Source organism: Litchfieldia stipae, assembly GCF_014837155.1.
Classification (GTDB): domain Bacteria; phylum Bacillota; class Bacilli; order Bacillales; family Bacillaceae_L; genus Litchfieldia.
Genome location: NZ_JACYHA010000003.1, coordinates 230,686 through 346,028, shown reverse-complemented (window position 1 = coordinate 346,028; position 115,343 = coordinate 230,686). Strand labels below are relative to the sequence as shown.

General features: G+C 35.5%; 120 protein-coding genes (2 of these 120 only partly in view). 87 read left to right on the top strand and 33 right to left on the bottom strand.

Going from position 1 to position 115,343, the window contains the following annotated elements; translation table 11 throughout:
* Positions 1–251, top strand: partial view of a VWA-like domain-containing protein gene (locus F7888_RS05875; protein WP_191778148.1) — the 3' portion only. It extends 160 nt beyond the left edge of the window; only the last 251 of its 411 coding nucleotides appear in the window; the start codon falls outside the window, past its left edge; the stop codon is at positions 249–251.
* A gap of 675 nt (positions 252–926) precedes the next feature.
* On the opposite strand, the gene F7888_RS05870 is transcribed toward F7888_RS05875, so the two are convergent.
* Together F7888_RS05870 and F7888_RS05865 are read right to left on the bottom strand one after the other, a co-directional pair.
* Positions 927–1,991: an FUSC family protein gene (locus F7888_RS05870; protein ID WP_191778146.1), complete on the bottom strand. Its 1,065-nt coding sequence runs from the start codon at positions 1,989–1,991 to the stop codon at positions 927–929.
* A gap of 80 nt (positions 1,992–2,071) precedes the next feature.
* Positions 2,072–3,151: an AbrB family transcriptional regulator gene (locus F7888_RS05865; RefSeq protein ID WP_191778144.1), complete on the bottom strand. Its 1,080-nt coding sequence runs from the start codon at positions 3,149–3,151 to the stop codon at positions 2,072–2,074.
* Positions 3,152–3,957: 806 nt separating this feature from the next.
* Between F7888_RS05865 and F7888_RS05860 the strand changes: the two genes are divergently transcribed.
* From F7888_RS05860 to F7888_RS05845, 4 genes are all read left to right on the top strand, one after another.
* Complete coding sequence (locus F7888_RS05860) at positions 3,958–5,220, top strand: ATP-binding protein (RefSeq protein WP_191778142.1); 1,263 nt, start codon at positions 3,958–3,960, stop codon at positions 5,218–5,220.
* A 149-nt stretch (positions 5,221–5,369) separates the two neighbouring features.
* Positions 5,370–6,320 (top strand): AAA family ATPase, encoded by a 951-nt coding sequence (locus F7888_RS05855; RefSeq protein WP_191778140.1) that lies wholly within the window; start codon positions 5,370–5,372, stop codon positions 6,318–6,320.
* Complete coding sequence (locus F7888_RS05850) at positions 6,320–7,510, top strand: DUF58 domain-containing protein (RefSeq protein WP_191778138.1); 1,191 nt, start codon at positions 6,320–6,322, stop codon at positions 7,508–7,510. The genes F7888_RS05855 and F7888_RS05850 overlap by 1 nt, the downstream gene beginning before the upstream one ends.
* Positions 7,500–8,720, top strand: a complete 1,221-nt coding sequence (locus F7888_RS05845; RefSeq protein WP_191778136.1) for a hypothetical protein — start codon at positions 7,500–7,502, stop codon at positions 8,718–8,720. Before F7888_RS05850 ends, F7888_RS05845 begins: the two co-directional genes overlap by 11 nt.
* Positions 8,721–8,753: 33 nt before the next feature.
* Here the strand turns inward: F7888_RS05845 and F7888_RS05840 are convergent, their stop codons facing one another.
* Positions 8,754–9,551 (bottom strand): alpha/beta fold hydrolase, encoded by a 798-nt coding sequence (locus F7888_RS05840; protein WP_191778134.1) that lies wholly within the window; start codon positions 9,549–9,551, stop codon positions 8,754–8,756.
* 219 nt (positions 9,552–9,770) lie between these two features.
* Between F7888_RS05840 and F7888_RS05835 the strand changes: the two genes are divergently transcribed.
* The 5 genes from F7888_RS05835 (at position 9,771) to ptsP (ending at position 17,381) form a co-directional block, all read left to right on the top strand.
* A complete protein-coding gene (locus F7888_RS05835; protein WP_191778132.1) occupies positions 9,771–12,158 on the top strand; it encodes a putative bifunctional diguanylate cyclase/phosphodiesterase in 2,388 nt (795 codons plus the stop codon).
* A gap of 113 nt (positions 12,159–12,271) precedes the next feature.
* The gene (gene glcT / locus F7888_RS05830) at positions 12,272–13,117 is read left to right on the top strand and encodes a glucose PTS transporter transcription antiterminator GlcT (protein WP_191778129.1); all 846 of its coding nucleotides are present in this window, start codon (positions 12,272–12,274) and stop codon (positions 13,115–13,117) included.
* A gap of 190 nt (positions 13,118–13,307) precedes the next feature.
* A complete protein-coding gene (gene ptsG / locus F7888_RS05825) occupies positions 13,308–15,371 on the top strand; it encodes a glucose-specific PTS transporter subunit IIBC (protein ID WP_191778127.1) in 2,064 nt (687 codons plus the stop codon).
* A 33-nt stretch (positions 15,372–15,404) separates the two neighbouring features.
* On the top strand, positions 15,405–15,665 hold the full coding sequence (locus F7888_RS05820; protein WP_191778125.1) for a phosphocarrier protein HPr: 261 nt from the start codon (positions 15,405–15,407) through the stop codon (positions 15,663–15,665).
* 3 nt (positions 15,666–15,668) lie between these two features.
* A complete protein-coding gene (ptsP, locus tag F7888_RS05815) occupies positions 15,669–17,381 on the top strand; it encodes a phosphoenolpyruvate--protein phosphotransferase (protein WP_191778124.1) in 1,713 nt (570 codons plus the stop codon).
* A 47-nt stretch (positions 17,382–17,428) separates the two neighbouring features.
* On the opposite strand, the gene F7888_RS05810 is transcribed toward ptsP, so the two are convergent.
* Positions 17,429–18,097, bottom strand: coding sequence for a GNAT family N-acetyltransferase (locus F7888_RS05810; RefSeq protein WP_191778122.1), 669 nt, complete (start codon positions 18,095–18,097; stop codon positions 17,429–17,431).
* A gap of 111 nt (positions 18,098–18,208) precedes the next feature.
* Between F7888_RS05810 and F7888_RS05805 the strand changes: the two genes are divergently transcribed.
* Positions 18,209–18,412, top strand: a complete 204-nt coding sequence (locus tag F7888_RS05805; protein WP_191778120.1) for a hypothetical protein — start codon at positions 18,209–18,211, stop codon at positions 18,410–18,412.
* An 84-nt stretch (positions 18,413–18,496) separates the two neighbouring features.
* On the opposite strand, the gene F7888_RS05800 is transcribed toward F7888_RS05805, so the two are convergent.
* Positions 18,497–18,604, bottom strand: coding sequence for a YjcZ family sporulation protein (locus F7888_RS05800; RefSeq protein WP_191778118.1), 108 nt, complete (start codon positions 18,602–18,604; stop codon positions 18,497–18,499).
* A gap of 159 nt (positions 18,605–18,763) precedes the next feature.
* Between F7888_RS05800 and F7888_RS05795 the strand changes: the two genes are divergently transcribed.
* Together F7888_RS05795 and F7888_RS05790 are read left to right on the top strand one after the other, a co-directional pair.
* Positions 18,764–19,639 carry an NAD(P)-dependent oxidoreductase gene (locus F7888_RS05795; RefSeq protein ID WP_191778116.1) on the top strand — a complete coding sequence of 292 codons (876 nt, stop codon included), beginning with the start codon at positions 18,764–18,766 and terminating at the stop codon, positions 19,637–19,639.
* Between the two features lie 243 nt (positions 19,640–19,882).
* On the top strand, positions 19,883–21,697 hold the full coding sequence (locus F7888_RS05790; RefSeq protein WP_191778114.1) for a PAS domain S-box protein: 1,815 nt from the start codon (positions 19,883–19,885) through the stop codon (positions 21,695–21,697).
* A 69-nt stretch (positions 21,698–21,766) separates the two neighbouring features.
* On the opposite strand, the gene F7888_RS05785 is transcribed toward F7888_RS05790, so the two are convergent.
* The 4 genes from F7888_RS05785 to F7888_RS05770 form a co-directional block, all read right to left on the bottom strand.
* Complete coding sequence (locus F7888_RS05785; RefSeq protein ID WP_191778112.1) at positions 21,767–22,918, bottom strand: aminotransferase A; 1,152 nt, start codon at positions 22,916–22,918, stop codon at positions 21,767–21,769.
* 116 nt (positions 22,919–23,034) lie between these two features.
* Entirely contained in the window at positions 23,035–23,283 is a 249-nt protein-coding gene (locus F7888_RS05780) for an IDEAL domain-containing protein (RefSeq protein ID WP_191778110.1), read from the bottom strand.
* A gap of 16 nt (positions 23,284–23,299) precedes the next feature.
* The gene (locus F7888_RS05775; RefSeq protein ID WP_225228612.1) at positions 23,300–23,536 is read right to left on the bottom strand and encodes an IDEAL domain-containing protein; all 237 of its coding nucleotides are present in this window, start codon (positions 23,534–23,536) and stop codon (positions 23,300–23,302) included.
* Positions 23,537–23,684: 148 nt separating this feature from the next.
* Positions 23,685–23,888, bottom strand: a complete 204-nt coding sequence (locus F7888_RS05770) for a hypothetical protein (RefSeq protein ID WP_191778108.1) — start codon at positions 23,886–23,888, stop codon at positions 23,685–23,687.
* A gap of 209 nt (positions 23,889–24,097) precedes the next feature.
* On the opposite strand from F7888_RS05770, the gene F7888_RS05765 reads away from it, so the two are divergent.
* Positions 24,098–25,345, top strand: a complete 1,248-nt coding sequence (locus tag F7888_RS05765) for a PLL family lectin (protein ID WP_191778105.1) — start codon at positions 24,098–24,100, stop codon at positions 25,343–25,345.
* Between the two features lie 97 nt (positions 25,346–25,442).
* Here the strand turns inward: F7888_RS05765 and F7888_RS05760 are convergent, their stop codons facing one another.
* Positions 25,443–25,847 carry a hypothetical protein gene (locus tag F7888_RS05760; protein WP_191778103.1) on the bottom strand — a complete coding sequence of 135 codons (405 nt, stop codon included), beginning with the start codon at positions 25,845–25,847 and terminating at the stop codon, positions 25,443–25,445.
* 152 nt (positions 25,848–25,999) lie between these two features.
* Between F7888_RS05760 and F7888_RS05755 the strand changes: the two genes are divergently transcribed.
* Positions 26,000–26,650: a glycoside hydrolase domain-containing protein gene (locus F7888_RS05755; RefSeq protein ID WP_191778101.1), complete on the top strand. Its 651-nt coding sequence runs from the start codon at positions 26,000–26,002 to the stop codon at positions 26,648–26,650.
* Positions 26,651–26,910: 260 nt separating this feature from the next.
* Here the strand turns inward: F7888_RS05755 and F7888_RS05750 are convergent, their stop codons facing one another.
* Complete coding sequence (locus F7888_RS05750; protein WP_191778099.1) at positions 26,911–27,378, bottom strand: YkyB family protein; 468 nt, start codon at positions 27,376–27,378, stop codon at positions 26,911–26,913.
* Between the two features lie 236 nt (positions 27,379–27,614).
* Between F7888_RS05750 and F7888_RS05745 the strand changes: the two genes are divergently transcribed.
* Positions 27,615–29,699, top strand: a complete 2,085-nt coding sequence (locus tag F7888_RS05745; RefSeq protein ID WP_191778097.1) for a putative bifunctional diguanylate cyclase/phosphodiesterase — start codon at positions 27,615–27,617, stop codon at positions 29,697–29,699.
* 29 nt (positions 29,700–29,728) lie between these two features.
* On the opposite strand, the gene F7888_RS05740 is transcribed toward F7888_RS05745, so the two are convergent.
* Entirely contained in the window at positions 29,729–30,595 is an 867-nt protein-coding gene (locus F7888_RS05740; RefSeq protein ID WP_191778095.1) for a metallophosphoesterase, read from the bottom strand.
* A 177-nt stretch (positions 30,596–30,772) separates the two neighbouring features.
* Here F7888_RS05740 and F7888_RS05735 point away from each other — a divergent pair, with 177 nt between their 5' ends.
* From F7888_RS05735 to F7888_RS05700, 8 genes are all read left to right on the top strand, one after another.
* Positions 30,773–31,987 carry an EAL domain-containing protein gene (locus F7888_RS05735; protein WP_191778093.1) on the top strand — a complete coding sequence of 405 codons (1,215 nt, stop codon included), beginning with the start codon at positions 30,773–30,775 and terminating at the stop codon, positions 31,985–31,987.
* Positions 31,988–32,411: 424 nt separating this feature from the next.
* Entirely contained in the window at positions 32,412–33,092 is a 681-nt protein-coding gene (locus tag F7888_RS05730; protein ID WP_191778091.1) for a DUF3993 domain-containing protein, read from the top strand.
* Positions 33,093–33,379: 287 nt separating this feature from the next.
* Positions 33,380–33,616, top strand: coding sequence for a YkuJ family protein (locus F7888_RS05725; RefSeq protein WP_191778089.1), 237 nt, complete (start codon positions 33,380–33,382; stop codon positions 33,614–33,616).
* 44 nt (positions 33,617–33,660) lie between these two features.
* Positions 33,661–34,035: a YueI family protein gene (locus F7888_RS05720; protein WP_191778231.1), complete on the top strand. Its 375-nt coding sequence runs from the start codon at positions 33,661–33,663 to the stop codon at positions 34,033–34,035.
* Positions 34,036–34,319: 284 nt separating this feature from the next.
* Positions 34,320–34,838: a ribonuclease H-like YkuK family protein gene (locus tag F7888_RS05715; protein ID WP_191778087.1), complete on the top strand. Its 519-nt coding sequence runs from the start codon at positions 34,320–34,322 to the stop codon at positions 34,836–34,838.
* A gap of 75 nt (positions 34,839–34,913) precedes the next feature.
* Complete coding sequence (gene abbA, locus F7888_RS05710) at positions 34,914–35,108, top strand: antirepressor AbbA (protein ID WP_191778085.1); 195 nt, start codon at positions 34,914–34,916, stop codon at positions 35,106–35,108.
* Between the two features lie 197 nt (positions 35,109–35,305).
* On the top strand, positions 35,306–35,725 hold the full coding sequence (gene cbpB / locus F7888_RS05705) for a cyclic-di-AMP-binding protein CbpB (RefSeq protein WP_191778083.1): 420 nt from the start codon (positions 35,306–35,308) through the stop codon (positions 35,723–35,725).
* A gap of 44 nt (positions 35,726–35,769) precedes the next feature.
* Positions 35,770–37,293 (top strand): MDR family MFS transporter, encoded by a 1,524-nt coding sequence (locus tag F7888_RS05700; protein ID WP_191778080.1) that lies wholly within the window; start codon positions 35,770–35,772, stop codon positions 37,291–37,293.
* Positions 37,294–37,354: 61 nt separating this feature from the next.
* Here the strand turns inward: F7888_RS05700 and F7888_RS05695 are convergent, their stop codons facing one another.
* Entirely contained in the window at positions 37,355–38,083 is a 729-nt protein-coding gene (locus tag F7888_RS05695) for a sulfite exporter TauE/SafE family protein (RefSeq protein ID WP_191778078.1), read from the bottom strand.
* A 134-nt stretch (positions 38,084–38,217) separates the two neighbouring features.
* Here F7888_RS05695 and F7888_RS05690 point away from each other — a divergent pair, with 134 nt between their 5' ends.
* From F7888_RS05690 to F7888_RS05675, 4 genes are all read left to right on the top strand, one after another.
* Positions 38,218–39,093 carry a LysR family transcriptional regulator gene (locus F7888_RS05690; protein ID WP_191778076.1) on the top strand — a complete coding sequence of 292 codons (876 nt, stop codon included), beginning with the start codon at positions 38,218–38,220 and terminating at the stop codon, positions 39,091–39,093.
* A 106-nt stretch (positions 39,094–39,199) separates the two neighbouring features.
* A complete protein-coding gene (gene dapD, locus F7888_RS05685) occupies positions 39,200–39,919 on the top strand; it encodes a 2,3,4,5-tetrahydropyridine-2,6-dicarboxylate N-acetyltransferase (RefSeq protein ID WP_191778074.1) in 720 nt (239 codons plus the stop codon).
* 63 nt (positions 39,920–39,982) lie between these two features.
* Positions 39,983–41,110 (top strand): N-acetyldiaminopimelate deacetylase, encoded by a 1,128-nt coding sequence (locus F7888_RS05680; RefSeq protein ID WP_191778072.1) that lies wholly within the window; start codon positions 39,983–39,985, stop codon positions 41,108–41,110.
* Between the two features lie 83 nt (positions 41,111–41,193).
* A complete protein-coding gene (locus F7888_RS05675; protein ID WP_191778071.1) occupies positions 41,194–41,439 on the top strand; it encodes a YkuS family protein in 246 nt (81 codons plus the stop codon).
* 104 nt (positions 41,440–41,543) lie between these two features.
* Here F7888_RS05675 and F7888_RS05670 read toward each other — a convergent pair whose 3' ends face one another.
* Positions 41,544–42,389 carry a mechanosensitive ion channel family protein gene (locus tag F7888_RS05670; RefSeq protein WP_191778069.1) on the bottom strand — a complete coding sequence of 282 codons (846 nt, stop codon included), beginning with the start codon at positions 42,387–42,389 and terminating at the stop codon, positions 41,544–41,546.
* A 272-nt stretch (positions 42,390–42,661) separates the two neighbouring features.
* Here F7888_RS05670 and F7888_RS05665 point away from each other — a divergent pair, with 272 nt between their 5' ends.
* The 3 genes from F7888_RS05665 to F7888_RS05655 all read left to right on the top strand — a co-directional run bounded on the left by F7888_RS05665 (position 42,662) and on the right by F7888_RS05655 (position 47,060).
* Positions 42,662–44,416: an ABC transporter ATP-binding protein gene (locus tag F7888_RS05665; protein WP_191778067.1), complete on the top strand. Its 1,755-nt coding sequence runs from the start codon at positions 42,662–42,664 to the stop codon at positions 44,414–44,416.
* Positions 44,417–44,431: 15 nt separating this feature from the next.
* Positions 44,432–46,258 carry an ABC transporter ATP-binding protein gene (locus tag F7888_RS05660; protein WP_191778064.1) on the top strand — a complete coding sequence of 609 codons (1,827 nt, stop codon included), beginning with the start codon at positions 44,432–44,434 and terminating at the stop codon, positions 46,256–46,258.
* 139 nt (positions 46,259–46,397) lie between these two features.
* Positions 46,398–47,060 (top strand): potassium channel family protein, encoded by a 663-nt coding sequence (locus tag F7888_RS05655; protein WP_191778062.1) that lies wholly within the window; start codon positions 46,398–46,400, stop codon positions 47,058–47,060.
* Positions 47,061–47,106: 46 nt separating this feature from the next.
* Here F7888_RS05655 and rnjA read toward each other — a convergent pair whose 3' ends face one another.
* From rnjA to def, 3 genes are all read right to left on the bottom strand, one after another.
* The gene (gene rnjA / locus F7888_RS05650) at positions 47,107–48,774 is read right to left on the bottom strand and encodes a ribonuclease J1 (protein ID WP_191778060.1); all 1,668 of its coding nucleotides are present in this window, start codon (positions 48,772–48,774) and stop codon (positions 47,107–47,109) included.
* Positions 48,775–48,780: 6 nt separating this feature from the next.
* Positions 48,781–48,990, bottom strand: coding sequence for a DNA-dependent RNA polymerase subunit epsilon (locus F7888_RS05645; RefSeq protein WP_191778058.1), 210 nt, complete (start codon positions 48,988–48,990; stop codon positions 48,781–48,783).
* A 789-nt stretch (positions 48,991–49,779) separates the two neighbouring features.
* Complete coding sequence (def, locus tag F7888_RS05640; RefSeq protein ID WP_191778056.1) at positions 49,780–50,331, bottom strand: peptide deformylase; 552 nt, start codon at positions 50,329–50,331, stop codon at positions 49,780–49,782.
* Between the two features lie 247 nt (positions 50,332–50,578).
* Here def and F7888_RS05635 point away from each other — a divergent pair, with 247 nt between their 5' ends.
* The 5 genes from F7888_RS05635 (at position 50,579) to lpdA (ending at position 56,603) form a co-directional block, all read left to right on the top strand.
* Positions 50,579–51,253, top strand: coding sequence for a YkyA family protein (locus tag F7888_RS05635; protein WP_318246229.1), 675 nt, complete (start codon positions 50,579–50,581; stop codon positions 51,251–51,253).
* 445 nt (positions 51,254–51,698) lie between these two features.
* Positions 51,699–52,811 carry a pyruvate dehydrogenase (acetyl-transferring) E1 component subunit alpha gene (gene pdhA / locus F7888_RS05630; protein ID WP_191778054.1) on the top strand — a complete coding sequence of 371 codons (1,113 nt, stop codon included), beginning with the start codon at positions 51,699–51,701 and terminating at the stop codon, positions 52,809–52,811.
* A gap of 3 nt (positions 52,812–52,814) precedes the next feature.
* Positions 52,815–53,792, top strand: coding sequence for an alpha-ketoacid dehydrogenase subunit beta (locus F7888_RS05625; RefSeq protein ID WP_191778052.1), 978 nt, complete (start codon positions 52,815–52,817; stop codon positions 53,790–53,792).
* A 108-nt stretch (positions 53,793–53,900) separates the two neighbouring features.
* Positions 53,901–55,190, top strand: coding sequence for a dihydrolipoamide acetyltransferase family protein (locus tag F7888_RS05620; RefSeq protein ID WP_191778050.1), 1,290 nt, complete (start codon positions 53,901–53,903; stop codon positions 55,188–55,190).
* Between the two features lie 3 nt (positions 55,191–55,193).
* Positions 55,194–56,603, top strand: a complete 1,410-nt coding sequence (gene lpdA, locus F7888_RS05615; RefSeq protein ID WP_191778049.1) for a dihydrolipoyl dehydrogenase — start codon at positions 55,194–55,196, stop codon at positions 56,601–56,603.
* A 54-nt stretch (positions 56,604–56,657) separates the two neighbouring features.
* Here the strand turns inward: lpdA and F7888_RS05610 are convergent, their stop codons facing one another.
* The gene (locus F7888_RS05610) at positions 56,658–57,023 is read right to left on the bottom strand and encodes a hypothetical protein (protein WP_191778047.1); all 366 of its coding nucleotides are present in this window, start codon (positions 57,021–57,023) and stop codon (positions 56,658–56,660) included.
* Between the two features lie 177 nt (positions 57,024–57,200).
* On the opposite strand from F7888_RS05610, the gene F7888_RS05605 reads away from it, so the two are divergent.
* Positions 57,201–57,443 carry a hypothetical protein gene (locus F7888_RS05605; protein ID WP_191778045.1) on the top strand — a complete coding sequence of 81 codons (243 nt, stop codon included), beginning with the start codon at positions 57,201–57,203 and terminating at the stop codon, positions 57,441–57,443.
* Positions 57,444–57,549: 106 nt separating this feature from the next.
* On the opposite strand, the gene F7888_RS05600 is transcribed toward F7888_RS05605, so the two are convergent.
* Positions 57,550–57,963 carry a DUF1885 family protein gene (locus F7888_RS05600; protein WP_191778043.1) on the bottom strand — a complete coding sequence of 138 codons (414 nt, stop codon included), beginning with the start codon at positions 57,961–57,963 and terminating at the stop codon, positions 57,550–57,552.
* A 161-nt stretch (positions 57,964–58,124) separates the two neighbouring features.
* Here F7888_RS05600 and F7888_RS05595 point away from each other — a divergent pair, with 161 nt between their 5' ends.
* Both F7888_RS05595 and F7888_RS05590 read left to right on the top strand, forming a co-directional pair.
* Complete coding sequence (locus F7888_RS05595) at positions 58,125–58,424, top strand: DUF3055 domain-containing protein (protein ID WP_191778041.1); 300 nt, start codon at positions 58,125–58,127, stop codon at positions 58,422–58,424.
* Positions 58,425–58,698: 274 nt separating this feature from the next.
* Complete coding sequence (locus F7888_RS05590; RefSeq protein WP_191778039.1) at positions 58,699–58,818, top strand: GapA-binding peptide SR1P; 120 nt, start codon at positions 58,699–58,701, stop codon at positions 58,816–58,818.
* Positions 58,819–58,870: 52 nt separating this feature from the next.
* On the opposite strand, the gene F7888_RS05585 is transcribed toward F7888_RS05590, so the two are convergent.
* Entirely contained in the window at positions 58,871–60,343 is a 1,473-nt protein-coding gene (locus F7888_RS05585; RefSeq protein ID WP_191778037.1) for an aminotransferase class I/II-fold pyridoxal phosphate-dependent enzyme, read from the bottom strand.
* 214 nt (positions 60,344–60,557) lie between these two features.
* On the opposite strand from F7888_RS05585, the gene F7888_RS05580 reads away from it, so the two are divergent.
* A complete protein-coding gene (locus tag F7888_RS05580) occupies positions 60,558–60,824 on the top strand; it encodes a UPF0223 family protein (RefSeq protein ID WP_191778035.1) in 267 nt (88 codons plus the stop codon).
* 38 nt (positions 60,825–60,862) lie between these two features.
* Here the strand turns inward: F7888_RS05580 and F7888_RS05575 are convergent, their stop codons facing one another.
* Positions 60,863–61,483 carry a YktB family protein gene (locus tag F7888_RS05575; protein WP_191778033.1) on the bottom strand — a complete coding sequence of 207 codons (621 nt, stop codon included), beginning with the start codon at positions 61,481–61,483 and terminating at the stop codon, positions 60,863–60,865.
* A 254-nt stretch (positions 61,484–61,737) separates the two neighbouring features.
* Here F7888_RS05575 and F7888_RS05570 point away from each other — a divergent pair, with 254 nt between their 5' ends.
* From F7888_RS05570 to F7888_RS05535, 8 genes are all read left to right on the top strand, one after another.
* Positions 61,738–61,926, top strand: coding sequence for a hypothetical protein (locus F7888_RS05570; RefSeq protein WP_191778031.1), 189 nt, complete (start codon positions 61,738–61,740; stop codon positions 61,924–61,926).
* Positions 61,927–62,203: 277 nt separating this feature from the next.
* A complete protein-coding gene (locus F7888_RS05565; RefSeq protein WP_191778029.1) occupies positions 62,204–63,409 on the top strand; it encodes a M20 family metallopeptidase in 1,206 nt (401 codons plus the stop codon).
* 18 nt (positions 63,410–63,427) lie between these two features.
* Positions 63,428–64,450, top strand: a complete 1,023-nt coding sequence (locus F7888_RS05560) for an ABC transporter ATP-binding protein (protein WP_191778027.1) — start codon at positions 63,428–63,430, stop codon at positions 64,448–64,450.
* Positions 64,447–65,463, top strand: coding sequence for an ABC transporter ATP-binding protein (locus tag F7888_RS05555; protein ID WP_191778025.1), 1,017 nt, complete (start codon positions 64,447–64,449; stop codon positions 65,461–65,463). Before F7888_RS05560 ends, F7888_RS05555 begins: the two co-directional genes overlap by 4 nt.
* 20 nt (positions 65,464–65,483) lie before the next feature.
* The gene (locus F7888_RS05550) at positions 65,484–66,434 is read left to right on the top strand and encodes an ABC transporter permease (RefSeq protein ID WP_191778023.1); all 951 of its coding nucleotides are present in this window, start codon (positions 65,484–65,486) and stop codon (positions 66,432–66,434) included.
* Positions 66,435–66,457: 23 nt separating this feature from the next.
* Entirely contained in the window at positions 66,458–67,387 is a 930-nt protein-coding gene (gene opp4C / locus F7888_RS05545; RefSeq protein ID WP_191778021.1) for an oligopeptide ABC transporter permease, read from the top strand.
* Between the two features lie 55 nt (positions 67,388–67,442).
* Positions 67,443–69,074: an ABC transporter substrate-binding protein gene (locus F7888_RS05540; RefSeq protein ID WP_191778019.1), complete on the top strand. Its 1,632-nt coding sequence runs from the start codon at positions 67,443–67,445 to the stop codon at positions 69,072–69,074.
* A gap of 293 nt (positions 69,075–69,367) precedes the next feature.
* Positions 69,368–70,159 (top strand): inositol monophosphatase family protein, encoded by a 792-nt coding sequence (locus F7888_RS05535; protein ID WP_191778017.1) that lies wholly within the window; start codon positions 69,368–69,370, stop codon positions 70,157–70,159.
* 37 nt (positions 70,160–70,196) lie between these two features.
* On the opposite strand, the gene F7888_RS05530 is transcribed toward F7888_RS05535, so the two are convergent.
* Positions 70,197–70,382: a DUF5325 family protein gene (locus tag F7888_RS05530; RefSeq protein ID WP_191778015.1), complete on the bottom strand. Its 186-nt coding sequence runs from the start codon at positions 70,380–70,382 to the stop codon at positions 70,197–70,199.
* A 265-nt stretch (positions 70,383–70,647) separates the two neighbouring features.
* Between F7888_RS05530 and typA the strand changes: the two genes are divergently transcribed.
* From typA to F7888_RS05515, 3 genes are all read left to right on the top strand, one after another.
* Positions 70,648–72,489, top strand: coding sequence for a translational GTPase TypA (gene typA / locus F7888_RS05525; RefSeq protein ID WP_191778013.1), 1,842 nt, complete (start codon positions 70,648–70,650; stop codon positions 72,487–72,489).
* Positions 72,490–72,596: 107 nt separating this feature from the next.
* Positions 72,597–72,914: a YlaH-like family protein gene (locus F7888_RS05520; protein WP_191778011.1), complete on the top strand. Its 318-nt coding sequence runs from the start codon at positions 72,597–72,599 to the stop codon at positions 72,912–72,914.
* 14 nt (positions 72,915–72,928) lie between these two features.
* Positions 72,929–73,216, top strand: a complete 288-nt coding sequence (locus F7888_RS05515; protein WP_191778009.1) for a hypothetical protein — start codon at positions 72,929–72,931, stop codon at positions 73,214–73,216.
* Between the two features lie 53 nt (positions 73,217–73,269).
* On the opposite strand, the gene F7888_RS05510 is transcribed toward F7888_RS05515, so the two are convergent.
* The gene (locus tag F7888_RS05510) at positions 73,270–73,470 is read right to left on the bottom strand and encodes a YlaI family protein (protein WP_191778007.1); all 201 of its coding nucleotides are present in this window, start codon (positions 73,468–73,470) and stop codon (positions 73,270–73,272) included.
* Between the two features lie 143 nt (positions 73,471–73,613).
* Here F7888_RS05510 and F7888_RS05505 point away from each other — a divergent pair, with 143 nt between their 5' ends.
* A complete protein-coding gene (locus tag F7888_RS05505; protein ID WP_191778005.1) occupies positions 73,614–74,069 on the top strand; it encodes a pyridoxamine 5'-phosphate oxidase family protein in 456 nt (151 codons plus the stop codon).
* 74 nt (positions 74,070–74,143) lie between these two features.
* Here F7888_RS05505 and F7888_RS05500 read toward each other — a convergent pair whose 3' ends face one another.
* Positions 74,144–74,713 carry a YhcN/YlaJ family sporulation lipoprotein gene (locus F7888_RS05500; RefSeq protein ID WP_412095981.1) on the bottom strand — a complete coding sequence of 190 codons (570 nt, stop codon included), beginning with the start codon at positions 74,711–74,713 and terminating at the stop codon, positions 74,144–74,146.
* A gap of 269 nt (positions 74,714–74,982) precedes the next feature.
* On the opposite strand from F7888_RS05500, the gene F7888_RS05495 reads away from it, so the two are divergent.
* Entirely contained in the window at positions 74,983–76,311 is a 1,329-nt protein-coding gene (locus F7888_RS05495; RefSeq protein ID WP_191778001.1) for a PhoH family protein, read from the top strand.
* A 62-nt stretch (positions 76,312–76,373) separates the two neighbouring features.
* Here the strand turns inward: F7888_RS05495 and F7888_RS05490 are convergent, their stop codons facing one another.
* Entirely contained in the window at positions 76,374–76,871 is a 498-nt protein-coding gene (locus F7888_RS05490) for a peptidyl-prolyl cis-trans isomerase (RefSeq protein ID WP_191777999.1), read from the bottom strand.
* Between the two features lie 208 nt (positions 76,872–77,079).
* Here F7888_RS05490 and F7888_RS05485 point away from each other — a divergent pair, with 208 nt between their 5' ends.
* Both F7888_RS05485 and F7888_RS05480 read left to right on the top strand, forming a co-directional pair.
* The gene (locus F7888_RS05485; RefSeq protein WP_191777997.1) at positions 77,080–77,361 is read left to right on the top strand and encodes an Fpa/YlaN family protein; all 282 of its coding nucleotides are present in this window, start codon (positions 77,080–77,082) and stop codon (positions 77,359–77,361) included.
* Between the two features lie 130 nt (positions 77,362–77,491).
* Complete coding sequence (locus F7888_RS05480) at positions 77,492–78,700, top strand: FtsW/RodA/SpoVE family cell cycle protein (RefSeq protein WP_191777995.1); 1,209 nt, start codon at positions 77,492–77,494, stop codon at positions 78,698–78,700.
* A gap of 85 nt (positions 78,701–78,785) precedes the next feature.
* Here F7888_RS05480 and F7888_RS05475 read toward each other — a convergent pair whose 3' ends face one another.
* On the bottom strand, positions 78,786–79,751 hold the full coding sequence (locus F7888_RS05475; protein ID WP_191777993.1) for a COX15/CtaA family protein: 966 nt from the start codon (positions 79,749–79,751) through the stop codon (positions 78,786–78,788).
* Positions 79,752–80,463: 712 nt separating this feature from the next.
* Here F7888_RS05475 and cyoE point away from each other — a divergent pair.
* From cyoE to F7888_RS05435, 8 genes are all read left to right on the top strand, one after another.
* On the top strand, positions 80,464–81,399 hold the full coding sequence (cyoE, locus tag F7888_RS05470; RefSeq protein ID WP_191777990.1) for a heme o synthase: 936 nt from the start codon (positions 80,464–80,466) through the stop codon (positions 81,397–81,399).
* 276 nt (positions 81,400–81,675) lie between these two features.
* Entirely contained in the window at positions 81,676–82,746 is a 1,071-nt protein-coding gene (coxB, locus tag F7888_RS05465; protein ID WP_191778227.1) for a cytochrome c oxidase subunit II, read from the top strand.
* A 29-nt stretch (positions 82,747–82,775) separates the two neighbouring features.
* Positions 82,776–84,659, top strand: a complete 1,884-nt coding sequence (gene ctaD, locus F7888_RS05460; protein ID WP_191778225.1) for a cytochrome c oxidase subunit I — start codon at positions 82,776–82,778, stop codon at positions 84,657–84,659.
* A complete protein-coding gene (gene ctaE, locus F7888_RS05455) occupies positions 84,659–85,279 on the top strand; it encodes a cytochrome c oxidase subunit III (protein ID WP_191777989.1) in 621 nt (206 codons plus the stop codon). Before ctaD ends, ctaE begins: the two co-directional genes overlap by 1 nt.
* A 3-nt stretch (positions 85,280–85,282) precedes the next feature.
* Positions 85,283–85,615, top strand: coding sequence for a cytochrome c oxidase subunit IVB (gene ctaF, locus F7888_RS05450; protein WP_191777987.1), 333 nt, complete (start codon positions 85,283–85,285; stop codon positions 85,613–85,615).
* Positions 85,616–85,770: 155 nt separating this feature from the next.
* Positions 85,771–86,670 (top strand): cytochrome c oxidase assembly factor CtaG, encoded by a 900-nt coding sequence (gene ctaG / locus F7888_RS05445; RefSeq protein WP_191777985.1) that lies wholly within the window; start codon positions 85,771–85,773, stop codon positions 86,668–86,670.
* Positions 86,671–86,811: 141 nt separating this feature from the next.
* Entirely contained in the window at positions 86,812–87,279 is a 468-nt protein-coding gene (locus tag F7888_RS05440; RefSeq protein WP_191777983.1) for a DUF420 domain-containing protein, read from the top strand.
* Between the two features lie 231 nt (positions 87,280–87,510).
* Complete coding sequence (locus F7888_RS05435; protein WP_191777981.1) at positions 87,511–88,020, top strand: GNAT family N-acetyltransferase; 510 nt, start codon at positions 87,511–87,513, stop codon at positions 88,018–88,020.
* 207 nt (positions 88,021–88,227) lie between these two features.
* Here the strand turns inward: F7888_RS05435 and ytvI are convergent, their stop codons facing one another.
* Positions 88,228–89,286 (bottom strand): sporulation integral membrane protein YtvI, encoded by a 1,059-nt coding sequence (gene ytvI, locus F7888_RS05430; RefSeq protein WP_191777979.1) that lies wholly within the window; start codon positions 89,284–89,286, stop codon positions 88,228–88,230.
* Positions 89,287–89,523: 237 nt separating this feature from the next.
* Between ytvI and F7888_RS05425 the strand changes: the two genes are divergently transcribed.
* Positions 89,524–89,865 carry an Asp23/Gls24 family envelope stress response protein gene (locus F7888_RS05425; protein ID WP_191778222.1) on the top strand — a complete coding sequence of 114 codons (342 nt, stop codon included), beginning with the start codon at positions 89,524–89,526 and terminating at the stop codon, positions 89,863–89,865.
* A 55-nt stretch (positions 89,866–89,920) separates the two neighbouring features.
* Here F7888_RS05425 and F7888_RS05420 read toward each other — a convergent pair whose 3' ends face one another.
* A complete protein-coding gene (locus F7888_RS05420; protein WP_191777977.1) occupies positions 89,921–90,277 on the bottom strand; it encodes a YugN family protein in 357 nt (118 codons plus the stop codon).
* Between the two features lie 219 nt (positions 90,278–90,496).
* Here F7888_RS05420 and F7888_RS05415 point away from each other — a divergent pair, with 219 nt between their 5' ends.
* Together F7888_RS05415 and F7888_RS05410 are read left to right on the top strand one after the other, a co-directional pair.
* Positions 90,497–90,931: a CBS domain-containing protein gene (locus F7888_RS05415; protein WP_191777975.1), complete on the top strand. Its 435-nt coding sequence runs from the start codon at positions 90,497–90,499 to the stop codon at positions 90,929–90,931.
* A gap of 303 nt (positions 90,932–91,234) precedes the next feature.
* Positions 91,235–92,308, top strand: a complete 1,074-nt coding sequence (locus F7888_RS05410; RefSeq protein WP_225228610.1) for a CAP domain-containing protein — start codon at positions 91,235–91,237, stop codon at positions 92,306–92,308.
* A 55-nt stretch (positions 92,309–92,363) separates the two neighbouring features.
* On the opposite strand, the gene F7888_RS05405 is transcribed toward F7888_RS05410, so the two are convergent.
* Positions 92,364–92,852, bottom strand: a complete 489-nt coding sequence (locus F7888_RS05405) for a PaaI family thioesterase (protein WP_191777971.1) — start codon at positions 92,850–92,852, stop codon at positions 92,364–92,366.
* Between the two features lie 171 nt (positions 92,853–93,023).
* Between F7888_RS05405 and ylbD the strand changes: the two genes are divergently transcribed.
* From ylbD to F7888_RS05390, 3 genes are all read left to right on the top strand, one after another.
* Positions 93,024–93,437, top strand: coding sequence for a YlbD family protein (gene ylbD, locus F7888_RS05400; RefSeq protein ID WP_191777969.1), 414 nt, complete (start codon positions 93,024–93,026; stop codon positions 93,435–93,437).
* A gap of 26 nt (positions 93,438–93,463) precedes the next feature.
* The gene (locus F7888_RS05395; RefSeq protein ID WP_191777967.1) at positions 93,464–93,703 is read left to right on the top strand and encodes a YlbE-like family protein; all 240 of its coding nucleotides are present in this window, start codon (positions 93,464–93,466) and stop codon (positions 93,701–93,703) included.
* Positions 93,704–93,771: 68 nt separating this feature from the next.
* On the top strand, positions 93,772–94,200 hold the full coding sequence (locus F7888_RS05390; RefSeq protein ID WP_191777965.1) for a hypothetical protein: 429 nt from the start codon (positions 93,772–93,774) through the stop codon (positions 94,198–94,200).
* Between the two features lie 46 nt (positions 94,201–94,246).
* Here the strand turns inward: F7888_RS05390 and F7888_RS05385 are convergent, their stop codons facing one another.
* Complete coding sequence (locus F7888_RS05385) at positions 94,247–95,065, bottom strand: ATP-grasp domain-containing protein (protein ID WP_191777964.1); 819 nt, start codon at positions 95,063–95,065, stop codon at positions 94,247–94,249.
* Positions 95,066–95,228: 163 nt separating this feature from the next.
* On the opposite strand from F7888_RS05385, the gene F7888_RS05380 reads away from it, so the two are divergent.
* The 4 genes from F7888_RS05380 to coaD all read left to right on the top strand — a co-directional run bounded on the left by F7888_RS05380 (position 95,229) and on the right by coaD (position 97,610).
* Positions 95,229–95,672 carry a YlbF/YmcA family competence regulator gene (locus tag F7888_RS05380; RefSeq protein WP_191777962.1) on the top strand — a complete coding sequence of 148 codons (444 nt, stop codon included), beginning with the start codon at positions 95,229–95,231 and terminating at the stop codon, positions 95,670–95,672.
* A 123-nt stretch (positions 95,673–95,795) separates the two neighbouring features.
* Entirely contained in the window at positions 95,796–96,071 is a 276-nt protein-coding gene (locus tag F7888_RS05375; RefSeq protein WP_191777961.1) for a YlbG family protein, read from the top strand.
* Between the two features lie 485 nt (positions 96,072–96,556).
* Positions 96,557–97,138, top strand: a complete 582-nt coding sequence (rsmD, locus tag F7888_RS05370) for a 16S rRNA (guanine(966)-N(2))-methyltransferase RsmD (RefSeq protein ID WP_191777959.1) — start codon at positions 96,557–96,559, stop codon at positions 97,136–97,138.
* Positions 97,131–97,610 (top strand): pantetheine-phosphate adenylyltransferase, encoded by a 480-nt coding sequence (coaD, locus tag F7888_RS05365; RefSeq protein WP_191777957.1) that lies wholly within the window; start codon positions 97,131–97,133, stop codon positions 97,608–97,610. Before rsmD ends, coaD begins: the two co-directional genes overlap by 8 nt.
* Positions 97,611–97,639: 29 nt before the next feature.
* Here the strand turns inward: coaD and ylbJ are convergent, their stop codons facing one another.
* Positions 97,640–98,863: a sporulation integral membrane protein YlbJ gene (ylbJ, locus tag F7888_RS05360; protein WP_191777955.1), complete on the bottom strand. Its 1,224-nt coding sequence runs from the start codon at positions 98,861–98,863 to the stop codon at positions 97,640–97,642.
* A gap of 194 nt (positions 98,864–99,057) precedes the next feature.
* Between ylbJ and F7888_RS05355 the strand changes: the two genes are divergently transcribed.
* Complete coding sequence (locus F7888_RS05355) at positions 99,058–99,864, top strand: patatin-like phospholipase family protein (RefSeq protein WP_191777953.1); 807 nt, start codon at positions 99,058–99,060, stop codon at positions 99,862–99,864.
* Entirely contained in the window at positions 99,857–100,870 is a 1,014-nt protein-coding gene (locus F7888_RS05350; protein WP_191777951.1) for a SepM family pheromone-processing serine protease, read from the top strand. Before F7888_RS05355 ends, F7888_RS05350 begins: the two co-directional genes overlap by 8 nt.
* 92 nt (positions 100,871–100,962) lie before the next feature.
* Here the strand turns inward: F7888_RS05350 and F7888_RS05345 are convergent, their stop codons facing one another.
* Positions 100,963–102,207, bottom strand: a complete 1,245-nt coding sequence (locus tag F7888_RS05345; RefSeq protein WP_191777949.1) for a nucleotidyltransferase — start codon at positions 102,205–102,207, stop codon at positions 100,963–100,965.
* Between the two features lie 227 nt (positions 102,208–102,434).
* On the opposite strand from F7888_RS05345, the gene F7888_RS05340 reads away from it, so the two are divergent.
* The 3 genes from F7888_RS05340 to gerR all read left to right on the top strand — a co-directional run bounded on the left by F7888_RS05340 (position 102,435) and on the right by gerR (position 104,005).
* Positions 102,435–102,959, top strand: coding sequence for a YceD family protein (locus F7888_RS05340; protein WP_191777947.1), 525 nt, complete (start codon positions 102,435–102,437; stop codon positions 102,957–102,959).
* Between the two features lie 106 nt (positions 102,960–103,065).
* Complete coding sequence (rpmF, locus tag F7888_RS05335; protein WP_191777945.1) at positions 103,066–103,239, top strand: 50S ribosomal protein L32; 174 nt, start codon at positions 103,066–103,068, stop codon at positions 103,237–103,239.
* Between the two features lie 139 nt (positions 103,240–103,378).
* The gene (gene gerR, locus F7888_RS05330; protein ID WP_191777943.1) at positions 103,379–104,005 is read left to right on the top strand and encodes a sporulation-specific transcriptional regulator GerR; all 627 of its coding nucleotides are present in this window, start codon (positions 103,379–103,381) and stop codon (positions 104,003–104,005) included.
* 242 nt (positions 104,006–104,247) lie between these two features.
* On the opposite strand, the gene F7888_RS05325 is transcribed toward gerR, so the two are convergent.
* Positions 104,248–104,730, bottom strand: a complete 483-nt coding sequence (locus F7888_RS05325; protein ID WP_191777941.1) for an N-acetyltransferase — start codon at positions 104,728–104,730, stop codon at positions 104,248–104,250.
* 172 nt (positions 104,731–104,902) lie between these two features.
* Here F7888_RS05325 and F7888_RS05320 point away from each other — a divergent pair, with 172 nt between their 5' ends.
* From F7888_RS05320 to F7888_RS05280, 9 genes are all read left to right on the top strand, one after another.
* Positions 104,903–105,793, top strand: coding sequence for a 2-dehydropantoate 2-reductase (locus tag F7888_RS05320; protein ID WP_191777939.1), 891 nt, complete (start codon positions 104,903–104,905; stop codon positions 105,791–105,793).
* 1 nt (position 105,794) lies between these two features.
* The gene (locus tag F7888_RS05315) at positions 105,795–106,181 is read left to right on the top strand and encodes a DUF3397 domain-containing protein (RefSeq protein WP_191777937.1); all 387 of its coding nucleotides are present in this window, start codon (positions 105,795–105,797) and stop codon (positions 106,179–106,181) included.
* Between the two features lie 82 nt (positions 106,182–106,263).
* Positions 106,264–107,892, top strand: coding sequence for a bacillithiol biosynthesis cysteine-adding enzyme BshC (gene bshC / locus F7888_RS05310; protein ID WP_191777936.1), 1,629 nt, complete (start codon positions 106,264–106,266; stop codon positions 107,890–107,892).
* Positions 107,893–108,020: 128 nt separating this feature from the next.
* Complete coding sequence (gene mraZ, locus F7888_RS05305) at positions 108,021–108,449, top strand: division/cell wall cluster transcriptional repressor MraZ (protein ID WP_191777934.1); 429 nt, start codon at positions 108,021–108,023, stop codon at positions 108,447–108,449.
* A gap of 79 nt (positions 108,450–108,528) precedes the next feature.
* Entirely contained in the window at positions 108,529–109,461 is a 933-nt protein-coding gene (gene rsmH / locus F7888_RS05300) for a 16S rRNA (cytosine(1402)-N(4))-methyltransferase RsmH (RefSeq protein WP_191777932.1), read from the top strand.
* A 22-nt stretch (positions 109,462–109,483) separates the two neighbouring features.
* Entirely contained in the window at positions 109,484–109,840 is a 357-nt protein-coding gene (ftsL, locus tag F7888_RS05295) for a cell division protein FtsL (protein WP_191777930.1), read from the top strand.
* A gap of 5 nt (positions 109,841–109,845) precedes the next feature.
* The gene (locus tag F7888_RS05290) at positions 109,846–112,080 is read left to right on the top strand and encodes a penicillin-binding protein (RefSeq protein ID WP_191777928.1); all 2,235 of its coding nucleotides are present in this window, start codon (positions 109,846–109,848) and stop codon (positions 112,078–112,080) included.
* Positions 112,081–112,203: 123 nt separating this feature from the next.
* The gene (locus tag F7888_RS05285; RefSeq protein WP_191777925.1) at positions 112,204–114,144 is read left to right on the top strand and encodes a stage V sporulation protein D; all 1,941 of its coding nucleotides are present in this window, start codon (positions 112,204–112,206) and stop codon (positions 114,142–114,144) included.
* A 274-nt stretch (positions 114,145–114,418) separates the two neighbouring features.
* A protein-coding gene (locus tag F7888_RS05280) for a UDP-N-acetylmuramoyl-L-alanyl-D-glutamate--2,6-diaminopimelate ligase (protein WP_191778218.1) crosses the window boundary here: on the top strand, positions 114,419–115,343 show its 5' portion. 539 nt of this gene lie beyond the right edge of the window; only the first 925 of its 1,464 coding nucleotides appear in the window; its start codon is at positions 114,419–114,421; its stop codon lies off the right edge, out of view.

Genomic DNA, 115,343 nt, shown 5'->3' with positions numbered 1-115,343 from the left:
CTGACTTTAAAATAAGAACGATTTCTCCTATAAAGGAAGCACCTGAAATCAAGTATTATAAGCATGGAAAATCCTCATATACCGAAGTGTTGGAATGGGCAGAACAAGAAAAAATAGATAGTTTATTTTATATTACAGATGTAACAGGCTATTTCTATGATGATATTAAAGTAAATACAGAAGTATTCTGGCTAGTTCCGGAGGATTATCTACCAAAAGTACCTTTTGGGAAGGCAATTAAGGTAGCGTAAAAGCGGTGGGAAATCACCGCTTTTCTCAAAAAGTTCACGTAATAGACAAAATGTAAGCGTTTCATATATAGGTAAGCATGATATACTAACAGTGTAAGAAGGATAGAAAGAATTGACATCTTAAGTGGCTCAACCATACTAGTGTTCGTTCCGTATAATGTGAACGATACAATTAAATAGTAATTCTTATACAGATAAGTAAGCGTTTTCTTTTGTGGTATATTATATCAAGCTATCTCACTCGGCTTGGATAAATTCTTTGAAAATGAACTCCGCTCGCTCAGCAAGGATTCGTATTTTCAAAGTAAGTGATTCAATCCCAAAGGTCATAGGTTAAAAGGTTCTTGTGACGGAGATAAGGTTTAAATTAATATACTCGGTAAAAAGAAGCACTTATCGAAAGTGTAAGAAGGTAGAGTAAAGTATGAATTAGGTGAATGAGTTCCAATTTAACATACAATTATGGGTCACCATAATAATTTGTAAACGGAACTAACACTCTTCTTCTTAGTAATAGTCGTTTTAGCTAGCATTAAATTGATTTGGTTAATCTAACTAAAGGATTATTAGGAGATAAAGAAGATGAAATAATGGTTGGGTCACCTAAGATGTTAATTTTTTAATTAACTCTCCTATTTCAGAGACTTCCAAGCTACAGATGGAAGTCTCTTTTTTTTACATTGATTGTAACTTTCGTTCGTGCTCGATTGAATTTGTGTGTATAGTAACCTTGTTTAATTCTGTTACTATTTCGTTGATAGCCAGTACTTCGTATAATATGATTGTTTCTGGCGTCAATCTACTACTAGGAAAGTCGGACTGATGCTGGGGTGAATGTGATTTTTCTTCAAAGAAAAGCTTTTCTATTTCCTGGACTAACATTGGATGACTTTTAGCTTCATTGTTATATGGAGTTCTGATAATGCTAGAAAGTACTTTGATGGCTGTGATGATTTTTACCTCGTCTTTTTCGTTCCAATACCCACGATCATTTGCGACTGAAAATAGATTTTGAAGATGATTGTGAATTTTTTTTAATGCTTTTAAATGGGTGAACTCATATAGATAAAGTCTTTCTTCTTTCTTTGTACAACGGTGATATTTCCATTCTTCTCTTTTATAGTTGCAAAGTTGTAATGTGTCTTTAATCTGTTGCTCTATTATATCAAGTTGATGATTAAGTTCCTCAAAGCTAACCATACCTTTTACAAGGGCAGATGAATGGGTGGAAAGTAGTGAGGCACACTCTTGAAATCCATTTTTTATATTATCAGTGATTTTTTTCGAATAATCAGGTGGTAGGATAAGGAGATTGACCATAGTTGAAACGAATAGACCGATGGTTGTAGTACCTAATCTTGCGAAAAAAGCATATAAAAAATGGTCTGGAGTAAAGGGGATCATGGTCACAGCTGTTAAAGTAGCAACTAAAATCCCAGCATCAAGCTTGAGTTTGTGACATAAAAAGATCGTACATATTGTTGATATCGTATAAGTAAGTGGTACATCACCAAGGATAGCTGCACATGTCATTGAAATCCCTGCCCCAATTGCTGAGGCTGGTAGCCTTACGATTCCTTTTCTGATTGAATCAGATACAGTGGGTTCTATTGTCACGATTGCTGTAACGACAGCAAATATGGAAGGAAGATTTAGGACATTGCATATTAATGCGGTAATAAATACTGCAAGTCCAGTTTTTAATATTCTACTGCCAAATACTTTTGTTACATGTTTCACTTCGATCACTCAATTCCAAATGAATAGGATATATATTATTTAGTATTACCCAAGAAGCTGAAAATATTGGGAGTTATATCTTATACTCCGGCACTATTGTTAACAATCGTGCCTTTGCTTTTTGATTTACTAAAAATAAATTTAAGAAAGCTAGGTACAACCAAGATAATAAATAATAGTCGAATTAACTGTAGAGCACTTACGACGGCTGAATCAGCACCAATACTTTTAGCGGTTAATACCATTTCAACCATACCACCAGGTGCTAAGCTTAAGATTGCTGTCGACAAAGAAAGACTGGACAGGGAAGAAAATAAGTATCCAATCCCAAATGATGTAAGGATTAACACCAATGATAGTACAAAGTAATAGCCTCCATATTTGCCCGCAAGCTTCAAATCTCTAATTAAAATCTTGTTCCCCATACTTATTCCGACCGTTATTTGAGCTGCTATTAGTACATTTGGCGAAAGTGGTGGCAATGATACACCAAAGACACTTAAGCTTGCAATCACAATAAGTGGACCGAGTACATGTGCAGCAGGAAAATGATTTCTAATTAACCACCCAACAAACATGGCAAGTAAAAACCATAGATAGTGAATACCCCCAACTATATGAAGGCTGGAAACAGCAGCTTCAGAAGATGCTGGAGTATTAGAGAACATATGAAGGACCAAAAAGGGTATTGTAAATACAACTGTTAACAGTCTAATCGTTTGGAGAATCGTTACCATAGCAGAATTTGCTGAAAGAGATTCACTTGCTGCAACCATCTCTGACAACCCGCCTGGGATTGACCCGAATACACTTGTGATTGGATCTAATTCAATAAATTTAGTAATAAAAATACTTAAAAGGATGCTAACTGTCAGTAATAATATTGTAGAAAGTAAGAAAGGGATCATGTAGGGAATGATGGTTTCTAAAGTTGTTGTCGTAAATGATAATCCAAAATAGATTCCAATAATCATTAACCCGACATCTCTGAAGGCTGGGGGGAGTTGAGTGTTTTTCTTTGATATGAGCTTTGTAATTAGAATAAATGAAAGAGGTCCAAGAATCCAAGGGATTGGAAGGGAGAAATAATTAAAACTGAAAGCACCTAGGGCTGCGATGAAAAATGTAAATATTATTTGTCTTATTTTTTTGAAAATCATAATATGACTGCCTTTCTTATTGGAATAATAAAATTTTATCACGTTAAATGTATTATTTCCATACTCGAAATAAAAAGCTGTTCTCTTTTTTGTTCCGACATACAAAAAAGAAGTCCTAAAAGTGTGAGAACTAATAGGACTTCTTTTTGTTTTAGGCTGTTTTCGTATAAATTGTTGCTTTTAAAAGTCGCAGCCTGAATACACTCCGCGTCCTGTGGGGTGAGCGGTGAGCCTCCTCGTCGCTGGCTCCTGCGGGGTCTCACTTTGGCTCACGCATCCCACGGGAGTCTCCGTGCATTCAGTCTGCTAGAATTATATCTTTTAAATAATGTACAGCTAAAAACAACAAACTTTTGGAAAACAACCTTGTTTTATGAGACACGAATTAAATCCGTAAATGTAATACATTATCATTACCAAATGGCCGCGGTAATGTTCCTTGGTAGCTACTTGAAATCCTTAAACAACGAAAGCCCTACCTCTCTTTCGTCCTCACGGCTCCGAAGCCGATCCAGTGTGAATAAGCTCATCTCAATACTTTGAGTGGAATGCCAAATTCTAATTTGAAATAATTATATATGAAATGTTACATTACGTTTTTGTTTTAGGGACAACGATTAGTAATTGTACTATTTCTTTTTCCTTTTGTCAACTTTGTGTTATAACAGATGATGATTAGCTTTTTGATCTTTGATTTGTGTAATAGAGTTTAGAGTAAAAGGGGATTATAAACGTAATGTAAATAATTGGTTTGTACAAGGGAAAGATTCTTTCTTATCGTCATAAGAAAATTAGTAGGTGAAATAATGGATTTTCTGACAAAATATACAGCTCTCATTTATTTGTTTATTAGCTTATTGTGGATTTTTTCAACAGATTTACTTATAAATAAAATTGGACATTCTACTTTATTGTTTGAATATTTACAGTATGCAAAAGGATTAATATTTGCGGTAGTCACAACAATTTTGATTCATTTTATTATAAAAAAACATAAAGCACATAAGGAAGCTGAGGAAAAAGAAAATGAATTGTCAATTTTAATCAATTCTATGCCTGATTTTGTAAGCTTCAAAGATGGGAAGGGTAGATGGTTAAAGGTTAACGATTTTGGAAAAGCGCTATATTCACTTGAGAACGTGGATTACGTGGGAAAAACAGATGAAGAATTAGCAGAAATGGTTCCGTTCTTTAAAGAGGTGTTCCTATACAGTATAGAATCAGATAATAACGCATGGAATGCTGGTATTCTAACGCGATGTGAGGAATCTTTTGATGTAATGAGCGGAGAGATAATGACATTTGATGTCATTAAGGTTCCATTATATGATGAATCGCATAATCGAAAAGGATTACTTACAATTGGTAGAGATATTACACAGCAAAAGGCTGCTGAAACAATGCTGCTTCGAAAAGAGAAGTTATCAGTTGTTGGTGAATTAGCAGCCGGTATAGCTCATGAGATTCGCAATCCATTAACATCAATCAAAGGCTTTGTACAGTTAATGAAGGAAACTAAATCAATACCACAAGAGCATTTTGATATTGTCCTAACTGAGCTTGAAAGGATAAATCAAATTGTAAGTGAAATGCTTGTCCTATCTAAGCCACAGATGAAGATTTTTAATCCATTCAAATTGAAAAGCTTGATTGATCATGTATTGAAACTAACATCACATGAAGCTTTATTATATGGTATTGATATAGAAGTGATAAATAAAATCGACAATCCGACCTTATATGGTGATAGTAATCAGTTAATACAGGTCTTTATTAATATTATAAAAAATTCAATTGATGCAATGCCTAAGGGTGGAAAAATTATTATAATTATTGAGAAAAACAATGACGAAATAGAGATCTTTATTAAGGATACAGGAGCTGGAATACCACAAGAAAGACTAGATCGAATAGGAGAACCATTCTTTACGTTAAAAGAAAAAGGAATGGGACTAGGATTAACAATTAGTAACAAAATCATTCATGAGCACAAGGGAAGAATGGATATTTCAAGTGAAATAGGTCAAGGAACAGTGGTGAAAATCTCTTTACCTATATACGATAACTAAATATTGAATCGAGGGATGAGTATAAAAGGTGACGTTTGTCATCTTTTTTTGATTTTTGCAGGAAATACGTATGAACTAGATTGACTAATGTAAATTATTGTAGGAAAATTGTTATAATTAAAAATTAACAGATTAAAGGGGAGAGTATGATGAGTATACATTCAGAAGTAGAAGCAATTAAGCAAAATATAGGACAAGTTCTCATTGGAAAAGAGAGTGTCATAGAATTAGTTCTAAATGCCTTGATTAACAAGGGGCATATTTTACTAGAAAGTGTACCTGGAACTGGTAAAACCATGCTGGCAAAAAGCTTTGCTGCTTCCATCAGTGCGACTTTTAAAAGAATCCAGTTCACCCCTGATGTCCTACCAAGTGATGTAACTGGTATTCAATTCTTTAATCCAAAGGAGCAGGATTTTCAACTTCGTCCAGGACCGGTCATGACGAATATTCTATTAGCTGATGAAATTAATCGTGCAACGCCAAGAACTCAATCAAGCCTTCTAGAAGTGATGGAGGAACGTCAAGTGACCATTGATGGAGAAACATTAAAGCTCCCAAGTCCATTTATTGTCATAGCAACTCAAAATCCAATTGAATCTCAGCAAGGAACATTCCCACTACCTGAAGCTCAAATGGATCGTTTCTTTGTTCAACTTGACCTAGGTTATCCTTCCTTTGAGGAAGAAAAAGAAATGATGAAAACTCATCGAACAGGTAATCCTATTGAGAACATTTCGGCTGTCTTTACAAAGGAACAAATTGAACAAATGCAAAAGGATGTTCAGGATGTGAAAATCAGTGTTGATGTAGAGGATTATTTAGTCCGTTTAGTACAGGCAACTAGAAAGAGTCAGGATGTAGAGGTAGGAGTCAGTCCTCGTGGTACACTTGCTCTGATGAAGGCTGTTCAAGGAAGAGCTTACATCCTTGGCCGTGATTATGTCACACCAGAGGATATTAAATATATGGCTCCGTTCGTTCTACCACATCGATTGGTATTAACAATGGAAGGGTCATTAAAGAAGACAAATAAACAGGTGATAAAAGAAATTCTATCCACTGTATCTGTACCAGTTGAGGCAGGAGCTGTAAAGTAATGAACTGGAAAAGACAAATTTCTCTAGGAAATGAAATTTCGTTTACGATTGGATTGTCTATCATTATTCTTATTTCCGGTATCATAGGGTCTAATGTGTTTCTTGTCATGATTGGTTTATTATTCTTGTTATTTACCTATATGAATCAATTATATTTAAGACGAGTAGCCAATCGTTTAACTGTAAATGTTGATAAAGATTTAATTAAACTTTTTAAAGGTGAAAAGGATGAATTTTCAATTACCTTTATTCAACATGGTTTTTATCCAATTCTTGGTGCAAGAGTAAGGATGACAATTGATAGTGTTCTGCAGTTTGAGCATGAACGAAAGATGATTAATCATGAACAAACTGAAATTGAACTTCCTCTATCTTTACTCAAAAAGCAATCAGTAAGTGTTCGTTTTCCTTTTCAAGCGATTGAAAGAGGCGTAGCTAAAATAAGAACTTTGGAAATTCGTATTCCTCATTTGTTTGGATTTGGAGATGTGTATTTAAAATATGATCAACCCTTTAATCTTGAAACGGTAGTCTATTCTTCTCCACAAACCATTGGAGGAATAAATCGAATTGTCCCTAAAAACATTGGTGAGTATCCAATGAAACAGTCCTATTTCGAGGATATGTCAGCTTTGGTTGGAGCAAGAGGGTATGTACCTACAGACCCATTTAATCGTGTTCATTGGAAAGCATCAGCTAAAACCAACTCATTACAAACAAAAATATATGAACGGACCTCACAGTTTTCATGGACCATTTTTATTAATGTCAGAGAAGCTAAGTTTGAAGAATTATTAAGTGGGCTCACCTATTTGTTAGAATATGCGACGATTCGAAGCATCCCTTTTGAATTATTTATCAATGTGAGGAAGGCTGGGAAGATTCCTTTTATTCATCATCCAATTGGCACAGGGCGAGACCATTTGCAAAGAGCGTTAGAGATCATCGCTAGACTAAGTAAGCATAGTGTGACGATTCCATTTTCACAAATGCTATATAGTACTGGGAGACAATTTCAATTATCACCATATGTTGTTATTTGCGGTAATGTAGAACAGAATTATGAGCGGATTGCAGCGAACTTTAGGAAAAATGGTGTGGATTGCTATCAAATGATTGAACATGATGATGCAGTCGTGCTTACTAGCTTTAGTCTTTCTAAAGGGGCGGTGGACTCTCATGCGATATAATCAGTTTTTTTCTCGATTCTATTTGTATGTGATGGAAATTATTTTCCTATATGTCTTTCTTGTTCTGTTTTATTTTCATACAGAGGTAATTCCACCATTGCTGCCATTTCTAGTGATCACAGTAGGAGGTGGTTTGGTTTTCTCCTTCATATTGTCTCTAATGAAATCAAATACGCCGTATGTCGTCTTGATGTTGTTTGTCCCAGTTCTATCGTTCCTAGGGAGTAAACTTGGCTTAAGCTTTGGAATATGCTTGTTTTTATCAGCCTTCATATGCTGGAGAATTGTGGGTCACTTTAGGAAGGATACGAAGCTTTCTGATTTTTGGCTGTTATTCCTCAGCTTAGGGATAGGCTTTCTCATCTACCTTGGGGCTGTCGTTCAAGGGTATATTTATAGTGATCTCATCCTTTATTTATTGATTACACAGTTATTATGGATGATGATAAGTAAGATGTTAGTTGGATTTATCAATAATACGTTTTCGGAGGAACATGGCGCAATTGCCAAACATTCTGGCTCGCTCTTCGGAATGTTTGCGGGATTAGTCGTTTCTGCACTTCTCCTAGCAGTGGGCTTACCATTTCTAGTGAAAAATCTCTTGTCACTCTTTTTTTCACTTACTGGAAAAGCACTATATGCTGCATCAGTCCCATTATTTAATGCAGTGGAAAATGCCGATTTTAAGCGTAATCAACAAGGTGAACAGGAGGATGGTGTGGGTTTTGCTGGAGCATTAGAAGACCTTACTCCCATACAAGATTACTTTAAGTTTCTTTCTAATATAAATATCTGGACTGTCTTATCAATAATTGGACTTATTATTTTAGCTGTTATCATCTTCTTCCTGGCTAAGAGAAAATATATAGCAGAACCAGCTGTTGACCAAGAGGGAATGTATGAAATGACAGTAGGAAATGCTAAACAAACAACTTCTAAGAATGCACAAAGGAAAAGAACGTACCCAATTGAAAAAGTAAGAAAGTTAATATTAGATTTAGAATTATTGTCTGCAAAAAAAGGAAAAGGCAGACTTCACTCTGAAACAGTAGAAGAATGGTTAGCAAGAAATCAGTTTTTAAATAACCAACTAGTTGAGGCGTATGAAAAAGTCCGTTATGGTGAATCAATCTTGTCAGAATCTGAAAGTCAGTTGTGTGAAGAAATAGTGAAGCAGCTTAAAGCAGAACTTCGACGTTTAAAAAAATAGAATGACTATAAAAAGTCTATTCATACTCCTTAGTTACTCGGAGTATGGAATAGGCTTTTTTGTAAGTAAAGATTTCATAAACCCCTCAATTATTTGGTTCAATTCATCGGCATGTTGTGTAGGTAATTGATGCCTTGCTTTGGAAATATAAACTTTAGAAGAGTTTTTAATATGGTTTTTAAGCTGTTTTTGATATTTATGTAAATAAAAATCACGAGATCCATCTACAAGTAAAACTGGAGAGGAAATGGAAGATAGTCTCTTAGTACAGTTATAATTTAATCCTTCGATGTACATTTTATAGAGAATTTTTGGGTTTGATTGTAAGACATAATTCTCAATTTCCTTCTTATATTCCTTGCTTTTTCCATGTGATTTAGCCAGAACTTTTGCTAATAAAGGCAATCCACCCATCTTTACAGTGTAAATGCCTAATAGAAATTCAGAATGTAACAGGAACGTATTTACCTCTGGGAATCCACCCAATAAGATAATAGCTGAAACTCTATCTGGATTGGAAAGAGCGAATTCTAATGCGATTGAACCCCCATTGGAGTAACCACAAATGACGATTTCATTCAAATGTAGATGATTTAATAACTCAGTAATGTCCTGTGCAAGTAACTTAATCGATATATCTTCGTTTATCGTCTTACTCTTTCCATTTCCTCTCATATCAAAGGTAATTACCTGATAGTTTTTGGCAAGAGGGAGCTGCTGTTTAAAAGTGACTAATCCCATACCGGGGGGATGAACAAACAAGATGGGCTGACCCTTACCGTGTACTTCATAATAGAGCTTTGTTTGGTCAGAAAGATGTACTAATGGCATGAATAAGACCTCCAATTAACTCTTGTTATTTATAGTATTAGAATTGTAGGGATTTGTATGTATGCCAATTATTTATACGACTTGTTTAAGGTCAAAGGTTGTAAATATCTGTTGAATAATGTAGTAGCTATAGTTATATTTATCTATTATAATTTTATTATGTTACAAGAGAAGTAGAGAATTTGAACTGTAGTGGTGTCCTGCCAAGGAGGTTTTCTGTTGTTCGATCGATTTGACTTAATGAATCTTCATTATATTTTCGTTTTAAACTCAATGTTATTTACTAGCATTGGTTTATATTTTGCAGTAGGAAGCAATTTTTACCGGAATCGTAGATTAATCCCACTTCCTCTTTCCAATCGAATGATTTTTTTATTAGTATCGATCATTTTTACAATTTCCAACTTATCAATGCTTCTTGTTGTAAATGTAAATCTACAAATGGAAGATTTATTTATTTCAATTGGATGGTTTATTATTTTGAATATGATAACGTTCTTTGGATTTCTGAAATTGACCAAAATTAATTTCATCATCCCATTTAAAAATATCATAACAAGTTTATTTATCACATTAACCACAGTCATAAAGTTTTCTGGTGTGTTATACCTTTTAGTGGAAAGTCATGTTCAGATACAGTTATTGAACCTCAGTATTGCATCACTTTTGACGATCGCGTTGGCATTCTCTATTCTCCGATTTAAAACACAGCTGGAGGAAAGTGGAAAAGATACGATTGCTCAAGGCTGGGGAATTGTCGGGATTGTGCTTTCAGGAATATCAATAGTGGGAATCTATTATTTATATTTAAGTTCAATGGTAGGAATCCATTTGATCTCAGATGTTCAATTGGATGAATTTCGACTTATCATCATTATTACGACACTTTTTATTAATCTAATCCTTATCTCACTTCCGGATTTTCTAGGTCATAACCGATTAATTGAAAGTGAAAAGAAGCTACAGGTTAACCGAGAGCATTTTAAATCCTTATTTAATCATAATCCAGATGCTGTCTTCGCAATTGATTTAAATGGCAGAATTATAAGTGTTAATAAAGTAGCAATACAAATGACGTTTTATAAACGAAAAGAGCTACTTGGTATGTTTTTTTCAAGATTAATTAAAAGAGATGATGTAAAGGAATATATAAGGTTCTTTCAAAACAAGGTAGAAGGTAAAGAAAATACACTTGAGATTCGTTTGATAACCAAAAATAGTCATTTGGCATTTGTAAAAATCACTTCAATCCCTATCTACTTAAAAAAAGAAATTATTGGATTTTATCATATTGTAAAAGATGTAACAGATAGTGAAGAAGCGCAAAGAACCATACATTTTTTAGCATATCATGATGAATTAACAACGCTTCCTAATCGAAGGTTATATACGAAAAAATTGTATCAATTGAAAAATCAGGGTAGGACATTTGCCATAATGAATATTGATTTTGATCGATTTAAAAGAATTAACGATTTATTTGGTCATGCTTTTGGTGACCAAGTGCTAGTAGAAATTAAAAAGCGCCTGAAGAAAATTATGCCAGAGCATGGCTTTATTGCTAGGATGGGTGGAGATGAATTTTCTCTAATCGTACCCTACGAACAAGGAAATGAAGATTTCATATTATTAGCTAAACGCATTGTAAAGGAGTTCCAAAAACCACTCAAGGTTAAAACACACGACTGCCTTGTGACTGCGAGTATTGGAATAGCCATTTATCCGAAACATACAAATAGCCTCGAGTCACTTGTTAAGTTTGCTGATATAGCGATGTATGAAGCGAAAGAAAACGGAGCAAATGATTTCAGGTTCTATAATAAAGATATGAATGACAAAACGATTGAAAAAATACAGCTCGAGAATGATTTGAGAAGGGCAATTGTTAATAACGAACTTACTATCTATTATCAACCAAAGTATCATGCGGAAACGAAAAAGGTGCTTGGGGCAGAAGCTTTAGTACGGTGGAATCATCCTAAGTTAGGGTTGGTTTCTCCCGGTGAATTTATTAAATTAGCGGAAGAAACAGGGTTAATTATCCAACTTGAGGAATGGGTATTAGATTCGGTGTGTGAACAATTAAGGAATTGGAAACGATCAATGGAAGACTTTGGTCGTGTTTCTATTAATATATCACATATGCATTTTTATCAAGGTGATCTTTTTGAGCGAATCTCACATATGACTTCCAAAAAAGGGATAGAGGCGAATTGGTTAGAAATTGAAATTACAGAATCTACCATGATGCACAATGAAGCAGGAACACAAAATACACTTAACAAATTACGAGAATTAGGTATAGAAGTAAGTATGGATGATTTTGGTACAGGTTATAGCTCCTTAGGATATCTACACAGATTACCAATTGACCGTTTGAAGATTGATAAATCTTTTATTCAAGAAATGTATAAAAATGAGGCTATTGTCTCGACGATCATCTCAATGGCGAAGCATTTGAAACTCAAAGTAATTGCAGAAGGTGTAGAGACAAATGAGCAATTAAACTTGATAACAAAGCTTGGTTGTGTTGAAATACAAGGTTTTTACTTTTCAAAACCATTATCTAGTCAAGATTTTGAGAATCAGATTCTAAAAAAATTGTAGTTGTAGGAAGCTGATTCCAGTTAAATCATTTATATTGACTGTAAGACACACTACTTGTAATATTTATTAGGTTCAACTATTCGTAACGCTTACCTAAAAGGAGTGAGGATTCGTTGGAAGAGTCCTTTTTAATAAAAAAAATATTAAATAATAATGTGCTTATTGCTACTCATACATCATATAAGGAAGTCGTTCTAATCGGAAAAGGAATCGGCTTCAATAAAAAGAGTGGGGATCAAATTACTCCTACATCGGCTGAAAAAGTGTTTATTTTGGAAGATGAGAAAGAGCAGGAGCAGTACAAGAAGCTAGTGACTCATCTTGATGAAAAAACAATTGAAGTGATGAATGAAGTGATCCATCATATTAATGAATCAGTAGATGTGACTTTAAATGAACATATACATGTTGCGTTAACTGATCATATTTCATTTGCTCTAAAACGTATTCAACAAGGATTAAAAGTGACGAATCCATTTTTGATTGAGACAAAATCATTGTATCCCCATGAATATAAAATAGCTGGGGAAGTTGTTAAGATCATTTCTGAAAAGACTGGGATTATGATGCCTGAAGGTGAAGTGGGTTTTATCGCTTTACATATTCATAGTGCAATTGTTAATAAAGAACTATCAGAAATTAATAAACACTCACAGCTTATAAATACATTGATTATTCTTATCGAAACAGGATTAAAAGTCAAAATTGACAAAGAAGGTCTTCATTATTTACGTTTAATTCGACATTTACGCTATACAATTGAACGAGTAAAAAATGGCGAAAATGTGAAAGAACCAGAAAAATTAGCTTTAGTGTTGAAGGAAGAATATCCTATATGTTATAATCTGTCGTGGAAAGTCATTAAAGTGATGCAACAAACATTAAAGTTACCTGTTTATGATGCAGAGGCAGTTTACTTAACGATGCATTTACAACGGTTGGTTAATAAATCTGAATAAGCGTATTAAATTTACGTGTTACTGATTCGATCAGGCATGAGTGAATTTGATGATTTAATTTTAGTATTAAGGGTACTCTATCCTTATACGATTTGATCATCACTTCCTCATGCCTTTTTTGATTTCCAAAATGTGTAAACGGTTAACAAGGTTTGTTGAAATCACAAATTTATTAGGAGGATTACTTGTTATGTTTAAGAATTTATTCGGTACATTACAAAAGGTTGGTAAAGCCTTAATGTTACCTGTTGCTCTTTTACCAGCAGCCGGACTTCTTCTGGCATTTGGTAATGCAATGAAAAACCCTGATTCTGTCGCACGTCTACCATTCTTAGCTAATGATTGGATCGTGTTAATTGCTACAGTAATGGAGCAAGCTGGAGATATTGTCTTTGCAAATCTTCCTGTTCTATTTGCAGTAGGGGTTGCTGTTGGTTTAGCTGGAGGAGAAGGGGTAGCAGCATTAGCTGCAATCATTGGATACCTGATTATGAATGTTACAATGGGTGCTATTATCGGCGTAACACCAGAAATGGTAGCTGAGAATTCAGCAGCATATGCTACAGTTCTAGGTATTCCAACTATTCAAACTGGCGTATTTGGTGGTATCATCATAGGTATTTTAGCAGCCACCATGTACAATAAATATTTCAAGATGGAACTACCTGCATATTTAGGGTTCTTTGCAGGAAAGCGCTTTGTACCAATTATCACGGCTGTTTCAGCTGTACTTGTTGGAATTGCACTTGTTTTCATTTGGCCACCAATTCAAACAGGCCTAAATCATTTCTCATACTATATTATTGATGCAAATCGAACAGTTTCAGCATTTGTCTTTGGACTAATTGAACGTTCATTAATTCCATTTGGTTTACATCACATTTTCTATTCTCCAATTTGGTATGAGTTTGGACAATGGACAAACGCAGCTGGAGAAACATTCCGTGGAGATCAACGTATTTTTATGGCACAGTTAAGAGACGGTGCTGAATTTACTGCTGGAACCTTTATGACTGGTAAATTCCCATTCATGATGTTCGGTCTTCCTGCAGCAGCATTAGCGATTTATCATGAAGCTCGTCCAGAACAAAAGAAGCTTGTTGCAGGAATCATGGGTTCAGCGGCATTAACTTCATTCTTAACAGGTATTACTGAGCCATTAGAATTCTCATTCTTATTCGTAGCTCCGATTCTATTTGCTATCCATGCGGTATTCGCTGGATTATCATTTATGGTTATGGATATTCTAAATGTTAAAATTGGTATGACATTCTCTGGTGGGGTAATCGATTATATTCTATTCGGAGTTCTACCAAATAGAACTGCTTGGTGGTTAGTCATTCCAGTAGGTCTTGTCTTCTCACTTATTTACTATTTTGGTTTCCGATTTGCAATCAGAAAGTTTAACTTAAAAACTCCTGGTCGTGAAGATGTACAAGAAGGAGCGGAAACAGTTAGCACTGGACAAGTTAGTGAGCTTCCGTTCAACGTACTACAAGCAATGGGTGGAAAAGAAAATATTGCACACCTTGATGCATGTATCACAAGACTTAGAGTATCAGTAAATGATAGTAAAAATGTTGACAAGAATCGCCTGAAGCAACTGGGTGCATCTGGAGTGTTGGAAGTAGGAAACAATATTCAAGCGATATTTGGACCTAAATCTGATACATTAAAATCACAAATCAAGGACATTATGGATGGTAAGACGCCTGTTCCTACAGTGGTTTCTCCAAATACAGAAGTGAAAGAACAAATTGAAGATGTTGTTCCAGAAGAAATGCAGAATAACGTTGATGAAAATGATGAATTAGTAGCACCAATTAAAGGGAAAATCTTACCTATCACAGAAGTACCAGACCAAGTATTTGCTGGGAAAATGATGGGAGATGGTTTTGCAATTTTACCAGAAGAAGGAACTGTTGTTTCACCAGCAGATGGAACAATTGTTAACCTATTCCCAACTAAACACGCAATTGGGATTGAAACACCAACAGGTCGCGAAATTCTTATCCATTTTGGTATTGATACAGTTAACTTAAAGGGTGAAGGATTTGAGACACTTGTATCTCAAGGCGATAAAGTAACAAAGGGACAACCATTACTTAAGGTAGATCTTGATTTCGTTGAGAAAAATGCGACATCAATTATCACACCAATCGTATTTACAAATCTTAAGAGTGGTCAAGAAGTCATTATTAATAAAGAAGGTAATGTAAATCTAAGTGAAGAAAATATCATTACCATCAAATAAATAAGTTTCTAAAACAAAAGGAGAGAATGAAAAATGGCAGAAAAAACATTTAAAGTAACTAGTGAATCAGGGATCCATGCTCGTCCAGCTACGGCTTTAGTTCAAGCAGCAGGGAAATTCAATTCAGATATTAATTTAGAATTCAATGGTCGTTCAGTAAACTTAAAATCAATTATGGGTGTAATGTCACTTGGAATTGGTCATGGAGCAGAAATTAAAGTAGTAGCTGAAGGTGCTGATGCAGAGGAAGCATTAGCAGCAATTGAAGAAACTTTCAAAAGCGAAGGATTGTAAGTTATGTCAACAATTATTAAAGGTATTGCCGCATCAGCAGGAATTGCATTTGCAAAAGCTTATCGGTTAGAGAATCCTGATTTAACAGTTGTTAAACAGTCAATTACTAACCCGGAAGAAGAAATCCAGCGCTTTGTCGATGCACTGGAAACAGCCAAGCAAGAACTTGAAGTAATTAAAGAAAAAGCTAATCAAGATTTAGGAGAAGATAAAGCAGCAATCTTTGCTGCTCATCTTCTTGTGTTAAGTGATCCAGAATTAATTAATCCGATTAAGGATCGCATTAAGAATGAGAATGTGAATGCTGAATTCTCATTAAATGAAACGGCAACAATGTTTATTCAAATGTTCGAATCAATGGATAACGAATATATGAAAGAACGTGCAGCAGATATTAAAGATGTTACAAAACGTGTGTTAGCACATCTATTAGGTGTGAAGATTTCAAATCCTAGCATGATTTCAGAAGAAGTAATTATTATTGCTGAAGATTTAACTCCATCTGATACAGCGCAACTAAATCGTGACTTTGTTCGTGGATTTACTACTGATATTGGTGGTCGTACGTCACATTCAGCGATTATGGCGCGTTCAATGGAAATACCTGCTGTAGTAGGTACAAAATCTGTTACTTCTGATATTCAAAATGGAGTATTTGTGATTGTTGATGGACTTGATGGTGAAGTGATTGTAGACCCAAGTGAAGAAACAATTGCAGAGTACAAAGCAAAAAAAGAACAATATGATGCTCAAAAAGCTGAGTGGGCTAAGCTTGTTAATGAACCAACTGTAACAAGTGATGATCATCATGTAGAATTAGCTGCTAATATTGGTACACCAGATGATGTAAAAGGTGTATTAGCTAACGGTGGTGAAGGAGTAGGTCTTTACCGTACAGAATTCCTGTATATGGGAAGAGATCAACTTCCTACTGAAGAAGAACAATTCGAAGCTTACAAAGCTGTACTTGAACGTATGGAAGGTAAGCCAGTAGTTGTAAGAACATTAGATATCGGTGGAGATAAAGAGCTTCCTTACCTTCATCTTCCTAAGGAATTAAACCCATTCCTAGGATTTAGAGCAATACGTCTTTGCTTAGAAGAGCAAGACATTTTCCGTACACAATTACGTGCTTTATTACGAGCAAGTACTTATGGGAATTTGAAAATTATGTTCCCGATGATTGCGACTTTAGGAGAATTCCGCCAAGCTAAAGAGATTCTTTTAGATGAGAAAGAGAAGCTTAAGGCAAGTGGAGTTGAAGTATCTGAGGAGATAGAAATTGGAATCATGGTTGAAATTCCATCAACTGCTGTAATTGCTGACCAATTTGCGAAAGAAGTTGATTTCTTCAGTATTGGTACAAATGATTTAATTCAATACACAATGGCAGCAGATCGTATGAATGAACGAGTTTCTTATCTTTACCAACCATACAATCCATCAATCTTACGTTTAATTAGTACAGTCATTGATGCAGCTCACAAAGAAGGCAAATGGGCTGGTATGTGTGGAGAAATGGCCGGAGATCCAATTGCGATTCCAATTCTTTTAAGCCTTGGTTTAGATGAGTTCAGCATGAGTGCAACTTCTATCCTACCTGCTCGTTCTCAGCTTAAGAAGCTTTCAAAAGAAAAAGCTTCAAGCTTGAAAGAACAAATTCTATCATTTGGTACAACTGAAGAAGTAGTTGAATTTGTTCAAAAAAATCTTTAATTCTATAGAAAAAATCAGATCCAAATTGGGTCTGATTTTTTTTGTAATTATTTTTGTTCAAGGAAGGGATTCTTCCATTCCATTAATAACCCATAGTTATGTGACTCATCATCTTCTAAATAATTGTCAATTAAATGAACAGGGCTTCTGCCACAACGAAGTAAAAACGTAATAACAGGATCCTTAAGCTCACCTGAGAGCACCTTCTCTATGTAGTGGTCGGCTGATAATGAATCTGCATATCTATGATAGCCTGAGATACGACCACCACCGAGCAAACGATCAATTCCTAAATGAACAACTACCTCGTACATGGATTGCATCAACCATTTACCAAGACCATAGGTTCGATATTTAGGGCTCACACATATATCGACGATATATAATGTATTACCAGTATCTACATGATTACTGATATATCCATTGTCCGTTATTTGCTCCCATGTATGGTTAGGATGTTCTGGATCAAAATCAACTCTTAAGCCTGTCATCGATCCACAAATAACTCCTTCTATCTCAACACATAGTGCTCCTTCTGGAAATAATGTAACGTGATTCTGTAATTGTTGTTTGTTCCACCAGAGTTCAGAAGGGAATGGGGGAGGAAAACTCTCCTGTTGGACACGTATTAATTCATCAAAGTCATCAACGGTATAGTTTCGAATAATCGCTTTTTTAGGAATTGCACCATCAAAAACATAAAATTCCTTAAACAAATGAGACACCACCTTTTTACATGTTTTTTAACAATCAAGTGTTTCTTATAGTAATAACTATACATAAATTTTGTTAATACACAAACGTTAAGATTAGGAGGTGTATGATAAATGAGAAGAGAAGGTCTACATGAGCATAATCCTAATAATGATGGCAAATATGAGGGAGTTATTAATGATTCCATGGCAACTGAAAGTAATCAGATGGGAGTTCGAAGTGATGTGAATCCAGAGAACAATCCATTACATCTACAGCCTAGCGAAGATGAAGAAATGAAGAAATTCAGTAAGTTTTTTGATGGGAAGAAAAAATAAAGTGAGAGATAGTACTTCTAACATTGAAAACCACTTGATGAAATTTGCCTTCATCAAGTGGTTTTTCTTGAGAATTTATCTATATTAGTATCCGTAACCTACGTAAGCAGAACCTACAATGATTAAAAGAATAAATAAAACAACAATCAAAGCAAAACCTGCTCCATATCCAGCGCCTGTACCTGCACTCATTATGAAACACCTCCTCAAACGATTTGTTATAGATTATGTAATCATGGAGACATCCGTCAGGTACAAATCCCCAATTTCCCATAAATTATGTAAGTTAGAATCATAAATATGATATTATTTAGTAAAACGAATGGATTTGTTAGAGAGGGTGGAGGGTATATGTTAACAATTGAAAATACTGTGATTGGATTTATAGGTACTGGTGTAATGGGAAAAAGCATGGCTAGTCATTTACTAAAAGCGGGATATAAGGTTTTAGTATACACACGTACAAAACATAAAGCGAATGATCTACTAGAAAATGGAGCAACTTGGAAGGATTCAGTCGCCGAACTTTCAAAAGAGGCAAATGTGGTGATTACCATTGTCGGTTATCCTAAGGATGTTGAAGAGGTATATTTAGGCGAGGATGGAGTACTCAATCATTGCAAAAAAGGAACATTTGTTATTGATATGACTACATCTACTCCTACTTTGGCTAAGAAGATCTATGAGGAAGCGAAAAAAAGAGAGATGTATGCTCTTGATGCACCAGTTTCTGGTGGGGATATCGGTGCAAGAGATGCCAAGCTGACAATAATGGTTGGAGGGGACGAAATTGCCTATACAGTATGCTTACCAATATTTGAATGCATGGGGCAAAATATTGTCCATCAAGGTGAGGCAGGGGCAGGTCAACACACTAAGCTATGTAATCAAATTGCGATCGCATCAAATATGATTGGTGTATCAGAGGCCATGGCCTATGCTACTAATGCTGGACTTAATCCAGAGAAGGTATTAATGAGTATATCTGCTGGTGCTGCAGGGAGCTGGTCTTTAAGCAATTTGGCACCAAAGATGATTAATGGTGATTATGATCCAGGCTTCTACATAAAACACTTTATTAAGGACATGTCAATTGCCCTGAATGAAGCAGAAACAATGGGAATGAAAACACCTGGTTTAGACCTTGCTAAATCTCTATATGATGAACTAGCACAAATGGGTGAAGAAAATAATGGAACACAAGCATTATATAAGCTATTAAAATAATTACGAACTGGCCATAGTTTTTAAAACTGTGGTCTTTTTTTGAGCAAAAACAGCGATTGGTTCTTTAGTAGGAGCTTAAATGAATCTTTATGCCTATAGATATCATATTTAATGTAAATTAATGTATAAATATATATATTCAATTACTAGACTCTAGTTGTTGTTTATTTCATGTTATCCATCTATGTGGTGTTTGGATCTGGATGATTAATTATAATTATATGAAAAAGGGGGTTCAACTTAATGAGCTCTATAGATCCTAGTGTTTTAATTGACCCAAATATACAAGAAATAAACATCGTTGCTTCTTTCACATTAAGTGGAAAAATACTATATATTTCTTCAAGCTGTGAACATCTGTTAGGCTTCTCTCAAGAAGAATTAATAGGTTCTAGTTTGAAAGACTATACTCATCCTGATGATGTATTTTTAGTTGAGAGTAACTTTTTTTATCAAAAGCTTGCTCATTCTTTTACATTTCGACTTCGCACAAAGAACCAACAGTATATTTGGCTTAGAGCAGATATAGATGTTATTAGTGACCAGCATAAACATGACGAAGTATTTGCGAAAATGCAGCGAATAGTTGACCCGAACTCAAATGTACATAAACAAGCAATAAATCTACGTGAAGAAACGCGTATTAATGAATTATTTGAAGAAAATACAAAGTTAATCGATTTAACTCCGATTGCAATTATAGTCACCAAAAATGGTTATATTCAATACATGAATCAGCAATCGAAGAATCTATTAGGATGCTCTAATGGGACGAGCTTAATGGGGATCCATTTACTAGAGTTTGTAGATCAAGAATATCATATGGTCATTACAAAGGGCATTAAAATGATTGCCAATGGCCTAAATCTGGGTCTTAGTGAGCAGAGGTGGATTAGTAAGAATGGAGAACATATCGAGGTAGAACTAAAAGCAGCTCCAGTATCTTTTATGGAGCAGAATATGGAGTGCTTTGTTGTTCACAATATCAGTTCGAAGAAGAGGTTTCAAAGAGTTCTCCAAAATAGCCGGGAGCGTTATGAGAAAATCATTCATAATTCAATCGATGCCATTGCTGTGATTTATGATGATACGTGGGTATTTATTAATGATTCAGGTGTGAAGATGTTTGGTGCAAAAGATTATACTGAGCTGTTAGGACAGAATATATATTCCTTATTAAATCCTAAATATCATAATCAGACGAAAGATATGATTAGGAATGTGATGGAGGAAAATAAAGAACATACCATTACAAAGCAATCGTGGTCAACGTTAAATGGAAAACAAATCTATACAGAATTTGTCTGTATTCCTACAACTTTTGTAGAAAAGCCTGCAGTCCAAGTTATCATTCGGGACATTACGGATCGAAAAAATGTTGAAGATTTAATGCTTAAATCAGAGAAACTATCGATTGCTGGGCAACTAGCAGCTGGTATAGCTCATGAGATTAGAAATCCATTAACTTCAATTAAAGGCTTCCTGCAGCTCATTCAAACTCATACAAAAGAAAATGAAAATTATTTTCATATCATTTTTTCTGAACTTAATCGTGTAGAGTTGATTTTAAGTGAATTATTAGTATTGGCAAAGCCTACAGAAGATGCCTTTCATCAGGTGGATGTTAGAGAGGTTTTACAGGATGTTGTCACTTTACTAGATACTCAAGCAATCTTACAAAATATTCAAATCCATCTCGATTTACCTAATGTAGAGACATATATCTATTGTGACCAAAATCAAATTAAGCAGGTCTTTGTTAATCTGATCAAAAATTCGATTGAATCTATGCAAAATGGTGGAAATCTATTTGTAACAATCTCCTTTTGTCATGAGCATGTCATCATCGAGTTTAGAGATGAGGGCTGTGGGATTCCTGAGATGATTTTAGATCGAATAGGGGAGCCCTTCTATACGACAAAGGAAAAAGGAACCGGACTGGGGTTAATGGTTAGTTATAAGATCATTGAGAACCATAATGGACTGATTTCTGTTAAAAGTAAAATAAATGAAGGAACCACATTTAAAATTACGCTCCCTAAATTTGTAAGTCAATAAATAAAAAAAAGAAGAGTTGGATAAGTAGATAGAAGTACCTCTCTACTTGTGCAACTCTTTTTTTACAGCTTAACAGATCTTATTTATAAATGCTTCAAGGCGGTCCATTGCTTTGATCAAGGTTGGCATTGAGTAAGCATACGAAATTCGAATATAGCCTTCTCCGTGTGAACCAAAAGCGTCACCTGGGACAACTGCAAGTCCTTCTTCCTCTAATAATTTATGTGCAAACTCGAAAGAAGACATTCCGAACTTCTCAACTGATGGAAATAAATAAAATGCACCATTTGGTTTGACAACCGAAATCCCCATATCGATCAATCTTTGATAGACATAATTTAAGCGATCGATGTACTGACTTCTCATTTCATTTGCATCATCGATCCCAGCAGTTAATGCTTCAAGTGCTGCCTTCTGAGAAATAGAGGAAGCGCAAGATACATTATATTGATGTACCTTTATCATATGCTTTGTTATCTCTCTAGGGGCGAAGGTGAAACCGATTCTCCAGCCTGTCATTGAATGAGACTTAGAAAGGCCATTTATGACAATGGTCTGTTTAGGGAGTAGATGAGCAATTGAATGATGTTGATCATTAAATACGAGTTCACTATAGATTTCATCAGAAACGATAAATATATCTTTCCCTTCAAGTAATGCTGCAATCTCGTCTATTTCTTCCTTCGTTAGAGTCACTCCAGTTGGATTCGATGGGTATGGCAAAACAACACAGCGCGTTTTTTCAGTTAAATGCTCTTCTATAACTTTTGCAGTTAATTTAAATTGAGTATCTCTGGTATCTGCAATAATCGCAGTAGCGCCGCAGAGCTTAATTAAGGGCTCATAGCCAGGGTAGACTGGGCCAGGAAGAATGACCTCCGAGCCTTCTTCAAGGATCGTTCGAAAGGTAATATCAATGGCTTGGCTTGCTCCAATTGTCGTAATAACTTCATCCTCATAATCATATTTAAGATTATATTTTGTCTTGAGATAGGTCGTAGCTGCTTTTCTTAATTCAATCATCCCTGCATTTGGTGTGTATGTCGTGTAATTTTCGTCAATGGCTTTTTTAGCTTTGTCCTTAATATGATCAGGTGTATCAAAATCTGGTTGTCCAATTGTAAGAGAGATGACATTTTCATATTGAGACACTAGATTGAAAAATTTCCTGATTCCAGATATTTCGATTTCTTTTATACGTGAGTTAATTAAATGTTCCAAGAATGTCTTCCTTTCTACATGTCGTTTCAATCATTTTACCATTGTCGTTTGAAAAATCACTAGTAAAATGAAAAAGAATCAGGCATTTGACCTGATTCTTCTCATACAAGTATTTATCAAGTATTTGTTTCAATTAGTTTTTTGTAATCGGCAGTTAATTCCTTGAATTGTGTTACATCGTTATTGTCAAGTGCAGTGTTGATCGATTCTTGTAATCTTTGTTTATTAAAAGTATAACAGCATTCATCTAAAAATAATTGAGCATATAAGCTAAAAACATATGATTGTTCCTTCGTTAAGGTATAACAGACCGATGTTGTTTTTTTGTTTTTCATTAATTTTAGTTTCTTCTTGTAAGTGTACATAACGGTCCCTCCAACCTTAAATAAGATGACTATATTTATCTAGTAATTGGTTATATTGTGAAGATAGGTCTAAGAAAAGCTGTTTGTCATGATTCAGTAAGCTGTTGTCGATTTTCTCCAAAAGCTGCTGCTTTTGGAAGGATATTTGTGATTTCAAGAGAACCATTTCAACTTCTTTTTGATACATCGCTGTTTCATTTGATATAGCAGCTAAAGGGATCAATTCATTCTTCTGATTATTTAAATGGCTCATTACATTCACTCCTTCAATCCTTTTTTATATTATCCTAGAAAAGTAAGTGAAAGTAAAGAGTTTTTTTAGAAAATTTAGATATATCAGAACAATTATAAAAAAACACAGCCAAATAAAGGCTGTGTCCAATTTATATTAACACGCTATCTTAATATCCATAATCCCAATCTACATCATCTTCATGCCATAATACTGGTGTAATCTTTTCTGCAACGATTTTATTTCCATTTGATTTACTAGAACGAACTGTACAACTGCATTGTTTTCGTAATTCCTCATATTTCTCTTTCTCGATGTCCTCGATAATCACAATTTTCTTATCTGGCTTATACAAAATAGCTGTTCCAATCACAGCAATTCACCTTCTCAAAATTTAATTTATAAAAGCACATCTATATTTTAATGCGAATTAGAAAAAACATCTATACATGAGTGGAAGGGTTCACAAAAATTCCATAATGCGTCCAAATGTTCTTTTTTGGATTAACTTTGTATAAAGCAACATACAAATGAGTAATAGAGTGAAAGAAATAACTATGAACTTCTTGAGGAGGCGATATCATGAACAATCCTGGGAATATATTTCAACATGCTCACTATTACTCACCACCACAACAAAGAGCTGAGATGCTTCACAATTATATAACATATCCCCAAGTGAATAGAGCCATAGATGAAGAATTCTTAACTATTTGGAATAAAAATAAGAAAATACTTCGAAATTATCGAGATCAGTTGCTTGAGTATAATGTTAATCCAACTATTTCAAGACATTTATTTATCCAAATGATTCAATACTCACTGGACGTCAACCAATCTCAAACAGGGGCGTTAGAAGAAAGAGTTACAGCATTATATTCGAAAGTAAGGCAGGACTTAGGTCCATCATTATCGATCTTAAATCCTTATCGTATTCCCCGAAAAAAACTAGACGTTATTTTGAAAGGGGTGTTAGAGCTTTCCATTCAAGATGAGGAGGATCCTGTAGGAAATAGATCATGGAGTGATTGGGAAGAAGTAAATGGTGCTTTATCATCGGGACCGTCCGTTGTTTCGCTAGATAATGACAGACTTAAGGTGTTTGTTAGAGGAAGACATAGACATTTATATTCAATTGAATGGGATGGTCATTCGTGGTTAGAATGGGAAAATCATGGTGGGAATCTCACGTCTTCACCAACAGTAGTGAAGACTAACAAAAATAGCTGTATTGACGTTTTTTCTAGAGGAGAAAATAATCATCTTATACACAAAAGATACAAGGATGGAATATGGAGTGAGTGGGAAGACTTGGGTGGCGCTTTAACAACATCTCCAGTAGCAATAAGTCCCGATGATCATACGATTAGCGTGTTTGCTAGGAACACAGCTAAACAGATTCAACAAATGAATTGGAATGGAGACCAATGGAGTGAGTGGTGCGAAACCGTTTCTGGTCAAGTAACATCAGCACCTGGTGCTGTTTCTGTAGGAAATGGTCAATTCTACTTGTTTTCAAGAGATACGAACGGTGAACTTCAATACACGTATTTCAATGGTGCCGATTGGAGTAATTGGAAGAGCTTGGGCTGTAAGATTTATTCAAGTCCAACAGCAACTATTCTAAATCAGAAGCAGGTGGAGGTTTTCGCAAAAGGAAATGGAAACCAGCTCATCCATAAGCAGTTGCGTTCAAATAAATGGGAGGAAGCTGAATATATTGAAGGAGAAGTAACGTCAGAGCCTTCAGTCGTGGCATTTGTGGATTCTAGAATGTATTTATTTGCAAAAAGTAAAAACAGTCAATTATTATATAAATCTTATCGCTAATTAAAAGGTTGGCCGCAGTCTGAATACGCGGAGGCTCGGCATGATGCGGAGTGTATTCAAGCTGCGGCATTAACAACATTAGCTAAGAACTTAATCTTTATTTTTCTTTATACTCAGATATCTTTCCTGTGTGTGGATCTACTGAATACCATTCATTATGATCTGACTTGTTTTTTTGATCAAGAATTTCTGTAACATGGATAATATATTGGTCATTTTCTTCTCGGTCAAAGAGAACCACTGTCGTGCTGTCATCGGTAATGTTTAAATAATCGCGTACAAGCTTCTCAGCCTCAAAACGACTATAGCCACCATGCTCATTTATATTAATTCTAGCTGTACGTGATTCAACAAGTAGTTCCTCGTCACTTTGATAGCCATCCTCAGCAGTGTCACCCATGCCTTCATTTAAATCAACATCTGTTGGCGATGCCTCGTCTCTTGACAGACCACACCCAGACATTAACAGTATGCATAACAAGATAAAAAACCAACGATTCATATCATCGTCTCCTCTTTTTCTATTTATTTCTTAGTATTTAAAACCGCGTGGACTTTATTCAAAATCAGGCACGATTGATAAAAAAAGATAATGTAGACAAACGTTATTGTCATATATATGTAAACATGTATAGATGAGGAGATGTGATAAGAATGCCAAGATATGTATGGGGAGTCGATTCAGCAGCAGCGGTTACTGAAGAACTTTACTCATGTGTAAAATCAAATTACGGCACACCAAAATATTGGGGAAGGTATTTATCAGAAGTGCCAAACGTTTCTGAAGGATTAACGAAGGATGAGATTACCTTTATACAAAATAAAGGCATGAAGCTATTGCCTATTTATAATGTGTTTAGAGAGGCGTTAGGGTATTCAAATGGTCAGGTTGCTGCCCGAAACGCTGTGTTTAATGCCCGTAGATTAGGAATACCTGATGGTGTTGTTTTATTTGCAAATGTTGAGCGTTTCTTTGACGTTGATGAAGCATGGATTAGAGGGTGGGTAGAATCACTCTTTCCAACAGGCTATCGTCCAGGAATCTATCATGATCCAGTTGAAGGTGGGTTTGCCAATGCATACTGTCAAGCGGTAGCCAATAATAATCAAGTAGCACTACAAACCATTTTATGGAGTGCAGAACCGGATCCAGGTGTCACAAGGGAAAGAAATGCACCCAGGTTTAAGCCAGCTGCTCCAAGTTGCAAAAGCAATGTTTGGTTATGGCAATATGGTCGTGATGCTCCGGCTTGCCCAATTGATACGAACTTAGTGGATCAACGAGTACTGAACTACTTATATTAAAGGCTGTTTTCTCAAAGTTTGCTGTTGTTTTGAGATGAATAATTAAGAATGAGATTTCTAGTAGCCTGAATACACTCAAGACTCCCGTGGGATGCGTTGGTCCCCACAGGACGCGGAGTGTATTCAGGCTGCGGTATTAAAAGTAACAATATATACGACAACAGCCATATTAAAAAACAAAAGGGGTGCCCTTTTTACATGGACATCCCTTTTGTTTTATGTGTTGAAACCGCTATCACTAAATGTCAGTTTCCTTTATTCTAAAAATAACTTTGTCCAAGTCTTTTAAAGACAGGTTTTTGGTAGTTTTTTTGAATGGGTTTGACTGTAGATTGTGGGTTTTCATTTAAGCCAACATATTGCTGTAATAAATCTTTAGCAAGTGAGAGTGAAAGTTGAGTTCTTGGGTTTCTATACGTTTCGTTAAGTTTCCCTAGGTGTGGAAGCTGTTCGATGTCTTCTTTTGAAGGAGGCATATGAAAGTAGTAGTCACCAGCTGACACAAGTACATCAGATTGTTGCTGACTTTTCCTTGGATTGCGAGAAAAATGAAGGCCTACTTTTTTTGCTTTGCCTTCTTTAAGTAATTTTTCTAATGCCTTTCGTTTTAAAAGATATAGAAACTTTGGCTCTGGAGCAGCTTTGGCATGTTTATTTACAATAAATATTGCTCTAGCCAAATTATCTACTGATGGTTCTAAAATGGGACTTCTTTCTTGTTTCCTCATTTTTTCTCTCCTTTCTTCACTTATATTATACTGTTGTTTTATAGATTTGCAAATCAATTAGAAAACACATGATTTATTGAAGTTTAATGAATGATAATAATAACTATGAATGAGTTGATAATAAAAAGAGGATTTTGAAGGTATTTGTCGAATGTATCACTAATATTTGTTTTATAAAGTAGCATATATCTTTCAGCTAAGTATAGAAACTCAAACTGTTAATTAGGAATGGTCAAATGGAGAAAAATGAGAAATTTAGAAATAGCAATAATAGTATATTAAACATTCAGGATGTAATCTTTGAAATTATCCTTCGGCATATAAATGATCTTATTTATGTTATGAAGGTTGAAGAAGATAACTTTAGATATGTTTTTATGAATGAAATGGCATTAAGTCGTGCCAGAATTGCAGAAGATTACATTGGGAAAACCTTTCATGAAGCGTTGCCACCTGAAATAGCCAATCATTTATGGAATCAGTATCAAACGGTTGTGGAAACAAAGTCACCTTACTTATTTGAAGATACGATTAGCTTACCAGGTTTTGGCGTTATTTATGGTGAATCCATTTTGACACCGATATTAGATGAAAGTGGAATAATTCAATTTGTCGTATGTGTGACAAGAAATGTAACAGATAGTGTTCTCGAGAAAAGAGAGTTAAATGAAGCAAGGCAAATGTACAAATCTCTCCTAGACAATAATATGGATGCGATATTTTCTGTAGACCTACTGGGGAAGCTTCTTCACATTAACCCAGCAACAGTAGAAATAACCGGATACTTAGAAGATGACCTAGTAGAAACCTCTATTTTCTCTTTGTTTCACGAGTCTGATCGTGAGTCATTCTTTAATATCTTCCAAAGGACTGTACAAGGGCGTCGAGATGAATATGTAGGTTTTAGAATAAAGCATAAAAATGGACAATCCTTAACAGTACATATAAAAACGATCCCAATTGTTGTTGATGGTAAGGTACATGGAATTTATGCAATATTTAGAGATATTACAGAACAATATCATGCAGAAGCAATGATGAAATATTTAGCCTTCCATGATCAACTAACAGGCTTACCAAACAGAAGTTCATTAAAAACAAATCTGCCAGCAGCTGTCAAGAATGCAAAAGAAAGCAACCACCAGTTGGCATTAATGTACATAGATTTAGATCGTTTTAAGTTTTTAAATGATACGATGGGTCATGATATTGGAGACTTATTATTAAAAGAAGTAGCAGAGCGTTTATTATCTGTTGAAGGGTATGAGAAATATAGTATTTATCGTCAGGGCGGGGATGAATTTATTGTCATGTTAGAGAACACCACCCGGACGTTAACAATGGATTGTGCTAATAAAATACTTGACAAACTTAAAGCAGCCTTCAATTATGCACATCATGAGTTTTTCGTTTCGGCTAGTATTGGGATTAGTCTATATCCAACAGATGGTGAAGATTCAGATACATTAATTAAGAATGCAGATACCGCACTATATTTAGTGAAGGACCGTGGTAGAGGACATTTTCGTTTTTATAGTGATCAAATGAAACAAGGAAACACAAAAATCATGGAAATGGAGACCGCCTTACGTAGAGCCATTGAAAATGAGGAGCTAATTCTCTATTATCAACCTCAGTTTGATTTAACGAGTGGTGTAGTAGATGGGTTTGAGGCATTGATTCGTTGGCAGCACCCTCAATTAGGGATTATTTCACCTATTGAGTTTATTTCATTGGCTGAGGATACTGGACTTATTCTCCCTATAGGTGAATGGGTTATTAAGAAAGTGTGTAGTACTCTAAAAAAATGGCATGAGCAAGGTCTTAGTGCTACAACAATTGCTATAAACTTATCACCAAGACAATTTCAACAGGTTGGATTAGTGCAATTTATTCAAGAGCAAATTACAAGTAATAATATTCATCCTGATTACTTAGAATTTGAAATAACTGAAGGTGCCATCCAAGATTCAAAAGAGGCATTAACCATTTTAAAACAATTAAAAGGACTTGGGGTAAGAATTGCTGTTGATGATTTTGGAACCGGATTTTCTTCCTTAAGTTATTTGAAGAAATACCCAATTGATACCTTGAAGATTGACCAATCATTTGTTAAAGATGTACTAAATGATGATAAAGATGAAGCTATTATTACTACAATCATTCATCTTGCCCATAGTCTCGGATTAATGGTTATAGCTGAAGGAGTAGAGCAATTAGAGCAGTTAGAGCTATTAAGGAATAAAAAATGCCATAAAGCTCAAGGATACTATTTCAGTCGACCAATACCAGAAGATATGGTGATAAAAAAATATTTGTAAAAAAGCAATTGTCACTGACAATTGCTTTTTTATGATTTTGACCTCAATATGTATTCTGATATTTCAGGTCTTGAAAGGAATCGAAAGGGCAGTCTTGTCGTTCCTAATCCTCGATTGACAAATAACTGCATATTGGAAGAACCAATTAAGAAGTCACCTTCAGGATAGTCCTTGCCAAGTGGAGGTGTAATGATAGGACCAAGGAAAGGGAATTGAATTTGTCCCCCATGAGTATGACCTGAGAGCTGAAGATGAGCACCTAAAGCAGCTATTTTTGGTGCGACATCTGGTTCATGCACTAATGCGATGATATAATCCTCCATATCAACTTGATCAAAGGAATGAGTAAAATCAGGTCTTCCTAACATAATATCATCCAAACCGACGACAGTAATTTTTTCACCTTGTAAAGTAACTTCTCGAGATTCATTTAACAGGGTAATAAAGTCAGACTGATCCATCATTTCTTTATAAATATCTGAACCGTAGCCACCATGATCATGGTTTCCATAAATAGAAAATTTTCCGAGAGGAGCTTTAATGCTACTTAAAATCGGAATTAAGCGTTCTGGCTGGGGGTAAATTTTGGGATTATCAAGTAAGTCTCCAGTAAAGAATACAAGATCTGGCTCTAATTCATTTATTTTTTGAGCGATGGAGCTGAAATGATCCAAGTCAAAAAAATGACCGATATGTGTATCGCTAAATTGTACAATTTTTATTTTATCAAAGCTTTTCGGTATATATGAGTGGTTTAACGTATGTGAGGTTACTTCAATCCACTTGGGTTCAATAAACTTAGCATAAGCATAGCCAAACGCTGAGGTGAGAACAGCAGTAAATGCAGTTTTAAAAATGGACTTTAAAAACTGTCTTCGTGTATATGTATTTGACATGATTACCAACCTATTCTATCTAACATTTATATTTATCCAAAATTATATCATATATAGAGCATGATTTAATTTAAAGTTAAGTTACAATATCAATTAACTGTAATTAAAGATTTAATATTCAGAAAGTTTTTTGTGATATAATATGTTTAATTTAGTACTGGTACGAGGAGAGAGTGTATGGATGCATTAGATATTATGACGAATTTACATCTTATCGCTCCATTTTATCAAGCTATATTTAGCGCAGATGAGCATAGGGTTGTAGGTTATGAGGTGTTAGGAAGAATTGAATTAAATGAGGAATATAAGAGTCTAGGTAGTTTTTTTCATGACGAAGCGATTCCAGAAGAATATCGAATCGAAGTTGACGATATCATCCTACATAAAGCATTAACACATTTCATTGAACTTGATCACCAGCCTCTTATTTTTATCAATCGAGATGCAAACTTGTTGATGATTGACCATGGTGAATCTTTATTAGAGCTTTTATTAGAATATCAAAATAAAGGGTTAGATCTTAAAAAAATTGTGATTGAGTTAACGGAACATCATTTTATCGGAGATATTGAAAGACTAAATCACTTACTCACCTATTACCGAACATATGGATTGAAAATTGCCGTTGATAACATTGGTAAGGAGAGTAGTAATTTTGATCGGATTGGTTTACTTAACCCAGATATTTTGAAAATTGACTTAAAGGAATTATTAAAAACAACAACAACTCAATCCTATCATGATGTTTTATATTCCATATCGCTATTGGCTCGTAAAATCGGAGCGACACTTCTATATGAGGACGTAGAAACAAATTTTCAACTTCAATATGCGTGGCAAAATGGTGGAAGGTATTATCAGGGATTTCTTCTACATAGACCATCAGAATCAATCGTTGCTGATGACATTATGAAAGAGTGGTTAAGAGAAGAGACACAGCACTTTATTAAGCATGAAAAGAAGAAATTATACACAGTGTATGATCTATCTGAACAGTTAAATATTACGATTCAAGGATTAGTGCAAAAGTTTAAGCGAGTGGAAGTGTACAACGAGTTGCTTATGCTATTAGCCTTAGAGTTAAATGAACGCTGTTTTAGAATGTATATCTGTGATGGGGACGGCTTCCAGCAATCAGCGAATATTATGAAGGAAAATCAAAAATGGTTGGTTCAAGAAGAGTATTATTATAAAAATTGGAGCTGGAGACCTTACTTCTTGGAAAATATTGTTAGAATGAAATATGATAAAAAAGGGATATTATCCGATTTATACAGTGATGTTGAATCAGGAGAGAGCATTAGAACGTTCTCATATCCACTTACTAATGGCCATTTTTTATTTGTGGATATTCCGTATGAATTCCTCTTTGAGCACGATGGTTTATTGTAAAGTAAGTCTGTTTTCCAAAGGTTTTTTGTTTTTAGCTGTACATTATTTAAAAGATGGAATTTTAGCAGACTGAATACACTCAAGACTCCCGTGGGATGCATAAGCCAAAGTGAGACCCCACAGGACGCGGAGTGTATTCAGGATGCGACTTTAAAAGCAACAATTTATACGAAAACAGCCTAAGTAAAGAACTTATATCTAAACTAATACAAGTGGGAGACTTTATGAAGTCTCTCTTTTTTGTGCAAAAAAGTTTATAATTTGCTAAAAATTATGTGAGAAAGGGGTCATTAAAGGGGAATTTGTACATATATATAGTAATATGTCATAACCTGCAGTTATTTTGGGGACGATTAAGTGACAATAATTACCGAGGACTTGGTAAAATGAATGTACGTTGGACAAGCTAGGGAGGAATGATCCTTTGAAAAAAGTAAACTACATCACAATATCCTTATTGGTCATGTTACTATTTAATGCTGTAACGATAAATGTCTATGCTTCATCAGAAAAGAACTTAAGTGATAAAGAGGCATTCACACTCCTTAAAAAGGGGTTTAGTACGCAGCTATCACTTAGTGAACAGATAAGAAGTTTGGAAGAAATAGAAGGGATTTTAAATCCGTATTTCACGAAAGAGTTTAGTGATAAATTTTTGGATGAGAACCTTTTTGAAGAAGAAGCAGGTTATATTGTATATGGATCGGACTTTGCACCGTATTATATCCCCTATTTTACATATTCAGATAAGACGCTAATTGTATATGATGAGCAGATGGATCATTATTATGTCTATGAGAAATTTGAAGAAAATAATGATGGACCCGTCATCCACGGAGAATTTTATGGAATTGTTACAATAAATCGGATAGAGCAAGAGTGGAAAATCTCTGATATCACGATTGAGACTGAACTAAGCAATGATATTGCTAGACTTTCAGAACCGTTAGTAGAAGAAATCAAGACAATTAGCACAGTACCCACTAGTTATGGTCCAATTGCTCATTCAATCGATTTATTCAACATTCCATTCTCACTGTTCGGATACCAAATTCAAGAAATGGAATATCCTTTTCAAAGATATAATGTAAGTGCCCCCTTTTAGGTTGAGGGGGTATTTGTATGAAGTTTTCATGTCATGTGGAGTAAAAAGAATTCGTTTTCACTAAAAAATTCCTTTGCTTATTGTATTATATATACTAAAATGATGAATGGACGACTTGGTAGGGTATGCTATTTTTACTGAGTTTTACATAAAATACCCAAAAAATCCAACCCTTTTGATCTTTGATTGAAATTAGTTGAAAAAAGGAATGTTTTTGGATAGAACATTCTGGAATGCTAAAACTAAATGTAGGGTTAACAACTTAATGTCAGGAAGGAGAGACTATAATGTCACAATTACAAGGTATTATATCACGTCTCATTAGTTTACAAGAAAATGCAAATGGAGGAGAGCCACCTCAACGTTTTTTTGAAGTAAATGGTGAAAGAATCTGTAGTGTAAAGTATTTTGATAAAACAACTACATTTGAATTAGAGGTTTACCAACAAGGTGAAAAACCAAAAACATATCAGTTTGATAATATAGATATGATAGCAATCGAAATTTTTGATTTAATTAATTAATCTATACTGGGTAAGTTTACAATAAATACCCAAGAGGTGTGACTATAGCAGAAAATATAGATGATTATCTTGAACGGGGTATATATGGTGTAAAGGAAATTAAGTCGGATGAACGACAAATGTTTCTCTCTACCATTAGAGAGCGAGTAATATTAGCTCTTACTGATGGACAAGTTATGAAATCAACTGTATATGAACCAATCAAAAAGTTAATTAAGCAGTATCCTGATTGTCAAATGCTATTAGATGGTGATATTAGCTATTCCTATTTATCAAAATACGTGAAATTGGCTAATACACTTAATGTTCCATTTACAATTGTCGATGATGTCCAAAATAAAACAAACATTGGTTTAGTTTTGGCGAGTAAAAACGCAATAAATAGAGAAGATATTTATGTAAGTAAAGATCAATTTTAGCTTAAGGAGTGGTTTATGATTAAACCTCTTGTTACATGCCCAAAATGCAAGATCCAAGCTACTCTTGAAGAGGTACTGACGGCTCAATCGAATCAAAACGTCATTTACACATGTACCGAATGCGATTTCTCACTAAAAAATATCGAAACCAGTAAAGGCTAGAGCTTTCATTATGAAGGCTCTTTTTTTTATAGATTTAAATTGTGTTAATATTTCTCAATATTAACAATAATATGAAATAAAACATATATTATAAAAAGAGGAAATAGAAAGGGAGCTGCGAAATGAGCGAATCCTTACCATTTTATAATATTTCTGAGAGCAATCTGCAAATAGATGATGTGATTGATCGTATAAAAAGGTTTATTGAGAAGGATCCATGTTCTAGATATGTTTTATCGATTGGTACTGATTCACAAGTTCATCAAGAGGAAACACGTTTTATTACAGCGGTTCATTTGCATAGAGTTGGGAAAGGTGCCTGGGGATGCTTGAGGAATTATACGATGAAACGTCCAATTCGAAGTGTTCGTGAAAAGATATCCATAGAAACCTCTTTAAGCCAGGTGGTAGCATATTTATTTACAACTACGTATTTAATGGAGATTATGGACCTACTGATTCCATTTGCTGATGACGGAGCGGATTTAACATTAGAAGTTCATTTAGATATTGGGAAAAAGGGTGTGACAAAGGACCTGATTAATGAAATGACTGGAAGAATTACTTCAATGGGGTTAGAAGCCAAGATTAAACCCGATTCATATGCTGCCTTTAGTTATGCAAATCGCTTTACGAAGTAAGCTTAATATAGAGTCATAGTTTATTAAGTAGTTAACTATATATAATAATAATGGCATACTTGTTAGGGGGATTTCATGAGGGGACAGGAACAGATGCAGTTGTCTACTGAAGAAAAGGATTTGTTAGTTTCTATTTTGTTTAGTCAGAATTATGCACTTGAGCTACTAAGCTGTGAATTTGTTGATATTGAAAATGGGGACAAAAGCATCACTTCAGATGAGTATAGGAAGTTTGTACAGCTGTATCACAAAATTGAAAATGCGCTATAAGAATCTACATATTTCTACTACTTTTCGACTATCTAACGGTAGTCATTTTTTTATAGTCAAATTTAGATAAACAGTGAAAAAGTCAGATTTCGAAGTCATATTGTGGTAAAATATAGGTTGAGAAATTAGAAAGTACCAAACTTAAAGAGCAGAGATTTGTAGTGAAAGAGAATTTTTTATGAGAGGAAGAAACAGCGATGGTTAGTCTTCAAAGAGACGAATTTTCAACACATAAGATTAAGGATTTATTAATTCCTTCTGACAAAGTAGCACATGTTCAAATTGGGAATAATTTAGAACATGCACTACTTGTCTTGACAAAAACAGGATATACAGCCGTACCTGTGCTCGACCCATTCTATAAGCTACAAGGTTTAATAAGTACTACATATATACTTGATTCCATCTTAGGTCTTGAGCGTATTGAATTTGACAAGCTCGAGGCGATGAAGGTTGAAGAGAAAATGAATAAGGAAATACCAAGGCTTAAGTTAGAAGATTCTTTAATGGAGGGGTTGAAACTATTAGTTGACCACCCATTTATCTGTATCGAGAACGAAGATCACTACTTTGAGGGGATATTAACAAGACGTTCGATATTAAAATTGTTAAATTAAGCCCCGAAATAGTCCTATGCTGCAATTGTACCGGAGGATAAGGAATGGTTACTACTTTGGGAAATACAAAGAATAGAAAAGAAGAAACAGGGAAAAAAACAAGACGTCCACTAGTTCTTGCAGCCGTTATGTTAGCAATGTTTATGGCAGCTATTGAGGCAACGATTGTCTCAACAGCAATGCCAGCCATTGTTGCAGATCTTGGGGGCTTCTCATTATATAGTTGGGTATTTTCAGCCTATTTATTAATGAATGCTGTAACCGTTTTAATTTACGGTAAATTATCTGACTTATTTGGAAGAAAACCCATTTTGACGTTTGGTATTATTGTGTTTTTAATAGGTTCCTTTTTGTGCGGGATCGCTCCATCGATGGAGTGGATGATCTTTTTTCGACTGATTCAAGGGTTTGGTGCAGGTGCAGTCATGCCAATAGCATCGACTATTGTGGGCGATATGTACACAAAGGAAGAACGTGCGAAAATTCAAGGATACTTATCAAGTGTTTGGGGAATCTCTGCAGTTATGGGTCCGGCATTAGGTGGAATTCTAGTAGAATATATATCCTGGAGATATGTATTCTGGATCAATATTCCAATTGGGATTTTCACCATCGTCATGTTAGGGTTATATCTTCATGAAGGCATTGAAAAGAAGAAGCATGAAATTGATTTTCTTGGTGCAGGTCTATTATTTATATCTGTAAGTGCATTGATGATTATTTTAGTAGAAGGTGGCGTGCATTTACCATGGACTTCAACTCCTATTATCATTTTGAGTCTATTGGTTCTCCTTACATTCATATGCTTTGTGTTCCAAGAAAGGCGAGCCAAAGAACCAATGATGCCATTTTCAATTTGGAAGGAGCGCTCGATTCTTATTGCGAATATCGCTTCCTTAACAACAGGGGTAATGTTGATTGGGATATCTAGTTTTTTGCCGGCATTTGTACAAGGCGTAATGGAGCGTTCCCCAATTGTTGCTGGCTTTACATTGACAACAATGTCGATTGGCTGGCCAATAGCCTCGACAATTGCGGGGAGATTATTGCTTACCATTGGTTATCGATTAACTTCTCTCATCGGTGGAGTTGCATTGATTTTAGGTAGTATTGTATTTGTTATCTTATCACCAGCAAACGGACCTGTATGGGCAGCGGTTGGATCATTTTTGATCGGGGTAGGTATGGGGTTAACGACGACTTCTTTTATTGTATCTATTCAGAGCACAGTTAGCTGGAAAGTAAGAGGGGTAGCTACGGCCTCCAATATGTTTATGCGTAATTTGGGAAGTACAATTGGAGCGGCTTTGCTTGGTGGAATTTTGAATAGTACTTTAATGTCTTATATAGCTTCGAAGGACTTAAGTGATGAATTATCAATTGATTCTACTAATATCTTGTTAAATGAAGAACAACGGAATGCATTGTCAGCACCAATTAAGACTGTTTTGCAAGATGGTCTTACACTTTCACTTCACTATGTATATTGCGGAGTATTTGCATTTGCAGTAGTTAGTTTCGTTTGCATTTTCTTTTTACCAAAAGGTGAGAAGGAATTAGGTAAATAAATTGAAGAAAGCATGGATGTGGTGAATCTACTTACACGTCCATGCTTTTCTTAATGATTGGTTATAGGATTCTGATGATTAGTTGTAGGATTAATAACAGTGTAACAATCCTCAATATCATAGTTAAATAACTTTTTTTTAGTTTCTTTGCAACTCTGATGGATACTTGTGCTCCTAAAACGGAACCTAATGTGAGCCAAAGGGCGTATTGAAGTTGAAAGTGGCCAGACAGGAGGTACATAGAGATTGCTCCAAAACAGCTTAAGAATGTTTGGAAACGTGAAAATGCAATAGCAGATAAATATGAAAAACCATGTCGCAAGAAAGTATGCATTAACAATGTACCTTGGCCTGGGCCAAACATCCCATCATAAACTCCAATTCCGTATAAATAGGGATATACCTTATAAGGGATATTTCGATGTGTTTTTTCCTCTGGCAGTGACTTCAACATGTTTAAGATTAAAGCAAAACTGAGCAAGATAATCGCAATGATCGTCATAATCTGCTCAGAAAGATAACTAGCAATCAGTCCTCCACTTATCCCTCCTAATAAACTAAAGGGAGCAATCATTAACGCTCCTTTTATATTAATCTGCTTTTCTCTTAAAAGAATAATAAAACTTGAAAAAGAACTAAATACGTTTGAAAATTTATTTGAAGCAATAGCTGTGTGAATAGGAATTCCTAAAAGCAACATAGCAGGAAGACTAACCAAACCACCTCCGCCTGCCATTGTTCCTATAAATGTTCCAACAAACCCAATACAAAACAAAAGAAACTCAATCATATCCTCACCTACAATCATTGTATGTAGTTATGCCTTTAAGTTAATAGTATGACTTCTTCTGTAATAATGAAATAAGGAAAAAGTTAGTTTATAATATAAGAAAAACTTATTGATGGAAGAAGCGAGGTGAACGTATGCAATTTTCAGAATTCCAACTATTAGTTGTATTAAATACAGAAATGAATATGAGAAAAGCGGCTGAAAAACTTTTTGTTTCTCAACCAGCACTATCACAAAGATTACAATCAATTGAAAAAGCATGGGATACTAAAATCTTTGTTCGTTCTCCAAAAGGACTTACACCAACACCTGCAGGTGAAAGAATCATTGATTTCGCTAAAGAGGTTGTTGAAAAAGAGGAAAAGATTAGAGAACAAATAACTGCATTAGATTCAGAGGTTTACGGAACATTAAAAATAGCCTGCGCATCAATTATTGGTCAGAATTGGTTGCCACAGATATTAAAGAGATTTGTTACGAAATACCCCCATGCGAAAATATCATTAATAACTGGCTGGAGTAGTGAAATTCTGAAAAATTTATACGATGATACGGTACATATTGGAATCATTCGAGGTAATCCAGATTGGAAAGGAATTAAGAAGCATCTTATCACTGACACGATGTATTTGGTTGACACAGAAATTCAATCGATTGAACAAGTGTTGAAAACAGACAGACCCTTTATCCAATTTAAGAGTGATTCAACCTATTATCAAGAAATTCAAGAATGGTGGCACCGTACGTTTCAAATGGTTCCGAAAAGAACAATTATTGTAGATCAAATTGAGACATGCAAACAAATGACATTAAACGGGATTGGATATGCCATTCTTCCGTCAGTTACCCTTGCGCAGGAAGATACACATATTTATAAGATTCCTTTATTAAATGAAGCGAATGAGCCATTAGAAAGGGATACTTGGTTAATAGGCTATGAATCTGCCTTTGAATTAAAACAAGTAAAAGCATTTGTCGAAATAATTGAAGAAACATTTAATCAACGATAAAAAAATAGACTTTATTCTTGTCATGTATACTTTAGTTTGTTAAATTAACTATAGAAGTTGGCTATCATATAGCTATTCAAGTACTATACTAGGAGGAAATATACATATGAACATGATGGATGCAAATGAAATTATTTCATTTATTCAAAATAGTGTTAAATCAACACCTGTAAAAGTATATGTTAAGGGTGATTTAGCAGGATTAGACTTCGGGGCAAATTCAAAAACCTTCATTACAGGTAATACTGGGATTGTTTTTGGTGAATGGAAGGACATCGAAGCAACATTAGAAACAAATGCTTCTAAGATTGAAGATTACGTAGTAGAGAATGATCGTAGAAATTCAGCGATTCCTTTATTAGACTTAAAAGGAATTAAAGCTCGAATTGAGCCAGGAGCAATTATCCGTGATCAAGTAACAATTGGTGATAATGCAGTTATAATGATGGGAGCTTCTATTAATATTGGTGCAGTTATCGGTGAAGGTACGATGATTGATATGAATGCAGTATTAGGTGGAAGAGCAACTGTTGGAAAGAACTGTCATGTTGGAGCAGGAGCAGTATTAGCTGGAGTTATTGAACCACCTTCAGCACAGCCTGTTATTTTAGAAGACGATGTCCTAATTGGTGCGAACGCAGTTGTTTTAGAAGGTGTACGAGTAGGTAAGGGTGCAGTTGTTGCTGCAGGAGCTATCGTTATTGAGGATGTTCCAGCAAACACTGTTGTAGCAGGAACTCCAGCACGAGTTATTAAAGAAATTGACGAGAAAACAAAATCTAAAACAGAGATTAAACAAGAGCTACGTCAATTAAATGAAGAATAAAAAAAGTAAGCGTGGATAAATCATCCACGCTTGTATTATATCTAGAAGGGTGTGAGAAAAAAGGTGACTACTTTAAATCCATTTGTGAAAATTAGACGTGATCTTCATCAAATTCCTGAATTAGGATATCGGGAATTTAAAACTCAAGCCTATTTACTGAACTATATTCAAACGTTACCTGGGGAACGATTAGAAGTTAAGACATGGAAAACTGGAATATTTGTTATGGTTAAAGGAACAAATCCTAACAAAACAATTGGCTATAGGGCAGATATTGATGGTCTGCCAATTGTTGAAGAGACAGAGTATGATTTTAAATCCTTACATCCTGATACAATGCATGCCTGTGGACATGATTTACATATGAGTATCGCATTAGGAGTTCTAACAAATATGGTGAACACTCCAATTAAGGATAACGTTCTCTTTATTTTCCAACCGGCAGAAGAGGGTCCTGGTGGAGCGCTACCGATGCTTCAGAGTGAAACTATGCAAGAATGGCAGCCGGATTTGATTATTGGACTACATGTTGCCCCAGAGCATCCAGTAGGAACAATTGCAACAAAGGAAGGGCTCCTGTTTGCGAATACATCAGAATTATTTATTGATTTTACCGGAAAAGGTGGACATGCTGCTTACCCTCATCAGACAAACGATATGATTGTTGCGGCATGTTCTTTAGTCTCACAGCTTCAATCAATTATATCTAGAAATGTTGATCCGTTAGATAGTGCTGTTATCACGATTGGGAAAATAACTGGAGGAACGGTGCAAAACATTATTGCTGAAAGAGCAAGACTCGAAGGTACCATTCGTACCCTTTCAGTGGAATCAATGGTTAAAGTAAAAGAACGGATTGAGTCTCTTGTAAAAGGGATTGAAGTAGGTTATCAGTGTAAGACGAGTATTGATTATGGTGCCATGTATCACCAGGTGTATAACCATGAAGAATTAACTCGTGAATTTATGAATTTCATTGATGAACGTCCAGAGGTCAATTTGATAGAGTGTCGTGAAGCAATGACTGGTGAAGATTTTGGTTATATGATCAAAGATATCCCAGGGTTTATGTTCTGGTTAGGCGTTGAGTCAGAATTTGGGCTACACCATTCAAAGTTAACTCCTAATGAAGATGCAATTGCAGTCGGTATACAAGTAATAACTGAGTATCTTCAATATAAAGGAAATTAATTTTTTTGTAATCTTTCTCCTGTATTGTGTAAAGAATAACATTGTCTATTATTGACACAATACATAATAGGAGGTGGATATAAATGGCGAAAATCGGTGTGGAAGATTCATTAACAGATGTGCAGCAGGCACTCGCAGAGCGAGGTCATGAAATTGTGCAATTGCGCCAAGAGAATGATGCGAAGGATTGTGACTGCTGTGTAATCACAGGATTGGATTCAAATGTTATGGGGATGGCAGATACAGTAACTAAAGGACCTGTCATTGAAGCAAACGGCTTAACTGCTGAAGAAATATGTCAGCAAATTGATAGTAGAATTGGCCAATAATTAGCAGGATATACTTACCTTTTTGTAAGGCTGTCAAAAAAAGTACTAGAAAATGATCTTTAGTCATTTCTAGTACTTTATGAGACAGTCTTTTTGTTTAGACGCTATTCAGATTTTTTTTCGATATAGACTTGATGTGGAAATGGAATCTCAATTCCATTTGAATCTAACGACTCTTTAAGTGCTTGTCTAAGTTTTCTTTCGACAGCCCATTGCCCCATATTTTCAGTTTTAGCAATTATACGAATAACGATATCAGAGGAGCCTAATGATTGGACACCAATCACATTTGGTCCTTCTTTAATTGTTTCATCTTCTGAAGCAATACGGTCACAAGTTTCTTGAAGTACTTGAATCGCCTGATCGATGTTATCGTTATACGAGATACCAATATCAACAAGCGCCCTCATATTACCACGAGAATGATTGCTAAGACTTGAAATTTGACGGTTAGGAACAAAATGAAGAGTTCCATCAAAGTCCCGAATCTGTGTCGTTCTTAGGCCAACAGATTCAACAATTCCAGAAAATCCAGCGGTCGTAACATAATCATCTACGTCTATCTGTTTCTCAAGAAGAAGAAAGAAACCAGTGACAACATCACTAACTAGACCTTGTGCTCCAAATCCGATGGCTAGACCAATTACACCGGCACTTGCTAATAATGCAGTAGCATCATAATCAAATATGCCAAACACCATAACGATAAAGATGAAGATAAGGATGTATGAAAAGACATTTAAGCTTAAGCTTTCAAGTGTTCTTGCCCGTCCCATCGAGATGTTTTCTCTTTCAGTGATTTTTTTAAATGAATTTCTTATAATACGGTTTCCTATACTCTTGACGATCAGAAAAGCAATAATAATTCCAATTAATTTAAGAATAATTATCCCAGCTCCTCCTAATATAGCTTGCCAGTTATAATTGGCAGGATTTAAATATTCAGTCATCCTTTCACTCATCCTTTCAATATTTGCAGGGGCAGTTATTCTACTCAGCCTTCAAATGAAATATATTGAAAATTGTATCACAGTGAAATTCGATTTCAAGTGATACAACCTTGTAATGGATGGGGAGTGATTTATAGGATAAAACACGTATTCATTGTAAAAATTCGAGTAATTCGAAAAATTCACTGGAAATTTATTTCGAAAGTCGATATATTAATAGTTACGTGTTGGAATTTTACTTTAATTTATACATCAATAAGGGGAGGCTTAAAATGGATACGTTTAAGAAATTAAAACAATTTTATTGGCCAAATAAAGCTTTATTTATATGGTCAATGTTCTTTCTATTGTTTGTAACTGTTATTACAGTTGTGTACCCAATTGTCTTACAGTTTACAATCGATGAAGTGGTATTAGATGGAAAATACGAGTATGTACCATATGTAGCCTTAGGGTTTATTGGAATTATGGTAGTGAAGGGGATTACTACATATTTTCAACAATATCTGGGGGATATGTTTGGGATTAAATCGGTATATGGACTTCGAAATGCTTTATATAAGAAGCTTCAATACTTGCCGTTTCGTTATTATGATAATGCGAAGACAGGGGATTTAATGTCGAGGCTAACAGCTGATGTAGAAGGATTCCGATTCTTTCTATCATTTGGTTTTGCTGAATTACTAAGGTTTGTCCTATTAGTAGGTACGAGTTTGGTTGTCATGTTTTCTTACTCAGTATCACTTACATTTGTTACGATTGCAGCTTTACCTTTTCTTGCAATAGTAGTATATAAGTTTGATAAGAAGGTCCATCCTGCATTCCGTGGAATTCGAAAATCATTTGGACGATTGAACACAAATGTTCAAGAGAATATTAGTGGAATAAATACTGTTAAATCATTATCAAGAGAATCGTTCCAAATCAATAAATTTAACAATTCAAACACTGACTATAAGGGGAATCACCTTTATACAGCTGAAATTTGGGCAAAGTACTTTCCACTAATGGAGTTCATCGGAAATGTAAGCGTTGTTGCGTTGTTATCTTATGGGGGTTATCTGGTGATTGCTGGTGATCTTTCTCATGGTGCTTTGGTGGCATTCTTTAGTTTAGTTTGGTACATCATGGGACCGATTATGAACCTTGGGTTTATCATTAACCAATTTTCTCAATCAAAGGCTTCAGGTGAACGCTTGCTTGAAATTCTTGAAGCAGATGAAGAAATTCTAGAGAAGAACCAATCGATTGCGAAAGAACGACTTGAGGGCTATATCGAATTTAACGATGTTACTTTAAAGTATACAGAGGATGATGCAGCTGCACTATCTTCAATTTCATTTAAGGCTGAGCCAGGGAAAGTGATTGGACTTATTGGTTCAACAGGTTCGGGGAAAACAAGTATTACTCAATTAATTACTAGATTCTATGAGCCAATCAAAGGTCAGGTACTTATTGATGGTCGAGATGTAAAAGAATACTCATTGAATTCAATTCGAAGAAATATTGGATTCGTTCTTCAAGAATCTTTTCTCTTCTCATCGACAATAAAAGCCAATATAGCCTATGGTCGACCTGATGCAACAATGGAGCAAATTATTGATGCAGCTAAGCGAGCTCAGGCACATGATTTCATTATGGAGTTACCAAATGGGTATGACACATTACTTGGTGAACGTGGTATGGGGCTCTCAGGCGGACAGAAGCAGCGTATTGCGATTGCAAGAGCAATCTGCATCGACCCAAGTATCTTAATCCTAGATGATGCAACAAGTGCTGTTGATATGGAAACAGAGTTTAATATTCAAAGAGATTTAAAAGAAGTTATGAAGGGGCGTACGACGATCATCATTGCTCACCGTATCTCTTCATTAAAACATGCAGATGAAATACTCGTGTTAGATGAAGGAGCAATTGTTGAACGTGGAAAGCATGAAGAGCTTGTTGAGCTAAATGGAGCTTACCGTCGAATTTATGACATTCAATATAAGGATCAAAAAGCAGTTCTGCAATCACAAACAGGATGAGGTAGGTGAACATAGATGAGTGAAAAAATAGAACGTAAGAATAATGTGAATAACCGTTTTCATTACTCAACAGATCAAGTAATAGATAAGCCATTTAACTGGAAGCAAATGTTTCGCTTATTTAGTTATATGAAGCCTTATTCAAAAACTTTATTGCCGTTAGCTTTTCTAGCGGTTATCATTACAACTGCCATTCGCTTAATTGTCCCTATCTTAATAGGGGTTTATACTTTAGACCATGCAATCGCTAATAAGGATACGAATTTATTAGTTAAACTAGTCGTTATCATTGCGGTGCTCTATGCCATTTCTTATGTGGCCAATGTATTTCGAATAAGATGGATGAATCAGTTAGGTCAGAATGTTATTTTTGATATAAGAAAGCATTTATTTACCCACGTACAACATTTATCCCATCGTTTCTTTGATCAACGTTCAGCGGGATCGATCCTTGTACGGATTATGAATGACATCAATTCGTTACAGGAATTATTTACGAATGGAGTCATTAATCTGTTCATGGACTTTCTGTTATTATTAGGAGTTTTCGTGATTTTGTTTGCTTTGAGTCCGGAGTTAACTCTAGCAATCATGGTAATTCTACCAATTATGTTCTTTATCTCTACAAGTCTAAGAAAGAAAATTCGTCGTTCTTGGCAGATGGTACGTATGAAACAAGCGAAATTAAATTCTCACTTGAATGAAAGCATTCAAGGAATTCGAGTCACTCAATCATTTACTCAGGAAAAAGAAAACATGGAATTCTTCGACGGTGTTAATACGGAAACGTATGAAAGCTGGAGAGATGCGACAAAAAAGAATGCGATGTTCAGACCGTTTGTTGAAATGACGAATGCAGTCGGTACGGCAATACTCTTATGGTATGGAGCTTATTTAATTACAGGACCTGGTCATTTAAGTATCGGTGCGTTTGTATCGTTTGCAGTGTACTTAGGGATGTTCTGGGAGCCTATTTCAAGACTAGGTCAGGTTTACAACCAATTATTAATGGGGATGGCTTCGTCAGAGCGTATTTTCGAGTATTTAGATGAACAACCAATCGTCTCAGAAAAAGAGAATGCGAAGAAATTAACTGATATTAAAGGGAAAATTGAATTTGAACATGTTGAGTTTTCATATGACGACAAGCGTAAGGCATTAAAAAGTATTTCACTTACGATGGAAGCTGGGCAAACTGTTGCATTAGTGGGCCATACAGGTTCTGGGAAAACAACCATTGCCAATTTGATCAGTCGTTTCTATGATGCGACAAGTGGTTCTGTCAAAATTGATGGGATTGATGTGAAAGATGCGAAGCTTGACAGTGTCCGTTCTCAAATCAGTGTTGTTCTACAAGATACATTTATATTCTCAGGTACCATTATTGAAAATATTCGATTTGGACGCCCTGATGCCACAGATCAGGAAGTAATTGAAGCAGCAAAAGCTGTTGGAGCAAATAGCTTCATTGAAAAGCTCCCGAACGGATATTATACTGAGGTTGAAGAGCGAGGGAATATCTTATCTGTGGGAGAGCGTCAATTATTATCATTTGCAAGAGCACTCTTAGCAGATCCAAAAATCTTAATCTTGGATGAAGCAACGGCAAGTATTGATACTGAGACAGAAATGAATATTCAGAGTGCGCTAAGAAAATTACTTAAGAATCGTACGGCCATTATTATTGCACATAGACTTTCAACTATTAGGGAAGCAGATAATATATTCGTATTAGATCATGGCGAGATTCTAGAGCAAGGCTCACATGATCAATTGATGAAATTACAAGGTGAATATTATCAGCTTGTTAAAGCACAATTTAAGATGTTAGAAGTTGGATAAAGAGAAGAAAGGAAGAGGGAAACCTTTTCCTTTTTCTTTTCATTGAAATTTCTTTTATAAATTGCTTCATTTTTGATATGATAGAATAATATAAGGTTAGATTTACTACAATAAAGGTGTAATTAATGGGGGACTTCTTGTGAAAAAAGAATTCGCAGTCATTGGACTTGGTCGTTTTGGCGGTAGTATTTGTAAAGCTCTAAGTGAAGAGGGCATGGAAGTAATGGCTATGGATATGGATGAAGAAAAGGTAAACGGTTATTCAGCGATTGCTTCTCATGCAGTTGTTGGAGATTCGACTGATGAATCTGTTTTGAAAAGCCTTGGCATAAGAAATTTCGATCATGTGATTGTAGCAATTGGTGACAATATCCAAGCTAGTATTCTTACTACATTGATTCTGAAGGAATTAGGAGTTAAACATATTACAGTCAAAGCTCAGAATGACTACCATGAAAAAGTATTAAGCAAAATAGGTGCAGATCAAATTGTACATCCTGAACGTGACATGGGGAGAAGAATTGCACATAATATCATTTCAAATAATGTACTGGATTATTTAGAGCTGTCTGATGAGCATAGCATTGTAGAATTAGTAGCTAGTAAAAGAATGGATGGGAAAACGTTGATTGATTTAGACATCCGTGCTAAATATGGTATTAATATTGTCGCAATTAAAAGAGGGAAGAATATTATTGTATCACCTCAAGCAACAGAATTAATCCAACAAGGGGATATACTAATCGTCATTGGAGCAGATACAGATATTAACCGATTTGAAAAGAATTTAGTAGGAGAATAGTCAAAAAAAGTGGACGACCTTCAAAGAGGTTGTCCACTTTTTTTATTTATACTTCCATGATTATTGGTAAAATCATTGGACGACGTTTTGTTTTCTCATATAGGAATGGTGCCAATGTATCAGTGATCTCATTTTTAATTTCAGACCATTGAGTTGTACGGCGTTCCATTACCTTGTTTAAGTGTTTCGAAATTAAGCTTTGTGCATCGTTAATCAAATCACCTGATTCACGCATGTAGACGAATCCACGAGAAATCAAGTCTGGACCAGCAGCGATTTTGAAATCCTTCATGTTAATGCTAACTACAACAATAACAAGTCCTTCTTCTGATAAGATTCTACGATCTCTAAGAACAATATTTCCGATATCTCCAATACCACTTCCATCAATATAAACATTTCCTGAAGGGATTTTTCCTGAAACAGATGCTTCATTTTCACTTAAAGCTAATACGTCTCCGTTATCCATGATAAAGCAATTTTCTTCAGGCACTCCACAATCAGTGGCAAGCTTCATGTGCATTTTCTGCATACGATATTCACCATGAATAGGCATGAAATACTTCGGCTTCATTAAGCGTAACATTAACTTTTGTTCTTCTTGTCCACCATGACCTGAAGTATGGATATCAAATAATGGACCATGAATCACTTCTGCACCTGCACGATAGAGCATATTGATCGTACGGCTCACGCTTATAGTATTTCCTGGAATAGGTGATGAAGAGAATACTACCGTATCTCCAGGGATAATTTGAATTTGACGATGAGTCCCACCGGCAATTCTTGATAAGGCTGCCATAGGCTCACCTTGGCTTCCAGTACAAAGAATCGTTACACGATTAGCTGGTAAGCGATTTATTTGTGATGCTTCAATAAATGTTTCCTTTGGTGCTTTAATGTATCCAAGATCTAATCCAATGTCAATTGCTGCTTCCATACTTCTACCAAATACAGCGACTTTTCTTCCGTTTTGTACAGCAGCTTCAACCACTTGCTGTAGACGATGTATGTTTGAAGCGAAAGTAGCGAAGATCAAACGTCCGTCCTTTTTTCGGAAAATATCATTTATACTCTCACCAACACGACGCTCAGACATCGTGAATTCTGGATTTTCTGCATTTGTACTATCAGATAGTAAGCAAAGAACTCCATCTTTTCCTATTTCAGCCATCTTAGTTAAGTTTGCAGGCTCTCCAACTGGTGTGAAATCAAATTTAAAATCACCAGTATGTACAACTTGGCCAGGAGGTGTTTTGACTACAATCCCAAATGCCTCAGGAATACTATGAGTTGTTCTATAAAAACTAACCGAAGTTTTCCGGAATTTGATTATATCTTCTTCGTTTACTTCAATTAGCTTTGTTTGTCTAAGTAATCCGTGCTCTTCTAATTTATTTCTTATTAATGCTAATGCTAGCTTACCTGCATAAATTGGAATATTGATCTCTTTCAAAAGGTAAGGAATCCCACCAATGTGGTCCTCATGACCATGAGTGATAAATAAACCTTTAATTTTATCAACGTTCTTAGATAGGTAGCTATAATCTGGAATGACGTAATCAATTCCTAGCAATTCGTCCTCGGGAAACTTAATTCCAGCATCAATCAAGATGATTTCATCTTGAAATTGTACGCCGTAGGTATTTTTTCCGATTTCACCTAATCCCCCTAGGGCAAATACTGCAGTTTGGTCATTTTTAACAAATTTCATACTTTATCATATCTCCAATACTTTAAAATCTTCATTTAGTTGTTCATACTCTAGATGTGCATTTTCTACTGCCTGAATATATTCAATATTTATAGTGCGATCTTTTAATTTAATACGAACATCCTTCTCAGAACCTGCTTCAACGTAAATCGTTTTTGTTTTTTCTCTAACAGGTACCTCGTTTGCTTGTTCCTGAAAATATACTTTAAAAATCATTTGCCAAATCTCTCCTTAATTTCCGAATGTTAGATTCACTTTTTCTATTATATAAAAAAAAAGGAAGTTTTTCATGTTTTTTCTATTATTTACTTAAAAACTCTTTTGTTCCCTGAAAATTCATCTATAAAAAGATATAAATAATTAGGCCCTTCTGAATTGAAGGGCCCAGAAGTTACTATAAAAGAAATGAAGTAAATCGATCATTTAAGCGATTGTTTTTTTCTTTAATAAGTCAGACCATTGTTTTAATAATTTTTTTCTAAGCTTCTTAAGCATGATACCATCTTCTCCTTTTTTTTAGAATTTAAAACGGTCTCATTAAGGTTAAATGTTTTCTGACAACTTGTACGATTGAATTTATATATTGTAAGAAGAGTTTTATCCCACTTATAGTATATGATATTTATTAAAAGGTTAACGTGGGTAAAATTGGAAAAATAAGCACAATTTATACTAATTAAGTTAGATTAAGTTGATTGTAATTAAAGGCTGTTTTCTCAAAGTTTGTTGTTTTGAGATGAATAATTGAGAATGAGATTTCTAGCAGCCTGAATACACTCAAGACTCCCGTGGGATACGTGAGCAAAGTGAGACGTGAGCAGGAGCGCTAGCGACGAGGAGGCTCACCGGTCACCCCACAGGACGCGGAGTGTATTCAGGCTGCGGGTATTAAAAGCAACAATCTATACGAAAACAGCCTAATTAAAACAACCAATTTTGAGAAAGCAGTTCAATAAAAAAGACAAATGTTTGCTGGGTGGTTAAGCAACATTTGTCTTCTTTGGTTTAGATTTCAACAGGGATAGAGTTGTCTGGAATACGGAATGGATCACTTTTATCAATATGATCATAGAACATGATTCCATTTAAGTGGTCAATTTCGTGTTGAAATACGATTGCCGGTAATCCTTTTAATTTAATCGTAATTTCTTCTCCATCTACTGTCATGCCTTTTACTTTTACTCTTGCATAACGAGGAACAATCCCTTTTACTTCTCGATCAACAGATAAGCACCCTTCACCGTGAGTTAAATAACTTCTTTCAACTGAATGGCTAATGATCCTCGGATTGAAGAGTGCATAGCTATATAATTTATCATTCTGGTCCATCAGGTGAATGGCAATCATTCGTTTTGGAATATTTATCTGAGGAGCAGCAAGTCCGATTCCAGGGCGTAGACTATATTTTTCAGCTAATTCGGGGTCTTGACTATTTTTTACAAACTCTAACATTTCTTTAAGGATTCTTATATCTTCATTCGTAGGTACCTCAACGGTTTCAGCTACTTTTCTAAGAGTTGGGTGGCCTTCTCTTACGATATCATCCATTGTAATCATATCTCTCACTCCTTATGAAAATCGCTATGACTAGTTTGATTATAGTCATAAGGCTAAAAAAAATAAAATAAAATATTGCATTTCCTAGTAAATTTTAATCATATGCGTTCTATTAAAGGGACAAGCACATAATAATAAGAATAATGATATAAAATGAAAATGGATATTTCTGAATTTAATAAGCTTGTTAAAAAGGGTTAAACAACTTATAGTATTATAATGTATATAGGTTAGGGGGCAGAACGAAGTGAAAAAACATATGATGATAAAGCTGACATTATTAGGTTTGTTTTTCATTACAATAGTTGGCTGCAACAAAGGACCGACTGCGGAGGAAGAAATTTATAATGTACTTGAAGATGTTGTTAAGCTAGAAGATACATTTAAAGAACAGCAAAATCCGTTAGTAGAACTTGAACAGAAGGAAAAAGACTTATACGATGAGATTATTTCGTTAAGTATGAAGGATTTCGATCAAATCGTTGAATTATCGAACGAAGCTCTATCAGTAGTTGATGAGAGAAAAGAGCGGATTAATAGTGAATTCGAAAGCATTCAAGAATCCAAAGCGAAATTTGAAACTGTCATGGTAAACATTGAAAAGCTTGAGAATGAAGAACTTAAACAGGAAGCTTTGAATTTGGTTGATTTAATGAATAATCGTTATTCATCCTATGATGAGCTGTACTCAAGTTACAACGATGCTATCAATTTAGACAAAGAATTATATGAATTATTCCAAGACGAAGGCTTAGATATAGAAGTTCTTCAAGGGCAGATTGATAAGATTAATGAAAGTTATGATAAAGTAATCGCTGCAAATGAGCAATTTAATGAGTATACAGAAAATTATAATCAGGCAAAAATTACTTTTTATAAAAATGCAGGTCTTGAAGTTGTTTATGAAGGAGCAAATGAATAATAAAGATGAAAAAGTGAGCATACAAAGTATGTTCGCTTTTTTTGTCGTTTTTGCAGAAAAGGAAATGTTTGGGTGGTGTAAAGTAAAACCTATTATAATACAGGTTAAGTTATTGTGTTAATACAGTATTGAGAAATCTAAATTCAATAAGAAAAAATCAACTGAAGAAAAAACTTATAAAAAATCATTAAGCAAAGAGATTGACGCAACAAAATATCTTGTTGTAAACTTAGAAAGTAATATTTGGTGTATTAATTCATTTAATAATATTATTAATACAGTTGTTTAAAATGACATTTTCCGTACATATAATTATTACTTGTTTTTAGATAAGACAGTCGAAAAATGTCTTTTAAATGATAATTTTGGGTAACCTAATGCTGATGTTTAATGATATTTTCAAGGTTAAAGAAACGCCTAATAGAAAGGAAGAGGTGACATTAGAATGGCTAAAACAAAAAACGTTTTATTTGATAGCCAAAAGCAGCTTAAAAACGTTGCTAATCAATATCCAACATTACAAATCCTTAATGAAGAGGGAGTCGTAGTGAATGAGGCAGCTTTCCCAGATTTAAGTGATGACCAATTAAAAGAATTAATGAGAAGAATGGTATTCACTCGAATTCTTGATCAACGTTCTATCTCTTTAAACCGTCAAGGTCGCTTAGGTTTCTACGCACCAACGGCTGGTCAAGAAGCATCTCAACTTGCTTCACAATTCGCATTAGAAAAAGAAGACTTTATTTTACCTGGTTATCGTGATGTTCCACAAATCGTGTGGCATGGCTTACCATTATATCAAGCATTCTTATTCTCTCGTGGACATTTCCTTGGAAACAAAATGCCAGAAGGTGTTAACGTAATCTCACCTCAAATCATCATTGGTGCTCAATATATCCAATGTGCTGGGGTTGCTCTAGGAATGAAGAAGCGTGGAGCAAAATCAGTTGCTATTACTTATACAGGTGATGGTGGTGCATCACAGGGTGACTTCTATGAAGGTATTAACTTTGCAGGAGCTTACAAAGCACCAGCTATCTTCGTTGTTCAAAACAACCGTTTTGCAATTTCTACACCAGTTGAAAAGCAATCAGCTGCTACAACAATTGCTCAAAAGGCAGCAGCAGCAGGTATCCCTGGTATTCAGGTAGATGGAATGGACCCATTAGCTGTATATGCAGCAGTTCGTGATGCTCGTGAGCGTGCAATTAACGGCGAGGGACCAAGCTTAATTGAAACATTAACATACCGTTATGGTCCTCACACTATGGCAGGGGATGACCCAACTCGTTACCGTTCTTCTGATTTAGACAGTGAATGGGAAAAGAAGGATCCTCTAGTTAGATTCCGTAAATTCCTTGAAGCTAAGGGATTATGGAATGAGGAAGAAGAAAACAAAGTAATCGAAGAAGCTAAAGAAGAAATCAAAGTAGCTATTAAAAAAGCAGATGAAACTGCTAAGCAAAAAGTTACTGATTTAATGTCTATTATGTATGAAGAATTACCATATAACCTACAAGAACAGTATGAAATCTACAAAGAGAAGGAGTCGAAGTAAGCCATGGCGCAAATGACAATGATTCAAGCAATCACTGATGCGTTACGCACTGAAATGAAAAAAGACGAGAATGTCTTAGTTTTTGGAGAAGACGTTGGTCTTAATGGTGGTGTGTTCCGTGCGACAGAAGGACTACAAGCAGAATTTGGTGAAGAGCGTGTATTTGATACACCTTTAGCTGAATCTGGTATTGGTGGTCTAGCGATTGGTCTTGGTTTACAAGGCTTCCGTCCTGTTATGGAAATTCAATTCTTCGGATTTGTATATGAAGTTATGGATGCAGTAAGTGGGCAAATGGCTCGTATGCGTTATCGTTCAGGTGGGCGTTATAATTCACCTGTAACAATCCGTTCACCATTTGGTGGTGGGGTTCATACTCCTGAGCTACATGCTGATAGCTTAGAAGGTCTTGTTGCTCAACAGCCAGGTCTAAAAGTAATTATTCCATCAACTCCTTATGATGCAAAAGGATTATTAATTTCTGCCATTCGTGATAATGATCCAGTTGTATTCCTTGAGCATATGAAGCTATACCGTTCATTCCGTCAAGAGGTTCCTGAAGAGGAATATACAATTGAGATTGGTAAAGCAGATGTTAAGCGTGAAGGTACCGACATTACTATGGTTACATACGGTGCAATGGTACATGAATGTCTTAAAGCTGCAGATGAATTAGAAAAAGAAGGGGTTTCTGCTGAGGTCATTGACTTACGTACAATCAGCCCGTTAGATATCCCAACAATTATTGCTTCAGTTGAAAAAACTGGTAGAGCAATTGTTGTACAAGAAGCTCAAAAGCAAGCTGGAATTGGTGCAAATGTTGTTGCTGAAATCAACGACCGTGCAATTCTTAGCCTTGAAGCTCCAGTATTACGTGTAGCTGCTCCTGATACAGTATTTGCATTTACTGCTGCTGAATCAGTTTGGTTACCAAACTACAAAGATGTTATTGAAACTGCAAAGAAAGTATTGGAATTCTAATTAACATAAAAAAAGGTAACTTCTCAAATGATAGTGTTGGCTACTCCCTGAGAGTTACCTTTGATAAGACAAAAAATCATATTCCAACAAATTTAGGAGGCGAATACCGTGGCATTTGAATTTAAATTGCCTGATATCGGTGAAGGTATCCACGAAGGTGAAATTGTCAAGTGGTTCGTAAAACCGGGTGACGAAGTAAATGAAGATGATGTACTTTGTGAAGTACAAAATGATAAAGCTGTAGTTGAAATCCCATCTCCAGTTAAAGGGAAAGTAATTGACGTTCTTGTAGAAGAAGGTACAGTTGCAATCGTTGGAGACACATTAATCACTTTTGATGCACCTGGTTATGAAGATCTAGTGTTCAAAGGTCATGATGATGACGCAAAGCCTGAAAAAGAAGCAGTTAAAGAAGAGGAACCAGTTGCTCAAACTGCATCTTCAGCTACAGAGGTTGACCAATCTAAGCGTGTGATTGCAATGCCTTCAGTTCGTAAATATGCTCGTGAAAAAGGTGTTGAAATCCGCCTTGTATCTGGTAGTGGTAAAAACGGCCGTGTATCAAAAGAAGACATCGATGCATTCTTAACTGGTGGCGCAGCACCTGCACCTACAGAAACAGCAGCACCTGCACCAGCAGCAGCGAAAGAAGAAAAGGCTGCAGCACCTGCTAAACAACCAATTCCTGCTGGTGAATATCCAGAAACTCGTGAGAAAATGTCTGGAATTCGTAAAGCAATTGCAAAAGCAATGGTTAACTCTAAGCACACTGCTCCTCACGTTACATTAATGGATGAGGTAGATGTAACTGAGCTTGTAGCAAACCGTAAGAAGTTCAAGGAAGTAGCAGCAAGCAAAGGAATCAAGCTAACATATTTACCATATGTAGTTAAAGCATTAACATCTGCTTTAAGAGAATTCCCAGCGTTAAATACTTCACTTGATGATGCAACTGATGAGATTGTTCATAAGCATTATTACAATATTGGTATTGCAGCAGATACTGAAAAAGGTCTCCTTGTACCAGTTGTTAAAGATGCAGACCGTAAATCTATCTTCTCAATTTCAAATGAAATTAATGAATTAGCTGTAAAAGCACGTGATGGAAAACTAGCTCCTGCTGAAATGAAAGGTGCTTCATGCACAATTTCAAACATTGGTTCTGCAGGTGGACAATGGTTTACTCCAGTTATTAATCACCCAGAAGTAGCAATTCTTGGTATCGGTCGTATTGCTGAAAAGCCAGTTGTGAAAAATGGTGAAATTGTTGTAGCACCAGTTCTTGCTATCTCACTAAGCTTTGACCACCGTATGATTGATGGTGCAACAGCTCAAAACGCATTAAATCATATTAAGCGTTTATTAAATGATCCACAATTATTAATAATGGAGGCGTAACAAATGGTAGTAGGAGATTTTCCTATCGAAACAGATACTCTTGTCCTTGGGGCAGGTCCTGGTGGTTATGTAGCAGCAATTCGTGCTGCGCAACTAGGACAAAAAGTAACAATTGTTGAAAAATCAAATCTTGGTGGAGTATGTCTTAATGTTGGATGTATCCCTTCTAAAGCGTTAATCGCTGCAGGACACCGTTATGAAACTGCCTTGCATTCTGAGACAATGGGGATCACTGCGGAAAACGTGACTGTTGATTTTTCTAAGGTTCAAAATTGGAAAGCTAGCGTTGTTAATAAGCTGACTTCTGGTGTTGAAGGCTTATTAAAAGGCAATAAAGTTGAAATCGTTCGTGGAGAAGGCTATTTCGTTGATGCTAACACAATTCGTGTTATGGATGAAAACTCAGCCCAAACATATACTTTTAAAAATGCGATTATCGCAACTGGATCTCGTCCAATTGAGCTTCCTACTTTTAAGTATTCAAATCGTGTTATCAACTCAACAGGTGCTTTAAACTTACCTGAAATTCCTAAGAAGCTAGTGGTCATTGGTGGAGGAGTTATTGGAGTTGAGCTTGGTACGGCTTATGCTAACTTTGGAACTGAAGTTACAATTCTTGAAGGAAGCGATGAACTATTTGCTGGTGCATTCGAAAAGCAAATGTCATCCCTTGTAGCTCGTAACTTGAAGAAAAAAGGTGCTGAAATCGTTACAAATGCCCTTGCAAAAGGTGTAGTTGAAAACGATAATGGTGTAGTAGTTACGTATGAATCAAAAGGAGAAGAAAAAACGGTTGAAGCAGATTATGTGCTTGTAACTGTAGGTCGTCGTCCGAATACAGACGAAATGGGCCTTGAGCAAGTTGGTGTTGACATGACTGATCGTGGAATCATCAATATTGATACACAGTGCCGTACAAATATCCCTAATATCTTTGCGATTGGTGATATTGTTGCTGGACCACAATTAGCGCATAAAGCTTCATATGAAGGGAAAATTGCTGCAGAAGTAATTGCTGGTCATAATGCTCAAATTGATTATCTTGGAATTCCAGCTGTTGTATTCTCTGATCCTGAGCTTGCTTCTGTTGGTTATACTGAAAAACAAGCAAAAGAAGAAGGAATTGAAGTAGTTGGATCTAAATTCCCATTTGCTGCAAATGGTCGTGCATTAGCTTTAGACAATGCTGAAGGTTTCTTGAAACTTGTCACTCGTAAAGAGGATGGACTTGTGATTGGAGCTCAAATTGCTGGACCGAGTGCTTCTGACATGATTGCAGAGTTAGGTTTAGCGATTGAAGCGGGAATGACTGCTGAAGATTTAGCAATGACAATTCACGCACATCCAACATTAGGTGAAATTACAATGGAAGCTGCTGAAGTAGCAATTGGTAGCCCAATCCATATTTTATAAAATAAATAAAAATAAAGGCTTTCTTTAGGAGATATATATCCTGAGGAAAGGCCTTTATTTTTTTAATGCATTTTCAATTGAAATGATAATCTCATCTGTTTCAGGATCACCGTTAATTTGTTTTATGACAGTTTTGTTTTTTATCACCAATAGGGTAGGGAATGTGCTAATATTTAAGCTAGAATCATTCTCGAATTCTTTTATTGATACTACTTTAAGCTCTAACAAATCACTAGGATAAATCTTCTTTAATTCGAGTAAAGCATCGTAGTAATTTCCTTCTTTATCTAAGTTCTCTTCATCAGAAATAAACAATATGTAATCTTCTGCATCATAATTAAAAATATCAGACTCCCGTGAATCATGCTGACAAGAGGTTAGAAATGCAATAGAGAGGATGAACATTGAAAACATCTTCATGAAATATGTTCACTTCTTTCAAATAGAGTATAATCGACAATTTATACCGATTATTTTACCATGTATCGAGAAGAAACAAGCCAATGTTAACCAATTGTTACATAAATGAAAAATAGTCCATCTTTTTATTGCATACATATTAATAGAAACAGTTCTTTTATAAGGAGCTATTTAAATATGAGAATATACCAAGTTGCCATTATTCAATTTTTAATTTGGAGTTTATATTCATTTGTTGTATGGGTATCAAAATCAGATGGGTTTAAATCTAAACTGATTTTATTATGTATTTTTGGATATTTTGCCTTTTTAGCGGCAAATAAGATTGGGTTATCAAGAGGACGCGCTATAGTTACAACACTCACGACTTTGTCTGTCTTTTTTATTTGTCAAAGATTGTTTTGGCAAATTCTATTTTAACTTCAAAATTGGAAAAAGCTCTCTAATTGCATGAGGTGCAAAAGGAGAGCTTTATTTTTTATTCTACATTTTTGTGAATATTCACGTGCTTTTATCGATATATTTATTATTTGCGCTTATAATAATACATAATTCTTCCGTTAAAAAGATGGAGTTCACCTTCAAGTTTCTTTCCTAGAAATTTACAGAACTCATTTGCCTTCCCTTTATCTCCATGGGTAGATTGTTGTGGTAAGGAAACTTGTATGTAGGATGTTGAAGGACTATTCTCGGATTCAGCTTCTTTGCCGACACCAATAATAATTGTACGATATCTGGAATCTTTTGATTCTAATACAAAGTAGTTTTCTTCTTCTTTACTAATGGTATAAGGAAATGCATGTTCTGAATAATCCCAGTCTAATTGTGAGCCTGTTTTGCTTGTAATCTCTTTATAATAATCTAATAATTTTTTAACTTCATCAAGCGTGATCTCATGTGTTACAGAACCGTCTACTAGTTTTATATATGCATTTATCAAACCTGAAACACTCCTTATTTTTCATAAAAGTCTGTACCTTCTTTATTCTAGCATTTGTTGATGTAAGTGCCAACAAAAGTGTTAATACAAGTTTGGCTTGAGTTAAGAAGATGTTTGAGTTATAATAAAATTCTGAATTGTTTCTGTTGGGAGGTGAAAAAGTGGAATTATTTGAGAAATTATATGATGAGCAGGAAAAAGCAGGTGTTCGTTTTGTTGGTTTTACAACAAAGAATGTAAGGTATGATTTTGGTATTGTATATACAAATATGTTTTTTGGAAAACCTCTAGTTGTATGTATGCAGACTGGACGTTCAACATTACTAGATCCAAAAGACATTGAAAATCTTGATTACCTACAAAAGGTGTTCCGCATTGACACTCTTGAAGAAGCATCTGACCTCGCAGAATTTTTTAGTGAAGCACTCCCTACAAGCCCATTTGAAACTCAATATGAATAATCAGTAATGAAAAAGTGTCTGACTCTCCCTTGTATTAGGGCTGTCAGACATTTTTTTTTGAAGTTTGTACTGAGGCTGCGGTGAAGCAGCAAAAAAAAAACAAAAGAGCCTTAAAAAATCGAAATGTGTCATACTTTTATTGTTGACAAACCAAAAGTGTTATACTATTATAAATATTAAGATAAATGAAACGCTTTCAAATTGTTTTAAGTTATGGTCTAGGTAACGAACATTGTTGATGTCTTATAACAAAAACAAGGAAGGGGTTTTGAAGATGGGAACAATCGTCTGTCAAACATGTAATAGCGCAATCGGTCACTTTGAGGATGAAAAAGTGACAAAGCTTTATGTGGAGAATACGAAATGTGAGTGCAGTAAATTAGAAAAAAAATAAAAAAGATCATTTCACAGTTAAAGCAGATGAGAGGCTCATCTGCTTGTTTTTATTATTTTATTGCACGGTGCTCTTTAATTACTCTAAGTGATTTAAGTTCATAATCCTCAGGACCTTGGACAGGGAGACCTACTTCGATGTTCTTTTGGATATATGTTAAATTCTCTTGGGTGATAATTTCACCAGGAATAAAAATAGGAATACCTGGAGGATATACCATCACAAATTCTGCAATGATTCTTCCTACAGATTCTTCAAATGGAACAACTTCTGTATCTGAATAAAATGCATCTCTTGGAGTAAGTGCAAGAACTGGAATATCTGGTAGTAATACCACTGGCAGATTACGTTCAGTTGCATGATCATTTGCTTCAACTGACAGTTCCTTTAGAGCCTGAATCAGCATGTTTACATCTTCCTGTGTGTCTCCCGGAGTAATGATACATAGGATATTGTATAAATCAGATAGTTCAACTTCAATATTGTATTTTTCTCGTAACCATCCCTCAACATCATATCCGGTTAAACCTAACCCTTTTATTGAAATAATTAATTTTGTTGGATCATAGTCATATGTCGCCTTTGTTCCTAGAATTTCTTCTCCAACACAGTACAGACGGTCAATTTCATTAATCTGTTTTCTAGTATAATTGGCTAACTGAATTGTTTTCTCAATCAATTCATAGCCCTCTGTTGCGAGTCTTCTTCTAGCAACATCTAATGATGCAAGAAGGAGATAGGACGTTGATGTAGTAGTTAGCATACTCAAAATCGATTGGACACGATGTGAAGAGACAAGACCTTCTCTGACATTCAGAATAGAACTTTGTGTCATCGAGCCGCCTAATTTATGTACACTGGTTGCTGCCATATCTGCACCAGCCTGCATGGCAGATAGTGGTAAATCTTTGTGGAAATGAATATGGACTCCATGTGCCTCATCAACTAAAACGGGAACTTCATACGAGTGAGCAATTTCCACTATCTTTCTTAAATTTGCTGAAATCCCAAAATAGGTAGGATTAATGACTAATACTCCTTTTGCATCAGGATGTTGTTCTAGTGCTCTTTCGACAGATTCAGTTGTAATACCGTGCGAGATACCAAGCTCATTATCAATGTCTGGATGAATAAAAATTGGTGTAGCACCTGAAAATACAATCGCTGACATGACTGATTTATGTACATTTCTAGGTACTATAATTTTATCTCCAGGGCCACAAACTGTCATAACCATTGTCATTATGGCACCGCTTGTCCCTTGGACTGAGAAAAATGTATGATCTGCCCCAAAAGCCTCTGCAGCTAGTTCCTGTGCTTGTTTAATCATGCCTTTTGGCTGATGAAGGTCATCTAAGGGGCCAATATTTATTAAATCAATTGATAGAGCATTATCGCCTATAAATTCTCTAAATTCTGGGTCAATCCCAGATCCTTTTTTATGACCAGGTATATGAAATTGAACTGGATTTTTTTTAGCATGTTCAACTAATCCAGTAAATAATGGTGTTTCAGATTGCAACAATTTATAATCACACCTCTTTGGATTTAATAATTATTTTATTTAAAGACTTGTACATAAGTTTCTTTACATAAAACATAGGAATTATAGCATTTATCAATGGTTTTGCAAAGAAAAAAATGATATCTCTATTAACTTTACACAGAAGTACTTTGAATAAACATTTTTTCTAGAAAGATGCTAAAATAAATCAGTAAAAAAAATTGAGGTGATTTAATTGAATTATCAATATCCAATTGATTTCAGCTGGGATACAACAGAGACAGTTGATGTGATTCGTTTTTTTCAATGTGTTGAGCAAGCCTATGAAAAAGGGGTTGAAAGAGAGATTCTTATTGCGGCATATAAGCGTTTCAAAGAAATCGTTCCATCTAAATCAGAAGAAAAAAAGCTTTGTGGAGAATTTGAGGAGGCAAGTGGTTATTCGACTTATTTCCTATTAAAAAAGGCTAAAGAGACGTCGTCCTTGAAAATAAAAGGATAAAGAAAAATTAGGACATTTTACCTGTCCTAATTTTTTTATTAACTATTTTGGGCTAACTGGTATAATGGTATCAATTTTTTAAAAGTATCATCGATTAAATCAATCCATTCCTTTTCTCCCATTTGAATTGCCTCATGCTTAGGAATGTTAAGTCCACAAAGTACTTCAGCTTTTTTAACATTAATTACACGATCAAAGAGAGAATCCAGGCCTTCTTTGTCTAACTCTTTCGACTCTGGTTTCATATGGTCATCAGACCAAACAAAATGAGTTGGAACTGTATCATATACCTTGTCTAATTCTTGTTTAAGTTTTTCGGCAAATCCTTTTTTGTTAGGTGCTTCATAAATCATTGCAAACCATATAAATACATGAGAGCCCCATAGTCCTATCTGAAAGTGCGGTAATTGCTTATATCCCCTTTTACTATTTGCAAAAGCCACCCATGTATCCTTTGGCGGATTAATTGTTCGTCTTGCATGCTTTGCAACATGATAATATATTTCATCACCAACTAATGATGATAAAGTAGGAGCAAAATAATGACCAAGGGCTTCCAATTTAGGTCTAATGGTTGATTTTAGTGCCTCCATGCGCGGATCTAATCCGTCTATCGTAAATACCTCGAAATCTTTTTCAGTAAAGCCAGTAAAATTCATGTTCTTACCTCCGTTGTGATATTCTCATATTTTAGCATAAATTGAATGTAAATGATAAAGAGACGCTTTTAAATAATATTCCTTTTTAGGATTTATCTGAGAACCCTTGTGACTTCAGTCATGGGTTGTTGACACATGGGTTAACGCACATATTTGTTGCATAGTTGACAGGTATAACATAATATATATAAAAAAACTGAAAATTTAAATAACTGTCACACAGGATTAGCAAAATAATGAAAGGGGTGCTTGAGATGAAACAAGTAATAAATACGTCAAAAAAGAACGAAGGCGAAAAAAGAATTGCTGTTCTTCGACTAGAGTTAGATTATGAATTGGCTACCCTTTATGATGCGATGACTGAAAATGATGACCAGAAGAAAAGTCGATGTAAACAGAAGCTTGAAAAGTTAAGACAAGAAATGATCCGTTTAGAAGCATAAATTTATTAGAGCGAACCTACAAAAAAGGTTCGTTTTTTTTGTTCGCAATTCAAAAAATTCATTTTGTAATGTAAGGAAATCTCACATAAATTATTTTTTTTTTTTGGAAATGGTTTCATTCTTGTCATAACTGGATGAAAGCGTTTTAATTTATTACTGAATTTTCAGAATTAAATAAAAACTTTGTTGTCTTATTAAAGGACATTGAGTATACTCATTATCAAATAATATAAAAGATTCAAATTATTTAAAAAACATTACAAGAGGAGGAACTTTTATGTTAGAAAAATGGCAAAATCTATTAGAAGAAATGTTTGATCAAATGGTTGAATGGAGACGCCATATGCATCAATATCCAGAACTTTCTTTTCAAGAAGTTGAAACCCCAAAAATGATTGCTAGTATTCTAGAAGGATTTGGAATCGACGTACGAAAAAACGTTGGGGGAAGAGGGATTGTAGCTACAATAAAGGGTGGTAAACCGGGGAAAACAATTGCTTTTAGAGCTGATTTTGATGCACTCCCAATTCAAGACGAAAAGGATGTTCCCTATAAATCTAAGGTTGATGGGATTATGCACGCATGTGGTCATGATGGGCATACGGCAACATTACTAGGTGTGGCCAAAGTTCTTAATGACCATCGTGAAAGTTTGGCTGGAAACATTGTATTAATTCATCAACATGCAGAAGAGCTATCACCTGGTGGGGCGATTGCAATGATAGAGGATGGCTGTTTAGATGGTGTTGATTACATATTTGGAACACATTTAACAACTTCAGCGCCTACTGGAATGTATTTATATCGTTCTGGTCATACAATGGGTGCTGCAGATGCATTTGAGATAAAGGTTCAAGGAAAAGGTGGTCATGGATCTTCTCCCCACCAGACGATTGATGCTGTTGCGATAGGCTCGCAAATTGTTAATCAGTTGCAATATATAGTAAGCAGAAGAGTAGACCCTCAAAAATCAGCCGTACTTTCAGTAGGATCCTTCCACGCTGGGAAAGCGTCGAATGTTATTGCTGATACAGCAGTTTTAACAGGGACTGTAAGGACCTTTGATAAAGACGTCAGAAAGGAAATTGAAGCTGAGCTAAAACACATTGTTAAAGGAGTGTGTGATGCCTTTCATGCAAGTGCTGAGGTAATCTATAAGAATGGATATCCATCAGTTAATAATCATGAAAAAGAAACTGATGTTTTTAAACAGGTTATGAAGGATGAACAAATTGTTGAGATGACTCCGATTATGGGGAGTGAAGATTTTGCTTATTACTTAGAAGAAAAGCCAGGTACATTCTTCTTTACCGGTGCTCAAAATGCAGAAATAGGTGCAGATGCTCCACATCATCACCCAATGTTTGATTTTGATGAAAGGGCGATGTTATTTGCTGGAAAATCATTTTTGAAATTAGCATTTCATTACATGTTAGAGCAAACAGAAAACAAGGTTGAAGAAATTGTAGTTAATAACCATTAAACATGTGAGGTGATTCGAGTGACTTCGAGTATATTAAATGTCGAGAAATTACAAACAGCCTTTAAGACTGACAAGGGTGAAGTTATTTCGGTAGAAGAAGTTACTTTTCAACTGAAGCCAGGAGAAACAATTGGAATCGTCGGAGAATCCGGTTGTGGTAAAAGCGTAACATCCCTTTCAATAATGAGACTGCTTGGGAAGGCTGGTTATATAAAGAAAGGCTCCATTTCACTAAATGGCAAAGATTTGACGACATTAACAGAACCTGAGATGCGACAAATTCGTGGGAATGAAATTTCAATGATTTTTCAGGAACCAATGACTTCGCTGAATCCCGTTTTTACAATAGGAAACCAAATGATTGAATTAATTACTTTACACTTGAAATACACGAAGAAAAAGGCTAAGCAATATGCAATTGAAATGTTAGCAAGTGTAGGGATACCTCGACCAGAAGCGATTGTAGATGAATACCCACATGCTTTGTCTGGTGGGATGAGGCAACGTGTCATGATTGCAATGGCATTATCCTGTCAGCCGAAACTTCTAATTGCAGATGAACCAACAACAGCTCTTGACGTAACAATACAAGCGCAAATTCTTGAGTTAATGAAGAATCTTAGGGAGAAATCAAATACGGCGATTATGATGATTACTCATGATTTAGGGGTAATTGCTGAGATGGCTGATAAAGTAATGGTGATGTATGCAGGGCAGGTTGTTGAAGAAGCAGATGTATTCACATTATTTGATGAACCTAAGCATCCATATACAAAGGGGCTCATAGATTCAATTCCACATTTAGAATATGACGATCATAAGCGTTTGTATTCCATCCCAGGTTCAGTGCCGACATTACAAAACATGCCACAGGGCTGTAGATTCCATACGAGATGTCCTTATGTGACTGAAAGGTGTTTGAATGAGAAGCCTAGCTTACTTGCAGTTGATAAGGATCAAGAGCATAAGGTGAGATGCTGGTTATATGAACAAGAGCATATGAACGTAGAGACTAAATATAGGAAAGAGGTAAATGTATGAGCACTTCCCTAGTTAATGCAAAGAAACCAATAAATCGACAAAAAGTTGAAGCTCCTTTAGTTGAAGTGCAAGATTTGAAAATTCATTATCCTATTAAAAAAGGGATCATATCAAGGACCATTGGGCATGTAAAAGCCGTTGATGGATTAAATTTCAACATTTATCCGGGTGAAACCATTTCACTTGTTGGTGAATCTGGTTGTGGTAAATCAACTACAGGCCGAGGAATTGTGAAACTAGAGGATCCAACGGCTGGAAAAGTCATCTTTGATGGTAGGGACCTTTCTACTATTTCAGGTTCAGAGCTAAGAAAAGTTCGAACAGAAATGCAAATCATCTTTCAAGATCCCTATTCTTCCTTGAATCCGAGAAAAAGAGTAGGGGACCTCTTAGCGGAACCATTAATTGCTCATAACCTTGCACAAGGCAAAGCTGTTCAGAACAAAGTAGATGAGTTATTAGAGATAGTTGGTCTTACAAAAGCCCACAAAGGTCGTTATCCACACGAATTCTCAGGAGGTCAAAGGCAACGTATTGGGATTGCACGTGCATTAATTCTAAATCCTAAATTAGTTGTATGTGATGAGCCAGTTTCCGCATTAGACGTTTCGATTCAAGCTCAAGTATTAAATTTGTTGAAGGACTTGCAACAGGAATTTAATTTAACCTACTTATTCATTGCTCATGGACTAGGAGCTGTTAAATACATTAGTGATCGCATTGCAGTGATGTATTTAGGGAAAATTGTTGAACTAGGAAAAACAGGAGAAATCTTTAAAAATCCTAAACATCCATATACCCAAGTGTTGTTAAATGCTTATCCCATACCTAACCCACACCTCAGAAATCGCGAACGGATGGTCATTGAAGGTGACGTTCCGAGCCCAGCAAATCCACCAAAAGGTTGTAGCTTTCATACAAGATGTCCCTTTGCTCAAAGCATTTGTAAAGAACAGACTCCTGAATTAAAAGGGACGGAACATTCAGTAGCGTGTCATTTTCCAATATCATAAAAGGATTAAGGGGTGATTAAATGTTACAGTATTTTGTTAGACGATTATTAATCGCAATTCCAGTATTGATAGGAGTAACTATTTTCAGTTTTTTTATCGTAAATTTAGCACCTGGGAATCCAGTTGATATGCAGGTAAATCCTTTTGCGACAGAAGCTGATAAAGAGATTAGAAAAGAAGCTCTTGGTTTAAATGATCCTATTTATGTACAGTATCTTCGTTGGGTTCAAAATCTAGCAAAAGGTGATTTTGGGTTTTCATTCTCTACCTATGAACCTGTTGGAGAAATGTTAGCTGCTCGGATAGGTCCGACACTTTTGTTAATGGGAGCTTCATTAATTATTGCTTATCTTATTGCCATCCCTATAGGCATATTAAGTGCAACAAAACAGTATTCTTGGATTGATTATTTTACTACCACATTTTCATTTTTAGGAATCTCTATTCCGAACTTTTTCTTAGGTCTAGGAGCCATTTATGTTTTTGCAGTTATTTTTCAGGTTTTACCAACGGGTGGAATGAATACTCTTGGAGGCGATGGTGGTTTTGCAGATACGTTTAAACATTTAATCTTACCAGCTCTTGTATTAGGTACTGCCTCAGCAGGAAACATGGTCCGTTATGTCAGGTCTAGTATGTTAGAGGTGTTAGGTCAAGACTATCTTCGAACAGCACGTGCAAAAGGGTTAAAAGAGTTTATTGTGACGAATAAGCATGCACTTAAGAATGCCTTAATCCCAATTATCACAGTTATTGGTCTAGACATCCCTATTCTAATTGGTGGGGCTGTCGTCACTGAGCAAATATTTCAATGGCCAGGATTGGGTCAGTTAACAATTCAATCAATTGGTTCACGTGATTATCCTACTTTAATGGCAATTAACTTTATGGCTGCAATCGTTGTATTAGCATCAAACTTGATTGCAGATCTGTTATATTCAGTTGCTGACCCAAGGATTAAATACAACTAAGTAGTTTGAAGGGAGGAAATGGAATGTCAACGGCAAATGCAAAGATTGAGGATAAGTTTCCGGTCAATAGTCATCCACCTTTGACTCCTGTTGAAGATTTGGGACAAGAGGAGAGTTATTTTCAACTGATTAGAAAAAGGTTTTTTAAGCATAAATTAGCTGTTTTCGGTCTTGTAGTATTTAGTTTAATTGTCATTTCTGCCATATTTGCACCACTGCTTGCACCTTTGAGTCCATACCAAATTAATGCTCAATTTGCAGCTAGCCCATCTGCAGAACATTTGCTAGGAACTGATCAAGTAGGAAGGGATTTAATGAGTAGATTAATTTATGCTTCAAGGGTATCACTGTCAGTCGGAATCGGTGCAGTTGCGATTTATGTTGTGATTGGTACTGTACTTGGTGCGTTGGCAGGGTATTTTGGTAAATGGGTTGATATGGTCATCATGCGAACTACCGATATCTTTATGTCATTTCCTTATTTAATGGTTATTCTTGTTCTGGTAAGTATTATGGGACCGAGTCTATTTAATATTGTATTGGTTATTGGTCTATTGGGTTGGCCCTCTATAGCACGTTTAGTTCGAGGTAGTGTGTTATCCATTAAGGAAATGGATTATGTTAAGGCAGCTGTAGCTCTTGGGTATTCCACTCCAAAGATTGTGTTCCAACATATCTTGCCAAATTGTTTAGCTCCGATTTTGGTGAATGCTACTTTCGGGATTGCCTCAGCGATTATTTTAGAAGCATCGTTAAGCTTTTTGGGGATGGGAGTTCAACCACCGACAGCAAGCTGGGGAAATATGTTAAATGAAGCTCAGTCATTAACCGTTTTATCTACACAGCCATGGTTATGGATTCCACCAGGTGTCATGATCTTGTTGGCTGTATTATCCATTAACTTTATGGGTGATGGTTTAAGAGATGCAATGGATCCAAAGAGTTTGAAATAGGGCAATTCATAAACTAGTAGATTCACTAATTTATATAAAACCAAGGGGGCAAATTATGAAAACTGTAAAACATGCTATTACGATTCTAATTATTTTCTCATTCCTTCTCTTAGCTGCTTGTAGTGGTGGAGAACAACCAGCAACTTCAGATTCAACGAGTGAGGCAAGTGGAAGTGGAGGAACGATGTTCTTAGGAATGGTTAATCCTCCAACTGGGTTTAATCCTATAAATTCAGGTGACGTGGCAGCAGGGTTTCTTCAAAAGTTTATGTTTGATAGCTTCTTAGAAATGGACGGTGCATTGAACTTCGTACCGAAATTAGCAGATTCATTCGACACAACAGATAATCAGACATTCACCATCAAGCTAAACAAAGATGCAAAATGGACTGATGGTACCCCAGTAACAGCAGAAGACGTGGCGTTCACATTTAATCTAGTGGCAAATCCAGTCGTAGAAACAGCAGTTGGTGCTTATATCTCTACTTTCGAGGGACTTAATGCTAATGGGAAGTTACCGGAAGGAGAAACATCTATCCCATCGGTAAAAGTCATTGATGAGAAAACAATCGAATTTAAAACCTCTAAGCCAGTTGATCCAAATATGATTAAGGAGCAATTAGGTGTTAAATTTATGATTTTGCCAAAGCATGTGTTAGGGGATGTGGATCCTGCACAGCTTTCTCAGCATCCATTTATGCAAAAACCAACAGTGACAAATGGACCATTCAAATTTGTTCAATATGCGAAAGATCAATATATGGAATATGAAGCAAACACAGATTATTATTTAGGAGCACCAGAGCTTTCTAAGTTGTTTGTGAAAATTATGCCTGCTGCAAACATGGTTGCACAGCTTCAAACGGGCGAACTTCATATGAATGTTGCAGGTGGGATCGGAAAGATAATCCCTACTGATTATGAAACAGTTGATAAGATTGAAAATATTACAACAAGTATTGAACCGACCATTGGATTCCAAACGATGATGTTTAACATGGAAACAATTGAGAATGTAAAGGTTCGAGAAGCAATTACTTTAGCTCTTGATCGCCAAAAAATTGTTGATAATTTATTAAAAGGGAATGGGGAGGTTGTAGACGGACCATATACTTCTGTAAGTCCTTATTTAAACAAGGATCTTGCACCATATTCGTATGATCCAGAAAAAGCGAAGGCTTTATTAGAAGAAGCAGGGTGGGACTTTAACAAGACCCTTCAATTTGTAGTACCAACAGGAAATAAAGTACGTGAACAATCAGCAGATTTAATTCAACAAGATTTAGAGGCAATTGGATTAAAGGTAGAGATGACAACCTATGATTTCCCAACAATTATGCAAAAGGGAGAAGCTGGAGAATTTGACTTATTGTTAATTGGCTTCACATTCACTCTTGATCCAGAGATTTCTGCTATGTATGACCCAGAGGGTACTTACAACTTCATGGGTTATAATAATGAGCGAGTTACAGAACTATTATCACTAGGGAAAGCAGAGCCAAGTGCTGAGGTTCGTAAGGAAATCTATGATGAATTACAAGAAATTCATCATGCAGAATTACCTTATATCTCATTGTATTCTGATGCTGATTACTCAGCCGTTTCAAATGATGTTCTATTTGGAAAGCCAAAAGTATTCGGCTTCCACCACGAACTTCAAAAATGGGCTGTGACAGGAGCGAAATAATAAGTAGTAATAATGGCTATTTTCTCAAAAACCTAGCAGCCTGAATACATGGAGACTCCCGCGGGACTAGTGGGCAAAGTGATAACCCGCAGGAAGCGGAGTGTATTCAGGCTGCGGCATTAAAAGCAACAATTTATACGAATCCTAGTTAAAAAAGACTGTTCCGAAGTGCTACTTACTTAAAGGACGGTCTTTTTCTATGTTCGATAAGTGTACATTCTTGATTTCCTGTTATTAGTTGAGTAAGCTAAGATACAAGAAGAGTTTTTAATACAGTAAAGTGGGGTATATCAATGACAAATTGGCATGAAATTGATACAAACGCAAAACAGTGGATTACTGAAGCTGGAGAAAAAATTCGACAATCGTTTAAAGCTGAACTTACCATTCAAACTAAATCTAACGCTGATGATTTAGTGACAAATATGGATAAAGAAACAGAACAATTTTTTATCAATAAAATCAATGAAGTCTACCCGACACATAAAATTTTGGGAGAAGAAGGATTTGGTGATAAATTAACTGATCTAGATGGAATTGTATGGATTATTGATCCAATTGATGGAACCATGAACTTTATCTATCAGCAGAGAAACTTTGCTATCTCAATTGCAGTCTTTGAACAGGGTGTAGGAAAGTTAGGATTTATTTATGATGTCGTTCATGATGAGTTATATCATGCGATTCAAGGTGAAGGGGCTTACTTTAATGGGATGAAGATTCCGGAGCTTCAAGATACTAAGATTAGTGAGGCGATCGTAGGGATTAATGCTACGTGGATAACCGAAAATAAACGAATTAATCCACAAGTATTAGCACCGCTTATAAAAGATGTAAGAGGTACGAGATCTTATGGCTCAGCAGCTCTTGAAATTGCCTATGTTGTAACGGGAAGACTAGATGCTTATATCACAATGCGATTATCACCTTGGGATTTTGCAGCGGGGTTAGTACTGATTGAAGAGGTTGGTGGAAAAATGACAACCCTAGAAGGGGACAAAGTGAATTTGTTAGGTGAAAACAGTATTTTAGTGGCAAAAAAATCGATTCATGAAGAAATCGTTACAACTTATATTGTTAAATAATGCTTACATACATTCATGCGTGGAAAAAGCGCCTTGTTTAAGAGGTGCTTTTCTCACGCATTTTTTTCTTTGTAACAAAACCTAATCCCATGACTAAAATAACAGCAAGTATGGAAAGAATAGTACCTAAAATACTTCTTAATGCAACCGATATACCGATTGCCATCATAAAAAACACAGTAACTAATGAAAAAATAAGCATAGGAATATTAATTGATTTCAATAAAAACACCTCATTTTCCTAAAAGTTAATCCTAAATTAACTTTTCTATGTTTATTTTAACAAAATAACATTCATCTTTTCTAGTGTGTTTATGGTATAATGTTTTAGTTATTGAAAAAGTTGCTAATTAGACTAAATTTCAGCTGAAAATCTGGACCACTTTTTGTGTGGAATTTATTATAAATACCTCATTTCGAAGTCGTACAAAAATAGATTTAAGCTACATTCGTCTACTTAAATTTAGAAAATATAGGAGATGACTAGGTTGAACATTCGTAATGATATAAGAAACATCGCGATTATTGCCCACGTTGACCACGGAAAAACTACGCTAGTTGACAAACTACTACACCAATCAGGAACATTCCGAACAAATGAGCAGGTAGAAGAGCGTGCAATGGATTCTAATGATCTTGAGCGTGAGCGTGGAATTACCATTCTTGCGAAAAATACGGCAATCAATTATAAAGGTACAAGAATTAATATCATGGATACACCAGGACATGCCGATTTTGGTGGAGAAGTAGAACGTATTATGAAAATGGTTGATGGAGTTCTTTTAGTTGTTGATGCATATGAAGGGACAATGCCTCAAACACGCTTTGTTCTTAAGAAGGCGTTAGAACAGAATTTAACTCCAATTGTTGTCGTTAACAAAATTGACCGTGATTTCGCTAGACCTGCTGAGGTTGTTGACGAAGTAATCGATTTATTCATTGAGTTAGATGCAACAGAAGAGCAATTAGATTTCCCTGTCGTATATGCTTCTGCAATTAATGGAACTGCAAGTACAAATGCAGAGAAGCAAGATGACAATATGGAAGCATTATTTGATATGATTGTTGATAATATTCCAGCTCCAATCGATAATCGTGAAGAACCACTTCAATTCCAAGTAGCATTATTAGACTATAATGACTATGTGGGACGAATTGGGATTGGACGTGTCTTCCGCGGAACGATGAAGGTAGGACAACAGGTTGCTTTAATGAAGATTGATGGAACTGTCAAACAATTTAGAGTTTCGAAGCTATTTGGTTTTATTGGACTGAAGCGAGTAGAGATTGAAGAAGCAGTATCTGGAGATCTTGTTGCTGTTTCTGGAATGGAAGATATTAACGTAGGTGAAACAGTTTGTCCAGTTGACCACCAAGATGCCCTTCCAATCTTACGAATTGACGAGCCAACTCTTCAAATGACTTTCTTGGTTAACAATAGTCCATTTGCTGGACGTGAAGGTAAATTCGTTACTTCTCGTAAAATTGAAGAAAGACTTAGAGCTCAATTACAAACAGATGTAAGTTTACGTGTAGAGAACACTGAATCACCAGATGCTTGGGTTGTTTCAGGTCGTGGTGAGCTTCACCTTTCGATATTGATTGAAAATATGAGACGTGAAGGATATGAATTACAGGTTTCTAAGCCAGAGGTTATTGTTAGAGAAATCGATGGAGTACGCTGTGAGCCTGTAGAACGCGTACAAATTGACGTTCCAGAAGAGCATACTGGAGCAATTATGGAGTCAATTGGTGCACGTAAAGGTGAAATGGTTGACATGATCAATAATGGTAGTGGTCAAGTTCGCTTAATCTTCATGGTACCTGCAAGAGGACTTATTGGTTATTCAACAGAATTCCTATCGCTAACACGTGGTTATGGAATCATCAATCATACATTTGATAGCTACCAACCAATGCAGCAAGGTCAAGTTGGTGGAAGACGTCAGGGTGTTCTAGTATCTATGGAGAATGGAAAAGCTTCTTCATATGGAATTATGGGGATAGAGGACCGTGGGGTTATCTTTATTGAACCAGGTGTAGATGTATATGAAGGTATGATTGTTGGAGAACATAACCGTGAAAATGATCTTGTTGTTAACGTTTGTAAGATGAAGCAAGCAACAAATATTCGTTCTGCGAATAAGGATCAGACAGTGAGTATGAAAAAACCACGTCTAATGTCTTTAGAGCAATCATTAGAGTATCTAAATGAAGATGAATATTGTGAAATTACACCAGAGTCTATCCGTTTACGTAAAAAAATTCTTGATAAGAATGAACGTGAAAAGGCTGCAAAGAGAAAGAAGCTTGCACAAACAAATTCATAAAAATTGATATAAAAAGGAGAGGATCAATTCTCTCCTTTTTTCTTGAATAAGGACTTGTTATCGCTATCACTTTTTGGTACGGTTACTATATAAGGAGGGGTTTTCCATTGGATATAAGTGAGCACTTATCCTTTTTTGCTAGTTTGTATAAAGTAGATGAAAACTCAACTTTAAATATGTGGTTTCTCTATTTAACTATTTTTGGATTATCGATTTTAGTTTATAAATTAGGTTTTGCTCAAAAGCTTCCTATTTTAAAATCGGTGATAATTTATTTGTTTTTAGGGTTTGGATGTACGCTATTGACTTTCTTAGCTATTTTTCTGCCAATAACAGAAGGACTTGTAGTAGCGGCTCTTATTTTAATCATTTATAAGATTCGTCTATATCAATCGAAAAAACAAAGTGTACCTCCTGTAGAATAGGGATGTGATGAAACATGGTAAATTCTATTCAAGATGCGCTGTATAATTGGTTAACGATTAAAGTGGTAGCAGAGGCTAGACCTGATGATCATGCTGCGATTGAAACATATGAAATGTTTGAGAAGATTGTTTTCGAAGATCATGGTGTTAGTAGAGTACATATTAGGAAGGAAGAACCTTTTTACTATGTGACTTATATGCATCAAGGCGAAGAGAAAAAATCAAGATTTCCAATCGAATTGATCGATGTTATGCATGATCAAATTAAAGGTGAGCCAGAGAAGTATATAAATTACGAATAAAAAATAAACCAAGTGCAGACTTGGTTTATTTTTTAATAGAGGGAGTAATTATTTTACCAATCTTCCTCTGTTTGTTTTTTTCGATAAAGCTTGAAGTTTCCTGTGTCGATTCTCTCTTTCGTCCGTTGCTCAATTCTTTCATTACAATCAGAGCACATGTACGTATGAATAGGACGGTTTCTTAAACGCTTGGCTATACTTGATTCATCTTTTATATTTTCGATTTTATCACAAATCACACATTTTACTCTCATTTTGAGCTCCTCTTTCTTGGTAAATAATACTAGCTAAAGTATAACATGATAGATTATTTAACAAAACATGATTTTGATTTAAACCACTTTCATATGAAAGAAAGAAAGGGTATGATTAGTATAAAAACATTGGAGGGATATTTATGGCCAATCAAGTAGAGGATCATTTAATAGAACCTTTGAAAGCATACTTACAAAAGGAGCGATTAGTGACGATATCGACCGTTGATCATTTAACGGGAGGTCCGAATGTCAATGCGATTTCTTGGGTATACGCCTCAGATGAAAGACATGTGCTGTTCGCAGTGGATAGTCGATCTAAAATCGTTAAGAACGTCGAAGGTAATCATCATGTTGTTATTACGATGATTGCAAATGATTCGATTTACTCTATTAGTGGGAAGGCGACTATTATACAAGAGACACTAGAAGAAGTTCCTTTGAAATTGTCAGTTGCAAAATTAGAAATAAATGAAGTGAGAGATGTCATGTTCTATGGGTCAAAAATTTCTTTAGAACCCGTTTATGAGAAAACATATGATGCCCTTGCTGCTGCGAAGCTTGATAACCAAGTGATGGCAGCGTTAAAAAAAGGCTAAAAAGAAGAGGGAAGGTACTATTTAATCTGATTTCCCGAGATTAAATAGTACCTTCATCTTTTTATATCCGTCTTTTATTGATCATTCTTATGGTGGTTCGATTGATCTTGCTGCTCTTTTTCTAGCTCTTTTTCACTCTTTTTGTCAAGCTGATTATTATTTGTTTCAGTCGAATCTACATTTTCGTTATTTATGATATCACTTGGGATATCAGGCATTATTCTTCCGATAATTTGTGCTAATTCATCGAGAATTCCAACTACAGGTCTACCATCTTGAATTTCTTTTCCCATTTGACGTAATCGTTCTACAGTGTCTGCATCAGCTATAACTACTGCATTCGCGCCATAAGGATCATGTTTTAAACTTTCTGCGACAGAGTATTTAATGGATTCTACTCTTGAGCGATCTAATTTAGCGTTCACATCGATACCCACTACTGCGAATTTCCCAAGGACAACGGCAGTGGCATCATTTACCTCGGGAATACTTGATGCTAGCTCAACTAAATGAGCTGCAATTTCTTGTCCAGTTTTTCGATCTACATTCTGATTGGTCGTGTTTTGTACCTGAATTCGATCATCTTGATCCTCATTCGCTTCGTTTTGGTTGTTACCACAGCCGGCTAACAGCATCATACTCATAATAAAAAGGATTGGTAATTTCTTCACAAAATCCCACCTCATATCTTTGTTTTATTTTTTATAAGTTCGCCAATCTTAATATTTTTCTTTTTTATTGTTTAATATTTCTTCTATCTTTATGCATGTTTACATATATTTTTATCAATAGTCCGTCCGTTCAACATAATCAGCTCCCTCATGATAGGAGCAGCAAAGGCAGCCTAGAAGTTAGATGGACTTCTATTTCACCCTTAAATACAGAAAAAAAAGTCGGAGTAGGGGGCGAAAGTTTGAGTAAAATTTATGTATTGGATACGAATGTATTATTGCAAGATCCGAGGTCTATTTTTTCATTCGAGGATAATGAGGTTGTCATTCCAGCGGTTGTGCTAGAGGAAGTGGATTCAAAAAAGCGTTATATGGATGAAATAGGAAGAAATGCAAGACAAGTTTCGAAATTGATTGATAATATGAGGCAAACAGGTAAATTACATGAAAAAATTCCTTTGGAAAATGGTGGTGTTCTTAGAATTGAATTAAACCATCGATCTTTCCATCAATTGCAGGAAATTTTCGTTGAAAAAACAAATGATAATCGGATCCTAGCTGTAGCAAAGAATTTATCTCTTGAAGAACAGGCAATGGAAAATGGAAGAGAAGTCATCCTTGTTAGTAAGGATGCATTAGTGAGAGTAAAGGCGGATGCCCTTGGCTTACAGGCAGAGGATTTTTTAAGTGATCGTGTTGTAGAGGTTGATCATATTTATACGGGGTTGCTAGAACTCTATATCAATAATGATTTGCTAAATAGGTTTTATGAAAAGGGTGAGCTTAATGTAACCGAATTAGCAAACCATCCATTTTATCCAAATCAATTTATTGTGATGAAAGATTCACTAGGTGGCTCAGCATCAGCCATTGGAGTGATTGATGCAACAGGGAAAAAGGTACGGAAGCTTATCTTTAACCATGAACATATTTGGGGTATCAGATCTAGAAATGCGCAGCAAACAATGGCGTTTGAATTACTATTAAGAAAAGATATTCCATTAGTGACATTGATCGGTAAGGCAGGGACAGGAAAAACCCTTTTAGCACTTGCAGCAGGGTTAATGCAAACTGAGGATTTGGGTGAATATAAAAAATTGTTAGTGGCAAGACCAATCGTGCCAGTTGGTAAGGATCTTGGCTTCTTACCTGGTGAAAAAGAAGAAAAGCTTAGACCATGGATGCAACCCATTTTTGATAATCTTGAGTATCTATTTAATACAAAGAAGCCAGGAGAGCTTGATGCGATTCTTGCGGGAATGGGTTCCATTGAAGTTGAGGCATTAACATATATTCGAGGAAGAAGTATCCCGGAACAATTTATTATTATTGATGAAGCTCAAAATTTAACGAAACATGAAGTGAAAACGATTTTGACAAGAGTAGGCGAAAAGAGCAAAATTGTATTAATGGGAGATCCAGAGCAAATAGATCATCCATATTTAGATGAATACAATAATGGCTTAACCTATGTAGTAGAGAAATTTAAAGAGCAGAAGATAGCTGGTCATATTCGATTAATAAAGGGAGAACGGTCAGGATTGGCTCAATTGGCAGCCGATCTGTTATAGAAAAGCGGGAGGTCACCTTCATTTCCACTATGGGTGAAGGTGACCCCCTAAGTTGCTAGGAATTATTCAATAATAAATTCAGAGATGTTTTTAATCGGATTATCACGATTAGATCCATCACCATAATAAAAATGTACTGGTCCATCCTCTCTTAAAGGTTTACCTTTGAGAGAAAATCCGAGTATCGCGTCATAAGCTTTGTTTATTGGAATAATTACTGGTTCTTGATCTGTAATGATTTTTAAGCTTTCAGCATTTTCAGCAGGAGAAGAATGTTTTAGAAAATCGTGAAAAGGAATACCGAATGTTCCTGTGAGAATTTGTTCTTTTTTATATTTTTTTTCTGATTGCTTCGTTGGAGGTACGATTGCACCTTCTTTTATCTCTCTGTCCCAGTGTGCTGAAACCTCTTTTGTGTATTTTTCAAGCTGGTCTTCAGTCTGCTTTTGGGCATCAAAATATGTAGTAAGATCTACCCTACGATCATCAAAAATCCACACACCAGGGTCAAGTGTGATATTATATTTCACATTTCCTGTCAGTAAAATAATAGACTCCAAAAAATCCCCACCTTTCTCCTAAAGTATAAAGATATAATGTGTATTTGTCACATAAATCATCGTATCTCTTAGTTACTTGTCTTATCAGTCCTTCATTCTTGTAGCAAAAGCAATGACAAATTGATTGAATTTCCTTGCTTTTTTACTATATTAGGGTTAAAATTTATAGATAGATTAGGTAATCGCTCGTGAACGGAGGGGTTTAAACTTGGCGTCTGAGATTGCTATTGACCATCGTGAGAAGGCATATGCTATATTAAAGGCTGATGCTGATAAAATATTAAAACTAATAAAGGTGCAAATGGATAATTTAACAATGCCTCAATGTCCTTTATATGAAGAAGTTCTAGATACTCAAATGTTTGGATTATCTAGAGAAATAGATTTTGCAGTTAGATTAGGTTTAATTGAAGTTTCTGAAGGAAAAGATTTGTTAGACACATTAGAACATGAACTGTCTGCATTACATGATGCTTCAACTCAAAAATAAACAAATGAACTCAAACTAATGTATGGTTTGAGTTTTTTTATTTGATAATTGCAGGATAAATAAATATAAAATCGAAAAAGTATAGTAAAATGTTTATATTGATTCTTTAAAATGTTGAGGCGATGATTATATGTTAAAGAAAATAATAAGATCTTATGATTATCCATTAATAATAGCAGTTTGTTTACTTTGTTTATTTGGACTAGTCATGGTATACAGTTCTAGTATGGTTCTAGCAGCAACTAAATTTAGTAATCCAACCTTTTTCTTTGATCGACAAAGATTATCCCTTATGCTTGGATTTGTCGGCTTCCTAGCAACTATGGTTTTTCCGTATAAGGCATATTCTTATTCTAAGATGTTGATTTCCATTGTTTTATTTTCAATAGGGATGCTGATAGTGGTATATGTGTTTGGACACACTGCAAATAATGCACAAAGCTGGTTGATGTTAGGAACGAGGGGAATTCAGCCTTCTGAATTTGCTAAATTAAGTGTGATAATATACTTAGCAGCTGTGTACTCAAAGAAACAATCTTATATCGATCAATTTGATAAGGCAGTCATGCCACCAATCTTATTTACAATGGTCATTTGTGGTTTTGTTGCGTTTCAACCTGACCTTGGAACGGCGTTTATTATAGGGATGATCGCTCTTACTATGATATTATGCTCAGGCATGGGAATGAAGAGTATCATGAAGTTAGTATTACTTGGTGCGATTACAGTAGGGGTTATGTCGCCTTTTGTTATGATGAAATACGATGATTTCGTAACAGAAGAAAGACTTGGGCGATTTCAAGGATTTATTGATCCTTTTGAAACTGTCGATGATCACGGTTTTCACTTAGTTAATTCTTATATTGCATTAGGCTCAGGAGGATTCAGTGGTTTAGGATTGGGACAAAGTGTACAGAAGTTTGGTTACTTACCTGAAGCACACACTGATTTCATCATGGCAGTGGTTGCAGAAGAATTAGGAATTATCGGTGTAATGTTTGTGTTATTGTTACTATTATTTATCATCCTTAGGGGATTCCTCATTGCGAGGAAGTGTGAGGATCCTTTTGGGAGTCTTCTTGCTATTGGTATTTCTTCGATGCTAGGAATACAAGCATTCATTAATCTAGGTGGTCTAACTGGATTAATTCCAATTACAGGTGTTACATTACCATTTATTAGTTATGGTGGATCTTCATTGATTTTGTTACTTCTTTCAATGGGAGTACTCGTAAATATCTCAATGTTTGTGAACTATGAAGCGAATTATTCTCACAAGGCAAAGGAAAAAGTAGTGCATCAACAACCAAAATTCAACTCTAAATATAGTACTCATTAAACTGTCTGTTAAATGAGTAGTAAAAAGTGCCAGTGACCACATGTAGGTTAGAATGTGATCACTGGCACTTTTTTGATTTATCTATTTAGGAATGAATTGGAGGATCGCTATCCTTATCAGTTTTGTTAATATCAGTTTTCGTTGTTTGTGTTCTAGATTTATACCTTGAAGCAATAAGCATCAAGTAACTTAAAACACCGAACAAGCAGGAAATAAATAGCGCGTGGGAAAGTGCTACAAATAAATTAAGGTTTGTATATACAATCGTTGCTCCTGAAATGACTTGTAAAGTGACTAAAATTCCGCATATCATCCAGCTCCAATAAATCACTGGCTGTTGTTTGTATTTTTTTATTGCATATATAAGTGCGATAATGTTCCATATGAAAATTAATCCTGCAGCAAAACGGTGCCCCATTTGAATCCACTCATATGAGGTTGTCGGTAAACCAGGTTGATCAAAGTTACAAACTGGCCAATCAGGGCATGCTAAGCTCGCATTCTTATGCCTTACAAAAGCTCCTGAATAAACAACAATAAAACTATAAATGGTAATACCATATATATGATATAACATCCCTTTATCAATCTTGACCGTATCTATATTGAATTTCAGATCAATTTCAAAGATTAGTAAAGTGAGAAGAAATACAGAAGCAAATGAAATCAGTGAAATACCAAAATGAAGTGCTAGAATCGCATCCGATTGTCCCCAAACAACTGCTGCTGCTCCAATTAATCCTTGTAATAAAAGAAAAGTAAAAGAAATAAATGATAAAAATTTAACCTCTCTAACCTGTCCAATTGCTTTGTAAGCCCAAATTGACAAAATTAAAACCATCATTCCGACTCCACCTGATACCACTCGATGACTTAATTCAATTACTAGCTCTGGCGTGATATTAGAAGGAACTAGTTCACCATGGCAAAGTGGCCAAGAATCTCCACAACCAGCACCGGATTCAGTTTTTGTAACAAGTGCACCACCTAATAATACAAATAGCATTCCAATTGTTGTTAGAACTGCAAACCATTTCAGAAAACGTTGCAACACATCCACCTTCTATCTTCATAAATATTTTCAAATGTGTTGATTTTGAGAGTAAAATTCGAGAAAAAATTAGTCTTAAATCAACCAAAACATATGTATTTTAAAGGAGTGAGTAAGATCCGCTCACTGAAAATATACGACTATAATGATATATTAATTCAAAAGAAATATCAAAGTAAAAATGATAAACAAATGTAAATACAGGTGCTATGAAAAAAGGATGATTGTTGATTAGAGTTTGCTAGATATAAATGTTAAATAATTGAATAGGATATAGTAATTAAAGAGGAAATGATCAGAGGTATTCACTATTAATATTGTGTAAATAGTAAATAATACAGTGCTTTTTGGAAGATGTAATAAAAGATAAGGGATATGATTTTTTAATAATGCGTGTATAATAGTTAAAAGAGCAAAAGAAGATTTAAGGTCACAAAAAAGTCAAATTTTATTCAAAAATTGTTCACAATTCGAATCAAAAGTATGGTTTAATATACAAAGAAGGGGTTTTTTAATATAATTTATTACAATTGATTGTCGTTCTACCCTGTTCTTACTATAACAACGTTGCAAAAATTCGTAATACATGAACTAAATTGCAAACGGTTATAAAATAGATTTTAGAGTGCAGAAGATGACGACTTTTAGTAATATACTAAATGGTTGTAAATGCTATATGGGAACGCGGTTTCCAACAGGGAGGATTTTGAATATGGAAAATACGAGAACATTGCCTGACGCAGTTTCTCATATCGATAACAATAGTCCTCAAGAATTGGATAAGAAAACAATTCTTAAGGATTTTCTGGCGTTAATAAAGATAGGAATTGTTAATTCTAACTTTATCACAACCTTCACCGGTATTTGGTTAGCGCTGTATTTCACTGGTGAAGGTTTGATTGCGAATATAAGTACAGTGATATTTGCGTTACTTGGTTCTTCTTTAGTTATTGCAGGATCTTGTGCAATAAATAATTATTATGATCGCGATATAGACCATTTAATGGAGCGAACAAAAGATCGACCTACTGTAACAGGGAAGGTTGCTCCAAAACATGTTTTATATATGGGGATTGTTCTTACTCTTTTAGGAACAATTTTTCTTCTACTAACAACATTAACTGCTGCATTAATTGGAGTCATTGGTTTTGTGACATATGTTTTCTTATACACTATGTGGTCAAAACGTAGATACACTATTAATACAGTAATTGGTAGTATTTCTGGTGCGGTACCGCCTTTAATTGGATGGGCTGCTATTGATGCAAATCTTCATACGATTGCTTGGGTATTATTCTTAATCATGTTTATATGGCAGCCACCACATTTCCTTGCGATTGCAATGAAACGTTGCGAAGAGTATAGAAATGCAGGTATTCCAATGCTGCCAGTTGTCCATGGCTTTGCAGTAACAAAAAGACAAATGGTAGTGTGGGTAGCATGTTTATTACCATTACCTTTTTACCTGTTTTCATTGGGAGTTCCATTCCTGATTCTTGCAACATTGTTGAATTTAGGTTGGTTAGCGATTGGGTTAATGGGCTTCAAAATGAAAGATGATATCAAATGGTCAAAGTATATGTTTGTATACTCACTGAACTATTTGACCATTCTGTTTGTAGCAATGGTGATTGTTACAGCTATCTAATATGAATGGCTTTTGATGAATATGGTAATTCTTTCTCCATGAAAATTATATATAGAAGGAATTTGTATCTTCTATTAAATTGATTCATACTGCTATCGCTTAAGAAATTCAGGTAGAGTTTTAGGGATTCGCGTGAAATTTTTTCACGCTCCCCGTACATACTAAGAATTACATTTTTTACTTGAATGAGTTTGAGCATTGGGGATGTTGATAGTAGTTGATTCAGTTGAAGAAGATATTCAATTATTAAATTTGAAAGAGGGGTTTGATTTCGCTATGAAAAATTGGCTACCAAATATGCGCTTTTTTTCATTATTTGGTTTAATGGCGCTACTGTTAGCAGGTTGCGGTAAACCATACTTATCTACGCTTCAACCAGCTGGTGAAGTTGCAGATATCCAGTACAATTTAATGTTGCTAAGTACCGCAATTATGGTTCTGGTAATTATTGTTGTTTCAATTCTATTTGTTTATGTTGTTGTTCGTTTCCGTCGTAAAAAAGGTGACGAGGCAATTATTCCAAAGCAAGTAGAGGGCAGTCATAAACTAGAAATGATCTGGACTATTATTCCGATTTTATTACTTATTGTGTTAGCTGTTCCTGTTGTCTCCGCTACATTTAAGTTAGCAGATGTTTCTCCGATGGAGGAAGAGACAAGAGATGAAAATGCGATTGTTGTAAATGTAACTGCAAATCTATATTGGTGGGAATTTGAATATCCAGACTTAGGTATCGTTACAGGACAAGAGCTTATTGTACCAACAGATGAGAGAGTATATTTTAATTTGAAGGCTTCTGATGTGAAGCATTCATTCTGGATTCCATCAGTAGGTGGAAAAATGGATACTAATACAGAAAACGTTAACCGATTCTGGTTAGAGTTCAGCCAAGAAGGAACTGATAAAGCTGATGGTCTTTTCTATGGTAAATGTGCAGAGCTTTGTGGACCTTCACATGCTTTAATGGACTTTAAAGTAAAGCCTCTACCAAGAGAAGAGTTTGATCAATGGGTATCAGATATGCAAAATGCTGAGGTTAGTGAACCAGCTTCCGATCTAGCAGCTCAAGGTGAAGAATTATTCACTACATATAATTGTATTGCATGTCATGCGATTGATTCTAAAGAACAACGACCAACTGCACCTAACTTAGCAAACTTTGGTGAGCGTTCAAGTATTGCTGGTCGATATGAATTCACTGAAGAAAATCTTAAAAAATGGCTTAAGGATCCAGAAGCAGCTAAGCCTGGAAACAAAATGTCTTATAGTTATGATCATGAAGGAATGACAGAAGAAGAGCTTGATGCATTAGCGGAGTATCTTCTAGGTCTAAAAGTTCAAGATTAATGAAAGAAATTAGATAAAAGGGAGGTTACATAGTGAGTACGTTAACTCAGAAAAAAGGATTTGGCGCAACTGTGTGGGATTATTTAACAACAGTTGATCATAAAAAAATCGCCGTCCTTTATCTTATCGCCGGTGGCTTCTTCTTCTTAGTTGGAGGATTAGAAGCAATGTTTATCCGGATTCAACTTGCTATTCCGGATAATAATTTTGTAAGCGCAGGATTTTACAATGAAATTTTAACTATGCATGGTACGACTATGATTTTCTTAGCAGCGATGCCATTGCTTTTTGCATTAATGAACGCAATTATGCCACTGCAAATTGGTGCACGTGATGTAGCATTCCCATTCATTAATGCGCTAGGATTTTGGTTATTCTTCTTCGGAGGAGTATTCCTAAATATGAGTTGGTTCTTAGGTGGAGCACCTGATGCAGGATGGACGAACTACGCATCATTAGCATTAGATTCACCTGGACACGGGATTGACTTTTATGTACTAGGTCTGCAAATATCGGGGATTGGTACATTAATAGGGGGGATTAACTTCCTAGTAACCATTATTAATATGAGAGCTCCAGGGATGACTTACATGCGTATGCCATTATTCACTTGGTCTACATTTGTAGCGTCAGCACTTATTCTATTTGCTTTCCCTCCACTTACAGTTGGTCTTGCACTAATGATGTTTGACCGCTTATTTGGAACAGGTTTCTTCGTACCTGATATGGGTGGGAATACAATTATTTGGGAGCACTTATTCTGGATCTTTGGACATCCTGAAGTATATATTCTTGTACTACCTGCTTTTGGTATTTTCTCTGAGATTCTTGCAACATTCTCAAGAAAGAGACTATTTGGATATTCATCAATGGTGTTTGCAACTGTACTTATTGGATTCTTAGGATTCATGGTATGGGCTCACCATATGTTCACAACTGGTTTAGGACCAATTGCAAATGCTATTTTCGCAGTAGCAACGATGGCTATTGCCGTTCCAACTGGAATTAAGATTTTCAACTGGCTATTAACTATATGGGGTGGTCAGGTTACGTTCACTGTACCAATGCTATATGCGGTTGCATTCATTCCATCATTCACAATGGGTGGTGTAACTGGTGTAATGCTTGCAGCAGCTGCAGCAGATTATCAGTTCCATGATACGTACTTTGTTGTTGCTCACTTCCATTATGTTATTGTTGGTGGAGTTGTGTTTGGTCTTTTAGCTGGGGTAACTTATTGGTGGCCTAAAATGTTTGGTCGTATGCTAAATGAAACGTTAGGAAAATGGACATTCTGGTTATTCCTAATCGGTTTCCATTTAACGTTCTTTATCCAGCATTTCCTAGGATTAATGGGGATGCCACGTCGTATCTTTACATTCTTAGAAGGACAAGGACTTGAAGCTGGAAACTTTGTGAGTACGGTTGGTGCCTTCTTAATGGCCATTTCAACCTTAATTCTTCTTGTTAATATTGTGAAGACGTCTATTAATGGACCTAAGGCTGAAGCAGATGCATGGGGAGATGGTCGTACATTGGAGTGGGCAATACCTTCACCACCTCCAGAGTATAACTTTAAGCAAACTCCATTAGTTCGTGGACTTGATGCATTGTGGGTTGAGAAAATGGCTGGTAAGAAAGGGATGACACCTGCTGAGCCAGTTGGTGACATTCATATGCCAAATGGATCATTCTTACCATTTACGATTTCTTTAGGATTATTTGTTGCTGCATTTGGCTTTATCTATCAGTTTGGAGATAAGCATGATAGTTGGGCAATCCCATTAATCTTTGTTGGTATGGCAATCACATTCGGTTCCATGTTCTTACGTTCTGTCATTGATGACCATGGTTACCATATTCATAAAGAGGAATTAATGGATGATGATGACAATAAGGGGGTTAAGGCATAATGCATGTTGAAGAGAAATTAACTGCAGAAACATTTCCTGCATCACCGGAAAAAGCGACCCTCGAAGGGAAAAATAAATTTTTAGGTTTTTGGTTATTCTTAGGTGGAGAAACTGTTTTATTCGCATCTCTGTTTGCGACATTCTTAGCACTCAGAGATAAAACAAATGGTGGTCCTACAAGTCAAGAATTATTTGATTTACCACTTGTGTTCTTTGCTACAATGATACTTTTAACAAGCTCATTAACTAGTGTGTACGCAATGTATCATATGAAGAATTTTGATTTCAAGAAGATGCAGCTATGGTTAGGAATTACAGTATTACTTGGTGCTGGATTCTTAGCGCTTGAAATTTATGAATTCAATCACTATGTACACCTTGAGCATACAATAACAAGTAGTGCTTTTGGTTCTGCATTCTATGTTTTAGTAGGAACTCACGGTGCTCACGTAGCATTCGGATTACTATGGATTATTACATTAATGTTTAGAAATGCAGGCCGTGGACTTGATTTATATAATGCACCTAAATATTATGTAGCAAGCCTTTACTGGCATTTCATCGACGTAGTGTGGATCTTCATTTTCACTGTCGTATACTTAATGGGGATGGTGGGATAAACAATGGTGACAAATCATTCTAATTCAGGAAACCCAAAAGTTGATTTAGCCTATCGTAGAAGAAAAAATGCAGAGGATATGAGACACCAGCTAGTTACATTTGCCATTACACTCTTTTTAACGTTAATGGCGTTCGCTGCAGTGGCATTTGATTTTAGTGGTTGGTTTACTGTACCATTTATCATTCTATTAGCTGTTGTGCAGCTTATCTTTCAACTTTATTATTTTATGCATATGAGTCATAAAGGACATGAAGCGCCAGCACTATTCTTGTATTCAGGAGTATTAGTTGGCTTAATAACTGTATTAGCTTTTGTGACGATCATTTGGTGGTAAATCTTAAGCTAAAAAAAGAAAAACCGGCAGCATTGCCGGTTTTCTTTTTTTAAGGGAAATTGATAGGAGCTCCCATCTATTGATTTGAATATGTGTGCCCTAAGCTGTATAATTTAAACTAACTGAGGGTTAATTTTTAAGGTAGGTGTTTTATGATGTCTATTGATATTTTTGGTTTTCGTGCTTTATGGAGTCCTTATTTTTTTCTAGTGATTCTAGCAATTACAGTTGGATATTTCTTATTAATAGGTCCATTAAGAAATCGTTTTTCAAATACGGAAAAAGCAACTAATAAGCAGATAACCTTTTTTACAATTGCAATGTTACTAGTCTATGTGTGCAAAGGGAGTCCTGTTGATTTACTAGGGCATTTAATGTTTAGTGCGCATATGACACAAATGGCAGTGTTATATTTAGTCGTTCCACCATTACTTATTCTTGGTTTACCTCATTGGATATTACGATTGATTGTTAATAATCGATTTGTTAAACCATTTTTTAAATTTTTAACTTTACCATTGTTTGCCTTACTATTCTTTAATGGGGTATTTTCTTTCTATCATATACCACTGATTTTTGATGTGGTAAAGACAGATATGCTTCTTCACGCCTTTACAACTGCTGTCCTTTTCATTGCCTCTATTATGATGTGGTGGCCTTTAATTAACCCATTACCTGAATGGCAAACCTTAAATGGGTTGAAGAGAGTTGGATATATCTTTGCAGATGGGATATTATTAACTCCTGCGTGTGCGTTAATTATTTTTGCAGATACTCCTTTATACGCAACCTATACAGATCCAACAGCATGGGCAACAGCTCTTGAACTGTGTGTTCCGGCTAGTATGCTAGCATCAATCGACTTAGTTGGACCTCAAATGTTTAATTCGTTACCATTAGTTGAAGATCAGCAATTAGGTGGAGTTATTATGAAAATCATCCAAGAAATTGTTTATGGTACTATATTGGGAGTGATTTTCTTCCAATGGGTGAGAAAAGAACAAGAAGTGGATGAAGTGGATGCTGATTTATTAAATCCACAGCCAATTAAATAAGATCTTATGCATGAGTACCTTTAATTTCCATAATTATGAACATTGTGGTTTAGGTACTCTTTTTTCATTCACATTTCATTGCAAATTATGTGTAACTCTACTAAAATTAACAGAGATACTTTATTTAAGAGAGGATATATTATGACAACTTCGTTACCAATTTTACCTACAATCAGTACTATCTTTATTGCTTTGAGTGCAATCACTGTAGCAATAGGCTGGTATCTGATTAAAAAGAGAAATATTGAAGCACATAAAAAGGCGATGTTTTTAGCAGCAGTGTTTGCTATCATTTTTTTCGTGATTTATGCTTCTAGAACTATTTTTGTTGGGAATACTCAGTTTGGTGGGCCGGACGATATTAAAATTTACTATACTGTGTTTTTAATTTTTCATATTTTTCTTGCTACCACTGGTGCTGTTTTTGGGATTGTTACGTTATGGACAGGATATAAAAACCAGTTAAAAAAGCATAAAAAACTCGGTCCAATTACAAGTGTTATTTGGTTCTTTACTGCTACAACAGGTGTGGCGGTCTACTTATTATTATATGTTTTTTACCATGGGGGAGAAACCACCTCGGTTATTAAGGCGATATTAGGGTTTTAGTAATATGTATAAGGTGTTATGGAATAGGATATTCTATAACACCTTTTTTTAATTGGCTTTTTTTAGATTTGAACGAAAACAGCCTTTTATTTAGACAAATAGACTTACTATTACATAATGCAGCTCCTTTTGAACATACGATATAGCATTATTCACAGTATATAGTGATAAAATGAACTTTTATTCTTACTTGTGAACAGTACTAAACGGAAGAAAGGGAGAGATGTATAAATGATTGAAATCTTTACGGAACGCTTATTGATTGTACCTTGTTCCCTGGATATCGCGAAATCACTTGTTTTTCATCGGCAGGAACTCGAACAAAGATCGCCAATTATCATTCCTAGAGAATGGCCATCTCCATTAATTACAAGCATGCTTCCGATTTATATAGAAAATTTAGAGAAGGATGAGTCAGTCTATGGATGGGGCTTATGGTTAATTATTGATTATATGGACAAAACGATTATTGGCGATATTTATCTACAAGGGAAACCAGATAAAAGGGGAGTTGTGAATATATATTTTAATATGGTGAAGGATCTCAAGGATTCTAGTTTAACCTATGAGGCTGTAGATGCTTTAATGGAATGGATTATTACACAAACAGAAGCGAAAAAAGTCATAACTGAATGTAGTGATAGTAATTTTCAAACGATTAGATTATTTGAAAAATTGGGGATGAGATGTACTAAAAAAGAAGGGGCATTTCTAAAGTGGGAAATGGGTGAAGCCATTTAAAAAAGGTGGGAGGTCCCCACCTTTTTTAAATTTGGCTGTTTTCTCAAAGTTTGTTGTTTTTGAGATAAATTAATTGAGAATAAATTTCTAGCAGACTGAATACACTCAAGACTCCCGTGGAACGAGGAGGCTCACCAGTCACCCCATAGGACGCGGAGTGTATTCAGGCTGCGGGTATTAAAAGCAACAATGTATACGAAAACAGCCTTAAATTTTGAAATTGAGCTTGATTATTCCAGCTTCTCTCGCTGAATTAAATGCAATGAGGATCATCGGTCCGATAATAAACCCGAGTAAGCCAAATAATTTCAATCCTAAATACATAGCAATTAAGGTAGATAGTGGAGACAAGCCAATATGGCTACCCATTACCTTTGGTTCAATTGTACGACGAATAATTAATAATATGGCTCCAAGGATTGCTAGTTTTGTTCCTAATACAACATCACCTGTCATTAGATGAAACATGGCCCATGGGAGCATGATTATAATCGAACCTATAATTGGTATGATATCAATGATCCAAATAACAAATGCCATAACTAAGGCTACTTCTGGTGCAATGATAAATAAGCCAATTAATGAAGCGATGAAGATAAGTAAACTAACAAGGAATTGAGCTTTTACAAATCCAAGCACTACGTAGGATAATCTAGAAACCATGAAGTTCACTTTATCAGCTGTTTTTTCGGTTAAGTGCGCATTGACCCTTTCTCTCATATTAGGAATGTCTATCATAAACAAGAACAAAGCAATCATGTAGACGAGAAAGCTAACTAAATAGTTTGGAATATTTGTTAGCAATGATTTTAAGTTGTTAATATTAAAGTAAGAAACGATATACGTTTGAAGTGTTGATAAAAATCCTTCTATTTGTTTTCTAATTGCCTCGACAAATTCAGGTGGCAAGTCCTGAGAGCGATAAGCCAAGTTTTTTTCAAGGTCAAGGATGACTCGATTAATTTCATTAATAAAGATAGGTGCATTTTCGATTATTTTGATTGCTTCACCGATAATTTTCGTTGTAAGAAAATAACCTGATATAGCAACTAATAATAAAAATAATAGAAATGTGATTAATACGGATAAATGTCTTTTAATGTTAACTTTTCTCTGTAGTAATTTGACAAGTGGTTCTAGCATTAATGCTGTGATAAAAGCAATAATCAGTGGCAAAGAAACTGGAAGGATGAAATATCCAATCATGACAATGAATGCGAGAACTAAAATCATAAGTGCTATACGTTTGTTAAATAGTTGAGACAAATGATGACTGCTCCTTTCCTAGAAAAAACAATTCAGTACTTTAAATTATAGTTGAGAATGAATATAAAACCAACAATTAAGTAATAAAAAGACGATAATAATTGTGAAAAATGTGCCCAAAAAATGAGAAGAAGCATAGTATAAAGCAGACTTAAAATATTTAGCTCTTGAAATCAAATTTACTTCAAATATTGTTGTTGAAACATTTTCACTTTGGAGCTAGTAAAAAGGAGGTAGCTGCTTATCTTACAGCAAACACTTGACTACGGTATACTTTATATAAAAGAAGAAGTCATATCAATTATTTCATCCATATGTGTAGAGGAATTTGACGGTGTTGCGACTTCATTGTCAGGTTTTAATACAAATATCCTGCAAAAATTAACTAGAAAAAGCGGAATCGAAATTGAACAAGATGATAACGGTCTTACAATTGAATTAAGAGTGTCAGTTAAGACTGGCGAGAATATCCTAGATACATGTGTTCAGCTTCAAAAACTTATTATCGATGAAATTCTTGAATTAACGGGTATTATGGTGAATCGAGTTCATATTAAAATCGATCACATTCAAATGTAAAGGCTACAATTTATACTTAACAAAAGAGGCTGTCTAGACAGCCTCTTTTCATGGATTATTTAATTTTTTCAAGCTCATCTGAAAGCTGTGATAACAGTCTTGTAGATTGTTCAACAATTGTTTTCGGGAATGTCTCTCCATCGCCATATTCTACGCCATGAGGATAATAATGCTTACCTAATAAAGGCGTGAGCAGTTTAACAACGGCATGCTTCCCTTCAATTTCACCTTCAACTGTAAAGGCTTGCACACGTAAGTAAAAAATTTCACCTTTTAGGTCAAATTTACGATCATATGTAACACGTTCATAATCCCATTGCCCTGCTAAGACAAATCCTAATTCTTTCATTACGTCGCTAAGTCTTGAAAAATCAACTGTTTGATTTTCTAGTCCTGTATTCTCAAACTTCATATAAAGTCCCTCCTAAAAAACATTACCGTTAGTACCTTCTGTTTAATAATAGTATGAAAATGAGCAAGTTGCAATCTTAAGATGATATTATTTGGGAAATGTGAAACTGTGAATAGTTCAAGTCGTTTAACGAACATACTATAGTATAACGTCATTCTTATGATGTTATTACAATGATGGTTTATTGTTTACATGTTCGCTAAGGAGGTTTTCAAAAAAATGAAATCAGTACAAGATGTCATGACATCGAATGTTGATTATTGTACCACACTAGATAATGTCTATGAGGTTGCAGTGAAAATGAGGGATTTAGATGTTGGGGCTATTCCGATTATTGACAATGATACACAGAAGTTAATCGGAATGATTACAGACCGAGATCTTGTAGTAAGAGGGATAGCTGAAAAGCATGCAGGTTCAAATAAAGTGACTAACGTCATGAGTGAGAATCTTATTACAGTTAATCCTGAGACAAGTATACAAGAGGCATCAAATTTGATGGCTGAGCATCAAATACGACGTCTTCCTGTTGTCAAAAATGAAAAGTTAGTAGGTATTATCTCTTTAGGTGACTTAGCAATAGACAAGATGTCAGATGAAAGTGCTGGTCATGCATTAAGTGAGATATCCGAAAGTGAACAAATCCATCATTAAGCAGTAGAAAGGCACTCATATTGGGTGCCTTTCTATTGTTCAATTATAAAGGCTGTTTTCGTATATATTGTTGCTTGTGATACCGCAGCCTGAATACACTCCGCGTCCAGTGGGAGCAACTAGTCCCACGGGAGTCCCCCGTGTATTCAGGCTGCTAGAAATCGATTCTCAATTAATTCACCTTAAAAAACAACAAACTTTGAGAAAACAGCCATTATAAAAAATAGAGTAAATAGTAATAAATCTATTAATCGTTAATATACTGATAGAAACAAACGATAGTTAAGAGAAAGGGGTATACCTTTGAGTAAAAGAAGTGTAATCATCATCTTCCTATTAATTGTTTCTATTATCATTATTTATTCTGCGAGTATTGATGTTAACAAATTCTCCGTTGATGATACAAATGAGGTATTACCTTCACTTGAGAATGAACTCCAAATTGAGAGCGTACTTGAGAATACAGATAAAAAAATTGATGACGTGCAGGATTTGAAGGGAGTGCACTCTTATATAGGACTAGAGGCAGACGAGATTGAGAAACTACTCGGAAAACCTGTTCGAATCGATCGTTCTTCTTATGATTATGATTGGTGGATTTACAATGAGGATTTTGAACAATACATACAGATTGGCATTGAAAAAGATAAGGTAGTGACCGTCTATGCCATTGGAGATAAGTTAGATTTACATCCTTTCAAAATTGGACAATCTTTAAAAGAAATAGAAAATAACATTCCTTTAACAAATAAAATCTCTTTTCATGCCCAAAATAATTCTTATCGATTTGAATTAAATGAAACCGAAATGCTTAAGATGCCTCTTGTTGAATTAGATCATGTATTTGTACAGCTGTACTTTGATACATTTACGAATAAGCTATCAAGTGTTAGATATATGAATAGTGAAACCCTTGTGAAGCAAAGACCTTATGAGCTTATTTATCGAGGAGATCTAATATCTGCAAAAGAACTTATTGATGAAGAGTGGAAAGAGGTTGAGAAAGGGAATCAAGCACAAATTCTCGATATTACAAATGTTATTAGAAAAAGACATGATCTTCCATCCTTGAAATGGGACAAAACGACAGCAGAAGTAGCTTATAATCATAGCAAGGATATGAATCAAAATAATTATTTTTCTCATAAATCGCCAACAACTGGTGGACTAGCTGATCGGTTAGCAGAGGGTGAGGTTATCTATCAATTAGCAGGAGAAAATATAGCAGCACTGTATGTTGATGGTATTGCAGCAGTGGAGGGATGGTTAAATAGTGAAGGGCATCGTGAGACATTATTAAATGAAAAGTTTACTCATTTAGGTGTGGGCGTGTTCGAGAAACATTATACTCAAAACTTTGTGCAAAAGTGGGAATAAGATAGAACAAGGCTGCCATTCAAGTGTTTACTTTGGAGGGACAGCCTTTTTAAGATTATATTTTTCTTTTGATAATAAAAAAACTACCAGTTGCATGGGCAATTAATTTTCCATCATCACGAAATACTTTTCCTTCAGTTACAATTAGGTTTGAGCCCCGATTAATTAATGAAGCAATACAAGTAAGTGTTGAGCCAATTCCAGGTGCAAGGTAGTTGATCTTTAATTCGGTTGTGACTGCAGCTTGATCTTCAGGCAGTAAGTGGAAAGCTAATGAACCCATTGCTGAATCAATCAGGGTAGCTGTTATTCCACCATGAACGATATTTAATGAATTCTGGATGATGTCAGAATTCGGAATGGTCATTTCATATTGGTTATCTTTGAATTTCCCCTCAGCATGTAATAGTTCACCAAGATAGGAAGCATTTTGCTTTTTCTGTTTTCTTATTAAACTATGTACTATATCCTCAAAGGTTTGTTTTTCGTTTTCAGATGCTACTTTGAAAAATTCCTTCATTTCTTCTAACAACTCTTCGTTCAAGCTAATCACCCTTTTTCTTGTTTTCATATTATTGTAACAATTTATATCGTTATTCTGCAATTTAAAGTAAATCCGAAATCCCATTCATTGAATAAGTGAAATGGGCGAACCATTTATTAAATCATTAGATATGATATTGTAGGCGAATGTTATCTTTAAGAGGTGAGTTAAATGGCAAAACAAAATGTTCATCCTACTATCGTGGAATTTAAAAAGTTTGTCAAGAAGCACCCTACATTAATTGCTGAGGTTAGAAATGGAAAAAAGACTTGGCAAGAAATTTATGAAGATTGGTACCTATTAGGTGAAGATGATGCGTCTTGGAAAAAATATAGTGGCACTGAAGAGAAAAATGAGAACAAGAAAGGCTCGAAGTCAGACATCATGAACAAAGTTCTCACATCGATTAAAAATGTGAATATGAATGACGTACAGCAACAAATCAGCAATGTAGGAAGCGCAATTACTACGATTCAGCAGGTTATTCATCAGTTTAAAGGAGATGGACAGCAGTCAGGGGCTGGTCAGTCTAAAGATGCGCAAAAGAGGCAACAAAACCATCCCTTTGCATTTCGTAAAGATTAATAGCGAACTATTGGAAGGAGATTTCTATGCGGAGGGATGTTATAGACTGGTTAAATGAAAATGAGCAAGTGAAGCAATATGTAAGGAGCCATCCAAGATGGTATCGACATTTAGCACGTAATCCTAATGATCGACATCGACTTGAAATCGCTACGAAAAACTATTTTAAACAAACCTTACCACATAAAGTAGAGCAGATATCTAATTCTATAGAGCTTGCTTCAATGATGATGCAAATGTATGGTGCTATGAGAAAGAAGGATTAATTCTCATAGTATTTTTTATGAGTAATGACTGAAATCCTGTCAACACTACTTAATAAAGGAGTGAGACGATGCGCAGTATCTATGTAATACCTATGACTTTATTTATGTTAGTAGGATGTACAAACGATAAGCCAGTCCCAGAAGCATCATCATTAAGTATCGAGAGTGTTGAATCCAATGATATTCAGGGAATAAGTCCTGTTAGTGCAATGAAGAAATCAGGTCGGAAACAAGTGGTGGTCCAACAGCAAGTGATTGGTCATAATGTGTACGTAGAGTGTATCATTCCAGACTACACATTTGGTGAAGAGGGAAGGCTTAAAGGAGAAGGCTATATAGAACTATCTGTTGATGGAAAAGTCGTTGATCAAATCTCAACAGCTGCATTTATCATTAAAGGATTACATATTGGTGAACATATCATTAAGCTTGAAATAAAAAAAGCGGATGGGCAAAAATATCAACTTCAAGAAGAGTTTAGTGTGACCATTGAATAACAAAAAAAGAGGCTGTCCAAAGGGTAGAATGGGACAGCCTCAAGCATTAAGAAATTTGTTTCCCTGTTATTGGGGATATAGGTCCAGGGAATGGTGGTTGGTATTGTGATAACAGATAGTTAAAGATTTTTGTTTCAACGGTTACCTCTTGATTGGTTGTACCTTGATTGCCAAATAAGGTGTTAAATTCAAGAATGTATGGTTTATTATCACTATACATAATGTCAAATCCAGCATGATTAATATTCAGGCTTTGTGCAACTGAAAGAACTAATTCACATGCTTCTTTTGGAATGAACTCATGTGAGATTTCTCCCCCTCTTGCAATGTTATGAAGAAACTCACCATTTGCTCCAATTCTCCAATATGCAGCAATAATTTCATTTCCTACCACACAAACGCGTAAGTCACGGCCGTCATTTTCCAAATATTCTTGAATATAAAAGGTGTCCACTTTCTCTGCATATTCACGGAAATCTTCTTCATTGTGAATAAGAAAAACTCCCTTCCCCATTGAATTACGATTTTCTTTTGCAACGAAAGGGAACGGGAATGTGTTTAAAACCTTTTCAATATTTTCACTTGAATTACCAAGAATTTCTGTATATGGTATATGGTCTGGGCACACAGTCCATAATGCTCTTGTCATTTCAATTTTGCTGTAGCCAAGCTGAATCGATTGGATACTTGGAAAGATGGTTTTATTTAATCCATAAACCAAAGAATTTACCTGCCAATTTTCGGGGAATAAAATAAAATCCGCCTCTTTTATTCGGTCTATCTCACGAAACATTTGCTCAGGTTTGATATAGCTTACATTGGGTATTCCAATGGTTCTGAATGGATTAAAGGTAATTAGTTTCATCAACTGTTCTCCTTTATAAGAAAATAAACTAATTTAATCTAGAAAATTATAGTTTGTAGAATTTCGTTCGTCAATGTTAATTTATGCTTGGAGATGTCGAATTACCTACAAAAAGTCGCTATAATTAATTTTTCATGATATATTAGTCAGTGGAGGTGAAATTATGCTTGCTACATTAGAAAGATTAGAAATATTAGATGTCAGTGAAGAGATAGCAAACATGATCCTACAATCAGAACTAATGGACGAATATAATCGTTCTTTATATACATTAAGACATGATCCGGAAGCACAAAAAATGATTGCTCATTTTACTAAAATGAAAGACAAATATGAAGAAGTCCAACGATTTGGTAAATACCACCCTGATTACAGAGCAGTCACATTAGAAACACGTGAGTTAAAAAGAAAGTTAGATTTAAACGAAACCATTGCTGCCTTTAAAAAAGCAGAACAAGAAATTCAGAATCTTCTAGATGAATTAAGTAGAATGGTTGGAAGTGCGGTTTCTGAGCAAATTAAGGTTCCATCTGGAAACCCATATTTTGATTCACTATCAACTTGCTCTGGTGGTTGCGGTAGTGGCGGTAGTTGTGGCTGTAGTTAAATAAAAAAGGCTGATTAAACGCAAATTGTCAGAAATGATTATATTGTAAATTAATTCTCCGATATGCTACACTAAGATTAGTTTTTGTGTTTTACCTGATTTATTTAAAAAGGAGAAAATACGATGTTCGGACAAAGGCAAGGAATTATTGTTTACCTACACTCATTGAAGCATATTAAGTCTATGCGGAGATTTGGTAATATCCACTATGTATCTAAGCGACTGAAATATATGGTTATCTATAATGATATGGACAATGTGGAATCGTTAATTGGTAAGATTAAATCCTTACCTTATGTTAAACAGGTAGAACCTTCATATAAGCCGTACCTTAAGCTTGAATATGAGAATTCCAACCCTGACAAAGCGAAAGAATATGATTATAAAATAGGTCTTTAAGAAAGTCTGTTACAATTTGAAATGAGTTCTCTAGCAGTCTGAATACACTCAAGACTCCCTCGGGACGAGTGGGCAAAGTGAGACCCCACAGGACGCGGTTTTAAAACAATAAAATATACGAAAACATCCTTAACAAAAAAACCCTGCAGAAACGAGTTCTGCAGGGTCCTTCTATATCCATGAGATATTTGTTACGATCACAAACCTTTTCATGGTAGAAGGCAAAGGGAGAGGAGAAACCGGAGGAAGAACTTATGGGGAAACGTAAGTCTTCTCCGCGGTTGGCAACAACATCACGATAGATGTTGTCTTTACTAATTATGACCAATAGAGATTCTGCTATACATCTAGTTTAGATTTTTTTAATATTGGGACTTAAGTGTTTTTGACCTCTGACCTATTGGAGTGTGGCATCATAGATATGTTTATGGTAGGATATGAATGGTTGATAGCTAGAATATATGAATAAAATGTGGTGATTATTTTTGAGAGTTATATCAGGTACATGTAAAGGTAGACCATTAAAAGCAGTTCCAGGAACTTCAACACGTCCGACTACAGATAAAGTCAAGGAAGCCATTTTCAATATGATTGGTCCTTATTTTGACGAGGGAATTGCGTTAGATTTATTTGGAGGAAGTGGCGGATTAGGTATTGAAGCGTTGAGCAGGGGAATAGACAAGGCTATTTTTGTTGATAAAGAATTCAAAGCCATTCAAACAATCAAAGAAAATGTCGCAAACTGTGATTTTAGCGATCGAGTTGAAGTGTATAGAAATGATGCAGCAAGAGCACTTAAAGCATTAATCAAAAGAAATGTCCAATTTGATTACATATTCTTAGATCCACCTTATAACCATCATCAATTGGAAGCGCTTATTATGATGATCCATGACCATCAATTATTAGCTGAGGATGGATACATCATCGCTGAACATGATCATCAGGTGGAATTGTCTGATACACTAGGAAGCTTAAGTCGAAAGAAATTTGAAAAATACGGAATAACCGCAATATCTGTTTTTGGATTTCAAAGTGTGGTGGAAGGGAGTAATACGAATGACTAGAATAGCTGTCTGTCCAGGAAGCTTTGATCCAATTACATATGGCCATCTGGATATTATTAAAAGAGGAGCAAATGTGTTTGATAAGGTTTATGTAGGAGTTCTTAATAACTCATCAAAAAGCCCTTTGTTTACCGTTGAGGAGCGTATTAACCTTATTCGAGAGGTGACCAAGGAAATTCCTAATGTTGAGGTGGATGCATTTAGTGGTCTTCTTGTAGATTACGCACGTGAAAAAAAAGCGAGCGTTATTTTACGTGGATTACGAGCTGTCACAGACTTTGAATATGAAATGCAAATTACATCAATGAATCGAGTCCTAGAAGAAGATATTGAAACATTTTTTATGATGACTAATAATCAATATTCTTTTCTAAGTTCAAGTATTGTCAAAGAAGTCGCTAAATACAAGGGGAATATTTCAGATTTAGTTCCAAGTACAGTAGAACATGCATTGATGATGAAATACAAATAAGAGGCTGTCATGAGACAGCCTCTTAATATTTACCTAGAATGACTTTGCATTCTTAGAGCATACAAGAAAATGTAAATAGCCAATGAAATAATCGTGATAATTGGTCCGTATTGTGCCATCATATTCCAAAATGGAACAATCCAGCTTTCTGTATGACTCTGGAAAAACACAGCAATGGCATGATTTGCATTTGCAGGATCTTGAAGATGAATGTGAAGTGGCTTCCATAAGATCAGTACTAAAAATGCTGAGATAAAACCATGTATGATTCGTGCAAAAAAGAATGGTTTGAAACGGATATCTGTATCAGCTAGGATACTTGCAACCTGTGCTTGTACAGAAAGTCCCGAAAATCCTAAGATAAAGCTAGTGATAATGATTTGAAAGAATAATGAAGCTTCTTCAGTGCTACTAGCCATTTGGCTTCCTAATGTAATTTCAAATATACCTGAGATTAAAGGAGTTGCTAATTCAACAGGTAGAGTAAAGAGTTTTAATACATATGATAATACAAGAGAAATAGCTTCAGTAATGTTAACTAATGATAGTAGGTTATTAAAAACAGAAAAGAGGATGATAAACCCACCTACCATTAGCAATGTTTGTATAGAGGATGTGACGGCATCTCCAAGCATTTTTCCAAATGGTCTTTTTTCTGAAAGACGAGTGTGATGTAAAGCTCTGAAGGCTTCTCTAATTTGTGAACCGTTCTTTGACTCTTCATCCTTTCTCTTTTCATTAGGACCATGAAATCTCATAATAAGCCCCACACAAATATTACCTACATAATGAGCAACTGCTAAGATGATTCCAACTTGAGGGTTGTGAAAAAAACCAACCGCAATGGCACCGAAAATAAATAAAGGGTTTGATGCATTTGTAAATGAAACTAATCTTTCCGCTTCGTAAGCTGTTAATTGCTTTTCTTGTCTTAGGCGAGCTGTGAATTTTGCGCCAGCTGGGAAACCAGAGGCAAGTCCCATCACCCAGACAAAGCCCCCAACTCCAGGTACTCTAAATAAGGGTCTCATGAGAGGTTCAAGTAATACTCCAATAAATTTCACAATCCCAAAACCAATTAATAATTCTGAAACGATGAAAAAAGGAAGTAATGAAGGAAAGACCACCTCCCACCACATTTCAAGTCCCCTGATGGAAGCATCTAATGAACTTTTTGGAAATGAAATAAGGGCGATCGCTAAGAATAATGCACCAGATGCTAAAAATATCGTTTTAAGTTTTGAGTATAACAATCGTTCTTCCTCCCATAAATCTTCTTTCTATACAGTCTCTAAAACGTAGTGGTAAAATGAAAGAGTTACCGGTCTAGTTGAAGAAGATAATTTATATATATATCAATATACGTGTATAGGGTCTCAGTTTAGACCATAAGATTGTACAAGATATTTCTAATCAGCTTTATATGTAGGGATAAAGCGGAAATGAGGTGGAAAAATTGTACCATCCTAAAATCGGATTAGCACTAGGGTCAGGTGGTGCTAGAGGATTTGCTCATCTAGGAGTAATTAAAGTTCTAAATGAAGAAAATATACCGATAGATCTTATTGCTGGAAGTAGCATGGGAGCATTGGTAGGGGCTTTATATACTTCTGGACTCGATATTGATAAATTATATAAAATTTCTTCAGCATTTAAGCGGAAATACTATTTGGACTTTACCGTCCCAAAGATGGGCTTTATTGCAGGGAATCGTGTAAAAGAACTTATAAGGATGTTTACAAAAAACAAAAATATTGAGGAATTAGATATACCTCTTTCAATTGTTGCAACAGATTTGTTGAAGGCTGAAAGAGTGATCTTTAACCAGGGTCCAGTAGCAAGCGCGGTACGTGCTAGTATTTCTATTCCAGGTATATTTGTACCTGAGAGAATTGATGGTCGTATCTTAATTGATGGTGGTGTAATTGATAAGGTCCCAATTTCAGTTGTTAAAGATATGGGGGCGGATATTGTTATTGCAATCGATGTCTCATCTGTAAAAATCATTGAGGATATCACTTCGATTTATGATGTCATCTTACAAAGTATTGAAATTATGCAGAATGAGGTGGTCAATCATAAAGTAATGGACGCTGATATTATGATTCGGCCACTTGTTACTCAATATAGTACTCGTGCATTTACAAATATTGAGGAGATTATAAAAACTGGAGAGGATTCAGCTAGATTGATGGTTCCGCAAATTAAAGCTGTGATCGAGGATTGGAAGGAGAAAAAGCAAAAAGATGAATAAGTCCTACTTTAGAATACTCACTATACTAGTTGGAATCGTAGTGATTTTAACATTTGTTCAACTACCATATTACATAACTAAACCAGGAATGGCCCAAGAGCTACATCCGATTATCCAAGTAGAAGATGGGTATGGTGAAGAAGGAAGTTTTATGTTAACAACAGTTAGAATGGGGAAAGCGAATATCTTTACTTATTTATATGCAAAAATGAGTGAGTTTCATATGATCTATCCTACCGAAGATATAAGGCGCGAAGGTGAAAGTGACTCTGAATACACGAATCGACAATTGCATCTAATGGAGGATTCACAGGAATCTGCTGTCATTGTGGCATTTCATCATGCAAATAAAAAAGTGGATTATAAGTATAATGGAATTTATGTCATGAGTATTGTTGCTGGTATGCCAGCAGAGGGGAAATTAAAGCCAGGTGATAGAATTTATGAAGTGGATGGAAAGCAATTCCACACCTCAGATGAGTTTATTGAGTATGTAAGTACAAAGGAAGAGGGAGAGGAAATTCAGTTAACCATTGAGCGGGACGGTAGTGAACGTTCTGAAAGTATCTCCATTTCACCGTTTCCAGACGATCCAAAAAAAGTCGGTGTAGGTATTGCATTAGTGACGGATCGAGAGGTAACTACTGAACCTGAAGTGAAAATTGATACCGAACAAATTGGTGGTCCGAGTGCAGGGTTAATGTTTTCACTTGAAATTTATAATCAGTTAGTAGAAGAAGATATAACAAATGGATATCAGATAGCGGGTACTGGTTCGATAGATGATACTGGAAAGGTAGGTCGAATTGGTGGTATCTCACAAAAAATAGTTGCAGCAGATTCTTCTGGAGTTGATATCTTTTTTGCACCAAATGAAGAAGGGGCAAAAGGGTCTAATTATAATGAGGCTGTAGCAACAGCAAAGAAAATTAAAAGTGAGATGAAGATTGTTCCGGTTGATACATTTTCGGATGCTCGCGAATATTTGGAATCAATAAAAAAATGAAGCAAATTTGCTTCATTTTTTTATCATTTTCCGACAGAAAACTGCCTCCTCAGTTGTGTGAAGAGCGAAGCCCAACGACAGGTGGGGGTAGTTCAAGAGTAAGTTTTCTTATTTTCATCATAGCGAATTGGGGGAGTTGAGAATTCTTCTTTGATGAATTTCGAACGTAATGGCTCTGGAAAGCCCATCGAGTAGGCGTATGATGCATTTATGTCTAGTTTAATTTGTTCATTATTGAATGCTGAAAGCTTTGAGATAAGAGGTAGCTCTATCTCTTTTTTTATTGAACTGAGGTAAGATTGCCCTTTTTGTGACATGCCTAGTAGACGGATGTAGCTTGGAAGATGCATATCTGCAGCCCCTGTTTTCATGTCTGCTTTACTCGTATTAGTTAAGATATGTAAACAAGCCCTTTGAAGACGTGTCCATGTATAACGTTTGGTTTTTATTTTCTCCATAAATTCATGGAAGGAATGAGAAGCCAACATTTCGTTCTTGAATCGGTGCTCTAATCCTTCTTCTATTTCATATAGATTAGCTAATTCGCTCGCAGAGGTAGTGAGTATTTTATATTTTAACAGATCAAAATAATTCTCCCATTGATGAAATCGCCCGTACTTCGTTATATATTGTTTGAGTAGTGACCCAGTATTTGTTGGAATGTAATTTGTGATTTCTTGAAGGCCCTTTAAATCAGAAAACAACGCTTTGCGAATGCTTGTTGCACTAGCAATGGTTGAGGATGAAAAAGTTTCATCATGATAGTTCGCATTTGATCTCTGAATAGTAAAAGGAGTCATCTTACTTTCTTGCTCATAAATAGCTTTGACGTAATGGAATCCCAGGATATTATTTGGGGTCGTTAGGTCAATGTATGCTGAGTCTGGATTAAGTGAATGATAAGCAATAGAAGTAGCTGTAGGATAACTTATTCCTTGCTTCATTTCTTGGCGAACCATTTCATTGAATGATGACTGGTTTTTATTCATTAAGTCGACTGTATTGTTAAATTCAATGATCGAGCCATGTTCACTTCCAAAGCATAAATAATCACACCGTAATTGATTCAGGATTGCTACCGCTCCATTTGCAAAAGTTTCTGCTTTTTGAGTGGCAAAGTCATAAGGTAATTCAACGACAATATCGACACCATTTTCCAATGCCATTTTTGTCCTAGACCATTTAGATACAAGAGCTGGCTCACCGCGTTGAAGGAAATTTCCACTCATGACTGCAATCGCAATGTCAGCATCCGTCTGAAGCTTTGATTGGTTTAAATGGAACTTATGACCATTATGAAAAGGATTATATTCAACAATAACACCAACTGCTTTCAATTTGAATTCTCCTTTCAATACTTTTAAAGTGTATTAGTAAGTAAGTAAATTTCCTATCTAAAAGAGTTGAAAAACTTGTATTAGTTACCGTACACTTGCTATCTATCATCTATTTATGGTAAAACTGATAAATAACAACAATTGCTTATATTATAGTGTAAAGAAAAAATATTGACAAATATATTATGCAAAGCTATAATTACCTTTGTTGCCTTGAGGTGATTTCAATGGAATGGACAATTAGTCAATTAAATCAGTTGCAGCATAAAGGTTTATCAATTGATGAGATTGTTGATGTTACCGAACTGAAAGAACTTAATAACTCAATTAGAGATATCTCTCCTGTACATGTTACAGGGCGAGCAGATTTAAGTTCTTTAAAAGTGACTTTTCATTTAACAATTTCCGGAACGATGATACTTCCATGTTCTAGAACGTTAGTGGATGTTCATTATCCGTTTGAGATAACAACAACTGAAACATTTATGTTACGACATACGTCAGATTTTGATACTGACGAAGAAACACACCAGGTTCAAGGAGACGTTGTCGATTTGTTACCCGTAATAAAGGAACTTATCATCCTTGAAATACCGATGCAGGTCTTCTGTGAAGACATGAATGCTGAGGGAGCAGCACCGCAAGAAGGTGAAGATTGGCAAGTGATATCTGAAGAAGATAAAGCAAAGCAAATTGATCCTCGACTTGCTGGTCTTGCGAATTTTTTTAATGACGACAAGAAAAATGAGTAGTGTAAAAACCACTCAAAACAAATCTAGGATGACACAAAGATAAAGAAGAACCGGCATATTACCGGCCTTCATATCCATCTTAACTATCTTTTAAGGAGGTGGGAATATGGCTGTACCTTTCAGAAGAACATCTAAAACAGCAAAACGAAAGCGTCGTACGCATTTCAAATTATCAGTACCAGGTATGGTAGAATGCCCAAACTGTGGTGAAATGAAACTTGCTCACCGTGTATGTAAAGCTTGTGGAACATACAAAGGAAAAGAAGTAGTTAACGACTAATCTTCGTTAACATGAAAAATGATATTCCATTTGGAATATCATTTTTTTTTTGTATTATGATTTCATAGAATGTTGTTTTAGTCTATCTTTTCTACTACTTGCATATGTATAGAAAAAACGTATATTAGGAGGGGAAGATATGACTACAACTCGTCAAGATGCATGGACACAAGATGAAGACTTATTACTTGCTGAAGTTGTATTAAGATATATAAGAGAAGGGGGAACTCAATTATCTGCATTTGAGGAAGTTGGTAGACAACTTTCACGAACTGCTGCAGCATGTGGTTTTAGATGGAATTCCTATGTGCGTAAGCAATATAAATCAGGAATTGAGTTAGCAAAAAAACAACGTAAAGAGTTGAAAAAACAAATACCAATTGTGGAGGATGAAGTGGTTCAGCAAGATGAGGTACAAGAATCCTTTAACAACACAATTGAAGCTGAACATCAGCGTTTAACAATCCAAAATGTGATTTCATTTTTAGAGCAATATGAAAATTCTCAAAGAGACTTAGAAACAATTGTTATCGAGAACCAGAAATTGAAATCGAAGATCAGCCAGCTTCAAGAAGAAATAAATGTTGTATTAGCTGAAAAATCAACTTTAGAAAATAATCTGCAAATTGTTGAAGATGATTATAAGGCTCTCATAGAAATTATGGAACGAGCAAGAAAAATGGTTGTGCTTCAAGAAGACGAAAGAAGTAAAAAAGTGAAATTCCAAATGGATAGGAATGGAAATTTAGAACGAATTGAAAAATAAAGCGCTATTTTAGCTTCGCATTTATAAAAGGAGTTAACCCGAGTGACTTGGGTTAACTCCTTTTGATGTAGGCTGTTTTCTCAAAGTTTGTTGTTTTTTGAGGTTAATTAATTGAGAATAGATTTCTAGCAGACTGAATACACGGGGGACTCCCGGGGGACTAGTAGGCTCCCACAGGACGCGGAGTGTATTCAGGCTGCGATATCAAAAGCAACAATATATACGAAAACAGCCTTGATGTATTAGGATTCAGTCTTTGTTTGTTCAGTGACCCCTTCTGGATACCAAACCAATGGATTTTCACCTAAATCTCTTTCCATATCATATGTTACAGGAGTAAAGCCCATCTTCTTCCAAAACTCTCCGGACTGTATTCTTCGATTCGTTTTAATAGGTAGCCCTTTTCTTTTTGCATAATCTACTAGAGCTTTTCCAAATCCTTTGCCTTGGTAGGGTGGTAACACCTCTAACTTCCATAGTTCAAGGTAGTCTTGTGGAGGAGAAAAATACTTATCGAACTTTTTGTCTACGCGGTATAAACTCATTCTTGCTACTAGTTTACCTCCAAAATAAATACCATAAAAGGGGGATTCGCTATCGTTTTCAATAATATTTGCTTGTAAATCTTCAAGCATTGAGAGCTCTTGTAATCCGTATTCTTTAAACTTTTTGAATTCTTCGAGTGTCTTATAGTTTAGTAATAAGCGTTCAACCTTCATGTCCATCAAGTAACATCCTCTCTACCTAATATTGCTATATCTATAGTTCCTATATAAATACTATACAATAAATATATGTAAAAGTAGTAGAAAACGATTACAATTATAATTAAAAAGTAAACGATAGACCCATTTTTTGTTAAAATAGAGATAAATTGAATTTGCGAAAGAGGTATTTATGAATATAGGAATTATTGGTGGCGGAGCAATAGGATTACTTTTTGGCTATTATTTATCATTTAAACATGAGGTGACCATATACACAAAAAGTGAACAACAGGCATATGCACTAAATCAAGCAGGTATTTCATTAGAAGAGGACATCTATACTCAAAAAGTGAGTGCTCGGCCATTGTCAGCAGGTTTATCAACACATCAAGCGGTCATTTTTGCTGTGAAGCAATATCATTTAGAAGAAGTGCTAAATCAAATTGAAGAGAGGATACAACACATTCCTATTCTTTTGTTCCTTCAAAATGGTATGAGCCATTTGCGACTTTTGGACAATCTTCACCAAGAGAATGTCGGTATCGGCATTGTAGAGCATGGGGCATTGAAGCTTTCAGAGACAAGGATCAATCATACTGGAAAAGGAGTAGTAAAGATAAGTGCTTATAAAGGTAGGCGCGATTTTCTTTTATCTATCTTTGAAGGAGAAAATGTGAGCAAGCTAAAAGCAATAAAGGAGGACGATTTTCTACTAAGTATGCAAAGTAAATTAGTCATTAATGCCGTAATCAATCCATTAACTGCTCTTTACAAGGTTGAAAATGGTCTTTTATTATCAAACTCCTACATTATTAACACAATGAAGCTGGTATTTAATGAAGTAGTTTCTGTCTTATCTATTCCAAACCCTGAAAAACAATGGGATATGATCAAACAAATTTGTGAGAATACAGCTAGTAACCGATCATCTATGTTAAAGGATATTGAATTAGGTAGAGAAACCGAAATTGACTCAATATTAGGATATGTCTTAGAACAAGCAAGATTACAAAATAAGACCTTAGCTGTAACAGATTTTTTATATCATGCAATAAAAGGACTAGAAAAACGGAGGAACTAATATGCTATCAATATTTGCTGGTTTGACTGCTACAATTATTACGATGCCCATCCTAGGAATTGCATTTATTTATTTGTTATCGAAGCTATTTATAAAGAATCATAAGAAAACTTTATTGCTAACCATTGATTTAACAACATTTTTATTCATGATTTCTGTACACTATTTACTTTTGGCTTTATTAGATCAATCATATTTATGGGTAATATTCATGGTTCTCTTAAGTACAATAGTTGTTTTTGGGCTCATCCATTGGAAAAAAACAAATGAGGTTAATATAGTGAAGGTACTAAAAGGAAGCTGGCGTTTCTCATTTCTTTTCTTTGCCACAAGTTATTTGTTGTTATTAATAACTGGAGTCATTTATAGTGCCATTAAAGCAACTTAATTCTAAGCATGTTTTTTTTCTTTCTTCCCAAATAGTGCTATACTCATCACTAGAATCTGATACGAGAAAGGACGTACATATAATGGAGATAAGCTCTCTCTCGCTTCCTTCAACGAACAAACTTGTAGCAAATTATGTTGCAGGTGATAAAAATACAACTAAATTCTTTCATTATGACATTCAATCCCAAGTTACATACGAAGCACGAAAGAAGGATCTAGAAGCACGTGAATTCCCTCGCGAGAAGTTAGTTCACTACTTAAAAGGGTTTAATGAAAAGTATGGACTTGGCAGAGAAACATTTAATAATATAGATCGACTGCTTGACCCTACTAGTGTAGTTGTCATTGGAGGACAGCAAGCAGGACTTTTGACCGGTCCTTTATACACCATACATAAGCTCCTTTCAATCATTAATTTAGCTAAGGAACAAGAAGTCAAACTGAATGTTCCGGTTATTCCTGTGTTCTGGATTGCTGGAGAAGACCATGACTTCCAGGAGATTAATCACCTCTTTGTGAAAGAACAGAAAATAATCAAAAAAAGAATAATCGAACAAAAGCAAATCGATAAATCACCGGTTTCTTCAATAGAAATTGATAAGAAGTTATGTGAAAAATGGATTGAGAAGATATTTGAGTCCTTTGGGGAAACAGCTTACACGAAGGATATATTGAGTAATCTAAATATGCATCTTAGTCAGTCAGCAACATATGTTGACTTCTTTGCAAATATCATAAGTGACATGTTTAAAGATACAGGAATTGTATTACTTGATTCAGCTTCAAATGAATTAAGAGATATTGAATCGGAATTTTTTATCAAAATGATTGAAAAAAATGATGAAATGTATGAAGCTGTGTCTTCTGGACAGCAATTGTTAACAGATTTCGGCTATTCTTTAGCGATTGATATGCCTGAATCGTCAGCGAATTTATTTTATCATCATCACAATGAACGTTTATTACTTGAGTATGATAAGGAAAATAAGTTGTTTCGTAATAGAAATAGTCAATTTGAGATTTCTAAGGAAGCACTTTTAGCTACTGCGGAAAAACAACCGGCTTTGTTAAGTAATAATGTTGTGACAAGACCTCTAATGCAGGAATTGCTTTTTCCTTCATTGGCTTTTATTTCTGGTCCGGGAGAGGTTGCATATTGGGCAGAGCTAAAACAATTATTTGAATTGTGGGGAATGAAGCTCCCACCTATTGTGCCTCGGATGAATATCACGATATTAGAACGCTCTATTGAGACAGACTTAGAGGATATTCACTTTTCAATTGAGAAGACATTAATGGGAGAAATCGCCACTGCGAAGAAAGAATGGCTCGCAGCTCAAACTAAACATGATATTGCTAAGGTTGTTGATGACGCGAAAATTCAAGTGGAAGAGATTCATAGTCGAGTTAGAGAAATCGCCTTAGAAATTGATGGCAGTCTCGAAGGTGTACTTCAAAAGAATTCGCAGTTTTTACAGACACAGCTTGATTTCATCACCAAGATAGTAACAAAGCAAGTATTACTTAAGAATCAAGTGGAATTAAATAAGTATGAGAGAATCGAAACATCGATCTTACCCATTAATTCTCCACAAGAACGGGTATGGAATATTTATTACTACTTAAATAAATATGGCTTAGACTTTGTAAATAGGCTTCTAGAAGCTCCCTTGGAAGTAGACGGGAAGCATAAAATCATTAAGCTATAAATCAAATACAGAGTATCAAAACCCTGAAAAATTCAGGGTTTTTTCTTTTGTGTGGAGAAAATGATAATAATTGTGGTGGAAAGTGGGGGAATGTGGTAACATGAAGTAAGAAAGTGGGGGACAAGGGTATGTTCATGGGTGAATACCATCACAATATTGATATCAAGGGCCGCATGATTATCCCTTCGAAATTCAGGGAGCATCTAGGGGACTCGTTTGTCTTAACTAGAGGCTTGGATCAATGTTTATTTGGATACCCCCACGAAGAATGGAAGCAATTAGAAGAGAAATTAAAAAACCTCCCTTTAACTAAAAAAGATGCGCGGTCTTTTACCCGATTTTTCTTTTCGGGTGCAAGTGAATGTGAGCTCGATAAGCAAGGCAGAATTAATATTGCTTCGCCACTGCTTTCATATGCGAAGCTTGAAAAAGAATGCGTAGTAATTGGAGTCTCAAATCGAATAGAAATATGGAGTAAGGACGCATGGGAGAATTATTTCGAAGAATCTGAGGATTCTTTCTCAGAAATGGCCGAAAATATGGGGTTTGATATTTAATAGGCAACTCACTTATATTTGTCCTTTCTTAGTAAACAATAGTAATAAATAAGCAAAGTTTTTTAATGAGGTGCTATCGATGTTTCAACATAAAACAGTCCTATTAGATGAAGCAGTAGAAGGATTAAATATCAAAGAAGATGGGATATATGTAGACTGTACCCTTGGAGGTGCAGGACATAGTTTAGAAATTGCAAAAAGATTATTAGGTAATGGCAGGTTATATGCATTTGATCAAGATGAAACGGCGATTAAACATGCAAAAGAGAAATTAACTGACTATACTGATAAAGTCATATTGATAAAGAGTAATTTCTCTCATATTACAGAAAAGTTGGAAGAACAGGGAGTAACAGAGGTAGATGGGATTCTTTTTGACCTTGGTGTTTCATCACCACAATTAGACACGCCAGAGCGTGGATTTAGCTATCATCATGATGCCCCGCTTGATATGCGGATGGACAAGGATTCTCCGTTAACCGCTTATGAAATTGTTAATTCATGGAGCTACGAGCAGCTAGTAAGGATCTTCTTTCAATATGGTGAGGAGAAATTCTCAAAACAAATTGCTAGGAAAATTGAAGCAGCTAGAGAGAAAGCACCAATCAATACGACAACTGAACTAGTGGAGCTCATCAAAGAAGGTATTCCTGCTCCGGCAAGAAGAACGGGTGGACATCCAGCGAAACGGGTCTTTCAAGCGATTCGAATAGCTGTCAATAACGAATTAAAGGTATTTGAAGAGGCAATTGCTCAATCAATTGAATTACTCAAACCAGGTGGTCGTGCCTGTGTTATTACATTCCACTCTCTTGAAGATCGGATCTGTAAGGTTGTCTTCAAAAAGGGAAGTGAGGGTCCACAGCTTCCGCCAGGACTTCCAATGATTCCAGAAGAGTACAAGCCGAAATTGAAATTAATAACAAGAAAACCAATTATACCAACAGACATAGAATTAGAAGAAAATAATCGAGCGCGCTCTGCAAAATTGAGGATAGCTGAAAGATTATAATATTAGGGAGGGTTTCAAAAACATGAGTAATTTAGCGTATAAAACAAATCAGAATCATGAGTTTCAGCCTGAAGTTACTCCACAAACGAAAGTTGCGATTAGAAAAAGGAAAAAAATTACTCTTGGGGAAAAAATCTTGGCAAGTATTTTGGTATGTGCTATGCTTTTAGGGGCGATTCAGATTGTCTCAAATCAAGTAGCAATCTATAATGCAAACATTGAAATTCAAGAGATGGATGCAGCCATCCAAGAACAAATCAAGATGAATAATGACCTTACTGTTCAAGTACAAGAAAAGAGCTCTTACGAACGTATATGGGCAAAAGCACAGGAAATGGGTTTGTTCTTGAATGAGAATAATGTGAAGGTTGTAGACTAATATTTATGAAAATGAAAATTAAGAACAAGAATATTAATAGAGGAGCAGCATTGGTGAGTCTTTTTTTTACCGTGCTCTTTTTTGTATTACTTTCTAGGTTTTTGTATATCCAACTTACAGGAACAGTAGATGGACAGGTTCTAGCTGCATTAGCTGAAGAGAAATATAATGAAAAAAGAGTGATCGAAGCAAGAAGAGGGTCAATATTAGATCGGAATGGCTCGTCAATTGCCCAAGATACGTCCGCTTACACAGTTGTTGCAATATTAGATGAAAGCTTAACAACCTCAGAGAGTAAACCAAGGCATGTGGTTGACCCTGTTGATACAGCAAGGAAATTAGCCCCACTTTTACAAATGGAAGAATCTGAAGTAGAAGCGATTCTAACCAAGGATAAAAAACAAGTTGAGTTTGGGGCTAAGGGTCGTGACATTAGTAATAGCCTGAAATTAGAAATTGAAGAATTGAAGCTACCTGGTATTGCGTTTATTCGAGATTTTAAAAGGTATTATCCGAGTGGTACGTTTGCTTCAAATGTCGTAGGTTATGCACAAAAGGTATATGATGAAGAAGATCCTACGAAAGTTGAAATCGTTGGACAACTTGGTTTAGAAAAATCATTAGACCCCTATTTAAAGGAAACGGATGGATTCATGACGTATCAAAGTGATAAAAGAGGGTTCCGTTTGCCTAACGCCGAGGAACAAATCACTCCACCGCAGAACGGTCATGATATTTATTTAACGATCGATCAAAAGATTCAAACCTTTCTAGAAGATGCGATGAACAAAGTGGTTGAGGAATATGAGCCAGAAAAAATTATTGGGATTGTAGCAGATCCGAAGACAGGTGAAATCTTAGCGATGGGAACAAGGCCGAGCTTTGATCCTAACATTCGAAATATTACGAACTACTTAAATGATGCCATTAGTTATCGATTTGAACCAGGTTCAACGATGAAGATTTTCACATTGGCAGCTGCGATTGAGGAAGGCGTATATAATGGCGAGGAAACGTTCCAATCTGGATCTTATGCAGTAAAGGGTGGGAAACCAATCCAAGACCATAATAAAGTAGGTTGGGGGCCAATTACGTTCTTAGAAGGGGTTCAACGATCTTCAAATGTTGGTTTCGCGGTATTGGCAAATGAAAAACTAGGAACGGATCGGTATGAACAGTATCTTAATCGATTTGGACTTACTGAGCCAACTGGAATTGATATTGAAGGAGAAGTCGATAGTACAATTAACTTCAGATGGGAACGAGATAAAATTTCAACTGCCTTTGGTCAAGGGTCAGCAATTACTCCTATTCAGCAAATTCAAGCAGCTACTTCGATAGCGAATGATGGGAAGATGATGCAGCCATATATTATTGATAAAATTGTTGATCATGATACAAATGAGATCATTGAAAATCATGAACCTGTCTTAAAGGGTAATCCTATTTCAAAGAAAACAGCTGATAGTGTGCTAGATATCCTTGAAACAGTTGTCTCATCACCTAATGGGACTGGTAAATTATATGCAATAGAAGGCTATGAGGTTGCTGGGAAAACAGGGACTGCTCAAATCCCGGATCCACAGGGTGGTTACTTGACTGGTCATGGAAATAATATCTTTTCTTTTCTCGGTTTAGCTCCTAAGGATAATCCAAGGTTAATTGTATACATTGCTGTTCAACAACCGAAATTAAAAGATTTCGAGACTGGTTCAGAGCCAGTTTCAAAGGTTTTCAATCCAGTCATGAAAAATAGCTTACAATATTTAAATATTCGACCAGAAGAACAAACAGAATCAAAGGAAACGAAAACAGAAAAATCAGGTTTTGAGTTGGCTTCATATACAAATGAAGCGCTCAAAGATGTAAATAAGAAATTACTTGATAAAATGATAACTCCGATTGCCATTGGGAAGGGCTCAAAAATCATTGATCAGCTTCCGGCTAAAGGAGAATTTGTTTTATCAGGTGATAAAGTATTTTTGAAGACGAATGGTGAAGTGGTCATGCCTGATGTCACGGGCTGGTCCTACCGCGACCTTAATCGTTACGCAAACCTTGCTAGCATTAAATTAGAGGTTACAGGCAATGGGTATGTCTCGAAGCAAAGTATCGATTCAGGGACGACGCTCAAAGATGGTGACTTGCTTAAAATTGAGTTAAAACCACCAATGAGTGATCTAGAGGATGAAGAAAGTAATGAAGACCAAGAACAAGTAACTGAAACAGATTCGGAATAATAAATGTGAAGGCAACCACTTTTGTGAGGTGCCTTCTATTTTTTTTTACAGGACAGGTTGTTCTATCACTTAAGGTACAAGCATATATTTGAACGAGCCTAGATTAAAGGGAGGTTCTTACATATGCGGGTCTCAAATGTTACTGTAAGAAAAAGATTAGCACTGGTATTATTATTCGGTTTCCTTATTTTCTTAATTATTGATATTAGATTGGGTTACGTGCAATTTTTTATTGGAAATAAGTTAACTGCATTGGCGGAGGATTCTTGGAGCAGAGATATTCCATTTGAGCCAGAACGTGGAGAAATACTTGATCGAAATGGAGTTGCATTAGCAACCAATCAAAGTGCACCCTCAGTCCTTGTTGTTCCTAGACAAATAGAAGAACCGGCAGAAGTGGCAGAGCAGTTGGCTTCCATTCTAAATATGTCTAAAGAAAAAGCATATCAGCATGTCACTAAACGAGTTAATATAGAACGTATCAACCCAGAAGGTAGAAAGATAACTCATGAAAAAGCAAAAGAAATCAGAGCATTGGGATTAAAGGGAGTTTATATTGCAGAGGATTCAATAAGGCATTATCCATTTGGTAGCTATTTGTCCCATGTCTTAGGCTTTGCTGGGATTGATAATCAAGGCTTAACAGGTCTTGAGCTTTACTATGATGAGAAATTAAAAGGCGAAAAGGGGAGCGTGAAGTTCTATGCTAGCGCTAAGGGTCAAAGAATTCCCGACATCGCGGATGAATATACACCACCAAAGGATGGGGCTAACCTACAATTAACGATTGATACACGAGTACAAACAATTGTAGAAAGGGTCTTGGATGGTGCTGAAGCACAATATAATCCAGATGGCATTAGTGCGATCGCGATGGATCCTAAAACAGGTGAGATTCTCGCGATGAGCAGTAGACCAGATTTTGACCCAGCTAATTTCAGAAATGTTTCACCAGAAATATATAATCGTAATTTACCAATCTGGAGTTCTTATGAGCCTGGTTCTACATTCAAAATCATTACACTTGCAGCAGCGCTAGAAGAAGGAAAAGTCGACTTAACAAATGACCATTTCAATGATCCGGGATATGTTAAGGTCGCAAATGCTAGATTGAAATGTTGGAAGCGTGGCGGACATGGTCATCAAACGTTTTTAGAAGTGGTTCAGAATTCATGTAACCCGGGCTTTGTAGAGTTAGGAGAAAGGCTTGGAAAGGATACATTATTTAAGTACATCAAAGATTTTGGTTTTGGACAGAAAACAGGCATTGATTTACAGGGTGAAGGAAAAGGGATATTATTTAATCTTGATCGAGTAGGACCAGTAGAACAAGCAACAACAGCATTTGGTCAAGGTGTATCAGTAACGCCGATTCAACAGGTAGCTGCAGTAGCAGCTGCAGTAAATGGTGGGATTCTATACACACCCTATATCGCTAAGGAATGGGTCGATCCCATAACAGGTGAGGTTATTAGTAAGACAGAGCCTCAACCTAAAGGAAGAGTCATTTCAGAAGAAACATCTGAAGAGATACGTTATGCATTAGAGAGCGTTGTTGCTCAAGGAACTGGGAAAGGTGCTTTTGTTGAGGGATATCGTGTCGGTGGAAAAACAGGTACGGCACAAAAAGCTCAAGGTGGTAGATATTTAGAAAATAACCATATAGTATCTTTCATAGGTTTTGCTCCAGCAGATGATCCAGAAATTGTTGTCTATTTAGCTGTTGATAATCCGAAAGGAACGGTTCAATTCGGTGGAGTTGTTGCAGCTCCTTTAGTTGGGGAGATTATGGAGGATTCACTGCGCGCTTTAGGTGTGAAGCCAAGAGAAAATCAAATTGAAAAGAAAACAACGTGGAGCGATCCAACATTAATTACAGTTCCAGATGTAACTGGACTAACGAAAAACGAAATTTCACAACAATTAGTTGACTTAAAGATTGAAATCAGTGGGGAAGGAAATGTCGTTATCGACCAAGCTCCAAATGCTGGTGTTAAGGTTGAGCAGGGGACGCCATTACGTATCCTTTTAGGAGATGAGAAACCAAAGAAAGAGAAAGAATAACAAAGTCTATAGGGTTTGCCTATAGACTTCTTTTTCGATAAAATTTCTACAATTCAGCTCTATTATTTGCTTATGCTAATTTACAATTATACGAACTAACTTTACAATAACTATTGGAGCTTCTTTTTTAGTGTTTGGCATAAAATGGTTTGGTAAGTATCCCTATAAAACAAAACTTTTTACGTAATGTATCCTATAGACAAAGAAGAAGAGTCTATCGTAATATTTAATTTTGGTGTTACTAATGTATTTTTTTTGAGAGGAAATGGTAATGATGCAATTAAAAGCGTTACTCGCTTATTTACATGAATTTATTGCAGATGTTGAAGAAAATCCAATGATTACTTCACTTGAAATGGATTCACGCAATGTGACAGAAGGCAGTCTGTTCTTTTGTATAGAAGGATATACAGTTGATGGCCACGCCTATGCGAAACAAGCAGAATTAAATGGTGCAGCTGCACTTATTGTTGAAAAAGATGTGAGTGTTGGAATCCCAACAATAAAAGTGAAAAGTACGAAGAGAGCAATGGCGATTCTCGCAGACGCCTTTTATAGACAACCTACACAAAAGCTACACCTAATAGGAGTGACTGGTACAAACGGGAAGACATCGACAACTCACATTATTGACAAGATTATGAGTGACTTTGAACAGAAGACTGGTTTGATAGGAACGATGTATATAAAAATCGGGGAAACAACGCTTGAGGTGAAAAATACAACACCAGAATCTTTAACTCTTCAACAAACCTTTCACCGAATGGTTGAAGAAAATGTGGAAACAGCGATTATGGAGGTTTCATCACATGCATTAGATTTAGGACGAGTGCATGGCTGTGATTTTGATGTGGCTGTATTTACAAATTTAACTCAAGATCACCTTGATTATCACCAATCGATGGATGAATATAGACATGCAAAGGGTCTGTTGTTTGCTGGATTAGGGAATGCATTTAACCATAAGAATCCAAAGTTTGCAGTATTGAATGCAGATGACCCAGCATCAACCGAATATATAAAAAGTACAGCGGCAACTATTATTACATATGGAATTGATACGAAAAGTGATATTATGGCCACTAATCTCCAAATGACCTCATTTGGGACGGTATTCGAATTAGTGACTCCATTTGAAACGGTGTCTGTTTCAATTAAATTAATTGGGAAATTTAGTGTGTATAATGTGTTGGCAGCTA

Excerpts from the sequence above, each read along its gene's own strand:
- F7888_RS05865 (WP_191778144.1), bottom strand. The coding sequence starts at position 3,151 with ATGATTTTCAAAAAAATAAGACAAATAATATTTACATTTTTCATCGCA.
- F7888_RS05860 (WP_191778142.1), top strand. The coding sequence starts at position 3,958 with ATGGATTTTCTGACAAAATATACAGCTCTCATTTATTTGTTTATTAGC.
- F7888_RS05855 (WP_191778140.1), top strand. The coding sequence starts at position 5,370 with ATGAGTATACATTCAGAAGTAGAAGCAATTAAGCAAAATATAGGACAA.
- F7888_RS05850 (WP_191778138.1), top strand. The coding sequence starts at position 6,320 with ATGAACTGGAAAAGACAAATTTCTCTAGGAAATGAAATTTCGTTTACG.
- F7888_RS05845 (WP_191778136.1), top strand. The coding sequence starts at position 7,500 with ATGCGATATAATCAGTTTTTTTCTCGATTCTATTTGTATGTGATGGAA.
- F7888_RS05840 (WP_191778134.1), bottom strand. The coding sequence starts at position 9,551 with ATGCCATTAGTACATCTTTCTGACCAAACAAAGCTCTATTATGAAGTA.
- ptsG (WP_191778127.1), top strand. The coding sequence starts at position 13,308 with ATGTTTAAGAATTTATTCGGTACATTACAAAAGGTTGGTAAAGCCTTA.
- F7888_RS05820 (WP_191778125.1), top strand. The coding sequence starts at position 15,405 with ATGGCAGAAAAAACATTTAAAGTAACTAGTGAATCAGGGATCCATGCT.
- ptsP (WP_191778124.1), top strand. The coding sequence starts at position 15,669 with ATGTCAACAATTATTAAAGGTATTGCCGCATCAGCAGGAATTGCATTT.
- F7888_RS05805 (WP_191778120.1), top strand. The coding sequence starts at position 18,209 with ATGAGAAGAGAAGGTCTACATGAGCATAATCCTAATAATGATGGCAAA.
- F7888_RS05800 (WP_191778118.1), bottom strand. The coding sequence starts at position 18,604 with ATGAGTGCAGGTACAGGCGCTGGATATGGAGCAGGTTTTGCTTTGATT.
- F7888_RS05795 (WP_191778116.1), top strand. The coding sequence starts at position 18,764 with ATGTTAACAATTGAAAATACTGTGATTGGATTTATAGGTACTGGTGTA.
- F7888_RS05790 (WP_191778114.1), top strand. The coding sequence starts at position 19,883 with ATGAGCTCTATAGATCCTAGTGTTTTAATTGACCCAAATATACAAGAA.
- F7888_RS05780 (WP_191778110.1), bottom strand. The coding sequence starts at position 23,283 with ATGTACACTTACAAGAAGAAACTAAAATTAATGAAAAACAAAAAAACA.
- F7888_RS05775 (WP_225228612.1), bottom strand. The coding sequence starts at position 23,536 with ATGAGCCATTTAAATAATCAGAAGAATGAATTGATCCCTTTAGCTGCT.
- F7888_RS05765 (WP_191778105.1), top strand. The coding sequence starts at position 24,098 with ATGAACAATCCTGGGAATATATTTCAACATGCTCACTATTACTCACCA.
- F7888_RS05760 (WP_191778103.1), bottom strand. The coding sequence starts at position 25,847 with ATGAATCGTTGGTTTTTTATCTTGTTATGCATACTGTTAATGTCTGGG.
- F7888_RS05755 (WP_191778101.1), top strand. The coding sequence starts at position 26,000 with ATGCCAAGATATGTATGGGGAGTCGATTCAGCAGCAGCGGTTACTGAA.
- F7888_RS05750 (WP_191778099.1), bottom strand. The coding sequence starts at position 27,378 with ATGAGGAAACAAGAAAGAAGTCCCATTTTAGAACCATCAGTAGATAAT.
- F7888_RS05745 (WP_191778097.1), top strand. The coding sequence starts at position 27,615 with ATGGAGAAAAATGAGAAATTTAGAAATAGCAATAATAGTATATTAAAC.
- F7888_RS05740 (WP_191778095.1), bottom strand. The coding sequence starts at position 30,595 with ATGTCAAATACATATACACGAAGACAGTTTTTAAAGTCCATTTTTAAA.
- F7888_RS05735 (WP_191778093.1), top strand. The coding sequence starts at position 30,773 with ATGGATGCATTAGATATTATGACGAATTTACATCTTATCGCTCCATTT.
- F7888_RS05725 (WP_191778089.1), top strand. The coding sequence starts at position 33,380 with ATGTCACAATTACAAGGTATTATATCACGTCTCATTAGTTTACAAGAA.
- F7888_RS05715 (WP_191778087.1), top strand. The coding sequence starts at position 34,320 with ATGAGCGAATCCTTACCATTTTATAATATTTCTGAGAGCAATCTGCAA.
- abbA (WP_191778085.1), top strand. The coding sequence starts at position 34,914 with ATGAGGGGACAGGAACAGATGCAGTTGTCTACTGAAGAAAAGGATTTG.
- cbpB (WP_191778083.1), top strand. The coding sequence starts at position 35,306 with ATGGTTAGTCTTCAAAGAGACGAATTTTCAACACATAAGATTAAGGAT.
- F7888_RS05700 (WP_191778080.1), top strand. The coding sequence starts at position 35,770 with ATGGTTACTACTTTGGGAAATACAAAGAATAGAAAAGAAGAAACAGGG.
- F7888_RS05695 (WP_191778078.1), bottom strand. The coding sequence starts at position 38,083 with ATGATTGAGTTTCTTTTGTTTTGTATTGGGTTTGTTGGAACATTTATA.
- F7888_RS05690 (WP_191778076.1), top strand. The coding sequence starts at position 38,218 with ATGCAATTTTCAGAATTCCAACTATTAGTTGTATTAAATACAGAAATG.
- dapD (WP_191778074.1), top strand. The coding sequence starts at position 39,200 with ATGAACATGATGGATGCAAATGAAATTATTTCATTTATTCAAAATAGT.
- F7888_RS05675 (WP_191778071.1), top strand. The coding sequence starts at position 41,194 with ATGGCGAAAATCGGTGTGGAAGATTCATTAACAGATGTGCAGCAGGCA.
- F7888_RS05670 (WP_191778069.1), bottom strand. The coding sequence starts at position 42,389 with ATGACTGAATATTTAAATCCTGCCAATTATAACTGGCAAGCTATATTA.
- F7888_RS05665 (WP_191778067.1), top strand. The coding sequence starts at position 42,662 with ATGGATACGTTTAAGAAATTAAAACAATTTTATTGGCCAAATAAAGCT.
- F7888_RS05660 (WP_191778064.1), top strand. The coding sequence starts at position 44,432 with ATGAGTGAAAAAATAGAACGTAAGAATAATGTGAATAACCGTTTTCAT.
- rnjA (WP_191778060.1), bottom strand. The coding sequence starts at position 48,774 with ATGAAATTTGTTAAAAATGACCAAACTGCAGTATTTGCCCTAGGGGGA.
- F7888_RS05645 (WP_191778058.1), bottom strand. The coding sequence starts at position 48,990 with ATGATTTTTAAAGTATATTTTCAGGAACAAGCAAACGAGGTACCTGTT.
- def (WP_191778056.1), bottom strand. The coding sequence starts at position 50,331 with ATGATTACAATGGATGATATCGTAAGAGAAGGCCACCCAACTCTTAGA.
- pdhA (WP_191778054.1), top strand. The coding sequence starts at position 51,699 with ATGGCTAAAACAAAAAACGTTTTATTTGATAGCCAAAAGCAGCTTAAA.
- F7888_RS05625 (WP_191778052.1), top strand. The coding sequence starts at position 52,815 with ATGGCGCAAATGACAATGATTCAAGCAATCACTGATGCGTTACGCACT.
- lpdA (WP_191778049.1), top strand. The coding sequence starts at position 55,194 with ATGGTAGTAGGAGATTTTCCTATCGAAACAGATACTCTTGTCCTTGGG.
- F7888_RS05610 (WP_191778047.1), bottom strand. The coding sequence starts at position 57,023 with ATGAAGATGTTTTCAATGTTCATCCTCTCTATTGCATTTCTAACCTCT.
- F7888_RS05605 (WP_191778045.1), top strand. The coding sequence starts at position 57,201 with ATGAGAATATACCAAGTTGCCATTATTCAATTTTTAATTTGGAGTTTA.
- F7888_RS05590 (WP_191778039.1), top strand. The coding sequence starts at position 58,699 with ATGGGAACAATCGTCTGTCAAACATGTAATAGCGCAATCGGTCACTTT.
- F7888_RS05575 (WP_191778033.1), bottom strand. The coding sequence starts at position 61,483 with ATGAATTTTACTGGCTTTACTGAAAAAGATTTCGAGGTATTTACGATA.
- F7888_RS05570 (WP_191778031.1), top strand. The coding sequence starts at position 61,738 with ATGAAACAAGTAATAAATACGTCAAAAAAGAACGAAGGCGAAAAAAGA.
- F7888_RS05565 (WP_191778029.1), top strand. The coding sequence starts at position 62,204 with ATGTTAGAAAAATGGCAAAATCTATTAGAAGAAATGTTTGATCAAATG.
- F7888_RS05555 (WP_191778025.1), top strand. The coding sequence starts at position 64,447 with ATGAGCACTTCCCTAGTTAATGCAAAGAAACCAATAAATCGACAAAAA.
- F7888_RS05550 (WP_191778023.1), top strand. The coding sequence starts at position 65,484 with ATGTTACAGTATTTTGTTAGACGATTATTAATCGCAATTCCAGTATTG.
- opp4C (WP_191778021.1), top strand. The coding sequence starts at position 66,458 with ATGTCAACGGCAAATGCAAAGATTGAGGATAAGTTTCCGGTCAATAGT.
- F7888_RS05540 (WP_191778019.1), top strand. The coding sequence starts at position 67,443 with ATGAAAACTGTAAAACATGCTATTACGATTCTAATTATTTTCTCATTC.
- F7888_RS05535 (WP_191778017.1), top strand. The coding sequence starts at position 69,368 with ATGACAAATTGGCATGAAATTGATACAAACGCAAAACAGTGGATTACT.
- F7888_RS05515 (WP_191778009.1), top strand. The coding sequence starts at position 72,929 with ATGGTAAATTCTATTCAAGATGCGCTGTATAATTGGTTAACGATTAAA.
- F7888_RS05510 (WP_191778007.1), bottom strand. The coding sequence starts at position 73,470 with ATGAGAGTAAAATGTGTGATTTGTGATAAAATCGAAAATATAAAAGAT.
- F7888_RS05505 (WP_191778005.1), top strand. The coding sequence starts at position 73,614 with ATGGCCAATCAAGTAGAGGATCATTTAATAGAACCTTTGAAAGCATAC.
- F7888_RS05500 (WP_412095981.1), bottom strand. The coding sequence starts at position 74,713 with ATGAGTATGATGCTGTTAGCCGGCTGTGGTAACAACCAAAACGAAGCG.
- F7888_RS05480 (WP_191777995.1), top strand. The coding sequence starts at position 77,492 with ATGTTAAAGAAAATAATAAGATCTTATGATTATCCATTAATAATAGCA.
- cyoE (WP_191777990.1), top strand. The coding sequence starts at position 80,464 with ATGGAAAATACGAGAACATTGCCTGACGCAGTTTCTCATATCGATAAC.
- coxB (WP_191778227.1), top strand. The coding sequence starts at position 81,676 with ATGAAAAATTGGCTACCAAATATGCGCTTTTTTTCATTATTTGGTTTA.
- ctaE (WP_191777989.1), top strand. The coding sequence starts at position 84,659 with ATGCATGTTGAAGAGAAATTAACTGCAGAAACATTTCCTGCATCACCG.
- ctaF (WP_191777987.1), top strand. The coding sequence starts at position 85,283 with ATGGTGACAAATCATTCTAATTCAGGAAACCCAAAAGTTGATTTAGCC.
- ctaG (WP_191777985.1), top strand. The coding sequence starts at position 85,771 with ATGTCTATTGATATTTTTGGTTTTCGTGCTTTATGGAGTCCTTATTTT.
- F7888_RS05440 (WP_191777983.1), top strand. The coding sequence starts at position 86,812 with ATGACAACTTCGTTACCAATTTTACCTACAATCAGTACTATCTTTATT.
- F7888_RS05435 (WP_191777981.1), top strand. The coding sequence starts at position 87,511 with ATGATTGAAATCTTTACGGAACGCTTATTGATTGTACCTTGTTCCCTG.
- F7888_RS05420 (WP_191777977.1), bottom strand. The coding sequence starts at position 90,277 with ATGAAGTTTGAGAATACAGGACTAGAAAATCAAACAGTTGATTTTTCA.
- F7888_RS05415 (WP_191777975.1), top strand. The coding sequence starts at position 90,497 with ATGAAATCAGTACAAGATGTCATGACATCGAATGTTGATTATTGTACC.
- ylbD (WP_191777969.1), top strand. The coding sequence starts at position 93,024 with ATGGCAAAACAAAATGTTCATCCTACTATCGTGGAATTTAAAAAGTTT.
- F7888_RS05395 (WP_191777967.1), top strand. The coding sequence starts at position 93,464 with ATGCGGAGGGATGTTATAGACTGGTTAAATGAAAATGAGCAAGTGAAG.
- F7888_RS05390 (WP_191777965.1), top strand. The coding sequence starts at position 93,772 with ATGCGCAGTATCTATGTAATACCTATGACTTTATTTATGTTAGTAGGA.
- F7888_RS05385 (WP_191777964.1), bottom strand. The coding sequence starts at position 95,065 with ATGAAACTAATTACCTTTAATCCATTCAGAACCATTGGAATACCCAAT.
- F7888_RS05380 (WP_191777962.1), top strand. The coding sequence starts at position 95,229 with ATGCTTGCTACATTAGAAAGATTAGAAATATTAGATGTCAGTGAAGAG.
- F7888_RS05375 (WP_191777961.1), top strand. The coding sequence starts at position 95,796 with ATGTTCGGACAAAGGCAAGGAATTATTGTTTACCTACACTCATTGAAG.
- coaD (WP_191777957.1), top strand. The coding sequence starts at position 97,131 with ATGACTAGAATAGCTGTCTGTCCAGGAAGCTTTGATCCAATTACATAT.
- F7888_RS05350 (WP_191777951.1), top strand. The coding sequence starts at position 99,857 with ATGAATAAGTCCTACTTTAGAATACTCACTATACTAGTTGGAATCGTA.
- F7888_RS05340 (WP_191777947.1), top strand. The coding sequence starts at position 102,435 with ATGGAATGGACAATTAGTCAATTAAATCAGTTGCAGCATAAAGGTTTA.
- rpmF (WP_191777945.1), top strand. The coding sequence starts at position 103,066 with ATGGCTGTACCTTTCAGAAGAACATCTAAAACAGCAAAACGAAAGCGT.
- gerR (WP_191777943.1), top strand. The coding sequence starts at position 103,379 with ATGACTACAACTCGTCAAGATGCATGGACACAAGATGAAGACTTATTA.
- F7888_RS05325 (WP_191777941.1), bottom strand. The coding sequence starts at position 104,730 with ATGGACATGAAGGTTGAACGCTTATTACTAAACTATAAGACACTCGAA.
- F7888_RS05320 (WP_191777939.1), top strand. The coding sequence starts at position 104,903 with ATGAATATAGGAATTATTGGTGGCGGAGCAATAGGATTACTTTTTGGC.
- F7888_RS05315 (WP_191777937.1), top strand. The coding sequence starts at position 105,795 with ATGCTATCAATATTTGCTGGTTTGACTGCTACAATTATTACGATGCCC.
- bshC (WP_191777936.1), top strand. The coding sequence starts at position 106,264 with ATGGAGATAAGCTCTCTCTCGCTTCCTTCAACGAACAAACTTGTAGCA.
- mraZ (WP_191777934.1), top strand. The coding sequence starts at position 108,021 with ATGTTCATGGGTGAATACCATCACAATATTGATATCAAGGGCCGCATG.
- rsmH (WP_191777932.1), top strand. The coding sequence starts at position 108,529 with ATGTTTCAACATAAAACAGTCCTATTAGATGAAGCAGTAGAAGGATTA.
- ftsL (WP_191777930.1), top strand. The coding sequence starts at position 109,484 with ATGAGTAATTTAGCGTATAAAACAAATCAGAATCATGAGTTTCAGCCT.
- F7888_RS05290 (WP_191777928.1), top strand. The coding sequence starts at position 109,846 with ATGAAAATGAAAATTAAGAACAAGAATATTAATAGAGGAGCAGCATTG.
- F7888_RS05285 (WP_191777925.1), top strand. The coding sequence starts at position 112,204 with ATGCGGGTCTCAAATGTTACTGTAAGAAAAAGATTAGCACTGGTATTA.